The sequence below is a fragment of the Nonomuraea sp. NPDC005692 genome (assembly GCF_040631115.1).
In the GTDB taxonomy this organism is placed as follows: Bacteria; Actinomycetota; Actinomycetes; order Streptosporangiales; family Streptosporangiaceae; genus Nonomuraea.
Genome location: NZ_JBEXYU010000031.1, coordinates 53352 through 137969 on the forward strand (window position 1 = coordinate 53352; position 84618 = coordinate 137969).

Sequence of the window (84618 nt, forward strand, 5' to 3'; positions counted from 1 at the left end):
CGAACCTGTGACGTACATGTCCCCCACGTGGGGCTCAGCCGTACGGTGAGACGGTGAACACCCGCATCCTGGTGGTCGACGACGATCCGACCGTGTCCGAGGTCGTGGCGCGCTATCTGGAGCGCGACGGGCACGAGGTGGAGTGCGTGGGCGACGGCGCCGAGGCGCTGCGCAGGGCCCTGGCCGACCCGCCCGACCTCATGGTGCTCGACCTGATGCTGCCCAGGATCGACGGGCTCCAGGTGTGCAGGAAGCTCAGGGAGCGGTGGCCGGTCCCGGTGATCATGCTGACCGCGCTCGGCGAGGAGATCGACCGGGTGGTGGGCCTGGAGACCGGGGCCGACGACTACGTGACGAAGCCGTTCAGCCCACGGGAGCTGGCGTTGCGCGTGCAGTCGGTGCTGCGCCGGGCGCGGGGGGCGTCCGTCACGGCCGGCACCGGCGTGCTGCGCGACGGCGACCTCGTCGTGGACGTCGGCGCCCACGAGGTGCGGCTCGGCGGCACGCAGGTGATGCTGACGGCCAGGGAGTTCGACCTGCTGGCCTACCTCATGCGCAACCCGCGGCAGGCGTTCAGCCGGTCGGCGCTGCTCGACCAGGTGTGGGGATGGTCGTTCGGCGACTCCTCGACCGTGACCGTGCACGTGCGGCGGTTGCGGGAGAAGGTCGAGGCGGACCCGACCGAGCCGCGGCGGATCGTCACCGTATGGGGTGTCGGCTACCGGTACGAGCCACAGGAGAGCGCGGGGTGACGCCTCCCGAGCCCTGCCTGGGCGGGACGTGCCCGCCGGCCATGGTGTCGGTGAGCGAGCTGCCCATGGTCGTGGCCGTCTCGGCGGGACTGGGGCTGCTGGTCGCCGCCGCCGGCGTATGGGCCATGGGACGGCTGCGGACCAGGTCGATCGGGGTGATGCTGGCCGTCGTCGTGGTGGTCGCCGTGGCGGCGACGCTGGCGGGCGTGGTCGCGATCACCATGAAGATGATCATCGAGGGGGCGGTCAAGGACTTCGTGCTCAGCGTGGTCGCGGTGGGCGGCCTGGTGGGGCTCGGGGTCGCGTTCGTGCTGGCCAGGCGGGTGGTGGGGGAGAGCAGGCGGCTGGTGGCGGCCGTGCGCGACGTGCCGTTCAGGGCGCCGCTGGGGTTGCCGGCCGAGCTCCAGGAGATCGCGAGCACCCTTGAGGAGGCGTACGCGCGGGAACGCGCGCTCGAAGGCGCCCGCCGGGAACTGGTCGCCTGGGTGAGCCACGATTTGCGTACGCCGCTCGCCGGCCTGCGGGCCATGGCCGAGGCCCTGGAGGACGGCGTGGTGGCCGATCCCGCGACGGTCGCGCGCTACCACGGCCAGATCAAGCTGGAGGTCGAACGGCTCTCGGCCATGGTGGACGACCTGTTCGAGCTGTCGCGCATCCACGCGGGCGCGTTGCGGCTGTCGCGGGCCAGGATCGGGCTCGCCGACCTCGTCGCGGACACGCTGGCCGGGGCCGAGCCGCTGGCCAGGGCCAAAGGGGTGGTGCTCACGGCGGAGGCGACGGGGGCCGTGCCCGTGGAGGCCGACGCGGCCGCGCTGGGCCGGGCCCTGCGGAACCTGGTCGTCAACGCCATCCGGCACACGCCGTCGGAGCGGGCCGTGGTGCTCCGGGCCGGGGTGGACGAGCAGGGGATGGCCTGCGTCTCGGTGGCCGACGGTTGCGGGGGGATTCCCGAGGAGGATCTGCCTCGGGTGTTCGAGGTGGCGTTCCGGGGGGAGGCCGCGCGTACGCCCACCGCCGACGGCGGCGCCGGGCTCGGGCTGGCGATCGCCCAGGGGATCGTCGAGGCGCATGATGGGATGATCGGGGTGGTCAACGAAGGACCGGGGTGCCGGTTCGAGATCCGATTGCCCCTGGTGTCCGGAAGTTGACGTTCCCGCACGGTGTCCTGCCTCGATCTTCCGCTGTGGTCTCGCTCCTCGATCGTGGGTCGCCCGGGTCTGGCCGCCCGGGTCAGGCGGGTTCGGGGAGCGCGGTGTCGCGTTGCCCGAACGACTCCGACATCGCCCGGAACGTCGGGCAGGGCCAGCGCCACATGCAGCTCCGGCACCGCAGGATCGGGTTGGCGGTGTCGCTCGTGATGCCACCCGCGTCGCGCGGCTGGTGCAGGTCGAGCAGCCGCAGCCCGAGCTCGGCGAACCTGAGCAGGTCGGCGCGGGAGCCGGCCAGGAAGTCGAGGTCTTCGCTCGCCAGCCTGGTGCGGATCGGGACGTAGCCCTCGTGGTTCAGCAGACCGCGCAGGCGCGCTGCTTCGTCATGCCATGACGTGGCCTTTTCTGTGCGGATGAGGATGGTCTCCAGACGTTCCCGGAGCCCCTGACGCTGAGGATCTTCAGGTTTCTCTGCATTCATCGATACGAGGCCCATGGGGCGGGCCACAGCCCCTCCTTCTCCGTGAAGCGCTGCCGGTTCCGGTGTCACGCTGTCAAGCTTCGCGTACTCTCCGTTTTGATGGAGCCCAAACGGAGGACAAAAACCTGTCGTTCCCCTCTCGGCGTGACAACGTGACCGGAAGCCTCCGCGCCGCTAGCCTGCCCATGTGGAGCTCAAGGTCTCGACTCGATCACATGCCGGGTGCGCACTCGTTGCCATCACCGGAGAAATCGACCTCTATACGGCGCCTCACCTGCAGGCCGAGTTCACTCGGCTGCTGCAGGACGAGCCCAGCCGGGTGGTCATCGACATGTCCGCCGTGGATTTCTGCGACTCCACGGGGATGAACGTGCTGCTCTCGGCGCTCAAGCGCATGAAAGAGCGGGGAGGTGTGCTGGAGGTGGCCGCGCCGCGTCCGGCCGTCCGCAAGATCCTGCAGGTGACGGGGCTCGTCTCGGTGTTCACCGTGCATGACGAGCTGCCGCAGGAGTGCCTCATCACCGAGGGATCATGACGCAGGCTGACACGGCTGTCGTCATTCCCGCGGTGAACGAGGGCGATCGCATCGTCGCCACCGTCGCCGCGGCGTCCCGCCTGCCGGGTGTCGATCTCGTCGTGGTCGTCGACGACGGCTCGACGGACCGCACCGGCAAGGTGGCGCGGGCGGCGGGCGCGCGGGTGGTCCGCCACAGCCGCAACCGCGGCAAGGCCGCGGCCATGGAGACGGGCGCGGAGGCCGTACGCCTCCTCGACGAGGACCGTACCCCTCGCCACCTGCTCTTCCTCGACGCCGACCTGGGTGACACGGCGAGCGCCGCGGCGCCGCTGGTGGAGCCCGTGCGCGAGGGCAAGGCCGACATGACGATCGCGCTGTTCGGCACGCGGGTGAAGCTCGGAGGCCATGGGTTAGTCGTGCGCGTGTCCAAAGACGGCATCCGCCGCGCCACCGGCTTCGAGGCCGCCCAGCCGCTCAACGGCCAGCGTTGCCTGACCAGAGCCGCCTTCGAGGCCGCCCGGCCGCTGGCGCACGGGTTCGGCGTGGAGACGGCGCTCACGATCGACCTGCTGCGCAAGGGGTTCAGGGTCGTCGAGGTCGAGGTGGAGATGTCCCATCGGGCCACCGGCAACGACTGGCGGGCCCAGTTGCACCGCGCTCGGCAGCTGAGGGACGTGGCGCTGGCTCTGGCGAGCCGGGAGCCGGTGGTCGTCGAAAATCTTGGCAAACTCCGTCCTAAGCGGTGATTCAGGGCTCCGGGTTATCCACAGGCGTGGATGATCTGGGGCTGGGGCCGTGACGAGTGTGCTGGAATTTGCGGGTGACTTCGGAGAGACGCCGCAAACAGGCACAAGCCCCACCTTTCTGGGTGGCATCGCTGCGGCTTCCGTGGTCTGCCGCCGACCGGCGCCGGTTCTCGGCGGGCGGCGGCGGGGTCGTCGCGTGGGGTGGGCGGCCGGTGTTCGCCCGGGCCTCCGCGGCCGGTGGGCGGGCGGCGGCGCCTCGACCGGGGCGGCTGGTCGACGCCGTTCGAGCGCGGCTCGCGGTTCCCGGGCTGGTGATGATCGCGGTCTCGGTGCTCCTGACGATCACGATCGGGTTGCTCGGGCCTTCTCCCATGGTTCCCGCGCTGGGCGGGCCGGGGTGGCAGCCGCCGTACTGGCTGGATGCCCGTCCTGATCCTTATGCGGTGCTCGTCCTGGCCGCCGCGGCCCTGGTCATCGGCGGGGTCGGGCTGCTGGCGGCGCTGGCCGCCGGGCCGCGTCCCGGGCTGCGTGCCCGGCCCCTGGTGCTGCTCGGCTGTCTCGCCGCGGGGGTGCTCGCGTTCCTGCCTCCCTCGGGCTCCGGCGACCATCTCAACTACGCCGTGTACGGCCGGATGGTCACGCTAGGGCTGAGCCCCTACACGCACGGCGCCGACGACCTGCCGGGCGATCCCATCGCCGACGCGGTCGAGCGGCCGTGGCGCGAGGAACCCAGCGTCTACGGGCCCGTCGCCACCGCTCTCCAGGCGCTGGCGAGCTGGATCGGCGGCGACTCGCTCCGGTTGACCATCTTCGTGCTGGCGGTGTTCAACGCCGCCGCCTTCGTCGTCACGGCCCTGCTGATCGACCGCTTCACCAGGGACGACCCCGCCCGGCGGCTGCGGGCCGCGCTGTTGTGGGCGGCCAATCCGCTCCTGCACTACCACCTGGTCGCGGGCATGCACGCCGACACCCTCGCCATCGCCTGCATGGTGGCCGCGCTGCTGGCCAGGGCACGTCCGGTCGCGTCGGGGGTGCTGCTCGGGCTCGGGGTGGCGACGAAGCTCAACGCGGGGCTGGTGGCGCTGGGGCCCGCGTGGGAGCTGCGCCGCCGTCCGGGGCGGCTCGCCGTCATGGCGGCCGGCGCGCTGGCCGTGGTGGTCGTCGGCTACGCGGTCGTCGGGCCGGAGGCGATCGCGCCGGTGACGACCACCAGCAAGGCGATCTCGCACGCCTCGTTCTGGAAGCTGGTGCAGGGGTGGCTCTGGGCCCTCGTGGGCACGGGGCGCGCTTACCGGGGTGAGATCCAGGTGGGCGCGCTGGTGGTGCTCGTGCTCGTCGCCTGGGCGTTGCTCCGGCTGGCGTCCCGGCGGTCCGCCGCCCGTCAGGGGCCGGGGGCCTCTGGTGGGCTGGAGGCGCCGGTCGTGGCGGCGGCGCTCGTCGTGGCCTACCTGTTCGCCACGCCGTACATCCTGCCCTGGTACGACGGGCTGGCGTTCGGCATGCTCGCCCTGGTGGGCGCCTCGGCCGTCGACGGGTTCATGGTCGCCCACCTGCTGGTACTGTCCCTGGCCTACCTGCCCGCCCGGGTCGACGGGCAGCCGCCGGGCGTCGAATGGCTCAGCGGCGTCCTCAGGCCTCAGATCGCGTGGGCGCTGCTGGCGCTGACCGTCCTGCTGGTGGTGTGGGCGTGGCGAGCTGGAGGGCCCGTACGCAGGCCGCGAGCGTCAGCGGCACCGCCACCGTGAGCGCCATGGCCGGGATGGCGATGCCCGAGTCGTTCATCAGGAAGCCGACGAAGGCGCAGGTGAGCGTCCCGAGCAGGCCGGCCCTGAGCGGCGGGGCCAGCGTGTACGCCTGACCCAGCGCCGAGGCGCCCCACCGCGAGGGGCGGGCCAGCACCAGGAACAGGAACGCCAGCGCGACCAGCGAGAGCAGGGTCAGCGGCCAGTTGCCCACGGTCACACCGATCATGGCCCCGAACTTGCGTCCGACGACCGTCCACGCCTGGCCGTCGATGATCTGCTGCACGAACGCGCCGAGGTGCGTGCGCCTGTCGGCCGGGCGCATCCAGTCGAAGACCGAGATGGCGGCGATCAGCGCGGCCGCGCCCACCCCCACGAGCAGGAGCTTCACCACCGACACCCGCCTGCCGGACAGCAGGATGAGGAAGACCGCCACCCCGATCACGAACGCCGGGACACCGCCGAAGTCCGCGCCCCACGAGGGCGAACCGTCCGCGAAGACGGCGAAGGCGCCGTACAGGCCGCACAGCGCCACGACCACCGTCCTGGAGACGCCCCTGCCGAGCAGCCAATGTGCCACCCCGGCCAGGCCGAGAACCGTGCCGGTGGCGTAGACGGCGAAGGCGATGTTGCTGAAGCCGTAGAAACGTCCTCCGGTGACGGGTTCGTAGCCGGTCACGGCGTTCACCTGGAGGGCCGAGCCGGTCATCACGTCGATGAGGAGGGCGAGCGAGGTGACGGCCGCGACCACGGTGAGCGGGCCGAGCACGTGCGCGCGCCACGGGCCGGCGAACGCGAGGGCGGTGACCAGGGCGGCGATGGCCAGGATCGTCACGATCACCGAGACCATCGGCATCGGCAGGCTCCACCACGGCACGAGCTGGGCCAGGAACGTGGAGACGGCGATGGCGCCGCTGACGGTCGCCACCACCTGGATGGCGGCCAGCAGCTTCGAGGCGTCGGCCGGGTCGCCGCCCGCAGCCGGGGTGGGGCGGTCGTTCGCCTCGGGGGCGCCCTTCACGGCGGCGGCCGCAGCGGGCGTGTGCTCGTCGGCGGCCGATGAGCCGGCGTCGGCGGGCGCGGGTGGGGTCTGCCGGACGCGGGAGGAGCGGCGGCGGCGGAGCGCCAGGGCGGCCAGGGCGTAGAAGAGGAGCTGCACGCTGACGAGGACGGTGAAGAAGGGCCCGCGTACGTCCCGGAGCACCTGGCTGGCCAGGTCGCCGTCGGCCAGTCGCGTCACCGTGGCGGCGGCCGGTGCGGGGGCGTTGCCGTCGGGCTGCCAGGCGCGGCCGACCACGTCGCGGGGGGCGGTCAGGCCCAGGAGCTGGATGGCGGTGGCGGTGAGGTCGGTGATGGTGACCAGGCCGTCCTGGCGGGTGGAGGAGGCGGTGAGGTGGCCCCCCTGCGGGTACGGCTGCCCGCTCGGGGACGGTCCCGTGGCGAGGGCCGCGTGGAGGTGGGCGTTCGGGCTGATGTCGGAGATGCCGGCGAGTAGGACGGTGGTGTTCGGGGGCACCTTGCCCATCAGGGCGGCGACCTGCTGATCCGCCCTGGTTGCGGCGGCTTGGCGTTCGGCGGCCGGGAGGGAGGCCGGGATCGCGTGATCGTCGAGGGGGCCGCGAGCCCAGGCGGTGGCGAGGTCGGCGGCTTCGAAGACGATGAGGTTGTAGGGGGTCAGGTCGTTCAGGCCGTCGAGGCTGGGGGCGTATTTGTTGATTTTTCCGGTCTTGTCGGCGGCGGCGAGGGCGGCGCCGGGGCCGATCGCCGCCACCTTGCCCCCGCCGTCTGCCACCAACTGGCCGAGCGTGCCGAGCTGGGCCGCGTAGCCGGTGTCGGCCTGGAAGGCCACCAGCTCCCGCCACCCGGGGACGGTGGCGCCTTCCCCGGCGGGCTGAGGAGGCGCCGGGGCGGGGCAGCCCTGTCCGGGGGCGCCGGCGCGCTGGCCCGCGGAGACGGTCAGCCAGCCCGCCATGGGGCAGGTGACGCCACGGTCCTTGGGCGGGACGGCGCGGGTGGACAGTGACGCCGAGCTGCCCTGGGCGGCGAGCTTCCACAGGGTGGGCGTGCCCGCCTCACTGAAGTCACTCCACTGCAGACCGGGAACGCCCACCACGACGACCCGCCGCCCCGCCGGCCCACCTTGCCCCACGACGCCGCTGCCCGCCGCCGCCACGGCACTCCCCTGCACGGCCTCGGCACCGCCCTGAACGGTCGCTGTTGCGCTGCCGGCCTGGGAAGCGGCGGCGGCTGTGGCGGGGAGGAGGAGGGCGGGGAGGAGGAGGGCGGCGAGCAGGAGGCCGAGGAGCACCGTGATGAGATGGCGGCGCGCCCGAGGCGCTGCTGTCCGGAGCTGCTGCGGGGGCATCGCGAGGTGCTGCAGGGGCTTCGGGTGCTTCAGGGGTGTGGTGGCTGCGAGGTGCTGCAGCAGCCTGTAGGGCTGGAGGCGCTGTAGGGGCGTGAAAGTCCGGGACCGGGCAGGGGGGTGCGCTGTCGTTCCGGTGGCGCTTTGGCGCACTGGGCGGGAGCCGGTTCCGGGGGGGAGGGCGCCTGGGGTCGTGGGGCGTACGCGACGCGCTTGGTGCTCGCCCCCGAGCGTGGCGTAAGGCATGTACGGAACCCCCAGTGTCTGCGCCCTCGATCAACAGCCACGGTAACGTGCCACATCGTGACAAGAGGCGAGGTGCGAGTGATCCGGCGGCAGTGGTGGGCGTGGGTGGTGGTGGCGCTCGTCGTCGCGGCGGCGGCCGCGCCTCTTGTGCACACGTGGCTGACCAACCCGGACGACCAACGGCTCGTCGACCTCGACGTCTACCGTACCGGCGGGCAGATGCTGCTCGACGGCCGTCCGGTGTACGACTTCTTCACCCCGGCGCCCCAGCTGCTGCCGTTCACCTATCCGCCCATCGCGGCGATGCTGGCCGTGGCGCTGGCCGAGATGTCCTGGGGCACCGCCCAATGGGTGTGGACGGCCGGCATCTTCGCGGCGCTGGCGGTCACCGTCTGGTTCGCCTTCCGTCAGGCGCTGCGGGCCTACGTGCCGTGGGTGTTCGGGCTGCTCATGGTGGCCTGCACGTACCTGATGCCGATCCGGGACCAGGTGCGGTTCGGGCAGGTGGACATCCTGCTGGTCGCCCTGTGCCTGGTGGACTGCCTGGCGCGGCGCCCCTGGCTGCCCCGGGGGTTCCTGGTCGGGCTGGCCACGGCCGTCAAGCTGACGCCCGGCGTCTTCCTGATCTACTTCCTGGTCACCAGGCAGTGGCGGACGTTCTTCATGGCGGCGTTCGTGGCGGCCGTGCTGACGGTGCTGCCGTTCGTGGTGATCCCGCAGGACGCGTCCGCCTTCTGGTTCTCGGCGCTGCTCGATCCGGAGCGGCTGGGGGCGAACACCGCCACGACGAACCAGTCGATCCGGGGCATGTTGCTGCGGCTGTACATGCCGGAGTCGCTGACGTTCGTGATCTGGGCCGTGATCGTGGCGGCCGTGGCCTGGTACGGGTTCCGGGCGGCGCGGGCGGCGTACCAGGCGAAGGACGAGCTGACGGCGGTGGCACTGACGTCGCTGATGGCGGTGCTGCTCTCGCCGGTCGCCTGGATCCACCATCTGGCCTGGGTGGTCGTGGTGCTCGGGGCGATCGTCGGCGACGGGCGCGATCCGGTCAGGCTGCGGGTGGCCGCGGGGGTCTGGCTGTTCTACGTGGTGCCCGTGCCCTGGTGGGGGGTCTCACTGATCGCCGCCGGGATCCCGGGGGTGAGCCTGGTGCTGGGGAAGATCGTGCAGGACGGGTTCGGGCTCGGGGCGCTGGTTCTGGTCTGGCTGCTGGCATCGTGGTTGCCCAAACGGCGGCAACTGGCTTGACCGAAGTATTACCCTCTGTGGCGTGCTCGTTACCGCTTGGGTAGTCGTGGGCCTCGTGGCCGGGGTGAGTGGCGTGTTCATCGGCTACATGGGCCTCAGGCAGGCCAGGGCCGCCGTCGACGACTGTCTGCGCAGGGTGGCCAGGCAGACGAGCGAGGGCGCCGGCGACCTCAAGGCGATCAGAGACGTGGCCGTGTGCCGCTACGACGCGCTCGCCGAGATGAGCGGCCGACTCTCGTTCTCGGTGGCCATGATCAACGGGCTGGGCGACGGCATCGTGCTGACCTCGATCAACGGCACCAGCGAGACGCGCACGTACGTGCGTCCGGTGGTGGGCGGAAAGGGGCAGCAGCCGCTGTCGCCGGAGGAGGAGCAGGCGGTGCGGGCGGCCCGGCTCGGGCTGGGGCCGTCGGTCCCGCCGCGGGTCCTCAAGGGCTCACACTGAGTGTCCGTACGAGTGCCGTACGCGGTCGACGAAAGGGCGGCGTGCTGCGACCACCTGCGGATACTCTGGATACATGCCCAGACTCGCCTATCTCGGCCCGGAAGGCACCTTCACCGAAGAGGCCCTGCGGCTCCTTGACCCCGCCGCCGAGCGCCTGCCCTGCGCCACGGTGAGCGCGGCGCTCAACGCCGCCCGTTCCGGTGACGCCGACGGCGCCGTCGTGCCGCTGGAGAACTCCATCGAGGGCGCGATCACCACGACGCTCGACGAGTTCGCCTGGGGCGAGCCGTTGATGATCACGGCCGAGCTGCTGCTGCCGGTCCAGTTCTCGCTGCTGGCCAGGCCCGACACAGAGATCGCGCACATCAAGCGGGTCTACACCCATCCCGCGGCCATCACGCAGTGCCGCGCCTACATCGCGCGAGAGCTGCCTGACGCCGTGGTGGTCGCCGCGCCTTCCACGGCGGCCGCGGCGCAGGAGGTCTCGCTGCCCGGCTCGCCGTACGACGCGGCCATCGCCGCGCGCATCGCCGGCGAGCACTACGGGCTGGTCGCGCTGGCCGGTGACATCGGCGACCGGTCCGACACGGTGACCAGGTTCGTCAAGGTGAGCCGTCCGGGGCCGCTGCCGGAGGCGACCGGGTCCGACCGCACCACGCTGGTCGTCTTCCTGGCCGACGACCATCCGGGCGCGCTGCTGGAGATGCTGACCGAGTTCTCCGTGCGCGGGGTCAACCTGACCCGCATCGAGTCCCGCCCGACGGGCGACGGCATCGGGCGCTATTTCTTCCACTTCGACTTCGAGGGGCACATCGCCGACGCGCGGGTGGGCGAGGCCGTCGCCGGGCTCCACCGCATCTGCGGCGAGGTGCGTTTCCTCGGCAGCTACCCCCGCGCCGACGGGGTCGCGCCGCAGATCAAGAGAGGCACGGCCGACACCCAGTTCGCCGAGGCCGCCGACTGGCTGGCCCGCGTCAGGTCCGGCCAGGTCTGACCGCCCCGGGGGCGTTCACGCGGGTCGTGGCGCCTTCGAAGGGCGTGCCGGGGAATCCGGGGGCGGGGTGGGGGCGGGCGCCGGTAGCCTTTCCTTGTGATTGACCTGCGTACCCTTCGTGAGGATCCCGACCGGCTACGGGCGTCGCAGCGTGCCCGCGGTGAGGACGACTCCGTCGTCGCAACGCTGCTCGACCTCGACGAGCGCCACCGATCCGCGCTGACCTCGTTCGAGTCGATGCGCGCTGAGCAAAAGAGCATGGGCAAGTCGGTCTCCAAGGCGCAGGGCGAGGAGAAGGCCGCGCTGCTCCAGCGGGCCAAAGACCTCGCGAGCCAGGTCAAGGCCGCCGAGGCCGAGGCGGAGAAGCTGGCCGCCGAGCTCGACCAGCTCATGCAGACGGTGCCGAACATCGTCGAGGAAGGCGCCCCTCCGGGCGGCGAGGACGACTATGTCGTCCTGGAGACGTTCGGGGAGCCGCGCCAGTTCGACTTCGAGCCCAAGGACCACCTGGAGCTGGGCGAGGCGCTCGGCGCGATCGACATGGAGCGCGGCGCCAAGGTGTCCGGCTCGCGGTTCTTCTTCCTCAAGGGCGTCGGCGCACGCCTGCAGCTCGGCCTGCTCAACATGGCGATGCAGCAGGCGATCGAGGCCGGGTTCACGCCGATGATCACTCCGGTGCTGGTCAAGCCGGAGACCATGCAGGGCACCGGCTTCCACGTGGCCCACGACAAGGAGATCTACCGCCTGCCTGAGGACGACCTCTACCTCGTCGGCACCTCCGAGGTGGCGCTGGCCGGCTACCACGCCAACGAGATCGTGAGCGGCGACGAGCTGCCGCTGCGCTACGCGGGCTGGTCGTCGTGCTTCCGCCGCGAGGCGGGCTCGTACGGCAAGGACACCCGGGGCATCATCAGGGTCCACCAGTTCGACAAGGTGGAGATGTTCTCCTACGTCCGTCCCGAGGAGGCGCACGAGGAGCACCAGCGGCTGCTGGCCTGGGAGAAGGAGATGCTGGCCAAGATCGAGGTCCCCTACCGGATCATCGACACGGCGGCGGGCGACCTCGGCATGTCGGCGGCGCGCAAGTTCGACTGCGAGGCGTGGATCCCGACCCAGGGGCGCTACCGCGAGCTGACCTCGACCTCCAACTGCACCGAGTTCCAGTCGCGCAGGCTCGCCGTCCGTTATCGGGACAAAGACGGCAAGCCGCAGCATCTGGCCACGCTCAACGGCACGCTGGGCACCACCCGGTGGATCGTGGCGATCCTGGAGAACCACCAGCAGGCCGACGGCTCGGTGGTGGTTCCCAAGGCGCTGCGTCCCTACGTGGGGCTCGACGTGCTGGAGCCGTCCAAGTAGGAGTGGCGGCGGGCGTCGATCGCGATGACGGCGACGCCCGCGACCACGATCAGGCCGGTCAACAGGGCCGCGAGTGTGACGGCGGTCCCATGGGTCTCGGGCGTGCCGTGTGCCCAGCCCTGGAAGGGCAGGTAGACGGCCGCGTAGACCAGCGGCGCGGCCACCACGCCGGTCGCCGCGCTCACCGGCTGCGGCTTTCCGACACAGGCCAGTACGAAGCACACCAGCCCGGCTGCCAGCGCCACCGCCCAGCCGAACACGGCGGTGAGGTTGACGAACACCACCTCGCCGGCCTCGCTGTCCAGTGCGGCGAACACGGCCAGCGCCCCGATCATCCCTGAGATCGCGAACCCGGCCTGATACCTGCGCATCCTGGCGCCGACGCCGCCCAGCAGCATGCACACGGCCAGGAAGAGCGCGATGCTGCGCTCGGGGCTGAGGTCCACCTCGTCGGCCTGCACGGCGTCGAGGGTGTAGGACCAGCCGAGGCGGCGCCAGGCGCCTGACACGTCCCTGACCAGGATGCCGTCCACGCCGTTGGCGACGACCACGACGTGCCCGCCGGGCCTTGCCTGGACCGCCAGGTCGTAGGACATGAGCATGCTCTCGTCCGCGCCGTACTTCCTGGTCAGCCGGAGGCCCCCGTCGGGGGACGGGGGCCAGGAGGGGCGCCAGGTCAGGCCGCCGTCGTCCGACTGGTCCACGCCCAGGTGGTTCTGGCGGACGCGGTAGCAGCGGGTCGCCTGGCCGGGCACGCACTGGGCGCTGATGGACGTCCGGGCTGAAGTGGGGGCGGTTCCGTCGGTCCAGGTCGTCCCGCCGTCGTCGGAGAGGCGGGAGCGCTGTTCCGCGCCGGTCGTCCCAACAACGATCTTGCCCGACTCGGTCACGTCGACGGACAGGGCCGCCGACGGCGGGACGGACGCTGCCGTGGCGGTCACGGCCAGGACGGCCAGCGGCACGGTAACCATGATCCGCCGGCGCGGGGAGTCGGTGCCGGCGCTGCGTTGCCGTACCCACCAGGCCAGGGCGAGGGCGGGTAGGGCGATCAGGTCCGTGGGGTCGGCCAGGACGCGCGAGGGCCCGGCCACGAGGCTCCAGCCCTGGGAGGCGAGATCGGCCCCCGTCTCCGTGGTCTTCATGAACGTGAACAGCAGGCCGGTCAGGACGGTGGCCGCCAGGTCGGCGCGGCGTCCGAGGAGCAGTGCCATAAGGGCGGGGGTGACCACGAGTCCGGCCAGGTCACTGAGCTTGCCGGTGAGGAGGCCGGGCCAGAGCGGCTTGAAGAGGTGGTCGTTGAGCAGGAGCAGGATGACCCCGGTGATGGTCACGGGGTGACATAACCACGCGTACCTCATATACGGGTGGATGGCGGGAGACGGAGGGAAGTTGGGCCCCGCCCGAGGCCGTGACTGATTTGTGAAACTCCCCTTTGTCCACAGACCGTCATCCACCTGTGGACGAGCATCGGCGGACGCTTCAGGCGGCCCCTGACGCGCGAGTACATGTCCGGACATGGGGAGGGCCGAACGATGCCTGTCGGAGCCGCCACGGCCTCTTCAGGCTCTGTCGAGGGCCGAGTGAAGGTTCCGGGGCGAGAAGCAAAAAGACCGGAGTCCGCTGGAATGCGGACCCCGGCCTTACTTGCGAACTACAGGTCAGATAGCACGGACCTGGGAGGCCTGCGGCCCCTTCTGTCCCTGCGTGATCTCGAACTCGACCCGCTGGCCGTCTTCAAGGCTGCGGTAGCCGTTGCCGACGATCTCGGAGAAGTGCACGAACACGTCCGGCGCACCGCCGTCCGGGGCGATGAAGCCGAAGCCCTTCTCAGCGTTGAACCACTTGACGGTTCCCTGAGCCATAAAAGCTCTCCCTCAGGATGTGAATCTATGGGACCCACACCTCGTGGATCCCGGTGTGTCGTACAGCAAGCACCCGGGGTGGCTCAGACAAAGTCATGCTGGTTTTCACTACGGGATCAGCTAATACAACGCCATCACATCTAACACCATTCTGGCGCGTTGGTGTTCCCGTCCCTACGAAGATTTCTGTCAGGCGGCATCACCGGGCAAACTGGAACCTGTTATGCGAAGCCTTGCACCGCCGCGCCTAGTGGCCACCGACCTCGACGGCACCGCCCTGCGCGCCGACGGAACCGTGTCTCCCCGGACGGCTGCGGCCTTCGCGAAAGTCGAGGAATCCGGGGCCGCACTCGTCTTCGTGACCGGACGGCCGCCCAGGTGGATGAGGGAGGTCGCGGGCGCCGTACGGCACCGTGGCCTGGCCGTATGCGCCAACGGCGCACTGATCTACGATCTCCATACCGAACGGATAGTGGAATCTCACCTCATCGACGTCCACGTGCTCGGGGAAGTCGTCGCTCAGCTACGAGCGAACGTGTCCGGTCTCGCATTTTCGGTCGAGTATGAAGGTGGTTTTGCGCATGAGTCCGATTTCCGGCTCGGCGGTCTCGATCGCAAGGGTGTCGGAGTTGTCCGGATTGACCGTGACGCGCTGACCGCCCAGCCCTGCGCCAAGTTGCTCGCCCTCCATCCCGACATGGGCGCCGACGAGCTGCACGCGACCGTGCACGACCTGGTGGGGCACCTGGTGACCGCGACCCACTCCAGCCACGGCGGCCTGGTCGAGATGAGCGCCCAGGGCGTGACGAAGGCCACGGCCCTGGCCACGCTCGCCGGGCGGCACGAGATCAAGCCGGCCGAGGTGGTCGCCTTCGGCGACATGCCGAACGACCTGCCCATGCTGAGCTGGGCAGGCACGTCGTACGCCGTCGCGAACGCCCACCCCGACGTGCTGGCCGCGGTCGATCACGTGACCGCGTCCAACGACGAGGACGGCGTCGCTCAGGTGCTGGAGCGGCTCTACAGGTAGGGGCCCGACCCGCTCGGCGGCCGGTGGCCCTCGTCACCCTGCGGCACGCCGGGCAGCGCCCTGCGCATCTGCTCCAACTGGGCCCTCGCCGCCATCTGCTGGGCGAACAGGGTGGTCTGGATACCGTGGAACAAACCCTCCAACCAGCCCACGAGCTGGGCGTGCGCGATGCGCAGCTCGGCCTCGCTGGGGGGCGTGCCGTTGTCGTCGGTGAACGGGAGCGACAGCCGTTCCAGCTCGTCGACCAGCTCCGGCGCCAAACCGTCCTCGAGCTCCTTGATGGAGGACTCGTGGATCTCCTTCAAGCGCTTGCGGCTGGCCTCGTCGAGGGGGGCGGCGCGCACCTCCTCCAGAAGCTGCCTGATCATGCTGCCGATGCGCATCACCTTGGCGGGCTGCTCGACCAGGTTGGTGACCGAGCGCTCTTCATCACCGCTATCGCCCTGACCTTGGAAGTCGGGGCCCACCACCACGATGTGAGGGGTGTTGTTGTCCTCAGCATTCATAACACTCACCGTACTAGCAGGATCTTGCCGACGTGCTCTCCCGAATCCAACATTCGGTGTGCATCGGCTGCCTCTGCCATGGGTACCCTCGCGAACACCACGGGACGTACGGCCCCCGCCTCGACCAGCGGCCAGACGTTGTCCACGACGCTCCGGACGATGACGCCCTTCTCGTCGACCGGACGGGCGCGCAACGTTGTGCCGTGGACGGAGGCCCGCTTGGTCAGCAGCGCGCCGAGGTCGAGCTCGGCCCTTCCGCCGCCCTGGAGGCCGATGATCACCAGCCGGCCGCCGCTGCGCAGCGCCCGTACGTTGGCCGCCAGGTATTTGGCGCCCATGATGTCGAGGATGACGTCGGCCTCCACCCGGTCGGCGAAGTCCTCCTCGCGGTAGTTGACGACCTCGTCCGCGCCCAGCTTCCTGACCTGCTCGGCCTTCGCCTCGGACCCGACCGTGGCCGCCACCCGCGAGCCGAGCGCCTTGGCGAGCTGCACCGCGAACGTGCCGATGCCGCTGGCCCCGCCGTGCACCAGCAGGGTCTCGCCGCGCCGCAGCCGGCCGACCATGAACACGTTCGACCAGACCGTGCACGCCACCTCGGGCAGCCCCGCCGCCTCCGCCAGCGGCACGCCCTGCGGCGCCGGCAGGACCTGCTGCCAGGGCACCGCCACGCGCTCGGCGTAACCGCCGCCGGCGAGCAGCGCGCACACCTCGTCGCCGGCCTTGAACTGCTCGACGTCCGCACCCACCGCGGCCACCACGCCCGACACCTCCAGCCCGGGGTACAGCGGCGCGCCGGGAGGCGGGTCGTAGAAGCCCATCCGCTGGTGGACGTCGGCGCGGTTGACCGCCGAGGCCACCACGTCGATGAGCACGGCGCCGCGTCCGACGGCCGGATCGGGCACCTCGCGCCATTCCAGGACCTCGGGTCCACCCGGCTCGGTGATCTCAATGGCTCGCATGCGATCCACGGTAGCCGGGCAAAGAAGTTGTGGGTTGCCGGGCTGCGCGGGAAGGCGTGGCGTTAACCTGCAAAGTATTTGCTGCCCCTTTAGACCCACCCGAGGGGGAACACGGTGGCAAGACACGATCGAGAAGAATCTCTCGAGGAACAGCTGGCCTGGCTGGACGCGATCAAGGAGACGGAGGAGACGCCGGTCTCCGTCGGAGCCTCGTCCGCGTCGGCGGACGAGCCGGTCGCTTCGCCGTACCCCAAGGACCCTTGGCTGCTCGTGCCGACCCCGCACGACACGCCGACGCCGCCGCTGTTCCGCGCCGCCGTCGACTCCGTGTACGGCCACGCGGCGGCCGAGGACCTGCCCGAGGCCGAGAGCGAGGCGGGGGAGTGGCTGGACAGGGCCGCCACGCAGGACAGCGGCAGGGGGCAGGAGAGCGCGGCGAGCGAGCCGGCCGCGCCGCCGGTGAGCCTCGGCCGGTCCGAGGACCCCTTCCTGGCGCCGCTCAAGCCGTTGCCGCGGCCTGACGACACCGACAGCTACTCCTTGACGTTCACGCCGCCCGAGCGGGCGGAGAGCGGGGAGAAGGGCGCCGAGCAGGGCATTGAGCAGGGCCGGGAGCCGAGCCAGGAGCCGAGCCAGGAGCAGGGCGAGGAGCAGGTCCGGGAGCAGAACCGGCAGCAGGGCGAGGAGCAGGCGCGCGAGAGCGAGGAGCCGGGCTGGCCGTCGCTCGGCGATTGGTCGCGGCCCGCCGAGCAGTCGAACGAGACGCAGCCGATGATCACCGAGCTGCCCGAGGCGTTCGGCCTGCCGGCCCGCACCGAGCCGTCCAGTGCGTTCGACGTGCCGGCCCGTACCGAGCCGCCCAGGGCGTTCGACGAGCCCGTCCCGGTCGAGCCCGCCGAGCCCGCCGCCGCCGAGCCGCCGCGCGGGTTCGAGGAGCCCGTCCGCGGAGAGGAGCCCGTACGCAGCGAGCCCGTACACAGCGAGCCCGTACACAGCGAGCCCGTACACAGGGAGCCCGTACGCAGCGAGCCCGTACGCAGGGAGGCGGTCGAGGAGGCGCCGGCCGACGAGCGGCCCCGCTGGGACGAGCGGCCGCAGTGGTCCGACACCTCCTTCCGCGAGGGCCGCCCCCAGCGGCCCGACTTCGCGCACGGCGAGCCCGCCCCCGCCCCCCAGGAGGCCGCGCGGGACGAGCGCCCGCAGTGGAACGAGCGCCAGGAGTGGCGGCCGGCCGAGCGGGAGATCCCGCCGCCGCACGAGCGCCGGCGGCGTCCGGCGCCCATCCCCGTCTTCACCGCGCCGCAGCGCCCGCCGCTCACCGGCCGGCCGACCGCCGACAGCCTCGACCCGGAGTCGCTGCTGCGCGGCAGGCGCAACGCGCCCGCGAAGGGCTGGCGGCGTCTGGTCTACAAGGCGTCCGGCGGCTGGATCAAGCCGGGCGAGGCGCCGGAGGTGCGCCGTCGCCGCGAGCTGGTGACCAGGGCACGCACCCCCGTGACCACCGGCCACCACCGGGTGGCCGTGCTGAGCCTGAAGGGCGGCGTGGGCAAGACCACGACCACGGTCGGGCTCGGCGCCACGCTCGCGCAGATGCGTGGCGACCGCGTCATCGCCGTGGACGCCAACCCCGACCGGGGCACGCTGTCCGACAAGCTGGTGCTGGAGACCTCCGCCACCGTGCGCGACCTGCTCAACGAGCGCGACCAGGTCAAGCGGTACGTGGACATCAGGGCGTTCACCTCGCAGGCGCCCTCGCGGCTGGAGGTGCTGGCCTCGGACCGCGACCCGTCGGTGTCGGAGGCGTTCAGCGGCGCCGACTACCAGGCCGTCTCCCAGGTGCTGGAGAACTTCTACTCCATCTGCATCACCGACTGCGGCACCGGCCTGCTCCACTCCGCCATGGGCGGCGTGCTCGGGCTCGCCGACCAGATCGTGCTGGTCAGCAGCCCTTCCGTGGACGGCGCCAGGGCCGCCTCGGCCACCCTCGACTGGCTGGAGGCCCACCACTACGCCGACCTGGTGAAGAACGCGACCGTGGTGCTGTGCAGCGTCCGGCCGCGGTCGAAGTCGGCGGTGGACATCAGAAAGCTGGAGGCCCATTTCGCGGCCAGGTGCCGCGCGGTGATCAGGGTGCCGTACGACCCGCACCTGGAGGAGGGCGCGGAGATCGACCTCGACCGGCTCCAGGAGGCGACCAGGGAGGCCTACCTGCAGCTCGCCGCCAGCGTGGGCGACGGGTTCGCGGGTGTGCGCGAGTGAGCGGAGGGTGTGGGATTCGAACCCACGAGGCCATCGCTGACCTGGCCGCTTTCAAGGCGGCTGCACTCGTCCACTATGCGAACCCTCCTGTGCGGACACCACGATAGCGGCTGTGGTGGCAGGGGTGTACGTTCAGGAGGTGGCGGATCTGGGCGTCGAGGTGGAGCGTGGTCATGGCGACACGACGGTGCGCCTTGCCGGAGACCTCGACAAGCTCACGGCGCCCCTGCTGAAGCAGCGGCTGGCCGAGCTGTCCGCCGAAGGGCTCGTGGACCTCGCGATCGACGCCCACCATCTCGACTTCTGCGACTCCAGCGGCCTGTGGGCGCTGGTGGAGCACCAGCGCGCGGTCGCCGGGCGCGGCGGCTCGTTACGCCTGTTCGGCGTGCACGGCGTGCTGCGCCGGGTGCTCGACGTGACCGGGTTGAAGGCCGTCTTCGACGACGTGCTGCCCGTTTAGACGTGCTGCCGGTTCAGTCGTGCTGCCGGTTCAGAGGCGGTCCCGGCCGAGTTGTGACAGGAGCCAGCGGGGGCCCTCGATCTCGGCGCCCAGTTCGGCGACCCGTTCCCTGAGCCCGCGGTCGGCCGTGACGACGAGCACGCGCTCCCACGGCTTGGCCTGGGCCACGACGTCGACGATCGCGTCATCGCCGCTGCCCGTGGCCGCGACGACCTGCAGCCCGGGGATCTCGGGGGTGCTTCGTGCCGCGCCCTCCACGACCGCGACCACCCGCGGGAACCACTGCGACAACACCGGGTGGAACAACCTGTGCTCCGCCACCTCGGTGAGCAGGCGGGTGGCCGCGCCCAGCCGGTCGTTCCACCAGCCGCGCTCGGCCCGCGCGCCGATGATGTTGGCGACGTCGAGCACGATCGTCTCGGGACGGATGGCGGCCTGGACGTGGTCCCAGGTCGCGGCGAAGCCGGGATGCAGCCTGCGGCCGGCCACCTCGGGCAGCGGCAGCCAGCGCAGGTCGGTGCTCTCGCTGTTGGCGGGCTTGGCCGGCACCAGCTCGGCGGACTCGGCGATCACCGTCTCGAAGGTCCAGCCGCCGTGGTCGTCGAGGTAGACGCCCTGGACGCGGAACCCGTCGCCGCCGAGTGAGGCCTCCTCGTGGGCCTCGCGCAGCGCGCTGGCGACGGCGTCCTCGTGGCTGTCGCGGGCGCCGCCGAGCAGCCCCCAGGTGCCGCCGTGGTGGCTCCACAAGGAGCGTTCCTGCATGAGCACGTGGGGCACGCCGAGCGGGTCATGGTGGACGAGGAGCAGGCCCGACGCTCCGTGGATGCCCCAATGTCTGTGTCCGAGCCCGCATTCGGCCCAGCCGTCGCCGTCCTTAGCCGCCATGAGGGATTGTCTCAGCCTCCGCCCTTACTGAAATGTTGCAGGTCCTTGGCGCCCGCCCAGTAGCCGCCCCACTCCCAGCCGACGTCGGCGAAGGCCCTTACGACCTTGTCTCCAGGGTTTACCACACCTTTACCCTTCATTGGGCGGTTGGTGTACCTCTTGGCATTTTGGTGTGCGGTGCCACCGCTTGCAGTGACATATGGGTTCTCGCGCGGATTGATGTCAATCGCTTGGCCGTACGCGTGGTTCGACCAATTGCTGGACCCGGTCGCGCGACGGCAGTTGAATGCCGAGGTGTTGTCGGCCTCGATGGAGGCGAAGTCGTCGCCTTTGTAGACGTCGACCAGCTTCATCTGCCGGATGGGCCAGCGCCAGTCGTACAGCTTGCGGAAGACGGTCTCGATGTCGTCGGTGACCGTCTTGCGGACGACCAGCTCGCCGGTGTGCGGCTTGTCGTCGAAGCCCCAGAAGGACATGGTGACCAGCCGCAGGTCCTGGTAGGAGACCGGGCAACCGGGCCGCCACGAGTACGGCAGCCGGTCGCGCGACACCTTCGTGACCTTCGAGGTGAACGGCGGCGGGGCGGCCGGGCTCGGCTCGCTCGTGGGCGAGGTCGTGGGCGACGTCGTCCCGGACGCGGGCGCCGAAGGCGCGGGCGTGGCGCCGGACGAGGCGACGGGCTCCTGCCCTGCGCACGAAACGGACGTGAGCACCACGAACGCGATGGCGGCGGTACGTTTCATCTGGCCACCATATGCGACGTCATGCCAGGTCAGGGGACTATCAGCACGGTACGGCGAGCCCGTTTCGCCAGGCCGACGGCCACCGAGCCGCCCATGGCGTGCCAGGAGGAGCGCGACCTGCCGACCACGATGGCGTCGGCCCGGTAGGAGCCGGCGAGCGCCTCCAGCTCGCGGGCGGTGTCCCCGCGGACGCTGACGAACTGCCAGGGCACGCCCACGCCCCTCAGCTCGTCCCGGAGGTCGTCGGTGAGGTCGGCCGCGCTGTCCGGGATGATCGGGGAGCCGGCGAAGAACCACAACGTGGTGCTGTTGATCGGCTCCACGAACACGACGAGCAGCGCGGCGGCGTCCCGCCGGGCCAGGCCGGCCGCGTACGCGAGCGCGTTGCGGCTGGGGTCCGACCCGTCGAAGCCGACGACCAGCAGCCCGGCGCCGTCCTTGCCGATCTCGAACTGCCCCGCCGGGAGCCGGCCCTCCAGTGGCTCCCAGCCGGGGTCTGTGCTACCGCCGAACACGGCACGACTCGCGTCAGAGGTCCGCGTGCTTGCCGCGGCGGGCCAGCTCGCGCAGTGAGTCGGCGGCGTAGATCACCAGGGCGACGAACGAGACGGCGGCGAGCCCGCCGCCGACCCACAGGTCGTTGACGGTCGCGTCGGCGTACGCCGCGCCCCGGGGCTGGTAGCCGACCGCGAACGGCGCGGCGACCAGCCACAGTCCGGTCAGGAACAGCAGCACGAGGGCGGAAATGCCCAGCTTGGCCTTCATCGGGACTCCTCCAGACCCACCAGGGTGGTCTTGCCGTTCTGACGGTGCTCACCGCCGCGGCTCGGGTTGTGCATGTCCTCGCGCAACGCCTCCACGAGCGGGGCGAGCAGGCTCGCCAGCTCGGCGGAGGACGCCTGCGGCGCGGCGGGCACGGGCTCGGGCTCCGGCTCCACGCGCTGCTTGACGGTCACCAGCCCACGGATCACGAGCTCTTCGTAGATGGCCAGGACGAAGCCGATGACGCCCACGAGACCGAAGACGGTCACGCCCAGGCCCGAGAAGAACTCGGTGGTGGTGGGGTCGGTCCAGTCGGCGTTCTGGGGCTGCGTGCCGAGGGCGAAGGGGGCGATCATCAGCCACAGGCCGGCCATGACCGCCAGGGCCGCCGCTACGGCGCCCACGAACTTGCGAATCATTGTGAGACTCCTCCGGATACGAGGTGTTGCTGCGCCGGCGTGGCCTGCGCGATGAGGGCGCGCGAGGTGGGCCGAAGCACGTTCTGTGCGACTGCCCAGGCGCGTTCGCGCTCGGGGCGGCCGTCGGGCGGCGCCATCCTGGCGACCGCGGAGAGCAGCGCGGACGGCTGGCCGTTCGACCGCTCGACGCGCTGGGCGATGAGCTCCAGGAGCAGCCCGGCCAGGACGAGGTCGTCCTTGCCGAGGGGCTTGGGGCCGGCCGGCATCGTGGTGCCGCGCAGCGGCAGCTCCTTCAGGAAGAGCGCCGCGAGGAACCCGAGCAGGGCGATCGGCACGCCGACCAGGAACACCGTCTCCAGGGCCCGGGTGAAGGACTCCAGGATGATGCCCTTGATCGGCTCGGGAAGGTGCTGGATGGCGGCGGGGCTGCCCAGCTTCTGCCCGGTGCTGGGCAGGTGGAGGCGGGCCTGGGCCACGAGGTCGGCGAACTCGCTCGCCTGCCGGTTGGTCAGGATCGCGCCGAAGCCTGCGACGCCCATCGCGCCGCCGAGCGAGCGGAAGAACGACACGCCGGCCGTGGTCGAGGCCATGTCGCGCAGCTCGGAGCCGTTCTGGGCGGCCAGGATGAGCATCTGCATGGACAGGCCGAGCCCGATGCCCAGCACGCCCACGTCGAAGCCGATGAGCCATTCGCTGGAGTCGACGTGCAGCCGGGAGAGCAGGAACAGGCCGACGGCCACGATCACCAGGCCCACGACCGGGAAGATCTTCCACTTGCCGGTGTTCGTGACGATCTTGCCGGAGATCACGCCCGCCAGGAACAGCGCCACCACCATGGGCAGCGTCATCAGACCCGAGTTCGTCGGGCTCAGGCCCTTGACGATCTGCAGGTACTGCGGCAGGTAGATCATCGCGCCGAACATGGCCATGCCGACGAACAGCGAGGCCGCGCTGGTGAGCACGAACGTGCGGTTCCTGAACAGCCGCGGGGGCAGGATCGGGTTGCGGGCCGTACGCTCGGCCAGCACCGCCAGGGCCAGCATGAGCACGGCGAACGCGGCCAGGAAGTAGGTCCAGAACGAGTTCCACTCGAACTCGTTGCCGCCCAGCGTCAGCAGCAGCATCAGCGAGGCCGCGCTGGCGGTGATGGTCGTCGCGCCCCAGATGTCGATCGAGGTGTTCCGCTTGACCTTGGGCAGCCGCAGCACCTTCTGCACCACCGCGAACGCGACGATGGCGAACGGCACCACGACGTAGAAGCACCAGCGCCAGCCGAGCCAGTCGGTGTCCACGATGAACCCGCCGAGCAGCGGCCCCGCGACGGTGGAGATCCCGAAGACGGCCCCCATGTAGCCGGAGTACCGGCCGCGCTCACGCGGCGAGACGATGTCTCCCAGGATCACCTGCGCAAGTGCCGACAAACCACCCACGCCCAGGCCCTGTACGGCACGTGCCGCGATGAGCTGTCCCATGTTCTGGGACAGACCGGCCACCAGTGAAGCCGCCACGAACAGACCGAGAGCGGTCTGGAAGAGCAGTTTCCGCCCGAACAAATCGGACAGCTTGCCCCACAACGGTGTCGAGACCGTCATCGTCAGCATGGTGGCGCTGGCCACCCATGAGTACTGGTCCTGACCGCCGAGTTCCCCCACGATCGTCGGCAACGCGGTGCCCACCACGGAAGTGGAGATCATCGACGTCAGCATGGCGAGCATGAGCCCGGACATGACTTCGAGGATCTCGCGGTGGGTGTACTGCCTTCGGGCGGGGGGCGCGGCCTGTGCCTGGGCTACCAAGACACCACATCCCCTTCATACGCACTTGTCCAATGTTGAGTATACGCATGTTTACTAGCCGCGCGGCAAGTGACTTTATTCCTGAGTAGAGTTCGGGACATGGACGCCCCGACGACGGACGCCCGGCCCCGCGGGCGCGAGGCCACCCGGCAGCGCATCCTTGACGCGGCATGCGTGCTGTTCGGCGAGCACGGATACGAGCAGGTCACCGTCCGCATGATCGCCGCGGCCGCGGAGGCCAACATCGCCCTGGTCGGCCGCTATTTCGGCTCCAAGGCCGGGCTTTTCGGCGCGGTGCTCGAAGGCGAGCCCACGTTCGTCGCCCTGCTGGCCGGCGATCACGGGAGCCTGCCGCGGCGCCTGGCCGAATACGCGGCCGAGCGCATGCACCACGACCCCGAGAGCCCGGTCCTGCGCACCCTCGAACGTTCGGCCGCCCATCCGGAGATCCAGGACGTCGTGCGCGAGCGCCTGCGCACGTCCATCCTCGATCCGCTGGCCGCGCAGCTCGACGGTCCCGGCGTGCAGGCGCGGGCCAGGATGGCGACGGCGGTCTTCCTGGGCATCGGCGCGATGCGCCGCCGGCTGGGCCCGGAGCAGCCCACGGCGGCCGACGTCGACCGGTTGACCGCGGTGTTCGAAGCGTGCCTGGCGGAGTGAAACTTTCATCGCCCTGACCGGCCGTGGCCTGGGGAAAGCCGGTTCGCAACGGTCGGATGTCTTTCTGCGGCCGGGCGGGCTCCCTACGATCCGGAGAGAGCCGTGGAGCGCTCCCACTCCCACTCTACGGACGGAGTAACCTCATGTCTCGCAGCAGGCCCGCGCTCGCGGCGCTCCTCGCCGCCACCGCCATGGCCGCGGCGGGGGCGGTCGTCCTCGCCACGTCCACCGCCCAGGCCGCCGACTCCGCTTTCTACGTGGATCCCCAGACGAACGCCGCCAAATGGGTCGCCGCCAACCCGGGCGACAGCCGTACGCCGGTGATCAGGGACCGGATCGCCGCCGTGCCCCAGGGCAGGTGGTTCGCCAGCTACAACCCCGCGACCGTGCGGAGCCAGGTGGACTCCTACGTGGGGGCCGCCGCCGCGGCGGGCAAGATCCCGATCGTCGTCGTGTACGACATGCCCAACCGCGACTGCGGCGGCGCGAGCGCGGGCGGCGCGCCCGACCACGCGTCCTACCGGGCGTGGATCGACCAGATCGCGGCCGGTCTGGGCGGGCGGGCGGCGACCGTCGTCCTCGAACCGGACGCGCTGGCCATCATGACGAACTGCATGAACTCCGCGCAGCAGGCCGAGGTGAAGGCGTCCATGGCGTACGCGGGCAAGAAGTTCAAGGCGACGTCGTCGCAGGTCAAGGTGTACTTCGACATCGGCCATGACGCCTGGTTGTCGCCGTCGGAGGCCGCGTCCAGGCTCAACGGCGCCGACGTCGGGGGCAGCGCCGACGGCATCGCGCTCAACACCTCCAACTACCGCGCGACGCCGGGACTGGTGTCGTACGCCAAGAGCGTCATCGCGGCGACCGGCGTGTCCAGGTTGAAGGCGGTCATCGACACCAGCCGCAACGGCAACGGCCCGGCGGGCAGCGAGTGGTGCGACCCCGCCGGCCGGGCCACGGGCATCTGGAGCACCACGAACACGGGGGACGCGGCGATCGACGCCTACCTGTGGGTCAAGCCGCCGGGCGAGGCCGACGGCTGCATCGCGGCGGCCGGGCAGTTCGTGCCGCAGCGGGCGTACGACCTCGCCATGGCCGCACCCTCGCCCACCGCGAGCCCCACGGTGACCCCCACGGTGACCCCGACCGTCACCCCCACCGTGACGCCCACCGTCACCCCCACCACCGGCCCGGCCGGTTGCTCGGCCGCCTACAAGGTGACCAGCCAGTGGCAGGGCGGCTTCCAGGGCGAGGTCACCGTGAAGAACACCGGCTCGGCGCCGACCGCCGGCTGGAAGGTCCAGTGGACGTTCCCCGGCGGCCAGACGATCAGCCAGCTCTGGAACGGCAACCTGTCCGGCAACGCCACCGTGACGAACCTGAGCTGGAACGGCGCCCTGACCGGCGGCGCGACGACCACGTTCGGCTTCCTCGCCAGCGGTAACGCCGCGACCAGCACCCCGCCCGCCCTCACCTGCACCGCGTCCTGACGCCTCCCGGGCGCCCCTCGCGCGGGGGCGCCCGGGAAATAAGCGGAGAGCCGTTACGGTTGCACTGCCCGATGGCCACCGTCCAGGCGAAAGGGCTCGTTCCCCATGACTGTTCCACTCTCCATCCTTGATCTGGCGCACATCGGCGACGGAGAGACGGCGAGCGAGAGTCTGGCCGCCAGCGTGGGCCTGGCCCAGCGGGCCGAAGAACTGGGATACCACCGCATCTGGTACGCCGAGCACCACAACATGCCGAGCATCGCCTCCTCGGCCACCAGCGTGCTCATCGCCCACGTAGCCGCTCACACCAGGACGATCCGCCTCGGAGCGGGCGGCATCATGCTGCCCAACCACTCCCCGCTGACCATCGCCGAGCAGTTCGGCACCCTGGAGACCCTCCACCCCGGACGCATCGACCTCGGCCTCGGCCGCGCCCCCGGCAGCGACCAGCCGACCATGCGCGCCCTGAGGCGCACCCCCGGCGCCGCCGACACCTTCCCCCAGGACGTGCTCGAACTGCAGGGATTCCTCACCGGCGAGTCGCGCATCCCCGGTGTGGACGCCACGCCGGGCAAGGGCACGAACGTGCCGCTGTACATCCTCGGCTCGTCGTTGTTCGGCGCCCAGCTCGCCGCCGCGCTCGGGCTCCCGTACGCGTTCGCCTCGCACTTCGCGCCCGACGCGCTGGAGGAGGCCGTGGCGCTCTACCGGCGCGAGTTCAAGCCGTCCGAGCAGCTCGCCGAGCCGTACGTGATCGCCGGGGTGAACGTGATCGCCGCCGACACCGGCGAGGAGGCGCAGGAGCAGCTGCTCACGGCCAAGCGGTACCGGGTGAGCCGGTTCCTCGGCCGCGGGCGCACGTTCACGCCGGAGGAGGCCGACATGGTGCTCGAATCGCCGGCCGGGCAGCAGATCCTGCGGATGATGCAGTACTCGGCCGTCGGCACGCCCGCCGAGGTGGACGACTACCTCGCCCGCTTCGCCGCGCACGCGCAGGCCGACGAGCTGATCGTCGTCTCCTCGGCGCCCGACAGGAAGGCGTGGCTGCGCTCCATCGAGCTGCTGGCCGCCGCCCACGGCCTCACCCGCGACGCCTCCTAGTCGGCCGAGCGCTGCGGCCGCAGCAGGTGGGGCCCGGTCAGGTCGGACGGCGGCGCCGGTGACAGGCCCGCGTCCACCAGCTGCGAGCGCAACACGAGCACCGTGCGTTCCAGGGCCCGGATCTGGGCCTGCAACCGGCGGATCTGGTCGCGCATCGCCACCGAGCTGCTCTGCTCGTTGACCAGCTCCGCGCCGAGCTGGCTGGCCTGGCCCTGCATCCGGGTCATCTGCTTCTCCATCTGCGCCAGAGCGTCCTCGTAGATCGTCTTGGCGCGGATGAAGGCCTCGGCGTCGACCTTCGAACGCTCGACCTCGGCCTGGTGCTCGACCTGCAGCAACGCGCTCTGCTGGGACTTCTTGCTGGCGTCCGTCGCCGAGCGGAAGGCGAGGTAGGCCACGCCGAGCGGCACGATGCCGACGCCCAGCTGGACCAGGATGTCACTCAGACCGGACATGGCGGCCCCCCAATGGACGGATCACCCCTGTGTAGGTGACGCCGTCGTCGCTGTGCCAGGCGTTGACCGTCAGTGCGATCGGGAACTCGCCGCCGTCGCGATGGAGGCCGACCAGCGGGATGATCCGGCCGGCCAGCTCGGAGTGGCCGTCGGAGAGCACCCGGGCGAGCCCGTCGGTGTGCGGGTCGCGGAAGCGTGGCGGCATCAGGATCGTCAGCGACCTGCCGACCGCCTCGTCGGTGTCCCAGCCGAACAGGGCCTCGGCCTGCGGGTTCCACGACTGGATCGTGCCCGAGGCGTCGGCCACGATGACGGCCGTCGAGGACGCCGCGCGGCCGCCCGGCAGGCGGCCCAGCACGACCGCCTCGGGCCAGGTGGCGATCAGCGCGATCCAGCCCCCGAAGGCCAGCCAGACCGCCCCGCCGACCCAGCCGCGCGGGTTGTCGCCGGTGAAGGTCGAGATCAGATAGATCAGCCCGTACGTGAGGAGCAGCGCGGTCGCGGCGGCGAAGGCCACCCGGTCGGACCGCATGAAAGCCTGCGCCAGGCAGAGCATGCCGAGCGCGCACCAGACCGCCGCCCAGGCGGGCAGCGGCGCGATGACGGCCAGCGACGCGTAGCCGGGTGTGCCGCGCTGGTTGCCCGGCACGAACGCCAGCGAGGCCGCGATGGCCAGGCTCAGCAGGCCCACGAACGTCAAGGAGGCGCCCCGCCTCCCGACGCGGCGGAGGACGCGGGTGAGGGCACGGCGAAGCGGGGGCGTACCGACAACGTGTCCATTACTCACAGTCGCCAGATTAATGCATTTAGTTATCGTCCGATGAGATTATCTGGCTGGTCTGCCCGGCGTGGCGCCCGTGCGGGAAACACCGGGGAAACGCCGTGACCGGTTGCATGCCTTTCCTGGACCTGTCCGAGAAGAGGTGTGCATGAGTGGAGCCGGATCCGCGCGGCCGTCGCGGCGGACGACGTTGGGCCTGCTGGGGGCCGTGCCCCTGGCGGCCGGTGGCGGATTGACGCCTGCCGAGGGTGGAGTGGCCGCCTATGACCGTCATCTCCGTTCGCTGGCCGAGCAGGACAAGTTCTCCGGGACGGCGCTGCTGGCCCGTCGCGGGCGTCCGGTGCTGGCCCGTTCGTACGGGATGGCCGACAAGGAACGGTCGATCCGCAATCGGACCGACACCGTCTACTGCCTGGCCTCGGCGTCCAAGCCGTTCACCGGGCTGGCGGTCGTCCAGCTCGCCCAGCAGGGCAGGCTCAGGTTCTACGAGAAGCTGGGCACGTACCTGGACGGCTTTCCCGACGAGGTCGCCAGGCACGTCACCGTGCACCAGCTGCTCACCCACAGCTCCGGGCTGCCGGACTTCACCGTCCAGGACCCGGACGACGTCAAGCTGGTCACCCACAGCGTCGAGGAGCAGACCCGGTTCGTCAGGACGCGGACCCGCCTGCTCAGGCCCGCCTACACCCCCGGCACCGACAAGACCTACAGCAGCTCCGGCTACGAGATCCTCGGCGAGCTCGTCGCCACCCTCTCGGGGCTGCCCTTCCACGAGTACGTCCGCCGCAACATCTTCGTCCCCGCCGGGATGACCCGCTCCGCCTACTACACCCGGACGGACTGGCTCAACGACGCACGCATCGCCCATCCGTACATCTACCAGTCGGACGGCACGCGGGTGGACGGCGTCCGCCACCTGGAGGCGGGGGCCGTGCTGAACGGCGGGCCGGGCACCAACGCCGCCCGCGCCTTCATCGGCTCCGGCGGCGGCAGCGGCTTCTCCACGGCCCCCGACCTGGTGCGGTTCGCGCTCGCGCTGCAACGCGACAAGCTGCTGAACCACGCCTACACCCAGCTCTACCTGAGCCCCAAGGTCTCCGGCCCGCCCCTGGCCGGCCCCGGCCCGGCGCCCGTGGCGGAGGCGTTCCAGGCGTACGGGCCGGTCGCCGGGATCACGGGCGACCAGCGGCACATCGGCCACGGGGGCGGCATCGCCGGCGGCAACACCAACTGGTCGATCTACCTCGACAGCGACTGGGTGGGGGTCATCCTGTGCAACTACGACCTCGACATCCAGGCCGTCATCCGCCAGGAGCGGCAGGCCGTCCTGGGCGCCTGACCGCCGACGCCGGTAGCGTCGGACGCATGGATGTCGAGGTGGCGGTTGTGCGTGAGGTGGACCAGGAGCTCGTGGACGCCTTCGGGCTGCTGCTGCCCCAGCTCTCGGCGTCCGCCGGGCCGCCGGACCGGGCGGCGCTCGAACGCGTCGTGCGCAGCGAGGCGAACACCGTGCTGACCGCCCGCCTGGACGGCCGGATCGTCGGGACGTTGACGCTGGTGCTGTTCCCGGTGGCGACCGGGATGCGCGCCCGCATCGAGGACGTGGTGGTCGACGTCTCGGCCAGAGGGCGCGGGGTGGCCGCCGAGCTGACCCGGCATGCCCTGCGCCTGGCGGAACGGGCGGGCGCCCGTACCGTCGACCTCACCTCCCGCCCCGACCGCGCGGCCGCCAACCGCCTCTACGAGCGCCTCGGGTTCCGGGCCAGGAACTCGACGGTCTACCGCTTCGGCTCCGAGCGCTAGCCGGCCCCGCACGCGGTCAGGAGGCGGGCCAGGGTCTGGCCGGGGGTCTCCCCGTCGGTGTGCAGGACGGTCGTGGCCAGGGCGCGGTTGCCCGGGTCGCGCACCCACTCCGCGAGGAAGTCGTGGCCGTCGGCGCTCGTCCAGTCGGTGCTCTTCGTGGCCAGACTGCGCCGCCGCAGGACCTCGACGGCTCGCCCCTCCTCGGCGCAGGGCAGCACCAGCACCACGTGCTCGACGGGCGCGAGAGCGGCCTGGACCCGCAGGAACAGCTCCGGCCGCGTGTAGTGGCTGTGGCCGGCCCCGAGGGCGACGATCGTGTCCGGGTGGTCGGCCACCACGCGTTCCACGGCATGGACGCGGGCCGGTTCCCACTCCCGTTCGGCCGTGACCCGGCCGACGGCCCGGATCCGGGAGCGCAGCCGGTCCATGTCCCAGCCCGTCTCGGCGTAGTAGTCGGCGCCGATCGCGTCGATGTCGACGAAGCTCCGGCCCGTCGCCGCGGCCATGCCCGCACCGAGGGTGCTCTTGCCCGCTGCGGCGGGACCGATGAGGATCATCCACGGCGCTTCACGCATCCGTACATTCTCCTCGGCAACCGGTGAAACCTTGTCGAGGGCACCATGAAACCGGCGTCCCCGATAGTGGAGCCATGAGCATCACAGAACTCGGGCACACCGGGGTCGGCCCACCCCCCAGAGCGGCCACCGAGGCGGCCGTACGCGCCGAAGGGCTGGTGAAGACGTTCGGCGCACACCGGGCCGTGGACGGGATCGACCTGGACGTACGCACCGGCGAGATCTTCGGCGTCCTCGGCCCCAACGGCGCCGGCAAGACCACCACCCTCCGGATGCTGGCCACCCTCCTGAAGATCGACGCCGGCCGCGCCGAGATCTTCGGGGTCGACGTGGCCGCCAACCCGCACGTGATCCGCCAGCTCGTCGGCGTCACGGGCCAGTACGCCTCGGTCGACGAGAACCTGACCGCCCGCGAGAACCTCTGGCTGTTCAGCCGCCTCCAGGGCATCGCCAAGCCGCGCGCCCGGCGCATCGCCACCGAGCTGCTGGGCCAGTTCGGCCTGGAGGACGCGGCCGACAAGCCGATCTCGCAGTTCTCCGGCGGCATGCGCAGGCGCCTGGACCTGGCGGTCAGCCTGATCACCCGGCCACCGCTGATCTTCCTGGACGAGCCCACCACCGGCCTCGACCCCCGCACCCGCGGCCAGATGTGGGACGCCATCCGCGACCTGGTCTCCGACGGCTGCACCGTGCTGCTGACCACCCAGTACCTGGACGAGGCCGACCAGCTCGCCGACCGCATCGCCGTCATCGACCACGGCCGCAAGGTCGCCGAGGGCACGCCCGACCAGCTGAAGAGCGCGGTCGGCAACTCGACCCTGCAGCTGCTGCTCGCCGAGCCGGACGAGGTGCCCGCCGCCGTGGAGATCGTGCGGCGCGTGCTCGGCTCCGACCCGGTGCTCAGCCCGGAGCAGGGCCGCCTCAACGTCGCGCTCGACCAGGCCGACCTGGCCGCCGAGGTGCTGATCGCCCTGCGCACCGCCGGGGTGTCGATCTCCTCGGTGAGCGTGGCCAAGCCCAGCCTGGACGAGGTGTTCCTGGTCCTGACCGGCCACGGGACGGACGGCGACGCCGCAACCGGCACGGAGGAGAACCGATGAGCACCATGATCGCCCCCACCCGCGAGACGGTACGGGCCGCCGACCGTGTGGAGGCCGCCCGGCGGCGCGTGACCCTGGCGGAGACCGTCGGCCAGACCCTGTCGATGGCCTGGCGGGCGCTGAAGAAGATGCGCCGCAACCCGGAGCAGTTCTTCGACGTGGCGCTGCAACCGCTGCTGTTCACGGCGATGTTCGCCTTCATCTTCGGCGGCGCCATCGCCGGCGACGTGCAGAGCTACCTCCCGCTGATGATCCCCGGCATCCTCGCCCAGACGGTGCTGACGACGTGCATGGCGACGGGCACGCAGCTGCGCGAGGACATGGAGAAGGGCGTCTTCGACCGGTTCAAGTCGTTGCCGATCGCCCGGATCGCGCCGCTCGCCGGCCCGATGGTGGCCGACCTGCTGCGTTACACGATCGCGGCCACGCTCACCTTCGGCATGGGCCTGGTGATGGGCTACCGGCCGGGCGGCGGCGTGGGCGGCGTGCTGGCCGCGATCCTGCTGGCGATCTTCACGGGCTGGTCGCTGGCGTGGATCTTCACCTGGGTCGGCACGATCGCCCGCAGCGCCCAGGCCGTGCAGGGCATCTCGATGATGATCCTGTTCCCGCTGACGTTCCTGTCGAACGCGTTCGTGCCCGTCGAGACCCTGCCGGGGTGGCTGGCCGCGTTCGTCCGGGTCAATCCGGTCTCACACCTGGTCACGGCCACCCGGGACCTCGCCAACAACGCCCTCGTCAGCGGCGAGGTGGCCTGGACCCTCCTGGCGTGCGCGGTCGTCATGGCGATCTTCGCGCCCCTGTCGGTGCGCAGCTACAAGCGGCACATGTGAGCGCCGCCGGTCACGCCCGAAGACCTGGTCGACGTGCCGCCTGGCCTCGTCGAGCAGGTCAGGGCCGCGCCGGTCGCCGTACCCGGCCCGGACGGCGGCGAGCAGGCCCGGCGCGGCCCGTTCCGCGTGCGGCTCGATCAGCTCGAAGTGCATGCTCGGCATCGTGCTGTTGTACGCGAACCGTTCGGCCAGCACCAGCAGCCTGATCGCGTCGCCCGTCTCCAGGGCCTGCCGCAGCAGCCCCCACGTCCCGAGCGCGAACAACATCGCGCCGCACACCGGGAAGTCGAGGACGGGGTTCGTCACGATCAGCAGGTCGTAGCCCTGCGCGGCGGCGAACAGCTCCGCGCCGTACCGGACCTCCCGCGGCCCGGCATGGTGGGCGTACGCCGTCAGCGCGATCGACTCCGCGACGACCGACCAGGACGTGGCCCCCTCGTACGGCACCCCCTGCGGACGCAGGTCGCGCGCCCGCTCGACCGCCCTGCGGTAGTGCACCAGCGCCGCGGCCGTCTCCCCGCGGGCGAGGGCGATCTCGGCCGCGCAGAGCGAGTCGATCGCCGCGCCGCCGAGCACGGTGTCACCCTCGCTGATCCCGTTGATGCCGGCGAGCTCGGCCTCGGCGGCGTCGAGATCGCCGTCGGCCAGCGCCGAGATCAGCAGGACCGAGCGGAGCTGGGCCTCGTCGTCGGCGGCGCCGAGCCGGCGCAGAACCGGCAGGGCGGTCCGCGCGTGGCCGACCGCCCGCCCGCGGTCGCCGAGCTGCATCCGCAGCTGTGCCAGGACGGTGTGCGCGATCGCGCCGAGCCACGGGCCCTCACTGTCGCGGAGCAGCGACAGGGTCTGCTCGGCGGCCTCGATCGCCTGGTGCACCTCCCCGACGTTCTCCAGGACATGGATGCTCGCCTGCGCCGCGGCCAGCGCCACGTCGCGGTCGGCGCTCCGGCGCAGCTCCAGGAGCTGGCGGTGGGCGTCGTCGCGGTCCCACGCGAGCGCCACCACGGTCATGGCCCTCAGACGGGGATCGGTCTCGCCGGTCTGCGGCAGCTCCTGGAGGAGCAGGCGCAGGGGATCGTGGACGCGGTCGGTCACGGCGATGGCGTTCATCAGCGTGATCAGCAGGGCGACCCTGGTCACCTCGACGAGCCGCGGTGGCGGCACCCAGCCCTTGATCGCCTGGCCGATCGCCTCCCGGTGGACGAAGATCCGGGTGTGGTCGCCGCGGATGGACCACAGCGAGCCCACACCGGCCAGCAACTGGACCGTGGCGGCCGGGTCGGCCTCGCCGAGTGCCTGCCGGAGCAGGTCGGCGAGGTTGCCCTCCTCCGCCCGCAGCGCGTCGACCGACTCGTACTGCGCCGGGCCGAACACCGTGTAGGCGTGTTCGAGGGCGTACGCCGTCGCCCACTCCCGCTGCGCCGCGCGTGCCGCCGCCTCCTCGCCGGCCTCCTTCAGCCGCAGCCGCCCGAACTCCCTGACGGTCTCCAGCATCCGGTAGCGCAGGCCGTACGCCGTCTCGCGGACGCCGAGGATCGACTGCTCGGTGAGCGCGTCCACGATGGCCAGGGCGTCCGGGCCGAGTACGTGCTCGGCCGCGGCCAGCGTGAAGCCGTCGCCGAACAGCGCCAACCAGCGCCAGGCCCGCCGTTCGGGCTCGGCCAGCAGGTTCCACGACCAGTCGATCACCGCGAGCAGCGTCTGGTGGCGGTCGGGGGCCGTCCGGTTGCCGCCGCGCAGCAGGGCGAACCGGTCCGCCAGCCGCCGCGCGATCTCCTCGACCGACATCACCCGTACCTTGGCCGCGGCCAGCTCGATCGCGAGCGGCAGCCCGTCGAGGCGGGCGACGACCTCCCCGACCGCCTCCTCGCCGATCCGCACCCCGGGGCGGGCGGCCGTGGCGCGCTGGCGGAACAGCTCCGCCGCGTCCGCGGCGAGCAGCTCGCCGAGCAGGTAGACGCGTTCGGCGGGGATCGACAGCGGGGCGCGCGAGGTGGTCAGCACCCGCAGGTCGCGGGTCGTCACGGTCAGGAACGCCACCAGGTCGGCGACGGCCTCGATCACGTGCTCGCAGTTGTCCAGGATGAGCAGCGCCGGAGCCTGGTCGAGATGCTGGGCGATGCGGGCGCGCACGTCGGCGCGCTGCCCGGCGGTCAGGATCCGGCGCCCGCTGACCGAGTCGCGGACCCCGAGCGCCGACCCCACCTCGCCCACCACGCCCTCCGGCGAGGAGACGCCGACCAGCTCGATGAAGTGGACGACGGGCTGCGCGGCGTTCCGGCCCGCCACATGGGCCAGCCGCGTCTTGCCCAGGCCGCCGGGGCCGACGACGGAGACCACCCGGTTGGTCTGCAACAGGGCGTGGACGGCGCGGATGTCGTCCTCGCGGCCGAGCAGCGAGGAGCCGTCGAACTGGAGGCCGACGCGCACCGGCCGGTCGGCGGCGAGGAGTTCGGCGTACACGCGGGCCAGCTCGGGGCCGGGTTCGGTGCCCAGCCGGGCGATCAGGCCCGAGCGGTGGCGTTCGTAGCGCTCCAGCGCGGCGGCGGCGCCGCGGACGGCGGCCTCGCTGCGCAGCAGGCAGGCCAGCAGCTCCTCGTCCTGCGGCCGTTCGGCCGCGGCCTCCTCCAGCAGCGGCAGCGCGGCCTCGTGCGCGCCGCCGCGGCCGGCCGCGATCGCCGCCACCCGCCGGGCCTCGGCCGCCTGCCGCGCCGCGGCGGCGCGCAGGTCGGCCAGCGCGCCCGTGGCGCCGTCGGGGCCGCCGGCCACGACCAGGTCCAGGGCCTCCTCGGCACGGCGCCGCGCGAGCGCCGCGTCGTCCTGGCCCAGCGCGGCCCGCGCCTGCTCCATCAGCGTCCCGAGCAGCAGGACGTCGACCTGGCCCGCGGGCAGCCCGAGCCGGTAACCGCGCGGGACGCGCACGACGACGTCGGGGCCGGTCGCGGCCCTGGTCCGGGAGACGACCACCTGTAGCGCCTTGGTCGGGTTGGCCGGCGCCCCGTCGGGCCACAACTCCTCGACCAGCCGCTCGTCGCCGACGCCCGCGCGCCCGTGCAGGGCGAGCACGGCCAGCAGGGTGTGCGCGCGGTCGCCCACGACGCGCGCGCCGTGCCAGCGGACGCCGTCGAGGAGGACCAGTGCGGGAGACACATCCTCAGCTTACGGACGATTCACCGGCCCGCGCCGCCTCCCACGCACACCCCTGATTACGATGAGGCGTGGCTCGGCTGCGGAACGTCCCCATGGCGGACGGCGAGGTGGAGGTGCTGATCGTCGGCGGCGGACCGGTCGGGCTCACCGCACGGGCGCTGCTGGAACGCTGGGGCGTCCGGGTCCTGCTGGTCGAACGGCACCGCGAGCCGTCGCCCTTCCCACGGGCCCGGCTGGTCAACGTACGTTCGATGGAGATCTACCGCGGGCTCGGGCTCGCCGCCGGGATCACCGCCCACGCGTTCGCCCCCGAGTACGGCCGCATCCGATTCCGCGACACCCTGCGGAGCCGCGACTTCGCCACGGCGGCGATGACCGGCATCGATGCGCCGGTGCCCGAGAGCCCCGTGACCGGCGTGGTCACCTCGCAGGATCGCCTGGAACCCGTCCTGCTCGCCGGGGCGACGTCGCCGGCCCGCTTCGGCGTCGAGCTCGCCGGCCTGACCGAGGAGGCGGACGGCGTCGTGGCCGCCCTGCTCGACGGCCCCCGGCGCGGCGAGCGCCTACGGCTCCGCGCCCGTCACGTCCTCGCCGCCGACGGCGCGAACTCCACCGTCCGGCACCTGCTGGGCATCGGCGTCACCGGCCCGGGGAGGATGGGCGGCTTCACCACCGTCGTGTTCGACGCCGACCTCCGCCGCTGGTGCGCCCACCAGCCCGCCGGGGTCTACTTCACCGCGCACGGCCTGTTCGCGCCGCTGTATCCCGAAGGAGGCTGGGCCTGGTTCGTCCCCACCCCTGACGACGGCCCGCACGCCGACTGGCCCGCCCTCCTGTCGCGCGCCCTCGGCGGCGTACCGGCCGACGTCGTCCGGATCCAGCACTGGGAGACGAACGCGTTCGTCGCCGAGCGTTTCCGCCACGGCCGGATCCTGCTGGCCGGCGACGCCGCGCACGCGATGCCCATCGTCGGCGGCCTGGGCATGAACACCGGTATCGCCGACGTGCACAACCTGTGCTGGAAGCTGGCGGGCGTCCTGCGCGGGTGGGCCGCTCCCGGCCTGCTGGAGACGTACGAGGAGGAGCGGCGGCCCGTCGCCTGCCGGACGCTGCGCCAGGCGGTGGCCAACACCGAGCTCATGCTCGGCGTGCAGAACCGGCGCCGCGCCCAGCTCCAGCTGGGCCGGGCAGCGCCGGACCACGTCGAGCTGCCCTGGTCGGAGCGCTACTTCGCGCAGCTCGGCCTGGTGCTCGGCGTCACGTACCGTTCCGGCGCCGTCCTCGCGGGTGAAGGGCCCGCGCCGGAGCCGCCGGGCGCGGACTACGTGCCCAGCGCGGAACCGGGCCGCCGGATGCCACACCTCTGGCTCGCCCGTGACCGCTCGACGCTGGACACGTTCGGCGAATGGTTCACCGTGCTCACCCCGGACCCCGCCGCCTGGGCGTGGCACACGACGCCATGGCCGCTGCGGGTCGAGCCCCTTCCCGCGGAACACGCCGCGTTCTGCGGGCTCACCGCGCACGGAGCGCTGCTCGTCCGCCCCGACGGCCACGTCGCCGCCCGCTGGCCCGGCCCGCCCCCGTCCGCCACCACTCTTCTCGACGCCCTCACCGCGTTGACCGGCAAGGACGCCGGGACCTGACCAGCCGCGCCGCACGGCTGGACCGGCCGCTCCCGGGTGTCGTCAGCCGGTCTGCGCCGCATGCCGTCCCTTGCGCCGCTCGCCCAGCCGGACGCCCACGAAGACCAGCACGGCCAGCAGCACCACGGCGATGACCGCGTTGGTGCCCATGCCGACGTAGGACTCCACCAGCGACCAGTTCTCGCCGAGCGCCCAGCCGGCCAGCACGAACACGGTGTTCCAGAGCAGGCTCCCGGCCGTGGTCAGGAGCGTGAAGACACCCAGCGGCATACGTTCCACCCCGGCGGGAACGGAGATCAGGCTGCGGAAGATCGGGATCATCCGGCCGAAGAACACCGTCTTGCGCCCGTGCTTGAGGAACCACGCCTCGGTCCTCGCGATGTCGGAGACCTTCAGCAGCGGGAGCCGGGCGGCCAGGGCCAGCGTGCGCTCGCGGCCGAGCACCGCGCCCACCCAGTACAGCGCCAGCGCCCCGATCACCGAGCCGGCGGTGGTCCACAGGAGCACGGCGACCAGGCTCATGGTCCCCTGTGAGGCGGTGAAACCGGCCAGCGGCAGGATCACCTCGCTGGGGAGGGGCGGGAAAAGATTCTCCAGCGCGATCGCGATCCCCGCTCCCGGCGCGCCCAGCATCTCCATCAGGTCGATCAGCCATTCCGTCATGCGTCAGAGACTAGGAACGATCAGGGTGCGGCCACCATGAGGCAGGTGGCCGTTCGGGGGTGCGGGAAACCACACCCCCAGGCGGCCCTCGGCGGTACTACGGGGCGGTGCACCAGTTACCGCTCTTGAACCGCTCCTCGACCTCGACCTCGGGCGCGGAGTCGGTGACCGAGATGTCGAGTTGCGCCGTGGCGGACACCAGGGTGCCGGCCGGCGACCTGGCGGCCTTGGCGTCGACCACCACCTGCCGGTCGCCGAGCAGCGCGTAGGTGTCCCTGTCGAAGATCAGCTCCCAGCGCACCCCGTCCGGGCTGGTGAAGCCCACGCCGACGCCCTTACGGCCCGCGGCGTCCTGTACTCCCTCGTCGAGGGTGATGCCGGGGAACGCGCTCAGGGCCTGGTACAACGCGCTGCGCTGCGCGGCCGGCAGGTACGTCTGCCACAGCAGCTGACGTGCGGCGAGGTAGGCGAGGAACGGCGTCAGCTTCTCCGCCTTGGGCTTCCACATGGCGTCGAGGTGGGCACGCATGCCCTCCACGTCGGTCGGCAGGTTCTTGATCGTCGGGTAGTCGTTCTTGGAGTCCTTGCAGTAGACGATGGGCTGGATCCTGGTTCCCATGTCCTTGTAGGCGGACTTCGGGATCGGTTCGCCGGCATAGGCCAGGGGCTCGATGTCCGTCTGCTTGCGCACGCCGTCGGCGTACTGCCCCCGCTGCCGTTCACCCGCCCGCAGCCAGACGGTGTCCTTGAAGCGCCGGTAGTAGTGCTCCCTGGACTTGTCGTAGGGCATCAGGGAGTGGTCCATGGTCTGCAGGGTCTTCACCAGGATGTACTGGTCGTCGCGCGGCTCGATCTCGTCGACGGCGGCCCTCGCCGCGCGGTGGAGCACTTCGGCGGCCGACAGCAGCTTCATCTCGGGAGGCGGGGTCGAGGCGGGCGGCGCCTGCACCACGACCAGGCCGACGGCCACCGCCAGCCCTCCGGCGAGGGCGAAGGTGTACGGCCTGCGCCAGGACCACCGTGACCGTCCCGCCCTGAGCAGCCGATCCCTGGCCATGGCCCTGGTGCCGGGGTCGTAGGGGGCCACTTCCGGCCGGGCCTCGTTGATCAGGTCGAACTCGTTCATCGGGGGTCCTCCAGGACGTTGCGGATCTTGGCCCGGATCCGGGACAGACGGGAACGGACGGTGCCCACCGGGATGTCGAACGCCTGAGCCGCCTGCTCGTAGGACAGCTCGGCCCAGGTGACCAGGAAGAGCAGCTCACGTTCCGCTGATGAGAGCCTCGCCAGCGCGTCGGCCAGGCGGGGACCGAGCCGCTGGGCGTCGATCCGGTCGATGCTGCGCTGCTCGAAGGGGTTGTCGTCGGGACCCGGCATCCTGGCCAGGGCCCGCAGCCTGCGCAGCTCGGTACGGCGGTGCTTGGCGATCAGGTTGGCGGCGATGCCGTACAACCAGGGCGCGGCGTCCGGCCTGGACAGGTCGTAGCGGGACCGTTTTCGGAACGCCGCGAGGAACGTCTCCGCCGTCACGTCGTCGGCCGCGGAGGAGTTCTCCTGGCCGAGGCGTCTGGTGGCATATCGGTGGATCTCATCCGCGTACCTGTCGAAGAGGCTCGCGAACCGATCAGGGTCGGCCAGCGACTCCTCGATGAGGGCGGCGTCCGCGATGGCCGCCACTTCGGTGAGTCCTCTCATATGGGGAAGTCCTTCCGCAGGGCGCGTTCGCACCCTTCCCCCTAACTCACCCGCACCGGCCCTTCAGTTCCATCGCTCCCCGTGCGGGTTCGGCGCTTGGGAGTTCGGCGGAATCCGAGCCGCCGAACTCGCCACGCGTACGTGCCCGTGCGCCGCCGCCGTCAGACGAACCTCGACGCCGGCATGACCCTCTTCCTCAGCGCCGCGACGCCGACGGCCGCCACCCAGATGGCGGCGATGCCGTTGAACATCGCGACCGCGCCCCAGCCGTTCGAGGCGTAGAACTCCGACGAGTTGAAGCCGAAGAACATCGACGGCACCCCGGCCAGGTGCAGTGCGGCGATGCCGAACGACGACCAGCCGACCCACCGGGAAAGGGCGCCGGTGCGCAGCACCGCGTACCCGAAGGCGACACCGAAGACGACCAGCATCAGGTGGCTCATGGAGCCGTAGAGCAGGTAGGTGGGCACGGTACGGGTCGGGTCGATCTCCTCGACGGCCTTGATGGCGTTGCTGCCCTCGATCCCCTTGGCGACCATGTCGATGATCGTCCACGCCACGCCGGCGGTGCCGGCGACCGCCCCGAACCATTCGTAGCGGGCGTCGGCCCGCGTGATCAGAGACCGGACGCCGCTCATGAACACCAGGAACAGCGTCAGCGCGCAGAAGTTGAACAGCGTACGGGTGAGGATCAGCCAGTCCGGCATGAGTGCGCCGGTCTCGACACTGCAGGCCGGAGGGTCACATGCCGGGACGACGAAGTAGAGGGGGAGCTCGGCCATCGCGAAGACGGCGCCGAGGATCGCGGCCACGCCGATCCAGCGGCGAGCCGTGGGCGGGAGCTGAATCTGTGTAAGTAATGAAGTGTTCATGGCATGCACAGTAGCAACAACTGTGTAAGCCGTCTACTATTTCCTTCAGATCTTCGAGAGGATGCCGGCCATGACCCCACGCAAGAGCTCCGGGCGCGACCTCACGCGAGACCGCGAGCCCGCGCCGGATCCCGGGCACGCCGACGAGGCCGACCTCGATGCGCTGCCGCCGGGCCTGGCCGCCGCCTGGGGCGTCGTCGACACCGGCGGGCGGCGCGGTCCCAAGCCGGCGCACAGCGTCGAGAAGATCATCGCGGTCGCGACGGAACTGGCCGACGAGGAGGGCATCGCCGCCGCCTCGCTGCCGAAGGTGGCCGCCCGGATCGGCGTGACCGCCAACGCGCTGTACCGCTACGTCAGCTCCAAGGAAGAGCTCATCGTGCTCCTGGCCGATCGTGCCTGGGGCGACCCGCCCGAACTGCCGGACGGCGACTGGCGGGAGGCGGCCGCGCTGTGGTCGCGCCGGCTGTTCGAGCGTTTCCTCTCCCGTCCATGGCTGCTGGACGTGCCGACGACCGTCTCCCTGACCCCGCACAACGCGGCCTGGCTGGACGCCCTGATCACCGCGCTCGGGCCGACCGGCATGGAGGCGCAGCTGATGCTGAACTGCGCGTACCTGCTCGACAGCCACGCCCGGTACGGCGCCAACCTGCGCCGCAACACCCCGACACCGGCCGCGTTGCGCCGCGCGAACCCCGACCAGCAACGTGCGGTGCGCGCGGTCCGCGTGTTCCTGGACGGCCAGCTCCGCTCCCGCAACCTGAACGCCGTCGCGGACGCGATCCAGGACCCGATGTTCCTCGCCGACGAACCTCCGCTCGACGGCTTCGAATTCGGCCTCGCCAGAATCCTCGACGGCATCGAGGCGTACGTGCAGCAGTAGGAACGCCGCAACGCGGGGAGCGTCCGTGGTGGTGGCGACGGCGCCTCCGGTCGGTAGGACGAGCACGGCTGTCGTCGCGAGCGACCTGGCCCACTTCGCCGGCCCGCCGGCGCGGAATGCGACGGCCGAGCCGGCCGCCCATGGTGTGCGACCTGCGAGCGGTGCTGGGCCCAAGGGCTAGAAGTTCGTGGGGACACCCGCGGGCTGCCGTTGCGCGTGATCGCCACCGCCGCGTCGGTTGCGGGGCGCATCCGCCGCTTGGTTCTCCACCGTCACGCTGCCATGGATCGATGGCGGCTGCCCGGCTCGTCGCGAGGCCACGGACTGGGCCGCCGTGCCCCAGAGGACCCGGCCCCTGATGCGCGAGCCTGTGGTCCCACCAGTCCTGAGCCGCAGGAGCGACCCTGCATGCCGGTCTTTTCCAGCCTGGCCGCCTGTCCCAATGGTCCGCCAACAGGCTCGGACCAGTTCTCTACGGGCCGATTCTCGTCAGCAATTGCGCCCTTGTCGGCAAGTTTTTGGGTGGGCCGGTATATGTTGCATGAATTATCAGCCCTGAGTTTCGACGTCCGGTCCGGAAAGTGTGATTATGGGATACGTCCCTTTTGTGATTGGCGCTCTGGGATTCGTGGCCGCCCTCCAGGCCTCGGGCGCAGCGATCACGAACTCCGCTCACTCCGGACCAGCCCCCGTCACCTGCGAGGCGGGAGGAACCGGGCAACTGACAGTGACATCACCCCCGGTGATTCCGGCCGGCCCAACCGGGCCGTTTCAGGCGCGGCTCGACATAAGTGACATCGCTGCGCCGAGGGGATTTCCCGGCGGGAATGTCCAGGGCCTGCCCACGCAGATCTCCGGCAGAGTGACATTCTCCCTGCAGCCTGGCAAACAGCTCGAAGACTATGACAATCGCACGGCTGCGGCGACGGTTGAAATGCTGATTCCCCTCAGTGGAACAGCAGTGGGCGGCCGCGCCGTCCTGACCGGTTTCGGCAACCTGGACGACGCCACATGGAAGCCGCTCCCCGGCACATACCAGCTGCACGCGACGAACCTCGCACTCACCATCCCCGGCGCGGGGCCCTGCCACGTGAGCGACATCGAACCGGTCGGCGAGTTCTTCGTACAACCGCCGGCCGCAGACGAAAACGAAGTGCCGACGCTGACGCGCCTGGTGGCGGCGATTCGTAGCATCATGATCACGCTGGCTGTCGCAGCGCTCGGCGTCTTCCTGTACACGAACAGACCCAAGAGATTCAGACGCCCCCAAAAACCACGCCCGCCCGACCCCCGCGCCCCGCAACCCGCGCACCCCCACGCCCCGCACCCCGGCCAGACCCGCCCGCCGCAACCCGAGCACCCCCGCCCAGCGCAACCCGAGCGGGCCCGCGCGCCTCGCAGGCTGCCGGAGCCCGCCGGTTTCGAGTCCCGGCCACATCTGCGCTTTTTCCGGACATATGCATCGATCGCCGGGGGCTGCCTGCTCACCCTCGGACTCATCGTGAGCTGCGCGATCGACCGGCGCACCACTCTGGACGACCTGCCCGGCCTCCCCGGCCGGCCGGCCCCGCCCGTGCCGGATCGCGCCTGGCCGACGGCCGTTCCCTCGCACGCCGGTACCCGGCAGGAGCCGCCCGGATCGCCCGCCACACCGCCACCTGCCCCTCCCAGCCCTCCCGCACTGCCCGACAGGTGACCATGACCGAGGAAACGCCTACCCACCTCCTGCCGGCCTGCCGGCGGCAGCGCCTGGCGCTGCTCGTCCTGGTGTCGTTGCATGTGCTGGTCGCGCTGACCATGCTGATCAACCTGGTCCGTCCGCCGCAGATCGACGTGGCGCAGGCAGGTCTTCCGGAGCTGAAAAAGCTCTCGGACATCCTCAACTCGCTCGTCTACTGGCAGTACCTGCCGGGCTGGGCGCTGCTGGCGGTGCTGTCGGCCGTCGCCTGGGGACATCTGCGGTACGCGAAGGCCCGGCACGTGCCGCCGGACCGCCGTGAGCGGGTCGCACGGCGATACCGCCGGACGCTGGCGACAATGCTGCTGGCGCTGCCGGCCTTGCGAATCCCGTCCCTCATCGACCTGGCCGTCTGGCCGCGCGCCCACGTGCTGGCCTTTCTCGCGTGCCTGCCGACGACCCTGTACGCCTTGTGGCTCGTGCACCACATGCAGCGCTTCCGGCGGGTGCCCGTACTCCTGCTGGCGACCGCCCTGGGATGGGGAGCGGTCGTCGCCGGCGGCTTCGGCCTGACCATGAACGAGTGGTGGAAGTCCTTCTCCACCCTGCATTTCCCGCTCCCGGAGAACCCTCTCGACGTGATGCTCCTGAAGGACACCGGCCTGCCCATGGTCTCGGGGTTCTTCGAGGAACTCGGCAAGGGGGCGGGCGTGGCCATCCTCTTCCTGCTCTACCGGCGGCATTTCGACTCCGTCGTGTCCGGTGTCGTCGTCGGCGCCGCGACCGGGCTCGGCTTCAACCTCGGCGAGAGCATCACGTACATGGCCGCCTTCGACGGGGCGAGCGGCGGATTTCACTTCTGGGCCCGGCAGGTGGCCGGGCTCATGGCCGCGCACACCGCGTTCACCGCCATCACCGGCGCCGCCTTCGGCATCGCCCGGCAACTGCACAGCCGTCCCCAGCAGATCACCACGATCGCCCTCGGCTTCGGTACGGCGGCCGGCGCGCACTTCTGCAACAACGCCATGCTCGACTACATCGGCAAGGAGTCCCACAAGTGGTTCACCGCCAGTGACACCCTCAACGTCCTGGTGCTGACGCCCGCCCAGTTGCTGCTGTTCCAGAGTCCTCTGGTCATTCTGTACGTGCTCCTTCTACGACACGGACTGCGCAGCGAGGCAGGCGGCCTGCGCGTCGCCCTGACCACCCTGCCGCCCGCCTCCCGCGACGCGATCACCGAGTCCGAAGCGGCAGTGCTGCTCTCACCCGCCCGGCGCTTCCGGCTCAAGGTCGACGTACTACGCGCCGCGAAGACCCCGCGCCACGGCATCACCGCCTACCGCCGTCTGGCACGCCTGCACGCTGCCCAGCTCGAACTCGCCACGGAACGCTGGCACAGCCTGCGCGGCGAGGCCGACCCGCTCGCACCGGACGAGGCGTCGTCGCGGGCCCGCGTCCAGGCGATCAAGGCCGTACTCGCCGGAGACAGCACATAGCGCCGAACCCATCCTGCCTCTCCGCCACCGCCAAGCCCCGAAGGACTGCCGATGAACGACCGCACGCAGCGGCTGCTGGCACGATGCCTGCTCACAGCCGGGGGAGCGGTGTGGATCCTGCTGCTCGGCGCGCCCCCCGCGGCGGCCGACTGCGGCACCATCACGTACGAACAGCGTCAGGACCCCGCTCCGCCCAAGCCCGCGAACGAGTGGATCGTAGGGCGCTGCGACCAATCCGTCCCCGCGGTCGCCGCCGCCGTCGTGGGCGCGCTGGGCATGGTCGCCACCGGCCTCTACACCTTGCGGCTCCCCAGGGCCGGCGCCGGCGGGGTCGCACCCGCCGGACACGGAGAGGTCGAAGTCGTCGGCCCCGGCGAGGTCAGGATCGGCGACGTGGACGGCGACGTCGTCGTCCGGGGCGGCACCCTCGTGGGGCACGTGTCCGGCACAGTGGTGATGGTGGAAGGCGCGACCCTCATCGGCACGGCCGAGAACGTGGTCCAGATCGGCGACCGCAACAGCGTGGTCGGCGACGTCGACGGCAATCTCGTCCAGGCCCGCTCGGTCCTCGGCAACATTTTCGCCAAAGGCCGCAAGCTATGGCCACTCGACTGACACAGACTCCGCATGTGCCGTTCGATCACTCACCCTGACGCCAGCTCCTCGAACCCCACCTTCAACCAAGCAGTGCCTACGACGACGTGCAGCTCACTGCCTCGGCCGAGGATGGCCGCCCCCCTGGGAACCGGCCGTCCGCCGGGCATCACCAGCCGGCTGGGACGACCCACCGACAAGGTTTCTCCCTTGATGTTCCCGGTGACCACCCGACGCCGCTGCCCCCCATACCCGCCGACAAGCGCCACTCGGTCGCCGTCGACGACGAGCGCATGAGCGCCACTCACCTGCGTGGGCCAACCGGCAACCGCGCCGGCTCGAACCCGCACGATCGGAAAGTCGGTGTAGTAGTAGGCCCAGGCTTCATTTCCCGTCACGTTCAGCGCGTAGCAGTCGGAGATCGCGCCGAACTCACCGTCGTACGGATATCGCCAAGCGGGAGCCAGGTCAGCCCCGAAGCGGATCAACCCTGGGGAGCCGATGGGTGCTGGATTGTCCGTCTCTCCCCATCCGAAGTTGCCGTACACGCCTTCGTCGAAATAGCTCACCCATATGTCGCCGGAAAGCGTCGTCTGCACGTCGGCGATTCCGTCGCCCAGCACACCCTTTCGCAGCAGCTTTCCATCGGCATCGTAGACGGCGGCATTGGACTCGGCCGCTCCGTCACGCCATCGGCACCGCGCCCCCACCAAGAGCACGGCCCCGTCCGGCAGCGGCTGGACGTGGTTGTGCGCCTGTGAGTGCCGGGCGATGGAAACCGACCTCGTCAGGTGGGGACAGTACGTGGCGACGTGTAACGAGACGGGCGCGCCCGTACGCGAATGAGGAAATGATCCTCCATCGGGGGTGACAGTCCGTGCGGTCAGCGCATCGGAGTTCTCCCGCGAGGCCCACGCGACGACGAGCTCCCCCGTGGGACCTGCCGCCGTACTCACCATTTCCGCGCCCTGGGACGGCGGAGCCAAGTCCGCGTGATGGCGCAGCCTCACAACGTCTGTCTTTCGGTTTCTCCCGCCGCGGCCTCGCGTGGGAGACACCTTATTGATCGCGTGCCTGAATCGCGCCTGAATAAATACCAGCCAGCGCATGCACCGACCGCCCTGAGGCCGCACTTTGATGCCGATCCCCATATCGCAAGCGATCGGCCCGACCATGTGGCATGAATCAACGGCGGGATCAGCAGCCAGGCCCGACTCCTCCTGTGGACAAACACGTCACCAGCGAGCCGGCGTGCCACCCGAACTATTCGGCGAGCTGCTGTGCCGAGGCCGCGTCCGCCGGTCCGGCCTGGAAGGCTCGCCGATCGGGATTCAGGGGGAAAGCCACACCCGCCCTGGTGCCCGCCCCCGATCCGGTCCGTGAAAGAGCCACGCCGACGAGCGCGGCCGGGCAGCACCCCGCACCCAAGGCGCGGCGGCTGCGGCGGTACGGTCGGCGATGCCTTCGAACAGGTTGCCCCGGAGTTCAGCGGCGGGCTTTGCGCAGGCCGGTGATCTGCAGCTCGGCGAACAGCCCCACAACCAGGGCCTGCGCGATGGCCCAGACCGCCCCGAGCGTGCTGAACTCGAGCGCGCCCGTCACGACTGCGGCCACGCTGCCGAGCGTCCAGACGATGTTCAACGCGATGACGGCCCTGACGGCGTTCTGGCTGATCGTAGGACGTGCGGCCACCAGGCCGACGGCGGCGCCGTACACGAGCAGGAAGATCCCGATCTCGCGCAGCAGCTCCGCGCCCGGCCCGAGCAGATCGCTCGCAGGCCCGGCCAGGGCCAGATAGACCAGTCCGTTGACGCCGGTGACGACGGCGTCCGCAACAAGGGCGAGGCGCAGGAACTTGGTCCGGTCGGCGGTGACGGTGAGGGCGGTCATCTCGGCTCCTTCAGGTGCTCGTTTCGACACCTGAACGATGCCAGCAGGCACGTAAGGACCGCGATTACGCGCCAGGTAATGAGAACGACAACCAGCCCGCCCACCTGGGCCAGAGTTCCTGGTCGCGGGCCATTCGCATGTGTGCGGCCGACGGTACTCGAAAACCCCAACCTTCTGATCCGTACCAAGAACGAAGCCCGTCCAGGGGCGTTCGAGGACGTCTGCTGGGCTTGCCTGAGTCGACGGTGTGCGAGGTGATCAGCCCCTAGCCACCCATCTACGGGCAGGGCCGTGAAGCACTCCGCCTGACCTGCTCTTTCGTCGACTTTTCCTGCGCTGGCGATGCTATTCGGGTTGGGGCCCGTTGGCTGCAGGCCGACCTGAGTCAGCTGCGCCCTTCGACGTACGACCCCAGGTTGGCCAGCGAGGAGGCTATCCCGGCTTCGTGTACGGCTTGGTCGATGCCGGGTGGTACGTCCGTTGCGGTGACGGTTACCTCGGTCCCTTCGCCGGCGGCAGTCAGGTGCCAGGTCATCGTCATGGTGCCCGCGTACGACGGGTCTTCGGCCTCGAACACTGCCCGCTGCACCACGCGCTCCGGTGGCACCAGTTCGGCGAACCCGACGTTGACGACGTCCGTCGCGTCGGACGTCTTGCCGGGGCTGTCGGTGGGGTCCAGGTACGTGAGGACCATCCGGAACCCGCCACCAGGACGGGGATCCCACCGCTCGATCTGCCCTCGCATGCCGTCCGGCGGCAACCAGGCTTCGACGGCATCCCGGTCGAGGAGAGCGCCGTAGACAGTCGCCGGTGGTGCCGCGATCAGCCGGCTGGCGCGGTCAGTCCTGTCCATGGCCCGAGTCTAGGACCGAAGCTCTCCAGGCCCATCCTCATGGAACGACAGAGAGACCAGCGCCTTTGAAGGTGTCGTGGACAGATCCCCCTCAGGTGTCGCCCGAGATGGGCAGGGATGACTTCTGCGGGGACACGATGGAGCCCTTGCCGGGCTTTGTAGTGATCAGCTCTCGTTCCCTGAGCGCTTCCATCGCCTTGCGGATGGTCACTCGTGCGACGTCGAACTCCTCCTGCAGCTTCACCTCGGAGATGAGGGTGAGGGGCGGGTAGATGCCGTCGCCGATGCGCTCGGCCACGACGAGCCGCAGGTCCCATTCGATCACGGGACGACTCTAGGTATCCCTGCACCTAACGCCATAGAACAGGCAGGGCTAGTAATGCTATTTGCTTCATCTGCGCTGGACCGATGTCGACCTTGAGGGCAGGCAGATCACCATCCACGGCTCGGCCTCGTTCATCGACGGCAAGCACGTCGAGGGCACCACCAAGAGCGGTCGTAAGCGCGTCGTCAGCCTCGACGCGCGGACGGTCCAGGTCTTCCGTGCACAGCGCTCCCAGCAAGCCGCGGACAAGCTCCAGCTCGGCCCCGAGTGGCGAGGCGTTGGCGACTACGTGTTCACCACGGGATGGGGTGAGCCCGTTCACCCAGACACGCTCAGCTCGCTCTTCCCAATCTTGATCAAGCGGTACAACCAAACGAACACCGGCACGCCGTTGCCCCATGCACGGCTCCACGACCTACGCCATATCCATGCCACGATCCTGCTCCTGGCCGGCGTCCCTGTTCATGTCGTCGCGGCCCGCCTCGGCCACGCCGACCCGTCGATCACGCTCAGGGTCTATGCCCATGCGATCCGCGCCGCCGAGGCGTCAGCCGCCGATGTCTTCGCTGAGGCGATCGGTGAGGGATGAGAAGTCGTGTTAGCAGAGGTGTTAGCAAGATCTGGAGATTGTCCTGACAAACGGAAAGGCCCGCTCCCAGGAACCCCTGGGAGCGGGCCTTTCGCATGTGTGCGGCCGGAGGTACTCGAAACCCCAACCTTCTGATCCGTAGAGAAGGGCGGATGCCTCACCAACGGCCTCTTGCCCTGCTCAGATGGCCGATGCGAGTCGGTGTAGACCGACCCTGTAAGGCAGTGTTGCTGTATCGGCTGCTGTACAGCACTTCCTCCGCAGGGATCAGCAATCCATCAAACGGGTCGACTCCAACGTGGCCTTCATCGGGATGACCGCCGATCTCGACTGATTGTCGGTACGGCCTGCCACTATGTCTCGCATGATGACATCCGCCCCCTTGGCCCCGTTCCAGTGGCTCAACGTGTCGGAGGGCTCGGGCGGCGGCGCACTGGGTGTGATCTTCAGTGTGGCCTTCTTCCGCGGTCTTGACCCGGCGGAGGTGGTGTGCCACTTCAGCCGCGGTGAGAGCTCCGGCCAGGAGTCGGACTTCCGCGGGCTCGAGGACAAGGCCGACGAGTTCGTCATGGAGACGGACGGCGGGCTTGGCGGCGGCTACGTGGGCGTCTTCAAGGCCGGCGAGTGGTGCGTGGCCATTGAGCCCCACGGTTGGATGGTTACGTGCCACGAGGTGGTGACCGAGCTGTCGCAGGGTTGTGAGGTTGTGGCGGTCACCCGGCACGATTACGCCGACCACAGCTTTGCGTACGCGATCGACGGCACGTTTGTCACCGGTTACCAGCTGCGACACCCGTCCGAGCGTTACGGCTCCGACCCCGACCGGCTCAACGGCTTCATGCGGGAGTTGGGCATGGGGCTCGACATGCCGGAGGACGAGGCTGCGTGGGACGCCGCATGGGAGGACAACTACGGCACTGCCGTGCCAAGGGGCTTCGCCCTGGCGGCGAAGGTGACCGGGGTGCCGTTCAGGCCGGACCTGCTCGACCGCCCGATGCTTGTGGGGCCCATCGTGAGAAGATGATCGTTTTGCGCCGTCCAGCAGTACTCGCTGCTCGCAGGCGAGGCAGCGGGACCGGACGACTGGAAGAACTCCGTCTTGAACCTGCTCGCCGGGCGGTGAGAACTCTCCTCTGAAACTGGCACCCCCGACTCCTGCTTCCAAACGGGGGCCGGCCCATGTCGAGTGGTCTTCTTCCTCGTCAAGCGACAGATTGCGACGCCCGTGTGCGTCAGGGCTGCCAAACCAGGCTGCTGTAACAGCGATCGTGGGCTGCGGCTCAATACAGAGCAGCCAAGGACCTCGCTCAGCACAGTCCGATGTCTGCCGGTCCTCCGACATTCAGCGTCGGCATCTCGGATGCCGTCATCCTCAGCGGGACCAAAGTCCGGACCAAGACTGGAGACGAAGAAGACGCAAAAAGCTAGGTTGAAGGCGTGGAGCTTTTAGAAGAACGTGAGTGGGATGCCGGCGTGCACGGTACTGAGAGCCCAGCGCGGTGCGGTGAATGCACGTGGGGAGCGCCTTGCCCAAACCGAGCCACCCGAAGCGTCCGGGTGCGTGATGCCGGCGGCGAGCGTTGGTGGGCTGTGTGCAACCGGCACTTTGCTGACTCTCCGGTCTTTCAGTAGGCGGTACATCGGCATGGATACCGGGGAGCGGAAGGCTAGGGGGCATGAGCCGCTCCCCCCACACGGCCGGACCAGCGTTCAACGCGGCCTCCAACCGCACCACCTGTGCCTCGCTGAGCCCAGGCTGCTGCCCTTGCGGGCCTTTCGGCTCCAGCGCCTGGGTTCCCGCTCTGCGACAGGCCTTGTAACAGGACAAAGGTCAACATGCGGGACACTACAGACTCTGGCCGCCTGGGGCGGCGATACGCCTGGCGAACAGTTCGGCAGCCTCCAGGCGGACCGTTCACGCTTGGTCCGTGCCAGAGGCAACGGCAGGGCAGCACCATCCGGATAGTGCTCACACTGGCGTAACTCCCGAACCCCGCCGAACACGGATCCTCGCCGTACCTCTGACTTAACTCTTGTAGCTGCCTGCTGACGTTATTGGATTTACCTCGAATATGCCAGAGTTGGCGACATCGGCAATGCAATTATTCGGCAACTCCAGGCCGGGAGGCGTCGACGTTGTCCAATCAACGTAACCTCCGGCGATGTTCACCGTGGCGTCCTCAAGAAGAATCGGTCCGCTGCCTGGCATTTGAGCACCCCTCTTGCCATCTTTGATAAGAGGTTTTGTACCTTGCGGCCAAAGGGGGACGACTGAGGAGCTTGAGGGTGACCCCGCAATGCCCTCGATCACAAGGCACTTGGTCGTCGACCTGTAGACCAGCCTCCCCGTTAAAAGCGCTTGCATCCCAGAACTGGTGTGGTGATGAACAAGAATCAACGGGTCGGAACCCTCAATAGATACGCGATCAGGATCCGATCCGCCGACGACAGCACCACAACCAGTCAGGGCGATGATGATCGCCATGTTACTGGTGGCCACTCTGACACGCTTGTTCATTCAGTCCCCAAGAGTAGGACTGTGCGCGCGGAGCGGGATTGAAACTTCGAACGCACAGTTGCCAGATTGCGGCTGGTTCTCTAGGTTCCCGGGGGTGCCGTCCACACGCCCCATGATTGCCCAGTCGCGTTGAGAGCGGAGGCGATGGATGTTACCGGGGTGAAGCATGAGTTGTACTCAACTCCTATTTCGCAGAGGCCGTGATGAATTCCCCACGCAGTGTTGTACTTGTACCATGGGCCGCCACTATCCCCGGTTACCGTCATGCTTCTGTCCATGACGACGAGATTGGCCGCGTTCGGATACGATTGATCGATGGCCTTAACATTGCCGCACGCCGCATATTGTCGAGCGTGACCGTAATTGCAGATGTTCTGCCCTTGTGCAGGATTGCTCCCAACGTAGTACACATATCGCGACTGATTGTAGTCATAATAAAAGGTCCTGGTCAGCGTGAAGGTGCCGCGAGTCCAGGACCCAATGTCGATACTCGTTGAGTGCTTGACATGGCTACTGGTGGTACAACCTCCCTGCGCTGGATGATTGCAGTACGTCCAGCTTCCGGTACCACAGTGAGCAGCGGTCGTTGCCAGTCGTGCATTAGGGTCGCTCGGGAAGTTGCCATTGATGATATTGAATCCTGTTGTGCAGCCAGAAAGGTTGCCTCCACCCCTCATATAGCTGTCTTGGGGAATCGAAAGAGCCTGCCCACTGAGGCGTACACGGACCCTGATCTCGATATTCGCAGGATTCGCAGGCTGGAGCCGAGACAGCAAAGCTTGTTGTTCTGCTTTGCTACTAGGCATGGAGCGAGGCTTGACTGCGATCGTAACAATCCCGGAGTCGGTGTCATAGCTGCCGCTGAGGGTCTCGACGAGGTCCTTCTTCGAGAACACCTCGGCGAATGCTACGTCGCGGGCTTGCTTCAGATCCGCCTGGGAGAAACCCTTGTTGCCAACCAGGTCGACAGCCACTGGGAGCGTCTTTGCGAGCTCGACCGCGTATCCAGGGATCTTGCCTTTGAACCCAATCTGGGCTTTTAGTCCATTGTCCAGCACGGAGAGACCGGAAACCTCCGATGGGAAGCGCCGTTGCAGTGCCGCACCGATCTCATTGATGCGAGGCTGCCAAGCAATTCTTTTGATCGCCTCTTCGAAGGTCATACCCTGGTCTCTGACAACCAACTTCAAGTCTGCCAGCTCACTGAGCCATAGATCGTCGATCTTAAGCTCAGGTTCTGCTGAAGGATCTACACCGTCTGCTTTCGCCCGGGCAGTTACGCTAGGATCAGTGGCGACTGTGTGTGCTACATATTCGTCGATACCTTGAGCTAGTGTCAGACCCCGACGGGATGCCGAGCGCTTGATCGCATCCAGAGTTGGACGTCTCGGAATGGGCTGTATCTCTTTTGGTAAAGAGATGAAAGTTCTATCGTCATCGGCCGCCGCCGCCTGGGTTGCGAGAGCAGTTATGGTTGTCGGTATGGCAATGAGGAGCGCACCTAGAAGGCGTAGTTTGTTTCGTTGTTGGCTCACGCATCGATTCCTTCGCTGGAAGGGAGTAGTGCTTTCACGGCGAGGCGCGCTCGACGTGCTTGCTATCCAGAGTGCTCAACGTGTATCCAAATTGTCACGATGAGTAGTTCTTGAGAGGCGGTACACTTCAGTCGTGCAGGCTACCTGTCCTGTGGACGTATACCGGAAAGTGCTCGACAACATAAGGACGATAAAACTAGCTCGCAGCATGGTCAATCCCTGATTTCGCCGAGCAATCAAGATGAAATGACGTGGCGTGATCTTTCGTCCCTGTTGGTAGGGTGTTGATCACAGCATGGCCGTGAACTCGCTGGTAGCCCGCTGACACAAAGACGTCTGGTGGATGTATTGATCATCACAGCTGGCCTAGTCACTACCAGGGACTTCGGATGCTGTTGTACCGTGTGGTCGTCGATTCGTCGTGTTCAATGCTGGGCTACGTCCCCGGGGGTTTCAGCGCCAGAGAGGTACGGACAGCCTTGGTCCGGGCGGCGTAAATCAGTGTGCCGTCGCTGGCCCGGATTTAGCAGCCACCAGGCGACCCGATCGTCTTGCGGTGCCGGTGGATAGGCCGGCCACGTACACAGGACCCTGAGCCCCGCAGTGCTGTGCCTCGGCACCAGGTTTGGGGCTCGGGCCTCTCAATTGCGCGCAGCCGGGGGTCTCGTTGTCCACATCTGTCTACAAGTGGCTCGTTACGCTTGCCGCGGGCCTTCAACGCGCGACCCTAGCCACTGCGCCCGTGATCATCTGAGGCTATTGTTGGCAAGATCAGGCAGCACGGAGACGCGACCGCCGGACATGGCTGTCACCTCCCGCCCAAGCTGTTGTGCTAACGAACATGTCAGCCGTCCTAGGACGGCCCAGCTCTGACATGCCTTCAAGCATGCATCCCGACTTCTATGGACGTGAACCCGGATGGCGTCCCTTACGTACGTCTTGGCGTCTGCGTGTCTCACCGCCGGGAATGACCATGCCGTTAGGTTATGTACCCCTTACCGGGAAGATCAGGACGTGGAACCATGAGGTCGTTTTCCCTTGCGCCGGAGACCCGTTATGACGACCCCACCGCACCCGGTCCCTCAACCTTCTCCCGAGCGCCCGCAAGCGGATCCTCCCGTCCACACGGACACCACACCGGCACCGCCGTCGCTGACTCCGCCGGCGGTCGCGCAGCCACCCGACTGGGAATATTCGGGGATCGACCCGAAACTGATGCACGACTTCGAGCGCGACCTCGGCCAAGCTGAAACCGCCATCGCCCGGAGCGAGCCCCACATCCGCCGGACCTTGCAGGACCTGAACCTCGACACCTCGCGTCTGAACGTCATACGCGAACTCGGCAACTGGATCAACGCCAAGCGCTCAGAACTACGCCGCCGCAACGACGCCATCCAGGCGGTCACCACCACCTGGGGCGCTGCGGCATCCGGCGCCATGCAACCCTTCGACGAGGCCCTCTACACCCGCGCCTCAGGAAACGCGGACGCTTATGCCGCCGCCAGCACACTGACCGGCCTCGACCGCAACACAACGGTGGGCGAGACGACCGTCGCCGAGTTGGAGAAGCGCGCAGGAGACGCGGACTTCGCCACTTCGCTCATGTACGCGCTCGGCACCGAGCGATTCCGCCACCTCATGGCAGCACTCACCTACACCAAGGACTCCCGGAAGCAGCGCATGCAGGCCGCCCTCGGCAAGGCGCTGGGTGCGGCAAGCACACGGTTGAGCACGTCCTGGCGGAAAGAACTACTCACCAATCTGCGCGTACCCGTCGACCAGCACGCGCTCGCGGACCTGCTGCCCTACGGCCGCTTCGACCGCGACTTCCTGGTCGCCGCGGCCAAGGCGCTGGAGGCCCTGGACCGCAAGACGTGGAAAGAGGCGGGAAGCATCCCGCACGACCCGATGATTGGTGTGATGAAAGCCCTAGCCAACCATCCGAAGGCCGCTCAGGACTTCTTCATCGGTGACCCCAGCGTGATGGAACGCTACGTCACTCAACGTCGCATGGATGACGAGGGAGCCGCGTTCGGTAAGGCGTTGGAGGCGGCGACCATGACTTATCGAGACCGCGACGGCAGTCCCGAGGTGCCGTCGCCTGGCTTCGCCTCAGCGGAAATCGCTTACGATTTCATCCATTGGGAGGCCCGGCGCGTTCTGGCCGGCACTGATGGTCCCTCGTTCGCCACCAGCGGTACCACGACGCGGATTCTCGCTGCCTATATAAACGACATAAATCGGGTCGCCAGACTGCCTCATACTAGCAATTCAAAAGTGTTCGTCGCCACACGCGTACATCAGTTGGCATCGGACCAGGTTTGGGGAGCACAGTTTAACAAGGAAGACCTTCGCAAGGTCATGCAGGACATCTTTAAGAATGATCCCAAAGCGCTAGCGGCCGTGGCGTCAGCTCAAACCGCATGGTCTCGAAAGCTAATTGACTTCGGCGCCGCACAGGCAGCATCTGGGAAAGGAACAGAAGCACTCTTGGTGAACGTACGAGAAGCCGGAGCCGGCTTCGGCTTGATTACTGACGCCTCCGGGCTTTCCAAGATTCAGCGGGGCAAAGAGTTGGACGAGGTTCAAGAGCGGAACATGAAGATATTGATGGCGATCGTCAACACAGGGCTCGCCATCCCTCAGACAGCAGCCGCGGCCATAACCGCTGGTGCGGTTGGTGCCTGGACGGGCATGATCGAAGATGCCGCCAAGACCGAGAAGAACACGGACGCAGCTACGTACGACGCCAATACGGCAATCGGCAAGGCCAAGTATCTGCTCGATCAGCTGGCCGCCGACTCAATGCTGCGACATGGACTCTTCGGCAGCGCCGACCCGGCTGCCCCTTCACATCCGTGGGGATCACTCGAAGGGCTGAAGCCTGGCGACGATCCTCGCAAATCGCCGAGGAACTTCCTCAAGGATGACGGGGAGTCGCTGATGACCCTGAAGGAGATGGCGCGCTACGAAGACATTACCCAGCCACGGCTTGACGCCTACAACCGATGGCTTTATGAAGGTCTCGCGGGAAAGCAGTGGAATCCCGTGTCCGAGTCGGCGGTTGATGGCTTAGGCGACGGGAAGTCTGAGTTCAAATCATGACGATCCAGCGATTCTTTCCAGCGGCTATATTCAGCGTGCTATTCCTACTGGCCGCATGTCAACAAGACCAGAGTCCTCCAGTTGACAGGACGCCTCTTCCGTCCGTGGCAGCGCCCCCGTACGTCTGCGATCATATTCCGCTCCAGGCGGTGCGCCTGATGACAGGAATTCAAGACCCTATCGTCAGCGGCAAATTCGATATGACGGTGGGCAAGCGGCTGGATGGGAAGAACTACGGCACGGGAGGGTGCTACGTCTACGAACCGACAGGGAACAAGCCAAAGGTGCTGCAGATTTCCCTCTCTCCGGCAGGCTCAAAGGAGGAAGTTGAGGCCGAGGTCAATCAAGGGGCCCGGCGCCTACCAGAGATCGTGCCCGGCGCGGTCGGCTACTACGGACAGGACGGCACTGCTGACGATCCCCATGCGGCCGCCATCCTGGTCCACGGCCTGGACCAGGTGATCGTGGAACTCGTGCATGGGGTCAAGGGACGGGATAACGCCGCCGATGTAGTGGCCCTGATGAAGCTGGTCGCGCCGAAACTCATCCTGGACGCCACTCCCACACCCCAGAAAACCAGAGGCTGAACGCGATGGTCATCAACCCACTGCACGAAGCGCTCCAACAGGCCATACGCACGCTCGGCCCCCTGATCGAGCAGATCGAAGCCGATATCGACCGTCCCTGCCGCATGTTCCACTCCGGCAAGGTGTGGACCGGATCCAGCGCCAAGCAGTTTGACGCCCAACTCACCCAGTTCAGCACCCGCGCGCGAACTGCAGGGCAAGCGATCATAGACGAGTTGCGGCAGGCGCTGGCCGGCACACCAAGCGAGGTGACCGAGGATGAAGCCACCGCAGTTAGACAGAAGTACGGACTCTCCTGAGTCCTGCAAGTCCTCGATTCACCGCACCACCGCGCCGGCTGTTGCCATCCGAGAGGCTGTCCATGCGCGAAACGAGTGCAGTCAGGCCCGTTGCGTATCTGATCCGCTGCCAATTCGCCTCAATCTACGACCTCAGCCGTGGTCGCCGTAGCAAGACCCGACGGAGGAGGGCCTTGCTGGCGATTGCCCCAGCCCCCACGTCGGGTACCGAAGTCCGCGATGGTCACGGCCTCAACCACCCTTCCGCCTTGTGATCCGTAGTCAGCTAGAGATTTCCATCCCTGGAAGAAACCCCTGCTCAGCTGCTATGACGGTGCCCCGTCGATGGCCACGAGTATTGCGGCGGCGATCATTTCGAGCGTCTCGACGGCCTCCATGGCCTGTGTGGCGTTGATGGGGCGCTTCTCGTCGTTGTTGTCGTGATCGCGATCTGACTCGTGAGCGATCTTGTTTCGCCGCCAGACGATTGAGCCGAGTAGCTTGCGAACTTGGTTGACGCTCAGCTTCTCGGCACCTGCCTCGCGCTCATCGTTGACGATTCGGGTGACCGTAGCCCAGAGGGAGACGTCGCTGACGATGGCGAAGCCGTCCTTGATGTCGTCAGGGCCCTGGTAGGTCTTCCGCCCGATGACCGTGCGCAGATGGCGGCGGAGGGCGACGTCCAGGGGGAGATCCGAGTGGTGCACCTTCTCGAACAGCTCCATGGGGATGCTGAATTCGAGGAACTTGCGGGGCTTGGTGATGCCGGGCTGTTGAGCGAGGAGGATCGTGCGATGGTAGACCTCCTGGTGCACCCAGTGGTCGAGCGCGGCCACGCCCTGAACCCAAGCAGCCCTGTGCAGGTCATCGACATCGCAGGATGTGACTCCCATGGCCGCCAAGTGACTGCCCGCGTGGATGAGCTGCTTGGCATAGGCCAGGTTGCGCTCAAAATCGACAAAGGCCTGCGTCTTCTGCGGGTATTGGGGCACGCGGCGTCCTTCGGGGGTGGCTGCTCCAGCTGGGCAGTTATGCCCACGGCGACACGGGAGAACCCGTGATCAGATTGTGCCCTACCTTGCGGGCACGAGATGCGCGTTTTATTGCTAGTCGCCCGATGTGCGTCGGGCACACTTATGGAGATGGGCAGGACGGAGGGTGTACGGGTGGCGGTTGATCCCCGCTTGCGGGTTCTCGCGGAGCATTCGGCGAACTTTGGCTTCCTTCTGCAGCATGAATCGCTGCTTGTGGCCTATGGCGCTGGCGCAGAGTCGATCGTTTTCACCGACCCGAACGGCGCGCTGGTTAAGTGCCGGCAGTTCATCGAAGTCTTCGCCTCGGTGCTGGTGCGGGCAACGGGGATCCCCGTTGAGGGAACTGACCTGGTCGACCAGATCCGGGCGCTGAGCCGCGCAGACGTGATCACCTCAGGTGTCGCTTCCGCCCTGCACGAGATCCGCAAGACCGGCAACGCTGCGGTGCACCGGCACATGGCTGAGGCCGCCAGCGCCCTGCGCTGTCTGGAGCGCTGCTTCCAGCTTGGGTTGCTGCTACACCGCGCCATCAGCGGTGAACGCGAATTGGTCGCGTTCGTACCACCCCAGCCGCCGGCCGCCATTACCACCCCAGACCTCGCCGCCGAACTAGAGCGGCTAAAGAACGAGCTAGCTGACGCCAAGCTTGCAATGGACGGCACCCGAACGCGTCAGCAGGCCGAGGCTGAAGCACGTCAGCAAGCCGAGGCCGAGCTCGCCAAGGCACGTGCCGAGCGCCAGACGGCGGCGGATCAGGTGCTGGCGCTGGAGGAGCAGCTCCAAGGCCTACGCAAGGAGTTCGAGGAGCGCGAGCCGGTCAAGGTACGGCCCAGCCAGCGAGAGGCCATTGCTCAGCGGGCACGGCGGGCCGCGCCGCTGACCGAGGCTCAGACCCGTACGAAGATCGACCAGGCTCTCGCTGAATCCGGCTGGGTCGTCCAGGACCTGGACCAGATCGACCACTCCGTCGGGCGCGGGATCGCGGTGCGTGAATTCCCTGTTGGGCGCAAGCGCGCAGACTACGTCCTGTTCGTCGACCACAAGCTTGTCGGCGTCATCGAGGCCAAGCGTGAGGGCACCTCGCTCATCGGCGTGGAATGGCAGTCGGGCGACTACGCTGGCGCGATTCCTGGTGATTACCGGATGGCAGTGTGGCGGCGCGACGAGCCGTTGCCGTTCCGCTACGAAAGCACCGGCATCGAGACCCGCTTCACCTTCAGGCTCGACCCGGACGCCGCCTCGCGCGAAGTGTTCTCCTTCCACCGGCCTGAGACACTCGCCCGTTGGATGGCCGAGGCCGACGACACCCCTGAGGCTCCGACCTTCCGCGCTCGGCTTCAGGCCATGCCGACGCTAGATGAGTCGAGTCTGCGCCCCGCCCAGGCGACGGCAATCCGCAACACGGAAGGCCATCTGAGCAGCGGCCACCGCCGGGCGATGGTGCAGATGGCTACGGGCGCTGGCAAGACCTTCACAGCGGTTTCGCTGGCCTACCGGCTCTTTGAGTACGCTGGAGCCCAGCGTGTCTTGTTCCTCGTGGATCGCAACAACCTAGGCGATCAGGCAGCAGGGGAATTCGCCCGCTATGTCACCAACAGCGGGCAGACCCTAGGCGAGGACTACACCGTTCAGCGCCTGTCCTCCAGCACAGTGCTGGATTCGGCCAGCGTGGTCGTCACGACGATTCAGCGGCTGTACCGGGCACTGTCTGGCCAGCCGCTCCCCGCGGGGGATGCCGATGATGAGGCCATCGACGAGTTCGAGCCGCCGGCCCCGGTCGACGCCGTCTACAACGAGCGGCTGCCACCAGAGGCTTTCGACCTGATCGTGGTAGACGAGTGCCACCGCTCGATCTTCGGCCGCTGGCGCGCGGTCCTGTCCTACTTCGATGCCCCAGTGATCGGCCTGACCGCCACGCCGAGCGTGCAATCGCGAGCCTTCTTCGGCGAACCGGTCAGCGAATATACCTACGACGAGTCGGTGCAAGACAAGGTCAACGTCGACTTCGCGGTGTTTCGGGTTAAGACGAAGATCGGCGAGTCAGGCTCGACCATTCCGGGGCTGGATGAGGAGGGCACCCGGACGGTGGTGCCGCGCCGCGACCGCCGCACGAGGCAGCAGTGGTACGAAGAGCTCGATGAGGACCTCACGTACGGCGCCGAGGAGATCGGCCGGTCTGTTGTCGCCCGTGATCAGATCCGCACAGTGATCACCGCCTACCGGGATCGCGTGTTGCCCGCGCTCTTCGAGCAGTACACCACCTCAGTGCCAAAGACGCTGATCTTCGCCAAGGACGACTCCCACGCTGATGACATCGTGCAGATGGTGCGTGAGGTCTTCGGTAAGGGCAACGACTTCTGCGCGAAGATCACCTATCGCTCGAAGGCGGCCGGCAACGACCCAAAGGAGCTCCTGCGTCGCTTTCGGACCACCTCGGAGATGCGTATCGCGGTCACCGTGGACATGATCGCGACGGGGACTGACGTTAAGCCCTTGGAGTGCGTGTTCTTCATGCGCAGCGTGAAGAGCCCGATCTACTTCGAGCAGATGAAAGGTCGCGGCAGTCGGACGATCGACCCGGACGACTTCCAGGCGGTCACTCCTGACGAAAAGGTGCTTCGCAAGGACCGGTTCGTCATTGTGGACGCGGTCGGCGTCACCGACCATCCACTGGTCGACGCCACTCCGCTCAACCGCGACCCCGATAACCGGCTCAGCCTTCGCCAACTGTTGGCACGTGCCGCCCGGATGGGTCTGGACGAGAACCAGACCGCAACCTTGGCATCTCGGCTGGATGCTCTGGATCGGCAGATCAGCGATCTTGAGCGTGACGAGCTGGCTGCTGTTGGACAGGGGACTTCGCTACGCGACCTGGTACGGCGACTCGCCTCGGCGGTGGACACCCAGACGCTCACCCTGTTGGCTGACGAAGGCGGGCAGGGCGCCGTGAGTGAACGGCTACGCCAGGCTCTTCAGCCCCTCGCCGATAACCCTGAGCTGCGCGAGCGCATCGCGGAGATCCGGACCAAACATGATCAGACGATTGACGAGATCAGCCAGGACGAGGTCACGCACACTGAGATCTTCGCCAGGGAACAGTTGGCGCAGCAGACGGTCGAGTCGTTCCGCGCCTATCTGGCGGAGCACCATGATTCGATCATGCTTCTTCGAGCCGTCGAGGGTGACGGCACTGCCAAGTTGTCCTGGGCGGAAGTGACGGACTTGACCAATCGGATCGAGCGGCTTCCCAAGGTCGGTAACGTGACTCGACTATGGACCTGTTACGAGGCGTCAGGCACTCCGATGGGAACGCGCGGGCATGAGGCCAAGCCCACAGATCTGGTCTCGATCCTGCGCTACGAGCTTGGGCTGGACTCCGAACTGAAGCCGTTCCGTACGGTCGTGGAGGAGCGCTACACTGCCTGGCTGGCTCGTCACGAGTCGGCTCAGGGACAGTTCTCGTCGATGCAGAAGTGGTTCCTGGACCGGCTATGCGAGATCGTCATTGGTAGCGCCGAGATTGCCGATGACACACTGGATTGTGCGCCGTTCGACTCACGCGGGGGTGAGGACGCCTTCTACGATGCGTTCGGCGACCGCGCCACAGCACTCCTGGACGACCTGACGAAGGAACTCACCGCATGACCGACCTGCCTCCCGGCTGGGTGCGAGTACCAGTGACCGAGGTGGCCGATGTCCGTGGGGGCATTCAGAAACAGGCTAAGCGGCGCCCAGTGGAGAACAAGTTTCCGTTTCTCCGAGTTGCCAATGTGGCACGTGGCCGCCTTGATCTCACTGATGTCCACGAGATTGAACTCTTTGACGGCGAGCTTGAACGTCACGTCCTTGAGGTTGGCGATCTCCTGGTAGTGGAGGGTAACGGGAGTCCTGCGGAGATAGGACGTGCCGCTCTCTGGAACGGTGAGATTGAGAGGTGCGTTCACCAGAACCACCTGATCAGAGTCCGGCCGACCTCTGCAATCATCCCGAGATTCCTCGAACTGCTGTGGAACTCCGAGGAGGTGAGAAGTCAGCTATTGGAGGTAAGTAGTTCGACGTCAGGACTCCATACACTCAGCACGGTAAAGATTAAAAATATCCGAATACCGGTTCCGCCTCTGACTGAACAGCAGCGAATTGTCGCGGTTCTGGAGACTCGTTTCGCCGAGCTCGCCAAATTGGCGGCTCTGCTTACCTCATCTGCACTTCGGCTTACTCATTTGCGAGAATTCGTGTTGGAGGCGGCGTGCACAGGGAGGCTTCTCGGCCTTGAAATCGCCGATGAGGCGATTGAGTTGGCTCCTGCAGGTGTGATCGATGGAGATCTGCCCCGCATTCCAACGGGCTGGCGTTGGGTTCGGTTGGGAACTATCGCTGACGTCGCCGGGGGGGTGACTAAGGACACCAAGAAGCAGATGGACGCGGCTTTGCCGTTAGTGCCCTATCTGCGAGTAGCCAACGTCCAGCGGCTGAGGCTCGATCTTCGAGACGTCGCATATATCAGAGTTCCTGCCGCGAAGGCGGAACAGCTCACTCTCCAAAATGGCGACGTTCTGCTAAACGAGGGTGGTGATCGAGACAAGCTTGGGCGTGGCTGGATTTGGGAAGGACAGATTGACCACTGCATCCATCAGAATCATGTCTTCAGGGCCCGCGTTCTAGGCGAGGTCTTGCACCCGAAGTTGCTGGCCTGGCACGCTAATAGCTTCGGCCGAGGCTGGTTCGATCGCAATGGCAAGCAGAGCGTGAACCTGGCCTCCATCAGCCTGTCCAAGTTGAAACTGTTTCCCGTCCCAGTGCCCCCTCAAGAGCTGCAACAAGCTCTTGTAGAGAGGGCAGAGTTGCTCCTCGGCATGATCGAGTCCTCGGAAGCATTGGTCGAGAGGGCACGGATTCGGCTGGCCAGTTTGCGTCAGAAACTGGTCACTGATGCATTTGAAGGTCGATTGGTTGAGCAAGCTGCCGCCGACGAGCCAGCCGACATGTTGCTTGATCGGATTCGGGTGGAGCGCGCTGCAGCGCCGAAGGCTGGCAGCCGTCGGAGGCGTGACGCAAGTCGTACCGAAGCTAAGAAAGTTTTACTCCCGCCTGGTTTTGGAGCGGCTATACCCGCCGGGGCGCAGGAGAGTCTGTTTGAGCAGGAAGAGGTGTCGTCGTGAAGCAGGTGGATGTGGTCGATTCGAATTCTGCGGAAGCGGCGGCGCATACTCGAGCACTGGTGGACAAGCTGTGGAGCTACTGCGATGTCCTCAGAGATGCCGGAGTGCCCGCGATCGACTATGTCGAACAGCTCACATTCCTTCTTTTCCTCAAGATGATGGACGAGAAGGAGAAGAAGGCCAAAGAGAAGGCGGAGCGGCGTAAGCTGCCCACGCCACCGCCGATTCTCCCCGTAGGGATCAGTTGGGACCTCTTGGCCAGCAAGAAGGGGCCAGACCTCAAGGATTACTACGAGCATCTGCTGCGCGAACTCGGTAAACGCAAGGGGATGTTCGGCCTGATTTTCGCGGGTGCGCAGAACAGGATCCAGACGACCTCGCTGCTGGAGCGCCTGATCAAGGAACTAATCGGTAAGATTCACTGGTCCCGGGAAGGCGTGGACGTCAAAGGTGACGCGTACGAGGAGCTCTTGTCGCGCAGCGCGAGCGACGTCAAATCTGGTGCCGGCCAGTACTTCACGCCGAGGCCCTTGATCCAGGCCATGGTGGACGTCATGCAGCCCACCCCGGACGACATGATCGTTGATCCTTCTTGCGGAACAGGCGGCTTCCTGCTGCTGGCCAACGAGTACATCCGCCGAGAGTTCCGGATGGAAGCGCTCAACCCGGACCAGCGGAATCGGGTAACGAAGGGGCTGGCGTTCCACGGGGTTGAGCTGGTGCGGGCGACTGCCCGTCTCGCGGCGATGAACATGCTGACGCATGGCGTGGTGCCAGACGAGCACTACGAGATCATCAAAGTCGGCGACGCTCTAGTTGACGAGCCGACAGTCCACGCGACTCTAGTCCTGGCCAATCCGCCATTCGGGCAGAAGACGGCCATCAACGTGGTCGATGAGAACGGCAAGATCATCAAAGATGAGGCGATCTACTCCGAGCGCAACTTTTGGGTGAAGACGAAGAACAAGCAACTTAACTTCGTGCAGCACATCGCCAAGCTGATGAAGATCGGCGGCCGGGCGGCGGTGGTCCTGCCCGACAACGTCCTGTTCGAGGGCGGCGCCGGGGAGAAGATTCGCCGGGAACTGCTCAAGGACTACGACATGCACACCATGCTGCGTCTCCCCACCGGGATCTTCTATGCGGGTGGCGTCAAGGCCAACGTTCTGTTCTTCGAGCGGAGACGTCCGGCGGCTGAGCCGTGGACCAAGAAGCTCTGGGTGTACGACTTCCGCACCGGCGAACGCTTCACCCTCAAGCAGCGCCCGCTCCGTCGTGAGCACCTTCAGGAGTTCGTCAATGCCTACCTGCCAGGCAAGGACCGTGAGGAGCGTGTCGAAACCGAGCGCTTCAAGCCGTTCACGTACGAACAGCTCTTGGCTCGGGACAAAGTCAACCTCGACATCTCCTGGCTCAAGGACACGTCGGCTGACCTCGAGGAGGAGTTGTCGCCACACGAGATTGCCAACTCCATCGCCGCTGACCTTGAGACTGCTCTGGAGCAGATCCGGACAATAGCCGAATCCCTGTCGATACCTGCTGAAAAGGGTTGGTAGCCGCTCTCGCGGCTATGGGTCGAGATGTCCGGGGATAAACATCCGGATGGTCTGGATATGTGCCCCGCCGATGGCATGATCTCTTTGTCACGTTCCGACGAGGGAGAGTCATGGCCAAGCCAGGCGGGATGCCATTACGAGTCCGGCACGTCGCAGACGCGCTGCACAAGGAGTTCGATGGTCTGATCCACATGGCCGACTCGACGAAGATGGCGCCCGAGGAGTTCGAGCGGAAGTTCCTCAGCCGGGCTTTGGCGGCCTTCGTTGCCCGGCGACGTGCCGATCTCACGCCAGAGCAAGCCGCTGAAGCCGTCATTGACGGCGCAAACGATGTTGGCATCGACGCGATCGCCTTCACGGACAACGGCCTGCATTTGCTCCTGATCCAGAGCAAGTGGAAGGACAAGGGAACCGCAGGCTTCGGCATCGACGACGCCCGTGCGTTCTGGGATGGGCTCACCTCGATCGACCAGCAGAAGTTCGAGCGGTTCAACGAGCGGTTTGAGGCACATGCGGAGCAGGTCAAGGCGGTTCTCGCAGATCCGCGAGGCCGTATCACGCTTGTGGTCGTGCTCATGGGTGAGGGGGCTCTGTCCGCGGCGGTGTTGGAACGCTTCCAGGCCCTAGAAGATGAGTTCAACGTCGGCTTCGACAAGAAGCTCGGCCATGAGGTTTGGTCGCTCCAGCGCGTTTGGGAAGCCGTGCGAGACGGGCTCGCGGAGCCGCCGATCCATCTGAGCGCTCACATGGACGAATGGCTCCGCATCGGCGAGCCCTACGACGCATACCAGGGGCGGGTGTCGGCTGTCGAAATCGCGCAGTGGTACGAGGCGAATGGAGATCGGCTCTTCTCGAAGAACATCCGGCGCTCGCTGGGTCTCACCGCGGTGAATTACGAACTTGTGAACACTCTCCTCACCAGCCCAGACGACTTCTGGTACTTCAACAACGGGATCACTGTCCTGTGCGATCGCGTCGACCGGAAGGCGTGGAGCCTGAGTCACAAGGGTCCTGCCGAGGTGCTCATGGATGGCGCGAGTGTGGTTAACGGTGCCCAAACTGTGGCGGCCATCGCAGAGGCCGCGCGTAGGAATCCTGACCAGGTCGCGGAGGCGTATGTCGCCGTCAAGGTCGTCAGCACGGGTAACTGCCCAGAGGGTTTCGGCAACTCCGTCACACGGGCGACGAATGTTCAGAACCGTGTTGAGCAGAGGGATCTTGTCGTAGCGCTGGATCCAGCGCAGGTCGAGATCCGCGAGGACTTCGCCCTCTCGCTTGACAAGACCTATACATTCCGGCGGGGCGAGCCTGACCCGCTCCCCGAGGCTGGCTGTTCTGTCGTGCAGGCAGCGACCGCGCTGGCGTGCGCACACCGCAAGGTCGACCTAGCCATTCGAGCGAAGCGAAGCACGGATCTCCTGTGGGAAGCCGAAACATACGCGCTCCTGTTCAAGCCGGCGCCCAGCGCCTTCCAGATCTGGCACTCCGTCGTCATCATGAGGGCTGTAGGCGCGGCACTCCAAGATGCCAAGATCCAGTGGACAGGACGCGCCCGGTCTGTGGCTGATCAGGCAGATTTTCTGGTCACTCATATCGTGTTCAGATGCATTGATCTAGAAGGCATCGAGACGCCCGACTATGACCTCACGTCGGTTCTCGCGAGAATCCCGGACCTGGTTGCTACCATTCTGGCCTGGTTGATCGCTGCGATCGACTCCGAGTTTGGAGTCACATCCTTTATCAGCAGCACGATCATGAACCCTTCGCGCTGCGTGCAGCTCGTCGATCTAGTTGTAGCCCATGTGGCGGATACCGCACTCGTCCCTGACCTGCCGGCCGACTACAAGCCCGCACCCCGCCCGAAGCGCCCGAGACGACCGAACGCGGTCCCCACCCTCGTGGATGCTGGACGAATCCAAGAGGGCATCATCCTGTCATTCGAGTGTGCCACCAAGCCTGAGCGTGAGGCTATCGAGCGTTGGCTGGCTGAAGATTACCGCCGAGGCCAGGCGGCATGGACCAACGATCGCTCCAAGCCACTCGTCTGGGCCGTTGATGGCAAGAAGTATTCGCCGACAGGCCTGGTGACGGAGATCTGGAACAGAGCGGGCTGGGATCCTGAGGTGCGGCCAGTCGCGGTTCAAGGCCCTTCTCGTTGGGCGATTAAGGGGGAAGGCACCCTCTGGCAACTGGCGCTCGATGTCCTTGCGCAACGCGAAGCAGGCTATGACGAGTAGGTCGCCGGCAGCGTCATGCTCCTTAGGCCGATAGGGGTCGGCCCCTAGAGCGGATCTGTGCGGGGCCATTCATTACCGTGGCCGACCGGGGGCGGGGGAGGTGATCCTCGTTCCCGCCGCTACCCATATGGCTCCGGCCGCTGAGTCTCTTGGCGACTCGACTCTGCCGTTAGTGACGATTTCGAGCGGGCTCGGGTGGCCCTGTGGTTCAGGAGCTCGATAAGAGCTTCGGTGGGGGCAAGCCGAGAGAAGCGAGAAGGCAGCTTACCAATCACTTCTGGTGCGATCTCCTCATTGCCATGGCCGAGGCCATTGAGAAGTTCTCGAAATCTCTGAACCAAATCCCGGAGTACGTGACGACGGTCATTATGCAGTCCCGGCAGAACGAGGGACGCGGAGCCCTCCTCAATGCTCTGGTGAGTCTCGCTGTGCGGACAGCGTGGGAGCCCATCAAGAGCATGATCCATACGGCCGGGATCGAGGAGCTCCAACGGACGTGCCGGATCCTCGCCGTTCTGATCTGCCCGGCACCTGAGGATCACAAGGCCGTCTAGGACGGCGCTCTTCTTCCCCTGGCGCAGGAGGGGATGCTGGAGATCAGCAAAGAGCGGCTTGAGCAGGTCTTCCCCGCAGACTGGGTTCATCGTCTTCGAGAGGGCCTCGGCGGTGCCTGAGCAAGGCTGGCACCTTCCGCGGCCCGTGAAACGAACCCATCGTTAAGCGCTTCGCCAGGCGTCGGTGATGCACGCCTCCTCGAAGTGCCACCAGCCATCCCATTGGCCACGCGTCAGCAGCGTCTTTATCTGCCCGAGCCCTGCGCCCGCCGGCACAGTGAAAGCGACCAGGGGGAGCTTCGAGCTGAAGGATTCCCCGCCCAGGCCGAACGGTGCCAACTGCTCGTACACGGCCTGCGCGCTTCGCCCCAGCGGTCCATTGGGTGACGGCAGGACCCGGATCGTGCAATTGCCCGACGCTTCCACCCGCTCACAGGCCCAGTGGAGACCGTCATCATTGGTGATGAAGCGCACCACGTCGCCTTCGGCGACCCCGTCCTGCAGAAACGGGACGTTTGCCACACGGGCGGTGTCCTCGGTTAAGGGCATGGCCCAAAGTCCTTCGGTGTCGTAGGGAAGCCAACCTTCCCGGGGCACGAACTGAAACCACAGCTTGATCAAGCCTGGCTCTGTGGGGAGACGTTCGGAGGGGGCAGAGAGAACCATGCCCACATGATCGTGCAGCCTGCCGAGTGTCCTTGAACAAGCTGATCGCGGGTATGCCCGGAGGCGGATGCTGGGTCCGGGTTGGAGCACCTGCATGGTCGGTACGAGAAGATCACGTTGATCTGGCCGATAGCGGGTGCATGGGCGCGCTGGTGGCTTGGGTCAGGCAGAAGCTCTGACTGGCGTTGGAGATCGTCGAGCACCGCGCGGGCGCTACGGGATTCGTCGTCTTCGGCGGGTGTCTAGAGAAGACCGGCTGCGCGAGCCCGCGTTGCTGTACAGCGCTGCTGTACGCCCACGAAAAAGGCCCTCCGGGATGATCCCGGAGGGCCTTTGACCTGCTGTGCGGCCGGAGGTACTCGAAACCCCAACCTTCTGATCCGTAGTCAGATGCTCTATCCATTGAGCTACGGCCGCTCGCTGCGTAAGCAAGCATAGCGGGTTCTGTGCAGTGCATCGAACCGAATACCGCGATCACTGCCGAGCCGACTCCTCCTTCTTGGGCCAGAGTGTGTGGCTCACCGGCCAGATCAGGGCGATCAGGGGAACCTTGAGGAGGTTGAGCATGAAGTCGATCAGGGCTTTTGTGCGGGAAGGGTCGTTCACGAGCCAGATGAGGCTGAAGAGGATGAGGCACGAGATTCCGTACGCCAGGAGCAGTTTCAGCCAGAACGTCCACTCGTAGCGCGTCCGGGCGGGTCCGCCTGTTGGAGGCTTCCAGGGTGGGGGGCCGCCGGCGAAGCGGTGGTGGAAGCGGGCGTCGGCCCAGCGCATCGTCCGGTGGCCGAAGACGATCGAGTAGGCCAGGTAGGCCGCCGCCAGACCGTGGCGCAGGTCCGCCGTGGCGCCGCCGCGCATGTCGATGACCGCCGCGGCCAGCAGGACCACGTCGAGGAGCGGGACGCAGAGCAGGAGGGCCGTGCTCAGCCGTCGGCGCTTCCAGAGGTAGCGGCAGGCCAGGCCGAGGCCCAGGAGGAGCCAGAAGCCGATTTCGCAGCCGATGAGGATGGCGACAATCACATGCACCAGCTTGCTGGGATTCGCGGCCCGGCACATCGTCGGCGAAAACGAGCCTGTGGATACATCGAAAGGTGTATCCACAGGCTGACCCTCGGAGGACGGCGGCGGCGTTCGGGAGTGGTGAGATGAGGACATGACACGAGCGGCGGTGAGGGGCTGTGGCGCCGGGGCGCGGGCGGTGGCGGGTCGGGCGACGCCGTCCGGGGCGCCGCTTGGGGCCGGCTCGGGTGCTTCACGGTGTGGGAGGGGTCGGAGTAGGCCGGGTGGTCCAGGTGCGTAGGGTCGCCGACTGGCCGCCGGCCTTGACGCGGTCGGCTTCACAGTGGTGGCGGTCGGTGCCGCTGCCGTGGGGGGCCGGGGTGCGCGGGGGTTCGCGGTGGTTGAGGCGGTTCGAGGCGCGAGGGGCTTCCGGCAGTGGTCAGGAGAAGGGCAGGGTGCCGCCCTGGGTGGCGGCCGGGGTGGCCTTCGTTCTGGGGGCGCTGCTGATTCTGGCCGGTGGATACCTGCGCCGCGGCGTGCCGGTGTGGGTGCTGCTGGTGCCGTTGGCGATCACGTGTTCGGCCGTGTTGCTGCGGCAGCGGGCTCCGTTGTGGTCGCTGGCGCTGGGGGTGGTGGCCGTCACGATCGACGGGCTGGTGGGTCCGTCGCTGGCGACCGTGCTGGTGTTCACCGACAATCTCTACGCCGCGGCGCTCTACGGGCCGGCGCGGCTCGCTCGGTGGCTGCTCGGGATCACGACGGTGCTGGCCGTGGTCGGCGGGGCGGTCGCGGCGTTCATCGCGGCGGACTGGCGGTTGCTGGCCGTCATGGGGATCCAGGCGGGGCTGGTGCTGGTCACGCCGGTCACCACGGCCTGGGTGCTGCGGGAGCAGCGCGACCGGGCGGCCGCGGAACGTGCGCGGGCCGAGCAGGTCGCGCATCTGGCCGAGCTCGACCGGCAGGCCGCGATCGCGGCCGAGCGTACGCGGATGGCTCGTGAGCTGCATGACATGATCGCGAACCATTTCAGCGCCATCGCCATCCAGTCGACGGCTGCTCTGTCCCGTAAGGACCTGGATCGGGAGACGGTCCGCAAGGTCATGGAGTCCGTACGGGAGAACAGCGTCAAGGGCATGGCCGAGATGCGGGACATGATCGGGTTGCTGCGGGAGGCCAACGGCGGGCGTGAAGGGGACGGGCCGGAGCTTGAGGCCACCCGGCCGCGGCTGGCCGACGCGGAGAGTCTGGTCGAGCGTACGCGGCGGGCTGGGATGGCGGTCGAGCTGCGGGTCGACGGAGAGCTGCGTGAGGTGCCGGCTTCGGTGGATCTGGCCGGCTATCGCATCCTTCAGGAAGGGCTGACGAACGCGCTCAAGCATGGTGAGGCGCCGGTTGTCGTCTCGCTGACGTACGAACCCGGGGAGGTTCTCCTGACGGTCGAGAACCGGGTCGGGCGGCGGGGGGCTCGGCTGCCGGGTTCGGGGGCGGGGCTGATCGGCATGCGTGAACGGGCTTCGCTGGTCGGGGGGTTCTTCGAGGCAGGGCGGTCTGGGAATGGGTGGCGCATCGCGGCGGCTTTCCCGACGTCGCTCAACCCCAACGCACAGTCGCTCGATGCCCGCCCGCCGAACGGTCGCGCGTCAGGTGGCCGTCCTTCGGATGGGCGTGCCTTGGGTGGTCGTGCCTCGGGTGACTGTCCTTCGGAGGTGCGTGCTGCTGGGGAGCGGGCTTCGTCGAGCGGTCGTGCATCAGAGGAGCGGGCTACGAGGGGGCGGGGTGCGGATGTGCAGGTGCCGGCGGCTGGGGTTGGGGCTGTGGATGGGCTGGCCGTGCGGTGGCGGGCGGTCGGAGGGGCGGCGTTGGCGCCGGTGGACGAGAGCGCAGGTGACGACGGCGAACACCTTAGAGACGGTGACGGTGAACGTCCCAGGGACGGTTACGGCGTACGCCTCAAGGATGGTGATGGTGAGCGTTTCAGGGACGGGGACGGGGAGCGGCTCAGGAATGGTGATGGCGGAGCGGGAGTGGCATGAGCATCAGGGTGTTGGTGGCTGACGATCATGCGGCCGTTCGGGCTGGGATTGTGATGATTCTGGACGGTGCCGACGACATTGAGGTCGTGGGTGAGGCTGCCGATGGTGAGCAGGCGGTCCTTCTGGCTCACGAGCTGCGCCCTGACGTCGTCCTCATGGACATCCGCATGCCTCGTCTCGACGGCATCTCCGCCACCAGGGAGCTGGCGGGGGTGAGTGACGTCCTGATCCTCACGACGTTCGACGTCGACGAGTACGTCTTCGGCGCCCTCCGGGCGGGGGCGGCCGGTTTCCTGCTCAAGAACACCGAGGCCGACGCGCTGGTGGAAGCGGTGAGGCTCGTGGCGGGCGGCGAGGGGATGATCGCGCCGGGCGTCACCAGACGGTTGATCGCCGCCTTCGCCGACCAGCCGCCCCGCCGTGAGCCGCCTGACCCGGAATCCTTGACCCCGCGCGAGCGTGAGGTGCTGGCCTGCATCGGCCGGGGCCTGTCCAATGCCGAGATCGCCAAGGAGCTCGACATGGCGGAGGCCACCACGAAGACGCACGTCAGTCGCCTGCTGAACAAACTCGGCCTGAAGAGCCGTGTCCAGGCGGCGATTTACTACTCAGAGTCGCTTTAGCCCCGTAGGGTGAACGCCGTGACCACGCCGCCGCCTCCATCCGGGGAGCCGCCCCCCGAGCGGCCTCCATCGGGACAGCGTCCCCCTGGGCCGCCCGGCAGCCAGCCTTCACCCGGGGAGCTGCCCCCTGAGCGGCCTCCATCGGGACAGCGTCCACCCGGGCAGCCGCCCTCCGGGCAGCCTCCTGAGCAGCTTTCGCCTGGGGCGCCTGGGCAGCCTTGGTCCGAGCCGTCCGGGCAGCCTTCGTTCGGGGCGTCTGGGGAGACTCCGTCTGGGCAGCGTCCGTCCGGGCCGTCTGGACCGCATCCGTCCGGGCAGCCTTCGTTCGGGCAGCGTCCACCTGGGCCTCCTCCTCCCGGGCAGCCTCCGTTCGGGCCGCCAGTCGGGCCGCCGGCTGGGCCGTCGCAGGCGCGGCGTCAGCCTGGGTTGACCGTTGCGTTGGCGTTCGCCGGGAGTTTCGCCTACCTGGTGATCAACCTGGTGGTCGGGCTGCTCGCGGTGAGCATTCAGTCCACGGCGGCGATCGGCGTCGCGGCGGGGTTCCTCTTGCTCCTGGGCCTCGGCGTGGGCATCGTGCTGGTCGTCCTGCGGAAGCCGTGGTCGTTCGGCCTGGGGCTCGGGTTGATGATCGGATGGTCGCTGGCGTCGATCGTCTCGGCCGGATATTGCACGGGGCTGAACCCCGGCCTGTACGCATAGGTGAAGGCATTGATCGCTCGGCACGTACCACCCCCTGCCGGCCAGAGGTAGCGGGATGACGACACCACCGCCACAGGGTCCGCGAAGCCCGCAGGGGCCGCACCAGAACTGGCCACCACCACCGCCCCCGCCGCCGTCACAGCCGGGACCGTTGCCTCAGCCGCCGTCACAGCCGGGACTGTTCCCCCCGCCGCCGTCACAGTCACGACCGCTGCCCCCGCCGCCGCCGCCGCCGGGACCGTTGCCTCAGCCGCCGTCACAGTCGCGACCGTTGCCGCCGCCGCCACAATCGGGGGCGGTGAACTCGCCACTGTCCCCATCGTCATCGCCGCGACCGTTGCCGCCGACGCCTCTACCGCCGCCGCCACCACCATCACCGCCCAGCAGCCGCAACTCCACGATGCTTCTCGGCGCGATGCTGGTCGTCGGCGTGTTCACCTACACCGTCGTCAACGGCATCGTGGGTTTCTTCGCCTTCTTCTCCGCCATCAACGGCACGAACACAGGGGTGGTGATCGCCGCCGCGGTGCTGCTGGCCCTCGTCGGCCTGGGCGGTGGTCTGGGGTTCGGGCTGCTCCGCAAGTCGTGGTCGCGGGGGCTCGGGCTGGGGCTGGCGATCGGCTGGGCACTGTGGTCGATGCTGACGGCCGGAGTCTGCACCGGTCTCAACCCCAGCCTGTACGGCTGACACCATGCCGTACCACGAGATATTCGTCGGCCTGGGCGTCCTGGTGGCCTCGGTGGTCTTCGTCCGCGAGGCCAGGGCCAGGGGCGCGCTCAACGAGCAGTCACTGGTCGCCGTCACCGGAGCCCTGGTCGGGGGCGCGATCGGCATGCGCCTGGCGGGCTGGCTGGAGACGCTCGACCTCGCCGACCTCTGGCTGTACGGCTCCCGCAGCATCCTCGGCGGCCTGACCGGCGCGTACGTCGGCGTGCTGGTAGCCAAGAAGGTCATCGGCTACAAGGAGCGCACCGGTGACCTGTTCGCCCCGGCGGTGGCGCTCGGCATGGCGATCGGCCGTATCGGCTGCCACCTGACCGAGGCCCCCGGCAGGCCCACGGACCTGCCCTGGGGGGTGCACGCGCCGCCGTCCACGCCGGAATGCCCGGGATGTCTGACGGGCCAGGCCATGCACCCGTCGTTCGTGTACGAGATCGTCTTCCAGCTGGCCGCGTTCGTCGCGCTGCGGTGGGCGCGCAAGCGGCTGACCGAGCCCGGGGAACTGTTCACGCTCTATCTCGCCGGATACGCGGTCTTCCGGTTCCTGGTCGAGTTCACCAGGGCGAACGAGACGTTGTGGCTCGGCCTGACCGGGCCGCAGTGCTTCCTGGTTCCCGGCCTGACGCTGCTCGCGCTCAGGCTCGCGTACGGCTGGCGTCGAGGCCACTACGATGCCCTTTTCAAACGGAAGGTCACGACATGAGCGCAGGGATGGGGCTGCGGGGAGATCGCATCCTCCGGTACGTCAACGCGTTCTGCCCGAAATGCCACGGCCAGGACCTCGACCAGGTCGAACGGCTGAGCGGCTACCTGGCCGAACGCGACGGCAAGGTGTGGCTGGAACGCGGCTGCCGCGAACACGGCCTGATCCGCACGCTGTACGACGAGGACCCGGAGATCCTCTCCTACCTGGAGGAGTGGACCGCTCCCACCAAGCAGCACATCCCCGACGTGTCCGGAAACTTCGCCCCGATCCCCGGCGCGTACCTCAACGGCCTGCCCGAGATGCAGACCCAGCACACCTGCATCCTCCTGGAGGACATCGCCGAGGCGTGCAACCTGCGCTGCCCCACCTGCTTCGCCGACAGCTCGCCCGACCTGACCGGCGTCGTCCCGGTGGCCGACGTACTGGCGAACGTTGACCAGCGTCTGGCCAGGGAGAACGGCAAGCTCGACGTCCTGATGCTGAGCGGCGGCGAGCCCACGCTCCACCCCGAGCTGAAGACCCTCCTCGCCGAGCTGGTGGGCCGGCCGGTCACCCGCATCCTGATCAACACCAACGGCGTCCTGATCGCCAGGGACGACGCGCTGCTCGACCTGCTCACCGAGCACCGCGACCGGGTGGAGGTCTACCTCCAGTACGACGGCTCGTCGGCCGAGGCGTCCAAGCACCACCGCGGCGGCGACCTGCGCCGGATCAAGGCGGAGGCCGTACGGCGGCTGTCGGAGCGGGAGATCTTCACGACCCTGGTCATGACCGCGGCCCTGGGCGTCAACGACGGAGAGATCGGCGACGTCGTGCGCCTCGCGCTCGACACGCCGTTCGTCGGCGGCGTGTCGCTGCAACCCCAGTTCGGCTCGGGCCGGTCGGGCGTCATCGACCCGTCCGACCGGCTCACCCACACCGGCGTGCTCAAGCGGCTCGGCCCGCAGACCGGCGGCCTGGTGACCTGGCGCGACCTGACCGCCCTGCCCTGCTCGCACCCCCACTGCTGCTCGGTCGGCTACCTGATCCGCGACGACGCCCAGCAGTGGCGCTCGCTGGTCGCCCTGATGGGCCACGACCGCCTGAAGGCGAACCTGGGCCTGGTCTCCAACCGCATCGCCGACACCGAGCTGCCGCGCGAGTTGCGGCTGGCCGTCCAGGAATCGCTGCTCGGGCTGTTGTCGGAGCAGTCGTCGCTGTCCCACCCGCAGATCGGCGACCTGTGGCGGGACATCTGCGAGAACTGCGACCTCGGCGTCGCCACGCTGCTCACCCTCGCCTCCTCGGCGCTGCCCGGCCGGCGCAGGAAGCTGCGCAGGATGCTGGGCGAGCGGGTGGTGCGGATCACGATCAAGCCGTTCATGGACATCTCGACCATGATCGAGGAGCGGCTCACGCAGTGCTGCGTGCACGTCGGCACGCGTGCCGAGCAGGACCAGTGCGCACCGTTCTGCGCCGTGCAGGCCTGGCCGCAGCTGTCGCGGCAGCGGCTGTCCGCGGTGGCCGCCAAGCCGGGGCTGGTGATCCTCTGAAGACCCAGCCGTACGACCCGCTGCGGTTGTGTGTGTACGCCACCGTGGCGCTGCTGGCCTGGCTGCTCGGGCCGTGGGCGGTGCTCGGGTTCGCGGCGCTGGGGTTCGCGGGGTACTGGAAGGCGCGGCGGGCCGGGCTGACCCGGAGCAAATGCCTGCTCAGGGACACCCGGCTCGTGCTGGCCTATCTCGGGCTGATCGGGCTCGCCGCGGTGGTGGGAATCGTCCTGTCGCTGCGGTGATCAGCTCGCGGGGACGTACAGGATCAGCGACTCGGCGATGCAGGCGGGCCGGCGCTCGCCCTCGATCTCGATCGTCACCTTCAGGTTGGCCAGATGGCCGGCCGGGGTGCCCTTGACGTCGGTGAGCTCGCCCACGGCCCTGACCCGCGCGCCCACGGGCACCGGACGGGGGAAGCGGACCTTGTTCAGCCCGAAGTTGACGCCCATCGCGATGCTCTCGACGCGCACCATCTCGAACATGAACGTCGGCAGCAGCGACAGGGTCAGGAAGCCGTGGGCGATCGTGCCGCCGAAGGGCCCCTCCTTGGCGCGCTCCACGTCCACGTGGATCCACTGGTGGTCGTCGGTGGCGTCGGCGAAGAGGCCGACCTGCTCCTGGGTGACGGTGCGCCACTCGGTCGGGCCGAAGGTCTCGCCCACGGCCGCCTTGAGTTCCTGTACGTTCGCGAAGGTCCGCATGGCCACGAACGCTATTGCGCGGGCGGGACGGCTGCCAAGTTGAGCACCCGGTACTCGTCGGGCAGCCTGTCGGCCCAGTACACGATCGCGGCCGGTTCGGCGGACATGTAGTTCCCGTACCAGATGCCGGGCCGGTCGAACGTGGCCAGCGTGCCGGTCGTCACGTCGTAGACCGCGTTGCCGGCCACCACGAAACGGTCGAGGGGCGGGTAGTCGCCGAGCCTGGGTACGAGACCGAGTCCCTGAGGCTCGGCCGCGGCGCTGCCGTCGATGTGCTGCAGGTACGTGCGCCCGTCCCGTACGCCCTGGCACCAGGACGGGCCGCAGCGCAGCCTCAGGGCGTCCAGGGGCGCGACGACGTCCTTGGTGGAGGGACGGCCGGTCGACAGGTTCACGACCCTGGCCTGGCTGCGGTCCTCGCCGTCGGCGATGTCGCTCGCCCACGGCCATTTGACGAGGTGCAGGCCCTCGCTGCCCGGAAAGCGTTTGGGGGCGCCGCCCGCGAGCGGCATCCACCACACGCCCTCGGTCCGTTCCGACCAGACGACCCGGTCGCCGTCGAGGGCGATGCGCTCGATCCGCAGGTGCTCTCCCGTCATCGCGGCGATCTGCCGGGGCTCGCCGCCGGCGAGGGGGACCGTCCAGATCTCGCGCACCTCGGTGCCGTCCTTCCGTACGGCGTTCACGTGCCAGGCGAGGTTCAGCCCGTCCAGCGCCGGCGGCTGGGGGCGGTAGGTCCTCATGCCTGGCGGAACCGATATGTCGGCGATCTCGCGGAACGTCCGGGTGGTGGTGTCGTAGACCTCGATCGCGCGGATCGTGTCGTCCTTGGGTCCGGCGACGGCCAGGATCCGGGCGGCGTCGAGCGCGGTGACCGGGACGCGGCGCAGGCCGTCGGCCCGCATGGTGGGCATCGTGACGACGGCCCCCGGCCACGCCCGCTCCAGGGGCACGGCCGCCGCCTGCGGGAAGGGCCGCGCCGCCGGGGACGGCGCGGCTGCCTGCCGTCCGTTCGCCGCCATGACCGTGCCGGTCGCGAGCACGGCCGCCACCGCCGTCGCGACGGCCAGCCCCCGGGTACGCCGCCTCCGCCTGCGCCGCCGCTGCACCTCCACCCCGGCGAGCAGCCCGCCCGGCTCCTGTGCGTGGTCCGCGGCGGTACGAAGCGTCTCGGTCAGGTCCTTCTCGGTCCTCATGCCCGCTCCCTCTCCAGCAGTGCCGGCCGGATCCTCAACGTGTGCAGCGCGCGCGACGCCTGGCTGCGCACGGTTCCGCGGGAGATGCCGAGGATGTCGGCGATCTCCTGGTCCGATAGGTCCTCGTAGTACCGCAGCACCAGGACCACCCGCTGCCTGCGCGGCAGCGTCGCCAGCTCCCGCCACAGCTCGCCGGAGGAGTGGCTGTCGGTGTACGCCCCCTCGGGCACCTCGTCCGTGAGCTGCTCCCTGCGCCGCCGGCGCCACCAGCTCACGTGCTGGCGGGTCATGATCGTGCGTACGTAGGACTCCGGGTTGTCCTTGTTGCGCACCCTGCGCCAGGTGTCGCCCAGCTTGAGCAGCGCCTCCTGCACGAGGTCGGCGGCGTCGTCGGGATTTCCGGTAAGCACGTATCCGTACCGCCGCAGGGCGGCGCCACGCGCTTGCACGAACTCCTCGAACTCCACAACACCCAGACGCGCGGGCGTCCGGGACTGTTGCAAAGATCTTTTACCCGAAACCATCGCATGCATGTTCGAGTCCGCGCTACAGTTCTGGGTATCGAAATCGAACAAGGGTTCGGCCTGGTGAGAGGGGGTGTGTCCGATGACGATGCTCGCCACAGCTCCTGCTCGGACACGCCGTAGCACTTTCTTCCCAAATCTAAGACGGCCGCTATATCCGGCAATAAAGTCCGAGAGCGTGGACCCTGTGCGCAATCCCTACGCCCCCGGCGCCGGGCAGCGTCCGCCGGAGCTGGCCGGGCGTGACCGTGAGCTGCAGCAGTTCGAAGTGGTGCTGGAGCGGGTCGCCCGAGGCCGTCCCGAGCGCAGCATGGTCGTCACCGGCCTGCGCGGCGTCGGCAAGACCGTCCTGCTCAACACGTTCAAGTCCATGGCCATGCAGCGGCTGTGGGGCACGGGCAAGATCGAGGCCCGGCCCGACCAGTCGATCCGGCGTCCCGTGGCGGCCGCCCTGCACATGGCCATCCGCGAGCTGGCGCCGCGCCACCGCGCGCCCGAGCGCATCGAGGAGTTCCTCGGCGTGCTGAAGGCGTTCGCGATGCGCGACCCGTCCGCGGCCAAGGGCACCTCCCACTGGTCGCCCGGCATCGAGGTGCCCGCCAGCCGCGGGCGCGCCGACTCGGGCGACCTCGAGATCGACCTCACCGAGCTGTTCGTCGACGCCGCCGGCGTGGCGACCGACCTCGGCGTGGGCATCGCGCTGTTCATCGACGAGATGCAGGACGTGCAGTCCGCCGACGTCTCCGCGCTCTGCGCCGCCTGCCACGAGCTGTCCCAGTCGGGCGGGCCGCTGATCGTGGTGGGCGCGGGCCTGCCGCACCTGCCGAGCGTGCTGTCGGCCAGCAAGAGCTATTCCGAACGGCTCTTCCGCTACGCGCGCATCGACAAGCTCGACCGTGAGGCGGCCGACATGGCGCTGATCCTGCCCGCGCGGGAGGAGAAGGTCGAGTTCACTCAGGAGGCCCTCGACGCGCTCTATGAGGCCGCCGACGGCTATCCCTACTTCGTCCAGGCGTACGGCAAGGTCGCCTGGGACCTCGCGCTGCGCAGCCCGATCACCCTCGACGACGTCAAGGTCTCCGCGCCCGAGGCCGAGGAGGAGCTCGCCGTGGGCTTCTTCGGCAGCCGCTACGAGCGGGCCACCCCCGCCGAGCGCGACTACATGCACGCCATGGCCCAGATCGGCGACGAGCCGGTCGCCACCGCCGACGTGGCCGACGCCCTCGGGCGGAAGCCGTCCAGCCTCTCGCCCGCCCGCGACAGTCTGATCAAGAAAGGGCTCATCTACAGCGCCGAACGCGGTCTGATCGCGTTCACGGTGCCGCACTTCGGAAGGTTCCTGCGGGCTCAACCCATTTGAGCGCCGCCCCTAGACCTCTATTGGGCTGTCTAGTGGGGAAGCTAGACAGCCCAATAGAGCTGTATCGCCATGCCCGGATAGAGAAATCTAGGGCTCTCTAGCGTCACGCCGATACTGACGTATATTCCGGCAGAGAGTCGCTGTCGTCGCTGCTCACGACCGCCACGCGCACTGCCGGACGCCGTCCGCTCAGGTAGACCGCGAAGACCACGTCGTCGTGGTCGTGGCCGGTGAAGACGAAGAAGCGCCAGCACAGCTCGCGCCAGCTGTCGTACGGTTCGGGCGAGGCCAGCGCCTCCTGGTACGTCCGCCACGGGCCGCTCGATCTGAGCCTGGAGAGCATCACCTGCTCGGCGGGGCCGGGCCGCTGCTCGCAGGGGGCGCGGTACCGTACCCGATCGATCAGCTCCTCGATCTCGGGGGAGAGCAGCGCGATCATCGCCAACCCCGCGGCCGTGAACCAGGTCGGATGGGTCATCGCCGCCCAGCCCGACGTCGGCGCGGCCACCGACAACGCCGACATCCCGGTCAGTACGACCGTCCGGCCGATCGAGCGCATGCCGACCGGCGCCGAGCTGACCTCGCCGAAGCAGCCGCAGCCCGCGTCAGGACGCCGCCTGCGCAGCTCGATCAGCACGTACGTGGACAAAGCGAAGAAGCAGACCGTCCCCCACCTGAAGATCGGCGCGGTGGTGGCCAGCAGCCCGCCGGCGAGCACCAGCTCGCCCGCCGCGCAGACCAGCAGCGAGGGCGCCTGCATACGGCCGGGCATCAGCACGGCCGGGCCCAGCCTGGACAGGGCGCCCGGCTCCCCGCCCCCGCGGACCGTGACCACCTTCGCGCCGCTGCCCATGACCAGCAGCACGATCAGGATCGGCATCTGCGATTCCAGCACGCCCGTCACCCCAATCCGATCTGAGCGTTGAAGCAGCCTTTGATCAACTCGCCGCCCAGCTCGACGAACGAGGCGGGCGACAGCTCGGCGACGCGGCCGCGCGGCGAGGTCTCGCACTCGACGCAGCGGTCGCAGAACCGCCCGGCCAGGCATCCGCAGGCGACCACCGGCAGGTTGGCCGTGCGGTCGGCGCACGTGTTCCTGATCTGCAGCAGCGAGCCGATGGCGAGGTAGGGCAGGCCGGCGCAGGAGAGCCCGGCGTCGGGGCAGCCGGTGTCCACGCGCTCCAGCATCGGGTACGCCGCGCCGCGCTCCTCCTCGTCGAACGTGTCGGACCAGGTGGCGGTGCCGGAGATGCGCGCCTGCGCCCCGGCGTAGGCCGGCGGCGGAGCCGGGACGCTGCCCGACCGGTGGGCGGGCTGCGAGGTCGCCGGCAGCAGCGCCAGGGCGGAGCCGTCGCGCCTGATCCCGATCGCGTCGAACAGGTAACCCGGCTCGAACTTCGGATGCCGCACCTGCAGCCGTCCGGTGGCCGGGTAGGGGATGACGATCGTGCGGGGGCCGCGGTGGGGGCCGCAGTCGAGCTCGACCGTCAGCTCCTTGCGCCCCTCGATCGAGACGATCGTGCCGGTGAGGCGGGTGGTGTCGGCCCAGATCCGCTCGACCACGCGGCCTTCGCGCAACGTGCGCATGAGCACCATGGAGCCCACCGGGAGGTCGGCGGGCGCGATCTCCGAACCGTGCCAGGCCGTGGCCCAGGGGGCGATCACCAGCCGCTCCTCGACGCCCTCGGGGGTCTCGATGGCGATGAGATGGGGGCTCACGTCAAGGATCTCGCCGGTGACGGCGCATAAAGGCGCGCCGTCGGCCGGGTCGGGGCCGGCGATGCCCGGGGCGCGGCCCAGCGCGGCGGCCGCGAGCAGTCTGCGGCGCTCGACGTTCGGATAGCCCATCCGCCCTCCCTCGTCAGGTACTAGGTTCACATGACTCCGGAGCGGCTCGTGCCGCGGCGAACAGATGGGAGCAAAATACGCATCCCCGGGGAAGGTAGCTGACACCCGCCTTCGAACAATCTGCCACCGACCTTGACTGACCTTTGTCTTCGTCGGGCCGAAACCTGAATTGTGGCTCAGTCGCAAAAGGGCATCAGGCTGCGATTCTGGCCACGATGCAGACCACCGGGTGGGAAGAGGAGTTCCGCGAGTACGTCATGGCCCGCGGTCCCGCGCTGCTGCGCGCCGCCCGTCAGCTCACCGGACATCCGCTGGACGCGGAGGACCTGTTGCAGAGCGCCCTGGCCAAGACGTACCTGGCGTGGGGCAAGATCGAGGACCGGGGGGCGCTGGACGGGTACGTCCGCCGGGCGATGGTCAACATCAACATCTCGCAGTGGCGGCGGCGCAAGCTGGAGGAGTACCCGTCGGACGACCTGCCCGAGGTGGCCACGGCGGACCCGCCGGCCTGCGGGGAGGTGCACGAGCTGCTGGAGCAGGCGCTGGAGGGGCTGCCCGAACGGATGCGGGCCGCGATCGTGCTGCGGTACTACGAGGACATGACCGAGCCGGAGATCGCCAGGACGCTCGGGATCAGCGTCGGCACGGTCAAGAGCACGGTGTCACGGGCGATGGGCAAGCTCAGGAGCGCCTTGGGGATCTCCTCCGAGGCGGGGGGCCCGGGGGTGCCGGAGGCGTCTTCATAGGATCGCTCCAAGGGATCAGTTGAGCGACGGGGTGGTCTCCTCGGCGCCGGCGGTCGCGCAGGGGCGTACGACGTCTCTGATCTTGCGGAGCGTCTGCAGGAACGCGGCGAGCTCGTCCGGGCTCAGGAGGCCGGTGAAGGTGTCCTCGATGTCCTGAAGGTGTTGGGGGAGGACGCTCGCCAGCCGTTCGCGCCCTTCGTCCGTGAGCGCGGCGTAGGAGGCCCTGCGGTCGGTGGCGCACGCCTGCCTGGTCACCAGGCCCTCGCGTTCGAGCCGGTCGACGACCCTGGTCACGCCGCTCGTGGACAGGCCCGTCTGGGCGGCCAGATCGGTCATCCGCAGCGCCTGCCGCGGTGATCGTGCCAGGCGGATGACGGTCTCGAAGTCGATGCCCGACAGCCCCGCCGTGCTGAAGACGGGTTGCATCCGGGCTGTCAGACCTGCGTGAACCTCGGCGAGCAGGCCCATCGCCGTCAGCCTGGGGTCATCGATGTGCTTCACGTCCATACCTTAACCGACGTTAGTTGACTTGCGGAATATTCCTCGTGTAGACATTTGTTGCCGCAGACATCCGCACAGCAACGTTCCCAAGGAGAACCCGATGAGCACCCGCACCTGGGAGTCCCTGACCATCCCCGCCGCCGGCACGTACAACCTCGACGTGGCCCACACCCGCATCGGGTTCGTGGTCAAGCACATGATGGTGAGCAAGGTCCGCGGCCGCTTCGGCGACTTCAGCGGCACCGTGACGATCGCGGAGAACCCGCTGGAGTCCACGGCCGAGCTGACGATCAAGACCGCCAGCATCGACACCGGCGTCGGCGACCGCGACGGCCACCTGCGCAGCGACGACTTCCTCGCCGTGGACAAGTTCCCCGAGATCACCTTCCGCAGCACCCGCGTGGTCGGCCACTCCGGCGACGAGTTCACCGTCGTCGGCGACCTGACCATCCGCGACGTCACCAAGGAGGTCGAGCTCACGGTCGAGTACGGCGGCGCCGGCACCAACCCCTGGGGCAACTCGGTCTGGGGCTTCTCCATCAACACCGAGTTCGACCGCGAGGAGTTCGGCCTGACCTGGAACCAGACCCTGGAGGCCGGCGGTGTGCTCGTGGGCAAGAAGGTCAAGATCGAGATCGAGGGCGAGGCGAACCCCGCCTGAACTGGGTTGTCCACAACCTGGAAGCCCGCCCTAGCATGGGGCGGGCTTCATCCACAGGTGGTTACCCACAGGCTGTTGATAACTCTTGGCGAAGGCACGACACGCAACCGCTTTGCCGCCTCGCCAGAAGGCCGGTACGCTGTGCTGAGCCGCGATGGCTTCCAGGAGGATTCGCCTAGTCAGGTCTATGGCGCCGCACTGCTAATGCGGTTTGGTGGCAACACCATCCGGGGTTCAAATCCCCGATCCTCCGCCAGGTAGAAGGCCCTTCCCCGATCTTCGGGGGAGGGCCTTTTTCGATCTCTGTGGTCGCCATCGGCTCCTCGCCGGCCTCGACCAGCCCGCCAGGTAGCTCCCACCCCCACCGGTCGAACACGAACCGATGCCGCCACATCAGCAACACGCGCGCCTGCTCGTTCACGACCACGGCGATGGCAGCCCGGTCCAGATGCGCCACATGGCGCTCGAACCGCTCCCCGCCGGGGATCTCCACGTCGGCCATCCTGAGCCGGATCCACCGGTTGTCGTAGATCAACCGGTCGCCATGCACCACCCGGCGCGTCAGCTCAGCGTCATCAGCCACACTGCGCCGTACGAACCGGACGCACCGACCGTGGTTGCCGCGCCGCCGCACAGACGAAGCCCTCACGATCGCCAGGGCAGCTGGCCACCGTACATGGTCGATCATCGTGGCTGGTCTACGAGTTGACCCCTGAAGCGGCTGATTGCGGCCCAGTCATGCAGGGGGCAGAGGACGGTACGACACCAGGCGCGTTCCGAAAACGTTGCAAGCGGAGAGGGTGGCGCTTCCCCCTTTACGATCATCACCTGGGTGGGCGAGCACAACAAGACTGTTTCTTGGTTTGTGCCTTCGCCAAGCTGTATCCGTGAACGCCACAAGTAGCGAGGTCTGGGATCCGTTCGGCACCCTCCACAACGCCCTGTGGATCGGAGGCGGACAATGGGCCGGGAAATCCACCGTTGCCAGGGTGCTGGCCATCCGGTACGAGCTGACCGCCTATCACTACGACTACCACGACGCGCGCGCACACAATGACCGCCGAATCGCCCGCCGAGTGCGACTTGGCGAGCCCACCGCGGATCCTGACCCGGACACCGTCTGGGTGAACACCACCCCTCAAGAGATGGCCGACGAGACCCTGGCCGGCTTTCCCGCGCGGTTCGAGTGGGCGTTGGACGACCTGCGCGGCCTGGTATCGGGGCGACCTGTCGTTGCCGAAGGCTGGGGATTGCGTCCCGAACTGGTCGCTCCCATCATCGACTCGCCCTGTCGGATGATCGTCATGGTGCCGAGCGAAGCATTCCGGCAGCGCCAGCTCCGCGAACTGCCCCGTGCCGGCAGCCTCCGCCTCCAGGTGAGCGACCCTGAGCGAGCACAGGAGAACCGGCTTGCCCGAGACCGCCTCGTCGCCGATGAGGCGGTCCGCTCAGCTTGCCGCTTGGGCATCCGAGTCCTGGAGGTCAATGGCTCCGACGATGCAGAAGTCGTGGCAGACACCGTGGCCGACCACTTCAGCTCCTATCTGTAGCTCACGTAGATCGACGGGTCTTACAACGCAGGTACGTGTCGCCCTGAGGGGCCTCGGTGATTCCGGACAGCCGTCTTATGGCGTAGAGCCTATGCGGCCGCTTGGAGCGAGAGGGACTCGTTAAGTACCTCCAAGGGAG

At 68.4% G+C, this 84618-nt stretch carries 79 protein-coding genes, 3 tRNA genes and 2 pseudogenes; 46 read left to right on the forward strand and 38 right to left on the reverse strand.

Annotated elements, in window-relative coordinates:
- Nucleotides 1-53: 53 nt before the first annotated feature.
- On the forward strand, nt 54-752 hold the full coding sequence (locus tag ABZ459_RS41450; RefSeq protein WP_357982988.1) for a response regulator transcription factor: 699 nt from the start codon (nt 54-56) through the stop codon (nt 750-752).
- Nucleotides 749-1900: an ATP-binding protein gene (locus ABZ459_RS41455; protein ID WP_357982991.1), complete on the forward strand. Its 1152-nt coding sequence runs from the start codon at nt 749-751 to the stop codon at nt 1898-1900. The genes ABZ459_RS41450 and ABZ459_RS41455 overlap by 4 nt, the downstream gene beginning before the upstream one ends.
- Before the next feature lie 82 nt (nt 1901-1982).
- Here ABZ459_RS41455 and ABZ459_RS41460 read toward each other — a convergent pair whose 3' ends face one another.
- A complete protein-coding gene (locus ABZ459_RS41460; protein WP_357982994.1) occupies nt 1983-2381 on the reverse strand; it encodes a hypothetical protein in 399 nt (132 codons plus the stop codon).
- A 187-nt stretch (nt 2382-2568) separates the two neighbouring features.
- On the opposite strand from ABZ459_RS41460, the gene ABZ459_RS41465 reads away from it, so the two are divergent.
- The 3 genes from ABZ459_RS41465 (at nt 2569) to mptB (ending at nt 5389) form a co-directional block, all read left to right on the forward strand.
- Nucleotides 2569-2916 (forward strand): STAS domain-containing protein, encoded by a 348-nt coding sequence (locus ABZ459_RS41465; protein WP_357982997.1) that lies wholly within the window; start codon nt 2569-2571, stop codon nt 2914-2916.
- Entirely contained in the window at nt 2913-3644 is a 732-nt protein-coding gene (locus tag ABZ459_RS41470) for a glycosyltransferase family 2 protein (RefSeq protein ID WP_357983000.1), read from the forward strand. The genes ABZ459_RS41465 and ABZ459_RS41470 overlap by 4 nt, the downstream gene beginning before the upstream one ends.
- 122 nt (nt 3645-3766) lie before the next feature.
- A complete protein-coding gene (gene mptB / locus ABZ459_RS41475) occupies nt 3767-5389 on the forward strand; it encodes a polyprenol phosphomannose-dependent alpha 1,6 mannosyltransferase MptB (RefSeq protein ID WP_357983003.1) in 1623 nt (540 codons plus the stop codon).
- On the opposite strand, the gene ABZ459_RS41480 is transcribed toward mptB, so the two are convergent.
- Entirely contained in the window at nt 5274-7694 is a 2421-nt protein-coding gene (locus ABZ459_RS41480) for a hypothetical protein (protein WP_357983006.1), read from the reverse strand. The genes mptB and ABZ459_RS41480 overlap by 116 nt on opposite strands.
- A gap of 357 nt (nt 7695-8051) precedes the next feature.
- On the opposite strand from ABZ459_RS41480, the gene ABZ459_RS41485 reads away from it, so the two are divergent.
- The 4 genes from ABZ459_RS41485 to serS all read left to right on the forward strand — a co-directional run bounded on the left by ABZ459_RS41485 (nt 8052) and on the right by serS (nt 12040).
- Nucleotides 8052-9242 (forward strand): glycosyltransferase 87 family protein, encoded by a 1191-nt coding sequence (locus ABZ459_RS41485; protein ID WP_357983009.1) that lies wholly within the window; start codon nt 8052-8054, stop codon nt 9240-9242.
- Nucleotides 9243-9264: 22 nt separating this feature from the next.
- Nucleotides 9265-9687 (forward strand): DUF4446 family protein, encoded by a 423-nt coding sequence (locus ABZ459_RS41490; protein ID WP_357983012.1) that lies wholly within the window; start codon nt 9265-9267, stop codon nt 9685-9687.
- A gap of 73 nt (nt 9688-9760) precedes the next feature.
- Nucleotides 9761-10681: a prephenate dehydratase gene (pheA, locus tag ABZ459_RS41495; RefSeq protein WP_357983015.1), complete on the forward strand. Its 921-nt coding sequence runs from the start codon at nt 9761-9763 to the stop codon at nt 10679-10681.
- Between the two features lie 96 nt (nt 10682-10777).
- Nucleotides 10778-12040, forward strand: a complete 1263-nt coding sequence (gene serS / locus ABZ459_RS41500) for a serine--tRNA ligase (protein WP_357983018.1) — start codon at nt 10778-10780, stop codon at nt 12038-12040.
- On the opposite strand, the gene ABZ459_RS41505 is transcribed toward serS, so the two are convergent.
- Together ABZ459_RS41505 and ABZ459_RS41510 are read right to left on the reverse strand one after the other, a co-directional pair.
- Nucleotides 12004-13371, reverse strand: coding sequence for a hypothetical protein (locus ABZ459_RS41505; protein WP_357983021.1), 1368 nt, complete (start codon nt 13369-13371; stop codon nt 12004-12006). The genes serS and ABZ459_RS41505 overlap by 37 nt on opposite strands.
- Before the next feature lie 327 nt (nt 13372-13698).
- The gene (locus ABZ459_RS41510; protein ID WP_043619750.1) at nt 13699-13902 is read right to left on the reverse strand and encodes a cold-shock protein; all 204 of its coding nucleotides are present in this window, start codon (nt 13900-13902) and stop codon (nt 13699-13701) included.
- Between the two features lie 250 nt (nt 13903-14152).
- Here ABZ459_RS41510 and ABZ459_RS41515 point away from each other — a divergent pair, with 250 nt between their 5' ends.
- On the forward strand, nt 14153-14932 hold the full coding sequence (locus ABZ459_RS41515; protein WP_357983024.1) for an HAD family hydrolase: 780 nt from the start codon (nt 14153-14155) through the stop codon (nt 14930-14932).
- On the opposite strand, the gene ABZ459_RS41520 is transcribed toward ABZ459_RS41515, so the two are convergent.
- Complete coding sequence (locus ABZ459_RS41520) at nt 14923-15438, reverse strand: bacterial proteasome activator family protein (RefSeq protein ID WP_125641062.1); 516 nt, start codon at nt 15436-15438, stop codon at nt 14923-14925. The two genes, ABZ459_RS41515 and ABZ459_RS41520, sit on opposite strands and share 10 nt — an antisense overlap.
- A 5-nt stretch (nt 15439-15443) precedes the next feature.
- A complete protein-coding gene (locus ABZ459_RS41525) occupies nt 15444-16400 on the reverse strand; it encodes an NAD(P)H-quinone oxidoreductase (RefSeq protein WP_357983028.1) in 957 nt (318 codons plus the stop codon).
- Nucleotides 16401-16514: 114 nt separating this feature from the next.
- Here ABZ459_RS41525 and ABZ459_RS41530 point away from each other — a divergent pair, with 114 nt between their 5' ends.
- Nucleotides 16515-18659 (forward strand): AAA family ATPase, encoded by a 2145-nt coding sequence (locus ABZ459_RS41530; protein ID WP_357983031.1) that lies wholly within the window; start codon nt 16515-16517, stop codon nt 18657-18659.
- 1 nt (nt 18660) lies between these two features.
- Here the strand turns inward: ABZ459_RS41530 and ABZ459_RS41535 are convergent.
- A tRNA-Ser gene (locus ABZ459_RS41535) sits at nt 18661-18747 on the reverse strand.
- 36 nt (nt 18748-18783) lie between these two features.
- Here ABZ459_RS41535 and ABZ459_RS41540 point away from each other — a divergent pair.
- Nucleotides 18784-19119: an STAS domain-containing protein gene (locus tag ABZ459_RS41540; protein ID WP_357983034.1), complete on the forward strand. Its 336-nt coding sequence runs from the start codon at nt 18784-18786 to the stop codon at nt 19117-19119.
- A 30-nt stretch (nt 19120-19149) separates the two neighbouring features.
- Here ABZ459_RS41540 and ABZ459_RS41545 read toward each other — a convergent pair whose 3' ends face one another.
- From ABZ459_RS41545 to ABZ459_RS41570, 6 genes are read right to left on the reverse strand one after another with little or no spacing between them, the layout of a single operon-like run.
- Complete coding sequence (locus tag ABZ459_RS41545) at nt 19150-20004, reverse strand: NUDIX domain-containing protein (protein WP_357983037.1); 855 nt, start codon at nt 20002-20004, stop codon at nt 19150-19152.
- An 11-nt stretch (nt 20005-20015) separates the two neighbouring features.
- Nucleotides 20016-20747, reverse strand: a complete 732-nt coding sequence (locus tag ABZ459_RS41550) for a M15 family metallopeptidase (RefSeq protein ID WP_357983040.1) — start codon at nt 20745-20747, stop codon at nt 20016-20018.
- A gap of 29 nt (nt 20748-20776) precedes the next feature.
- Nucleotides 20777-21262, reverse strand: a complete 486-nt coding sequence (locus tag ABZ459_RS41555; RefSeq protein WP_357983043.1) for a universal stress protein — start codon at nt 21260-21262, stop codon at nt 20777-20779.
- Nucleotides 21263-21275: 13 nt separating this feature from the next.
- Nucleotides 21276-21512 (reverse strand): hypothetical protein, encoded by a 237-nt coding sequence (locus ABZ459_RS41560; RefSeq protein WP_357983046.1) that lies wholly within the window; start codon nt 21510-21512, stop codon nt 21276-21278.
- On the reverse strand, nt 21509-21928 hold the full coding sequence (locus tag ABZ459_RS41565) for a hypothetical protein (RefSeq protein WP_357983049.1): 420 nt from the start codon (nt 21926-21928) through the stop codon (nt 21509-21511). The genes ABZ459_RS41560 and ABZ459_RS41565 overlap by 4 nt, the downstream gene beginning before the upstream one ends.
- Entirely contained in the window at nt 21925-23655 is a 1731-nt protein-coding gene (locus ABZ459_RS41570; RefSeq protein WP_357983052.1) for an MDR family MFS transporter, read from the reverse strand. Before ABZ459_RS41570 ends, ABZ459_RS41565 begins: the two co-directional genes overlap by 4 nt.
- 168 nt (nt 23656-23823) lie before the next feature.
- On the opposite strand from ABZ459_RS41570, the gene ABZ459_RS41575 reads away from it, so the two are divergent.
- The 3 genes from ABZ459_RS41575 (at nt 23824) to ABZ459_RS41585 (ending at nt 26975) form a co-directional block, all read left to right on the forward strand.
- Nucleotides 23824-24384, forward strand: coding sequence for a TetR family transcriptional regulator (locus tag ABZ459_RS41575; RefSeq protein ID WP_357983055.1), 561 nt, complete (start codon nt 23824-23826; stop codon nt 24382-24384).
- Nucleotides 24385-24527: 143 nt separating this feature from the next.
- Nucleotides 24528-25874 (forward strand): glycoside hydrolase family 6 protein, encoded by a 1347-nt coding sequence (locus ABZ459_RS41580; protein WP_357983058.1) that lies wholly within the window; start codon nt 24528-24530, stop codon nt 25872-25874.
- Between the two features lie 105 nt (nt 25875-25979).
- Entirely contained in the window at nt 25980-26975 is a 996-nt protein-coding gene (locus ABZ459_RS41585) for an LLM class flavin-dependent oxidoreductase (RefSeq protein WP_357983061.1), read from the forward strand.
- Here ABZ459_RS41585 and ABZ459_RS41590 read toward each other — a convergent pair.
- Together ABZ459_RS41590 and ABZ459_RS41595 are read right to left on the reverse strand one after the other, a co-directional pair.
- Nucleotides 26972-27430, reverse strand: coding sequence for a hypothetical protein (locus tag ABZ459_RS41590; RefSeq protein WP_357983064.1), 459 nt, complete (start codon nt 27428-27430; stop codon nt 26972-26974). The genes ABZ459_RS41585 and ABZ459_RS41590 overlap by 4 nt on opposite strands.
- Nucleotides 27414-28121 (reverse strand): PAS domain S-box protein, encoded by a 708-nt coding sequence (locus ABZ459_RS41595; protein ID WP_357983209.1) that lies wholly within the window; start codon nt 28119-28121, stop codon nt 27414-27416. The genes ABZ459_RS41590 and ABZ459_RS41595 overlap by 17 nt, the downstream gene beginning before the upstream one ends.
- A gap of 238 nt (nt 28122-28359) precedes the next feature.
- Here ABZ459_RS41595 and ABZ459_RS41600 point away from each other — a divergent pair, with 238 nt between their 5' ends.
- Nucleotides 28360-29550: a serine hydrolase domain-containing protein gene (locus ABZ459_RS41600; protein ID WP_357983067.1), complete on the forward strand. Its 1191-nt coding sequence runs from the start codon at nt 28360-28362 to the stop codon at nt 29548-29550.
- A gap of 26 nt (nt 29551-29576) precedes the next feature.
- Nucleotides 29577-30014: a GNAT family N-acetyltransferase gene (locus ABZ459_RS41605; protein ID WP_357983070.1), complete on the forward strand. Its 438-nt coding sequence runs from the start codon at nt 29577-29579 to the stop codon at nt 30012-30014.
- Here the strand turns inward: ABZ459_RS41605 and ABZ459_RS41610 are convergent.
- Nucleotides 30011-30589: a hypothetical protein gene (locus ABZ459_RS41610; protein ID WP_357983073.1), complete on the reverse strand. Its 579-nt coding sequence runs from the start codon at nt 30587-30589 to the stop codon at nt 30011-30013. The genes ABZ459_RS41605 and ABZ459_RS41610 overlap by 4 nt on opposite strands.
- A 74-nt stretch (nt 30590-30663) precedes the next feature.
- Between ABZ459_RS41610 and ABZ459_RS41615 the strand changes: the two genes are divergently transcribed.
- Nucleotides 30664-31689: an ATP-binding cassette domain-containing protein gene (locus tag ABZ459_RS41615; protein ID WP_357983076.1), complete on the forward strand. Its 1026-nt coding sequence runs from the start codon at nt 30664-30666 to the stop codon at nt 31687-31689.
- The gene (locus tag ABZ459_RS41620; protein ID WP_357983079.1) at nt 31686-32522 is read left to right on the forward strand and encodes an ABC transporter permease; all 837 of its coding nucleotides are present in this window, start codon (nt 31686-31688) and stop codon (nt 32520-32522) included. Before ABZ459_RS41615 ends, ABZ459_RS41620 begins: the two co-directional genes overlap by 4 nt.
- 1680 nt (nt 32523-34202) lie before the next feature.
- Here the strand turns inward: ABZ459_RS41620 and ABZ459_RS41625 are convergent.
- Nucleotides 34203-35669, reverse strand: a pseudogene (locus tag ABZ459_RS41625) (BTAD domain-containing putative transcriptional regulator); the annotation flags it as partial.
- 68 nt (nt 35670-35737) lie between these two features.
- Here ABZ459_RS41625 and ABZ459_RS41630 point away from each other — a divergent pair.
- Nucleotides 35738-37312 carry an FAD-dependent monooxygenase gene (locus ABZ459_RS41630; RefSeq protein ID WP_357983082.1) on the forward strand — a complete coding sequence of 525 codons (1575 nt, stop codon included), beginning with the start codon at nt 35738-35740 and terminating at the stop codon, nt 37310-37312.
- A gap of 42 nt (nt 37313-37354) precedes the next feature.
- On the opposite strand, the gene ABZ459_RS41635 is transcribed toward ABZ459_RS41630, so the two are convergent.
- The 4 genes from ABZ459_RS41635 to ABZ459_RS41650 all read right to left on the reverse strand — a co-directional run bounded on the left by ABZ459_RS41635 (nt 37355) and on the right by ABZ459_RS41650 (nt 40542).
- Nucleotides 37355-37975 (reverse strand): DedA family protein, encoded by a 621-nt coding sequence (locus ABZ459_RS41635; protein ID WP_357983085.1) that lies wholly within the window; start codon nt 37973-37975, stop codon nt 37355-37357.
- A 97-nt stretch (nt 37976-38072) separates the two neighbouring features.
- Nucleotides 38073-39101 (reverse strand): CU044_5270 family protein, encoded by a 1029-nt coding sequence (locus ABZ459_RS41640; protein ID WP_357983088.1) that lies wholly within the window; start codon nt 39099-39101, stop codon nt 38073-38075.
- Entirely contained in the window at nt 39098-39670 is a 573-nt protein-coding gene (locus tag ABZ459_RS41645; RefSeq protein WP_357983091.1) for an RNA polymerase sigma factor, read from the reverse strand. Before ABZ459_RS41645 ends, ABZ459_RS41640 begins: the two co-directional genes overlap by 4 nt.
- Nucleotides 39671-39831: 161 nt before the next feature.
- Nucleotides 39832-40542, reverse strand: a complete 711-nt coding sequence (locus ABZ459_RS41650; RefSeq protein WP_357983094.1) for a hypothetical protein — start codon at nt 40540-40542, stop codon at nt 39832-39834.
- A gap of 70 nt (nt 40543-40612) precedes the next feature.
- Between ABZ459_RS41650 and ABZ459_RS41655 the strand changes: the two genes are divergently transcribed.
- From ABZ459_RS41655 to ABZ459_RS41670, 4 genes are all read left to right on the forward strand, one after another.
- Complete coding sequence (locus tag ABZ459_RS41655; RefSeq protein ID WP_357983096.1) at nt 40613-41425, forward strand: TetR/AcrR family transcriptional regulator; 813 nt, start codon at nt 40613-40615, stop codon at nt 41423-41425.
- Between the two features lie 589 nt (nt 41426-42014).
- Nucleotides 42015-43121 (forward strand): hypothetical protein, encoded by a 1107-nt coding sequence (locus tag ABZ459_RS41660; RefSeq protein ID WP_357983099.1) that lies wholly within the window; start codon nt 42015-42017, stop codon nt 43119-43121.
- 2 nt (nt 43122-43123) lie between these two features.
- Nucleotides 43124-44599, forward strand: a complete 1476-nt coding sequence (locus tag ABZ459_RS41665) for a PrsW family glutamic-type intramembrane protease (protein WP_357983101.1) — start codon at nt 43124-43126, stop codon at nt 44597-44599.
- 51 nt (nt 44600-44650) lie between these two features.
- Complete coding sequence (locus tag ABZ459_RS41670) at nt 44651-45214, forward strand: hypothetical protein (protein WP_357983104.1); 564 nt, start codon at nt 44651-44653, stop codon at nt 45212-45214.
- Between the two features lie 29 nt (nt 45215-45243).
- Here the strand turns inward: ABZ459_RS41670 and ABZ459_RS41675 are convergent, their stop codons facing one another.
- From ABZ459_RS41675 to ABZ459_RS41690, 4 genes are all read right to left on the reverse strand, one after another.
- Nucleotides 45244-45912: a hypothetical protein gene (locus ABZ459_RS41675; protein WP_357983107.1), complete on the reverse strand. Its 669-nt coding sequence runs from the start codon at nt 45910-45912 to the stop codon at nt 45244-45246.
- Nucleotides 45913-46678: 766 nt separating this feature from the next.
- Entirely contained in the window at nt 46679-47083 is a 405-nt protein-coding gene (locus tag ABZ459_RS41680) for a hypothetical protein (protein WP_357983111.1), read from the reverse strand.
- A 385-nt stretch (nt 47084-47468) separates the two neighbouring features.
- Nucleotides 47469-47936 carry an SRPBCC family protein gene (locus ABZ459_RS41685; protein ID WP_357983114.1) on the reverse strand — a complete coding sequence of 156 codons (468 nt, stop codon included), beginning with the start codon at nt 47934-47936 and terminating at the stop codon, nt 47469-47471.
- A gap of 91 nt (nt 47937-48027) precedes the next feature.
- Entirely contained in the window at nt 48028-48261 is a 234-nt protein-coding gene (locus ABZ459_RS41690; RefSeq protein WP_357983117.1) for a GntR family transcriptional regulator, read from the reverse strand.
- Between the two features lie 61 nt (nt 48262-48322).
- Here ABZ459_RS41690 and ABZ459_RS41695 point away from each other — a divergent pair, with 61 nt between their 5' ends.
- The gene (locus ABZ459_RS41695; RefSeq protein WP_357983120.1) at nt 48323-48850 is read left to right on the forward strand and encodes a site-specific integrase; all 528 of its coding nucleotides are present in this window, start codon (nt 48323-48325) and stop codon (nt 48848-48850) included.
- 364 nt (nt 48851-49214) lie between these two features.
- Nucleotides 49215-49874: a DUF6461 domain-containing protein gene (locus tag ABZ459_RS41700; RefSeq protein WP_357983123.1), complete on the forward strand. Its 660-nt coding sequence runs from the start codon at nt 49215-49217 to the stop codon at nt 49872-49874.
- A gap of 1002 nt (nt 49875-50876) precedes the next feature.
- Here the strand turns inward: ABZ459_RS41700 and ABZ459_RS41705 are convergent.
- On the reverse strand, nt 50877-51368 hold the full coding sequence (locus ABZ459_RS41705; RefSeq protein WP_357983126.1) for a hypothetical protein: 492 nt from the start codon (nt 51366-51368) through the stop codon (nt 50877-50879).
- Between the two features lie 80 nt (nt 51369-51448).
- Entirely contained in the window at nt 51449-52903 is a 1455-nt protein-coding gene (locus ABZ459_RS41710; protein ID WP_357983128.1) for a hypothetical protein, read from the reverse strand.
- Nucleotides 52904-54118: 1215 nt separating this feature from the next.
- Here ABZ459_RS41710 and ABZ459_RS41715 point away from each other — a divergent pair.
- From ABZ459_RS41715 to ABZ459_RS41725, 3 genes are all read left to right on the forward strand, one after another.
- Nucleotides 54119-56008, forward strand: coding sequence for a hypothetical protein (locus tag ABZ459_RS41715; protein ID WP_357983131.1), 1890 nt, complete (start codon nt 54119-54121; stop codon nt 56006-56008).
- Between the two features lie 149 nt (nt 56009-56157).
- Nucleotides 56158-56595 (forward strand): hypothetical protein, encoded by a 438-nt coding sequence (locus ABZ459_RS41720; protein ID WP_357983134.1) that lies wholly within the window; start codon nt 56158-56160, stop codon nt 56593-56595.
- Nucleotides 56596-56600: 5 nt separating this feature from the next.
- Nucleotides 56601-56894 (forward strand): hypothetical protein, encoded by a 294-nt coding sequence (locus ABZ459_RS41725; RefSeq protein ID WP_357983137.1) that lies wholly within the window; start codon nt 56601-56603, stop codon nt 56892-56894.
- Nucleotides 56895-57199: 305 nt separating this feature from the next.
- On the opposite strand, the gene ABZ459_RS41730 is transcribed toward ABZ459_RS41725, so the two are convergent.
- Nucleotides 57200-57865 (reverse strand): hypothetical protein, encoded by a 666-nt coding sequence (locus ABZ459_RS41730; protein ID WP_357983139.1) that lies wholly within the window; start codon nt 57863-57865, stop codon nt 57200-57202.
- 174 nt (nt 57866-58039) lie between these two features.
- On the opposite strand from ABZ459_RS41730, the gene ABZ459_RS41735 reads away from it, so the two are divergent.
- The 5 genes from ABZ459_RS41735 (at nt 58040) to ABZ459_RS41755 (ending at nt 67413) form a co-directional block, all read left to right on the forward strand.
- Complete coding sequence (locus ABZ459_RS41735) at nt 58040-61552, forward strand: DEAD/DEAH box helicase family protein (protein WP_357983141.1); 3513 nt, start codon at nt 58040-58042, stop codon at nt 61550-61552.
- On the forward strand, nt 61549-63066 hold the full coding sequence (locus ABZ459_RS41740) for a restriction endonuclease subunit S (protein ID WP_357983145.1): 1518 nt from the start codon (nt 61549-61551) through the stop codon (nt 63064-63066). Before ABZ459_RS41735 ends, ABZ459_RS41740 begins: the two co-directional genes overlap by 4 nt.
- The gene (locus ABZ459_RS41745) at nt 63063-64622 is read left to right on the forward strand and encodes a class I SAM-dependent DNA methyltransferase (protein ID WP_357983148.1); all 1560 of its coding nucleotides are present in this window, start codon (nt 63063-63065) and stop codon (nt 64620-64622) included. Before ABZ459_RS41740 ends, ABZ459_RS41745 begins: the two co-directional genes overlap by 4 nt.
- Nucleotides 64623-64732: 110 nt before the next feature.
- Nucleotides 64733-66859 carry an AIPR family protein gene (locus ABZ459_RS41750; protein ID WP_357983151.1) on the forward strand — a complete coding sequence of 709 codons (2127 nt, stop codon included), beginning with the start codon at nt 64733-64735 and terminating at the stop codon, nt 66857-66859.
- A 203-nt stretch (nt 66860-67062) separates the two neighbouring features.
- On the forward strand, nt 67063-67413 hold the full coding sequence (locus ABZ459_RS41755) for a hypothetical protein (RefSeq protein WP_357983154.1): 351 nt from the start codon (nt 67063-67065) through the stop codon (nt 67411-67413).
- Nucleotides 67414-67575: 162 nt separating this feature from the next.
- Here ABZ459_RS41755 and ABZ459_RS41760 read toward each other — a convergent pair whose 3' ends face one another.
- From ABZ459_RS41760 to ABZ459_RS41770, 3 genes are all read right to left on the reverse strand, one after another.
- Nucleotides 67576-68034 (reverse strand): DUF4265 domain-containing protein, encoded by a 459-nt coding sequence (locus tag ABZ459_RS41760; RefSeq protein ID WP_357983157.1) that lies wholly within the window; start codon nt 68032-68034, stop codon nt 67576-67578.
- A 389-nt stretch (nt 68035-68423) separates the two neighbouring features.
- A tRNA-Arg gene (locus ABZ459_RS41765) sits at nt 68424-68496 on the reverse strand.
- 57 nt (nt 68497-68553) lie between these two features.
- Nucleotides 68554-69180: a hypothetical protein gene (locus ABZ459_RS41770; protein WP_357983160.1), complete on the reverse strand. Its 627-nt coding sequence runs from the start codon at nt 69178-69180 to the stop codon at nt 68554-68556.
- Nucleotides 69181-69533: 353 nt separating this feature from the next.
- On the opposite strand from ABZ459_RS41770, the gene ABZ459_RS41775 reads away from it, so the two are divergent.
- The 7 genes from ABZ459_RS41775 (at nt 69534) to ABZ459_RS41805 (ending at nt 75634) form a co-directional block, all read left to right on the forward strand.
- Nucleotides 69534-71111, forward strand: coding sequence for a histidine kinase (locus ABZ459_RS41775; protein WP_357983163.1), 1578 nt, complete (start codon nt 69534-69536; stop codon nt 71109-71111).
- Entirely contained in the window at nt 71108-71734 is a 627-nt protein-coding gene (locus ABZ459_RS41780; RefSeq protein WP_357983166.1) for a response regulator transcription factor, read from the forward strand. The genes ABZ459_RS41775 and ABZ459_RS41780 overlap by 4 nt, the downstream gene beginning before the upstream one ends.
- Nucleotides 71735-72160: 426 nt before the next feature.
- Nucleotides 72161-72433 carry a hypothetical protein gene (locus ABZ459_RS41785; protein WP_357983169.1) on the forward strand — a complete coding sequence of 91 codons (273 nt, stop codon included), beginning with the start codon at nt 72161-72163 and terminating at the stop codon, nt 72431-72433.
- A 400-nt stretch (nt 72434-72833) separates the two neighbouring features.
- Nucleotides 72834-73121, forward strand: a complete 288-nt coding sequence (locus ABZ459_RS41790; protein ID WP_357983172.1) for a hypothetical protein — start codon at nt 72834-72836, stop codon at nt 73119-73121.
- A 4-nt stretch (nt 73122-73125) separates the two neighbouring features.
- Entirely contained in the window at nt 73126-73857 is a 732-nt protein-coding gene (locus ABZ459_RS41795) for a prolipoprotein diacylglyceryl transferase family protein (protein ID WP_357983175.1), read from the forward strand.
- A complete protein-coding gene (locus ABZ459_RS41800; RefSeq protein WP_357983178.1) occupies nt 73854-75392 on the forward strand; it encodes a radical SAM protein in 1539 nt (512 codons plus the stop codon). Before ABZ459_RS41795 ends, ABZ459_RS41800 begins: the two co-directional genes overlap by 4 nt.
- A gap of 32 nt (nt 75393-75424) precedes the next feature.
- Nucleotides 75425-75634: a hypothetical protein gene (locus ABZ459_RS41805; RefSeq protein ID WP_352365768.1), complete on the forward strand. Its 210-nt coding sequence runs from the start codon at nt 75425-75427 to the stop codon at nt 75632-75634.
- On the opposite strand, the gene ABZ459_RS41810 is transcribed toward ABZ459_RS41805, so the two are convergent.
- The 3 genes from ABZ459_RS41810 to ABZ459_RS41820 are packed head-to-tail and all read right to left on the reverse strand — an operon-like array spanning nt 75635 to nt 77738.
- The gene (locus ABZ459_RS41810) at nt 75635-76093 is read right to left on the reverse strand and encodes a MaoC family dehydratase (RefSeq protein ID WP_357983181.1); all 459 of its coding nucleotides are present in this window, start codon (nt 76091-76093) and stop codon (nt 75635-75637) included.
- Nucleotides 76094-76104: 11 nt separating this feature from the next.
- Nucleotides 76105-77289 (reverse strand): hypothetical protein, encoded by a 1185-nt coding sequence (locus ABZ459_RS41815; RefSeq protein WP_357983184.1) that lies wholly within the window; start codon nt 77287-77289, stop codon nt 76105-76107.
- The gene (locus ABZ459_RS41820) at nt 77286-77738 is read right to left on the reverse strand and encodes a SigE family RNA polymerase sigma factor (RefSeq protein ID WP_357983187.1); all 453 of its coding nucleotides are present in this window, start codon (nt 77736-77738) and stop codon (nt 77286-77288) included. Before ABZ459_RS41820 ends, ABZ459_RS41815 begins: the two co-directional genes overlap by 4 nt.
- A gap of 253 nt (nt 77739-77991) precedes the next feature.
- Here ABZ459_RS41820 and ABZ459_RS41825 point away from each other — a divergent pair, with 253 nt between their 5' ends.
- A complete protein-coding gene (locus ABZ459_RS41825; RefSeq protein ID WP_357983190.1) occupies nt 77992-79173 on the forward strand; it encodes an ATP-binding protein in 1182 nt (393 codons plus the stop codon).
- Nucleotides 79174-79276: 103 nt separating this feature from the next.
- Here the strand turns inward: ABZ459_RS41825 and ABZ459_RS41830 are convergent, their stop codons facing one another.
- Together ABZ459_RS41830 and ABZ459_RS41835 are read right to left on the reverse strand one after the other, a co-directional pair.
- Complete coding sequence (locus ABZ459_RS41830; RefSeq protein ID WP_357983193.1) at nt 79277-80068, reverse strand: MauE/DoxX family redox-associated membrane protein; 792 nt, start codon at nt 80066-80068, stop codon at nt 79277-79279.
- A gap of 5 nt (nt 80069-80073) precedes the next feature.
- Nucleotides 80074-81021, reverse strand: a complete 948-nt coding sequence (locus tag ABZ459_RS41835; RefSeq protein WP_357983196.1) for a hypothetical protein — start codon at nt 81019-81021, stop codon at nt 80074-80076.
- Nucleotides 81022-81236: 215 nt separating this feature from the next.
- Between ABZ459_RS41835 and ABZ459_RS41840 the strand changes: the two genes are divergently transcribed.
- Complete coding sequence (locus tag ABZ459_RS41840) at nt 81237-81767, forward strand: SigE family RNA polymerase sigma factor (RefSeq protein WP_357983199.1); 531 nt, start codon at nt 81237-81239, stop codon at nt 81765-81767.
- A gap of 15 nt (nt 81768-81782) precedes the next feature.
- Here ABZ459_RS41840 and ABZ459_RS41845 read toward each other — a convergent pair whose 3' ends face one another.
- Complete coding sequence (locus ABZ459_RS41845) at nt 81783-82274, reverse strand: MarR family transcriptional regulator (protein ID WP_357983203.1); 492 nt, start codon at nt 82272-82274, stop codon at nt 81783-81785.
- A gap of 94 nt (nt 82275-82368) precedes the next feature.
- On the opposite strand from ABZ459_RS41845, the gene ABZ459_RS41850 reads away from it, so the two are divergent.
- Both ABZ459_RS41850 and ABZ459_RS41855 read left to right on the forward strand, forming a co-directional pair.
- On the forward strand, nt 82369-82929 hold the full coding sequence (locus ABZ459_RS41850; RefSeq protein ID WP_352318104.1) for a YceI family protein: 561 nt from the start codon (nt 82369-82371) through the stop codon (nt 82927-82929).
- Nucleotides 82930-83093: 164 nt separating this feature from the next.
- Nucleotides 83094-83185, forward strand: a tRNA-Ser gene (locus tag ABZ459_RS41855).
- Between the two features lie 69 nt (nt 83186-83254).
- Here the strand turns inward: ABZ459_RS41855 and ABZ459_RS41860 are convergent.
- A pseudogene (locus tag ABZ459_RS41860) lies at nt 83255-83617 on the reverse strand (NUDIX domain-containing protein); the annotation flags it as partial.
- Nucleotides 83618-83816: 199 nt separating this feature from the next.
- Here ABZ459_RS41860 and ABZ459_RS41865 point away from each other — a divergent pair.
- Entirely contained in the window at nt 83817-84479 is a 663-nt protein-coding gene (locus ABZ459_RS41865) for a hypothetical protein (protein WP_357983206.1), read from the forward strand.
- Nucleotides 84480-84618 lie beyond the last annotated feature (139 nt).

Coding starts and splice junctions, on each gene's coding strand:
- ABZ459_RS41570 (WP_357983052.1), bottom strand. CDS start 23,655: ATGTCCGGGCTCATGCTCGCCATGCTGACGTCGATGATCTCCACTTCC.
- ABZ459_RS41575 (WP_357983055.1), top strand. CDS start 23,824: ATGGACGCCCCGACGACGGACGCCCGGCCCCGCGGGCGCGAGGCCACC.
- ABZ459_RS41780 (WP_357983166.1), top strand. CDS start 71,108: ATGAGCATCAGGGTGTTGGTGGCTGACGATCATGCGGCCGTTCGGGCT.
- ABZ459_RS41620 (WP_357983079.1), top strand. CDS start 31,686: ATGAGCACCATGATCGCCCCCACCCGCGAGACGGTACGGGCCGCCGAC.
- ABZ459_RS41835 (WP_357983196.1), bottom strand. CDS start 81,021: ATGGGCTATCCGAACGTCGAGCGCCGCAGACTGCTCGCGGCCGCCGCG.
- ABZ459_RS41635 (WP_357983085.1), bottom strand. CDS start 37,975: ATGACGGAATGGCTGATCGACCTGATGGAGATGCTGGGCGCGCCGGGA.
- ABZ459_RS41580 (WP_357983058.1), top strand. CDS start 24,528: ATGTCTCGCAGCAGGCCCGCGCTCGCGGCGCTCCTCGCCGCCACCGCC.
- ABZ459_RS41665 (WP_357983101.1), top strand. CDS start 43,124: ATGACCGAGGAAACGCCTACCCACCTCCTGCCGGCCTGCCGGCGGCAG.
- pheA (WP_357983015.1), top strand. CDS start 9,761: ATGCCCAGACTCGCCTATCTCGGCCCGGAAGGCACCTTCACCGAAGAG.
- ABZ459_RS41520 (WP_125641062.1), bottom strand. CDS start 15,438: ATGAATGCTGAGGACAACAACACCCCTCACATCGTGGTGGTGGGCCCC.
- ABZ459_RS41705 (WP_357983126.1), bottom strand. CDS start 51,368: ATGAACAAGCGTGTCAGAGTGGCCACCAGTAACATGGCGATCATCATC.
- ABZ459_RS41545 (WP_357983037.1), bottom strand. CDS start 20,004: ATGGCGGCTAAGGACGGCGACGGCTGGGCCGAATGCGGGCTCGGACAC.
- ABZ459_RS41685 (WP_357983114.1), bottom strand. CDS start 47,936: ATGGACAGGACTGACCGCGCCAGCCGGCTGATCGCGGCACCACCGGCG.
- ABZ459_RS41725 (WP_357983137.1), top strand. CDS start 56,601: ATGGTCATCAACCCACTGCACGAAGCGCTCCAACAGGCCATACGCACG.
- ABZ459_RS41655 (WP_357983096.1), top strand. CDS start 40,613: ATGACCCCACGCAAGAGCTCCGGGCGCGACCTCACGCGAGACCGCGAG.
- ABZ459_RS41715 (WP_357983131.1), top strand. CDS start 54,119: ATGCACGACTTCGAGCGCGACCTCGGCCAAGCTGAAACCGCCATCGCC.
- ABZ459_RS41605 (WP_357983070.1), top strand. CDS start 29,577: ATGGATGTCGAGGTGGCGGTTGTGCGTGAGGTGGACCAGGAGCTCGTG.
- ABZ459_RS41795 (WP_357983175.1), top strand. CDS start 73,126: ATGCCGTACCACGAGATATTCGTCGGCCTGGGCGTCCTGGTGGCCTCG.
- ABZ459_RS41470 (WP_357983000.1), top strand. CDS start 2,913: ATGACGCAGGCTGACACGGCTGTCGTCATTCCCGCGGTGAACGAGGGC.
- ABZ459_RS41660 (WP_357983099.1), top strand. CDS start 42,015: ATGGGATACGTCCCTTTTGTGATTGGCGCTCTGGGATTCGTGGCCGCC.
- ABZ459_RS41590 (WP_357983064.1), bottom strand. CDS start 27,430: ATGTCCGGTCTGAGTGACATCCTGGTCCAGCTGGGCGTCGGCATCGTG.
- ABZ459_RS41560 (WP_357983046.1), bottom strand. CDS start 21,512: ATGAAGGCCAAGCTGGGCATTTCCGCCCTCGTGCTGCTGTTCCTGACC.
- ABZ459_RS41600 (WP_357983067.1), top strand. CDS start 28,360: ATGAGTGGAGCCGGATCCGCGCGGCCGTCGCGGCGGACGACGTTGGGC.
- ABZ459_RS41550 (WP_357983040.1), bottom strand. CDS start 20,747: ATGAAACGTACCGCCGCCATCGCGTTCGTGGTGCTCACGTCCGTTTCG.
- ABZ459_RS41750 (WP_357983151.1), top strand. CDS start 64,733: ATGGCCAAGCCAGGCGGGATGCCATTACGAGTCCGGCACGTCGCAGAC.
- ABZ459_RS41700 (WP_357983123.1), top strand. CDS start 49,215: ATGATGACATCCGCCCCCTTGGCCCCGTTCCAGTGGCTCAACGTGTCG.
- ABZ459_RS41615 (WP_357983076.1), top strand. CDS start 30,664: ATGAGCATCACAGAACTCGGGCACACCGGGGTCGGCCCACCCCCCAGA.
- ABZ459_RS41840 (WP_357983199.1), top strand. CDS start 81,237: ATGCAGACCACCGGGTGGGAAGAGGAGTTCCGCGAGTACGTCATGGCC.
- ABZ459_RS41650 (WP_357983094.1), bottom strand. CDS start 40,542: ATGAACACTTCATTACTTACACAGATTCAGCTCCCGCCCACGGCTCGC.
- ABZ459_RS41815 (WP_357983184.1), bottom strand. CDS start 77,289: ATGAGGACCGAGAAGGACCTGACCGAGACGCTTCGTACCGCCGCGGAC.
- ABZ459_RS41610 (WP_357983073.1), bottom strand. CDS start 30,589: ATGCGTGAAGCGCCGTGGATGATCCTCATCGGTCCCGCCGCAGCGGGC.
- ABZ459_RS41850 (WP_352318104.1), top strand. CDS start 82,369: ATGAGCACCCGCACCTGGGAGTCCCTGACCATCCCCGCCGCCGGCACG.
- ABZ459_RS41640 (WP_357983088.1), bottom strand. CDS start 39,101: ATGAACGAGTTCGACCTGATCAACGAGGCCCGGCCGGAAGTGGCCCCC.
- ABZ459_RS41810 (WP_357983181.1), bottom strand. CDS start 76,093: ATGCGGACCTTCGCGAACGTACAGGAACTCAAGGCGGCCGTGGGCGAG.
- ABZ459_RS41565 (WP_357983049.1), bottom strand. CDS start 21,928: ATGATTCGCAAGTTCGTGGGCGCCGTAGCGGCGGCCCTGGCGGTCATG.
- ABZ459_RS41460 (WP_357982994.1), bottom strand. CDS start 2,381: ATGAATGCAGAGAAACCTGAAGATCCTCAGCGTCAGGGGCTCCGGGAA.
- ABZ459_RS41790 (WP_357983172.1), top strand. CDS start 72,834: ATGCTTCTCGGCGCGATGCTGGTCGTCGGCGTGTTCACCTACACCGTC.
- ABZ459_RS41800 (WP_357983178.1), top strand. CDS start 73,854: ATGAGCGCAGGGATGGGGCTGCGGGGAGATCGCATCCTCCGGTACGTC.
- ABZ459_RS41585 (WP_357983061.1), top strand. CDS start 25,980: ATGACTGTTCCACTCTCCATCCTTGATCTGGCGCACATCGGCGACGGA.
- ABZ459_RS41645 (WP_357983091.1), bottom strand. CDS start 39,670: ATGAGAGGACTCACCGAAGTGGCGGCCATCGCGGACGCCGCCCTCATC.
- ABZ459_RS41740 (WP_357983145.1), top strand. CDS start 61,549: ATGACCGACCTGCCTCCCGGCTGGGTGCGAGTACCAGTGACCGAGGTG.
- ABZ459_RS41680 (WP_357983111.1), bottom strand. CDS start 47,083: ATGACCGCCCTCACCGTCACCGCCGACCGGACCAAGTTCCTGCGCCTC.
- ABZ459_RS41525 (WP_357983028.1), bottom strand. CDS start 16,400: ATGCGAGCCATTGAGATCACCGAGCCGGGTGGACCCGAGGTCCTGGAA.
- ABZ459_RS41510 (WP_043619750.1), bottom strand. CDS start 13,902: ATGGCTCAGGGAACCGTCAAGTGGTTCAACGCTGAGAAGGGCTTCGGC.
- ABZ459_RS41670 (WP_357983104.1), top strand. CDS start 44,651: ATGAACGACCGCACGCAGCGGCTGCTGGCACGATGCCTGCTCACAGCC.
- ABZ459_RS41845 (WP_357983203.1), bottom strand. CDS start 82,274: ATGGACGTGAAGCACATCGATGACCCCAGGCTGACGGCGATGGGCCTG.